Genomic DNA, 115,343 nt, shown 5'->3' with positions numbered 1-115,343 from the left:
ACTCGGTGGGGTGCGCCCTGGCCAGCTCCACCATCGCCCGTTTCGTCGGGCTAAAAGACGTCGAGGACATTTCCGTGGCCGGGCTCCTGCACGACCTGGGCAAGGTGGTCACGGCCGTGCAGTTGCCGGATATGAAGGTGGGTATCGACGCAATGGTCAAGGAGAAGGACCTCACCTATCTGGATGCCGAGAAGGCCTTCATGGGCTTCGGACACGACCGGGTGAACGCCTGGATCGCGGACCACTGGAAGCTGCCCCCCAGCATCAAGGAAGGCATGAGCTACCACCACAAGCCCCAGCTGGCCCGCACATACCCCGAAGTGGCCTGCTGCGTGCACCTGGGCGACTTCATGGTGCGCGTGTTCGAGTACGGCTCCGGCGGCGACGACAACGTGCTCTACCTTGAGCCCGAAGCCCTCAAGAAGCTCAAGCTCAAATCCAGCGACGTCGAAACCATCCTCGACCAGCTCTGCGAACAATTCCTGGATATCGCCGACCTGAGCTTCGTCTGAGCCATGACAGCCCAGGACGCCTGCCGCCTGCCACGCCCCCAGAAGGTCTATCTTCTTTCGGCCGATGTGGGTCTTAAAAAGACCCTTTCGGAACTCTGGGACGACGGCCAGCTGGAGATTGTCCATTTCGACCGGGGCAGGGGGGCCATAGAGGTCCTCTTCAACGAGCTTCCCGATCTCCTCATTGTGGACCACGACCTGCCGGACATGCCCGGGCTTGACGTGGTGAACCTGGTCAAGAGCGAGAACGTCTACCGCCAGCTCCCGGTGATTCTGGCCATCAGGGAAGAGAGCCTGCTCGAAGGGGCGGACTGGTGCTTCGCCGAAGTGGACGACCTCATCATCGTCCCCTCCAGCCCGGCCAGGGTGAAGGCCCGCGTGTTTTTGACCATAACCCGCGCCTCCAGAGCCTTCGACGCCAACCCCCTTTCCAAACTGCCGGGCAACACCTCCATCATTCAGCGCATCCAGGAGATGATCGACCGCCAGGAGGACTTCGCCCTGGCCTATGCTGACCTGGATTACTTCAAGAGCTTCAACGACAAGTACGGGTTCTCGCGCGGCGACGAGATCCTCATGATGACCGCGCGGGTCATCGTGAACACCATTCGCGGGTTCTCAGAAGTCCGCTCCTTTGTGGGACACATCGGTGGGGACGATTTCGTGTTCATCCTGCCCCCCGACAAGGTGGAGCTGGCCTGCCAGCGCGTGGTGGACAACTTCGACTCCATCGTGCCCCATTTCTACGACGAGGACGACCGGGCCAAGGGCTACATCCAGTCCACGGACCGCGAGGGCAACATGCGCACCTTTCCGCTCATGGCCATATCCATCGCCGTGGTCTTCAACGTGGGAGGCCGCCTCAAGCACTATGGCGAGGCCTCCCAGATCGCCATGACGCTCAAGAAAAAGGCCAAGGAGAACCCCAAGAGCTCCTATGTCCTCGACAAACGCCAGCCCTGACACGCCGCTTCCCGAGCACGCCCAGGCCTACCTCGCCAGGCTGGCCATCGAGAAGGGCTATGCCAGGGCCACGCTTCTGGCCTACGAGTCCGACCTCAAATACTTCGAGAACTACTTGAACAGTCGCGGCCGGACGCTGGCCGCTCCCAAGGATTTGACCCGCCGGGATCTCCAGGGATTCCTGGCCGAACAGCACAGGGCCCGCCAGGCCAAGACCTCCATGTCCAGAAGGCTTTCCTGTTTGCGCGGCTTCTTCAAGCATCTTGTCCGCCAGAAAGTTCTCGTGAAAAACCCGGCCGAGGGGCTTTCCAACCCGAAGCTCTCCAAGCCGCACCCCAAGAGCCTCAACGTGGACCAGGCTTTCGCCCTGCTGGACACCCCTGGCACGGGAGGCGACCCGGAGGCGCTGCGCGACGCCGCACTGGCGGAACTGCTCTATGGCTCAGGCCTTCGAGTGAGCGAGGCCATAGGCCTGAAACTCAATGATCTGGACATTTCCTCGCGGATTGCGCGCGTTATGGGCAAGGGCAGCAAGGAACGCCTGGCCCCCCTGTCCGACACGGCGGCAGCGGCATTGAAGGCCTATCTTGGCGTGCGCCACGCCTTTTCGCCAGCTCCCGCAGAACAGGCGGTGTTCCTGGGGCTTCGCGGCGGCCCCTTGCAGCGCCGGCAGGCAAACAGGATACTGGAAGCCTTAAGCGCCAGCGCCGGGCTGCCCACTGCTGTGAGCCCGCACGTTTTGCGGCACAGCTTCGCCAGCCACATGCTCCAATCCGGTGCGGACATGCGCGCGGTTCAGGAGCTCCTGGGCCATGCCCGTCTGTCCACCACGCAGCGCTACACGCACCTGAACCTGGACCAGCTGGCCAAGGCGTACGACCAGGCGCACCCAAGGGCCAAGGGAACACGCGACAAAGAAGATTCATAAGGACAAGAGCGAACCAGGTCCGCACTGGATCCGAGAATCTAGAATAAAGGCTCTTTGCTGTAACGAGTGAAGTCTTCTTCGCGAAACGCTACTATCCAACAATAACTGAAAAGCGTGGTTGAAATCCCCCCTGCGAGCCTTTATGGATATTGCTGGCGTGCAATGTACGCCAAGGCAGCCACATGTCGAAAAACAAACCCGCTCCGATAATCGTCAAGAAGGAAGAAGACAGCCACGGCGGACACCACGGCGGCAGCTGGAAGGTGGCCTACGCGGACTTTGTCACGGCCATGATGGCCCTTTTCCTGCTTCTGTGGCTCACCATGGCTTTGAAGCCCCAGCAGAAAGAACAGCTCTCGGCCTTCTTCCAGGACCAGGAGCTCCCCAAGCGCGAAAAACCCACCGAAACCGTGGTCATGCCCACCTACATCGCCAAGGACGTGCAGCAGGGCACTCCGCAGTTCAAGCTCTCCCAGGAAGAGAAATTCAAGTACGAAGTGGCCCTGATGATCAAGCAGCTCATGGACAACAACCCCAACATGAAGCAGAATTCCGGCATCAGCTCGGATAAGATCGGGGTGCTTCTGCATGTGAACAATGCCGTCATGTTCCAGCCCGGATCGGCCGTGATGAAGCCGGAGGGCTACAAGCTCCTGGACGATGTGGTTCAGGTGCTCAAAAAAATCAAAGTCGACCTGGTGGTGCGGGGACACACGGACGATATTGAAATTGGCGCCAACGGCCTGGCGCGGTTCGAGCTGTCCGCTCTTCGCGCCGCCACCTGCGTGCGCTACATCGTGGAGAAGGGCGGCATTCCGACCACGCGCGTCAAAGCGGCCGCCTATGCCGACAGCCAGCCCATCACCCCCAACACCACCGACCAAAACCGAGCCATCAACCGCCGGGTGGAATTTCTGTACCACTCCCAGGAGATGTCTAACCTCTATTGACCCTGCGAGGAGCCATGTCCAAGTTTGTTCTCTTTCTCGTCCTGGCTGTTGCGTCCACGGCCTGGGCCAAAAATCCCATCGTCTCCTTTCCCTTGGCGGTACAGATCGACGCGGCCGGATCGAAAGGCCAGGGAGGCAATCTGGCCAAGCTGGTGGACCCCGCGAACACCGTTGGCGTAGCCATCGGAGAGTGGATCGAATTCGGCTTCTCCAAACCGGTGGCCGTCACCAAGGTGACGGTGGTCAACGGCTGGGCCGCCCCGGGATCGTTCAAGCAACACGGTCGCATAAAAACAGCCGAACTCGTCTTCGCCGGAGGCGGTAAGCAGACCATTTCCCTGAAAGACACGGACAAGCCGCAGGTGATAACCCTGCACGGCAAAGGCACCGCCGTGAGGCTTACGGTGACATCCGTCTTCCACGGCACGGCCAGCAACGAACCATACCTCTCCCGCATTTCCTTCGACGGATACGACCCTTCGGAAAAGCAGGTGACCGTCACCGGCCGGTATGAAGGCTGCGTGCGCTCCAAATCGAGCTCCAGCTGGGGCGGGCAGGACGACCCGCTCTATTACTGCGTTCGGTTTCGCGCGGACGACGGCTCTTTGTACGGATGCATGGACGACCTCTGCTTTCATTCCAAGGAGCATGTGAACGTGCGGCTCAAGATCACCGGCGTCATCAAGGAGGGCAACGTGCTCCAGGTTCTGGAGGCTTCTCCGGTAAAGTAACGCCGTGATCACTTTGCTCACTACAGCGCTGGGTTTTCCCGATCCGGAAACCGCCGACCCCGGGGGCCTTCTTGCCGTTGGCGGGGACTTGAGCATTCGGAGGCTTGTGGAGGCCTACAGCCACGGCATCTTCCCCTGGTACAACGAGGACCACCCCATACTGTGGTGGTCTCCCGACCCCCGCCCCATCCTGGTGCCGAACGAGCTCAGGCTCGACGCCAGATTTCGCCGCTACCTTCGCGGCCACCCCTTTGAACTCTCCGTCGACACCGACTTCCAGGCCGTTATCAGCGCCTGCGCCACGGCGGAACGCCATGGCCAGGCGGGCACCTGGCTCACGGACGACATGATCCGGGCATACGTCCGGATGCACCATTCCGGCTACGCCCACAGCATCGAGTGCCGCCTTCATGGCCGCCTGGTGGGCGGCATCTACGGCGTGGCCGTGGGCCGGGCGTTCTTTGGGGAATCCATGTTCCACGACGTGGGCCAGGCCTCCAAGGTGGCCTTGGTGCACCTGGTCTTGCTGCTGGAAAAGTTAAAGTACAGCTTTATGGATTGCCAGCAGTCCACGCCCCATGTGATGCGCCTTGGAGCGCGGGAAATCCCGCGGCTCAAGTTCACCAGGCTGGTGGAAGCGGCGGCCGCTCTGCCCGGTGAAATCGAAGGCTGGAGGAGCCAGCCGTGGTGGAACGATCCCATAAAACGTAGGGAGTTTTTGCATGCCAGATGAGAGAGTGGTGCTGGATGTTCGCGGCAAGTGCTGAGGCGTGGGCGCGGAGGTCGGGTGGCACCTCCGGTTCGTTCAGGCCGCGCGGCTGGATGTTTGGGCCGAAGCCGGGCAGGCTCCGGTATTCGAGGAATTGGCCGCAACCTATTCACAGTGGCGTTTGGAACATGAGGAACAAGACGGTGTGCACCGGTTCAGTTTTTTGAGATGACACACCGGGAGAGAAGCCGGGGCAGGCCGATCCCGGCAATACAGGAGGGAACATGGCTCTTTCGTTCGAAGGCCCCGCGGTGATGGTGCGCGACATGGCTTCCTGCCGTGCTTTCTACGAGAATCTGCTGGACCAGAAGGTGCTCTTCGCCGTTGGAGACGCGTATACGGCCTATGCCTCGAAGTTCTCTCTCTGGGAGGCCACTGGGGCGCACGCCATGATATTCGGCAACCAGGCTCTTTCAGAACCGCAAAACACCGACGCGGTGTTTGAGCTCTATTTCGAATCGAGTGAGATTGAATCCGAATTGGAAAAAATGCGCGTGGCCAAAGTGCCCTTCATTCATGAACTACGCGAGCAGCCCTGGGGGCAGCGGTGTTTTCGGGTCCGGGACCCGGAGGGCCGCATTGTTGAGATAGGAGAGCCGATGCCCCTCGTGGCGAAACGCTTTTTGGCCCAGGGCCTGAGCTTCGAGGAAGTCAGCAAGCGGACCATGCTGCCTGTGGAGATTGTCAGGCATATCGCCGGAGAATAAGGCTCAACCGCTCGATGCCGTTGGGCAGCCGCTGAAAAAGCCCTGGAATGTTTCAACATTCCAGGGCTTTTTGCCGGGTTGGCGATTGCCGGGTATCATGTGCTGACCCTGCGGCGAAATTCCGGGCTAGGATTTTTCCAGCCCGTACCATTTCCCCAGCACAGCCGGTTTGAAGGCCTCCATCAGGTCCAACAGTTCAGCCGGATCATCATTGCACATGAGATTGGCCCGGTGCGGGCGTTTCAGGAATCCATGGTTCACCATGTGGTCGAGGAATTCGCTCAGTTTGTCGTAGTACCCCTCGACGTTGTAGAATCCCACGGGTTTGGCGTGCAGTCCAAGCTGCCCCCAGGTGGCCACCTCGAATATCTCCTCCAGGGTGCCCAGACCGCCCGGCATGGCGATGAAGCCGTCGGAGAGGACGGCCATCTTGGCCTTGCGCTCGTGCATGGACTCCACTTCGTACATCTCGGACAGGGCCTCGAAGGCCAGTTCCTTGGCCTTGAGGAACCCCGGCAGCACGCCCACAACCCGGCCGCCTGCGGACACCACGGCCTGGGCGAGCATGCCCATGAGCCCGTTCTTGGCCCCGCCGTACACCAGGGTGATTCCCCGGCTGGCTAAGAGCCCGCCAAGCCGTCCGGCGGACTCGCCGTACGCGGGGGAATTGCCGGGATTCGAGCCCAGGAAAACGCAGACGCTTTTCACTGCTGCTCCGCTTCCACGATGGGCGGGTGCTGGCTCAAATCGAAGAATCCCCGGATCTCAAAGGGCAGCGAGTAGTTGGGAATCTTGTCGAAGAGTATGAACCCCATGTCCTTGCCCTCGGCCAGGTCACAAAGGGCGGGTATACCCAGCGGTATGGGAAAATCGATGGGGCAGGAGCGGATGGATTCCAGCTTCCCGGCGTAGCGCTCCTGGAAGTAGGCGATAATCATGTCGCGCTCTTCAGCCGTGAAGGATTCCATAACAAGCTTGCGCCCGGAAGCGATGTCCGCGTCCATGTCCGGATGCATGGGGTCGCCCAGCACGTTGGCCCAATCATAGACTTCCTCTTCCAAGGGGTCCCAGCAGGGGCGGAAGAGATGAACATCCACGTCCTTGCGTCCCTTGAAGCTCTTGATGACGACGGTCATGGACCAGGCGCGGTCCACGGGCAGCTTCTCCTGCGCCGGAACGATATCGATCAGCATTGATGGCCTCCGAGCTTGTTTTATGGCCTGCAAGGCCGTAGGATTGCGAAAGTGCCGCAACGAGGGAACGATTTGGAAAATCAGGGCAAAAGTCAATCCAGGTTCTTGCTCCAGAGCCCCTTCACCCCCCAGGGTGACCAGCCCAGGGCCATTGATGAACTTCTGGGCAACCTTGCGTCCGGAGTTCGCGACCAGGTTCTGCTCGGCGCCACAGGCACCGGCAAGACCTTCACCATGGCCCAGCTCATCGCCCGTTCCAACCGGCCAGCCCTCATCATCGCCCCGAACAAAACCCTGGCGGCCCAGCTTTTCAACGAGTTCAAGGGACTTTTCCCCGAAAACGCCGTGGAGTATTTCGTCAGCTACTACGACTACTACCAGCCGGAAGCCTACCTGCCCCGCTCGGATACATACATCGAGAAGGACTCATCCATCAACGAGGATATCGACAAGCTCCGGCATGCGGCCACGCACTCGCTCCTGACGCGCCGGGACGTGGTGATCGTGGCCTCGGTGAGCTGTATCTACGGTCTGGGATCGCCCGAATACTACGCCAAGATGGTGCTGGCCCTGGAGGAGGGGCAGCGGGTGGCCATGGAAGAGGTGATCGGCAGGCTGGTTGAAATCCAGTACGAACGAAACGACATGGATTTCCACCGCGGCGTGTTCCGCGTGCGCGGCGACGTGCTGGAAATCATCCCGGCCTACAGCCGGGAAAGGGCGCTGCGCCTGGAATTCTTCGGAGACGAGATAGAATCGATCCTGGAAACCGACCCGCTGACCGGCGAGGTGTTCGGCAAGATGAAAAAAACGGTCATCTTCCCGAACTCGCACTATGTCTCGGACCGCGACAACCTCTCCCGTGCCATGAGCGACATCCGCGACGAGCTGCGCGAGCGCCTGATCTATTTCAAACAGAACCAGATGCTGGTGGAAGCCCAGCGCCTGGAGCAGCGCACCCTCTACGACCTGGAGATGATCGAGGAGCTGGGCTACTGCAACGGCATCGAGAACTATTCCCGCCACCTGGACGGGCGCACGGCCGGACAGCCCCCGGCCACGCTGATCGACTACTTTCCAGAGGACTTCATCCTTTTCGTGGACGAGTCCCACATCACGGTGCCGCAGATCGGGGGCATGTTCAACGGCGACTTCTCCCGCAAATCGACCCTTGTGGACTACGGCTTCAGGCTTCCCTCGGCCCTGGACAACCGGCCGCTCAATTTCCAGGAGTTTTCCGAGCGCATCGGCCAGGCCATCTACGTCTCGGCCACCCCGGGCCCCTGGGAGCTTGACCGCTCGCAAGGGCTCGTGGTGGAGCAGATCATCCGCCCCACGGGCCTTCTGGACCCCATGCTCGAGGTGCGCCCCACCAAGGGCCAGGTGGACGACCTGCTCTCGGAGTGCAAGAAACGGGTGGCCGCGCACGAACGCGTGCTTGTCACCACGCTCACCAAGCGCATGGCCGAGGAACTCACCGATTATCTCAACAATTACGGGGTGAACACCCGCTACCTGCATTCGGATATCGACACCCTGGAGCGGGTGGCCATCCTCCAGGCCCTGCGCGCCGGAGAGTTCGACGTTCTGGTGGGCATAAACCTGCTGCGCGAAGGGTTGGACATCCCGGAGGTTTCGCTCATAGCCATTCTGGACGCGGACACGGAAGGATTCCTGCGCTCGACCAGATCGCTTATCCAGACGTTCGGACGCGCCGCCCGCAACGTGTCCGGCCGGGTGATCATGTACGCCGACTCCGTCACCGGCTCAATGCGCGACGCCATGGAGGAGACCAACCGGCGCCGCGCCAAGCAGCAGGCCCACAACCTGGAGCATGGCATAACGCCCCAGACCATTCTCAAAGATATGGACAACGTCCTGGATGCAATTTACGCCCAGGCCAAGTCCGAAAAGGGCGCCAAAACCAAAGGGTCGAGCTTTATTGACGAAATCATGCAGCGGGCCGAGAGTTCCGAAACCGTGGAGAAACTCATCAAAAGCCTGGAACGGGACATGCGCGCCGCAGCCAAGGACCTGGCCTTCGAACGAGCCGCCGAACTGCGCGACGCCATCACCTCGCTTCGCGTAAAGCAGGGCACAGGGGCACAATGACGATGCAGCAAAAGCATACGGCCGTATTGGGAACCTCCATGAGGGTTACCCGGCACATGCACACGGAGAGAGCAGGGTGAAACGGGTTCGCAAGCTTGGCTCGAAATTTGGGCGTTTTCCCTCCCTCAGACGCAAGATGGGCATACTGTGGCCTGTAATATCGGGCCTGTTCGCCATCCTGTTGATTTTCGTGGGCGGCACTGCAGCCTATATGATCGTGGAAGGCTGGGACCTTTTTGACAGCGTTTACATGGTGATCATCTCCCTCACCACGGTCGGCTACGGCGAGGTCCACCCCCTCACCAGGGCGGGCAGGGTCATCACGGCCATTGTTTTACTGCTTGGAGTGGGCACGTTCTTCTATCTGGCTGGCGCCATCGTGCAACTGGTTATCGAGGGGCATATCCAAAACATTTTCGGGAGGCGGCGGATGCAGCGGGCCATCGAAAAAATGAAAGGTCACACCATCGTCTGCGGGTATGGCCGCATTGGCGGCATCGTCGCCCGTGAAATCCTCGCGGAGGGGCACGGCGTGGTGGTGGTGGAGCGCGGCCAGAACCTGATCGAAGAGCTCCAGCAAAAAAATATCCACTATGTGGCCGGAGACGCCACCAAGGACGAGGTGCTTCTGGCGGCGGGACTTCATAACGCCAAGTCCCTGGTTTCGGCCCTGACGGACGAATCCGCCAACGTGTACGTGACGCTCACGGCCCGCCAGCTCAACCCGGACATCTACATCGTGGCCAGAAGCGATTCGCCCGACCACTCCCAGCGCCTGACCCGGGCCGGGGCCAACCAGGTTCTCTTCCCGCACCTCTACGGCGGCATCCGCATGGCCCAGTCCGTGCTGCGGCCAACGGTGCTGGGATTCATGGACCTGGCCATGCGCGGAGACATCGAGGATCTGCAGATGGAGCAGCTCACCATCGCCACGGGATCCCCGGTTGCCGGAAAGGACCTGATAGAATCGCAGCTTCGCCAGCGTTTCAACGTCATCGTCATCGGCATCAAGAAGCCGGACGGGAAACTGCTCTTCAACCCGCAGCCCCAGGTGGTGCTGGAAGCGGGCGACACCCTGATCCTGGTGGGCGGCAAGCAGAACCTCGCTGAAATGCAGAAGCAGCTGACGTAAGAGCTGCCGGACCCGAGCGGCCGTGATGCGCAACAAAACGACCATGCCCCAGGAATTATTGCCAGGCGCTGACCAGACAGTGGAAGTGGTTGTGGCCAGGTACCAAGAAGACGCCTCCTGGGTTCGCGGCATGGGCCTGCCCTGCGTCGTGTACGACAAATCAGGCCAGCCAGGGCCGCATGCACTGCCTAACATCGGGCGCGAATCGCACACGTACCTCTCGCACATCGTGGCGCAGTACCCGGATTATGCGGACTTCACGGTTTTTCTGCAGGCTGACCCGTTCAAGCACACGGGGCAGGGGGCGGATACGGCCACACTCAAGGCGCGGATCGAGCAGAACGTGCGCCTTCAAGTTAAATTCACCGGGTTCGCCCACTTCAAGCTCAAATGCGACCGGCTGGGCAGGCCTCACGGCATGGCCGACCCGGAAAAGAAAGGGCTCTGGAAGGGCTGGGGCAAGGACATCCCGGTGGGCGAGGTGTACGGGAAGCTTTTTTCCGGGGATGTTCCCGAGACCTTCTTGGTCACGGCTCCGGCCGGGCAGCTCTTCGTGTGCCGCGAGCGGATTCTGGCCAGGCCCAAGGCCTTCTACGAGCGGGCCTTGAAGCTCGTGGTTGACGACCCAGACGATGAACACAATACCGGGCACGCCTTCGAAAGGCTGTGGCAGGTCGTTTTCAACGGCAATGTAGCCCTTAATAGAGAAGCGTATTCATGAACGGACCAGACTCAAAGATTGTGGAACGCGTAAAAGAGCTCAGGACCAGGCTGGAGCACCACAATCACCTCTATTACGTCCTCGACGCCCCTGAGATAAACGACGCCGAGTACGACGCCCTGTTCCGCGAACTCCAGGAGCTGGAGGCCGCCCATCCGGAGCTGGCCGACCCCAACTCGCCCACCAAGAGGGTGGGCGGAGCCGTGGCCCAGGCCTTTGCCTCGAAAAGGCACCGGCTGCGCATGTACAGCCTGGACAACGCCTTGACGGCCGAAGAGTGGCAAGCCTTCCTGGAGCGCCTGGGCCGTGTGCTGCCGGACCGCGACTTCTCCTTCTGGGCCGACCCCAAATTCGACGGTCTGGCCCTGGAGGTCATCTACGAGGACGGACGGTTTGTTTCGGCCCTCACGCGCGGAGACGGCGAAACCGGCGAGGACGTCACCCAGAACATGCGAACCGTGCGCAATCTTCCCCTGGACATTCGAAACAGGGCCGCCAAGGCCAGACTGCCGATTCCGAAGCTCTTGGAAGTGCGCGGCGAAGTGGTGATCACCAAGGCGGATTTCAATGCACTGAACAACGCCCAGGAAGAGGCAGGGGGCAAGGTGTTCGCCAACCCCCGCAACGCGGCGGCCGGTTCCATCCGCCAGCTCGACTCGGCCGTGACCGCATCTCGGCCCTTGAAATTCTTCGCCTACGGCATCGGCCAGTGCGAGTGGCCCCTGGGCGACCCCTGGGGGACACAGCGCGCTGTCATGGAGGGGCTTGAAAAATTTGGCTTTTCCACTGCCAAAGAGGGGAGGGGGCTCGATTCGGCCGGGGTGGAAGCCCTGTACGCCGAACTTGAGAAGAAGCGGGATACGCTGCCCTTCGAGATCGACGGCATGGTGGTCAAGCTCGACCGCCTGGACTGGCAGCGCGAAGCGGGGTTCACTGCCCGGGCGCCGCGCTGGGCCATCGCCTGGAAATTCCCGCCCAGGCAGGGCGAAACCCTGTTAAAAGCTATCGAAGTCCAAGTTGGCCGAACCGGCGTACTTACCCCCGTGGCAGTGCTCGAGCCTGTGCTGTTGGCCGGGGTGGTGGTGTCCAAGGCCACCCTGCACAACGAGGACGAAATCCGCGCCAAGGACCTTCGCGAGGGCGACACCGTGGTGGTGCAGCGCGCGGGCGACGTCATCCCCGAAGTGGTCCGGCCGGTGCTTGCTAAACGCCCCGCAGATTCGCGGGAATTCGTCTTTCCGCACTCGTGCCCGTCATGCGGCTCTCAAGTGCGGCGTTTGGACGGCGAAGCGGCCTGGAGATGCCTGAATCTCTCCTGCCCGGCCATGCTCACCCGGTCCATCGTCTTCTTCGTCTCCAAGGCGGGCCTGGACATCGAGGGTGTGGGCAAACGCTGGATAGAGATCCTGGTGGAGCGGGGCATGGTGAAATCCCCGGCCGATCTCTTTACGCTTACTGAGAATGATCTACTCTCGCTTGATCGCATGGGCGAAAAGCTGGCCGGAAACTTCGTGGAAGCCATAGCCCAGGCCAGGCAGAAGGCCACTCTGGCCAAGCTTGTCGGGGCACTGGGCATACGCCACGTGGGCACGCAAACCGCGCGGACATTGGCCGCCAACTTCCCCGACCTGGAGGGATTGAGCGCTGCGCCCGCCGAAGACCTGCAAGCCCTTCCGGACATCGGGCCGGAAGTGGCCGCGAGCATCCGGGCCTTTTTCGACAACCCTTCCAACCACGAGCTGCTTGCGCGCTTCAAGGCCATTGGGCTGTGGCCGTCAAAAGAGGCTGTGGAAGGCATGCAGAGCGGCCCCACGCCTTTTTCCGGCAAGCGCCTGCTCTTCACCGGCGCGCTTTCCGGCATAACCCGGGGCCAGGCCGAAGCCCGCGTGGAAGCGCTCGGCGGCATTGTTGCCGGGTCCGTGTCCAAGAAGCTCGACTACCTGGTAGTGGGTCAGGACCCTGGGTCCAAGCTGGATAAAGCCCGGGCACTTGGTGTAAAGATTCTTTCCCAAGACGATTTTGAACGCCTGGCAAAGGGCGAAACCCTTTCAGACTAAGAGGGAACCATCATGAGCGTATGCGATCTCATCATCATGGGCGCGGGCGGGCGCATGGGCTCCACCCTGGCCGCCCTGGCCACGGAAGACCCGGGCCTGCGCCTGGCCGGTGTTGTGGAAAGGCCCCAGAACGCCCAGGCATTGGACCGTTTCGAGTGCGTGAAGGGCACGGAAATGGAGGACGTCTTCGCCCGCTGCCCCGGAGCGGTGATTGTCGACTTTACAGCCCCGGAATCGAGCCTCAAGGTGGCCAATCTGGCCGCGCGCATGGGCAATCCGGCGGTCATCGGCACAACCGGGTTCACCGCGCAGCAGATGAAGGAACTGGAGAGCGCCGCGCGCCAGGGCCTTCTGTTCTGGGCCCCGAACATGAGCGTCGGCATCAATTCCCTGCTCCAGGTGCTGCCCAAGCTGGTTGAGGTTCTGGGACCGGCCTACGACCTGGAGATCATGGAAATCCACCACAACAAGAAGGCGGATTCACCCAGCGGCACCGCCTTGAAGCTCGGCCAGGCCATAGCCGCGGCGCGAGGGGAAAAGATCGACGACGTGAAGAAGTGTTCCCGCGACGGCATCATCGGCCCCCGCACCCAGGGGGAGATCGGCCTGCTGGCTGTCCGCGGCGGAGACGTGGTGGGCGACCACACCGTCTACTTCCTTGGGCCTGGGGAGCGCATCGAGGTGACGCACAGGCTCCATTCTCGCGAGCCCTTAGCCAGGGGTGCGCTTCGCGCCGCCACGTGGCTCAAGGGGCAGAAGCCCGGCAAGCTCCACACCATGTCCGACATGCTCAAATGAAAATCGGCCTCTTGCAGGTGAACACCGTGGTGGGCGATTTGTCCGGCAATGCCGGGCGAATCGTCCACGGCGCCCACAAGGCGGCCGAAGCCGGTGCCCGGGTGTGCATCACTTCGGAGCTGGCCCTCACGGGCTATCCGCCGCGCGACCTTCTGCTCTCTCCCGCATTCGTGGACAAAGCCCTGCGCGAACTGGAGGGCATCGCCAAGCAATTGGAAAACGGTCCGGTCCTGCTGGTGGGTACAGCCGCCAGAACAGGCCGCCCGGACGGCAAGCCCCTTCAGAACTGCGCCGCGCTTCTGGCCAACGGCGCCGTGGGGGCCATGCTGCCCAAAACCCTCCTGCCCACCTACGACGTCTTCGACGAGGACCGCTATTTCCAATCCGGCGGATGTCCGGGTCTGGTGGAAATAGACGGCACGCGCCTTGGCATCACCATCTGCGAAGACATCTGGAACGACAAGGATTTCTGGCGGACCAGGCGCTACACGGCCGATCCGTTGGAGCCCCTGGTTGAGCAAGGCCTGGACGCCATTCTCAACCTTTCGGCTTCGCCCTTCAGCCTCGGCAAGCAGGCCATGCGCGAACGCATGCTTGCAAGCGTGGCCAAGAAGTACGGCCTTCCCATACTCTACTGCAACCAGGTGGGTGGCAACGACGACCTGGTGTTCGACGGCCGCTCCATGGCCCTGGACGCTTCCGGCCGGCTGGCCGCACGCTCACCAGGATTCACGGAGGACGTGCTCGTGGTGGACATGGGCACACTTGGCGAAGGCCATCACGGCGAACGCCCCAGATTGGCGGAGGACGATTTCTCCGAAGAGTCCGAAGCTTGGCGGGCCCTGGTGCTCGGAGTAAAAGACTATGCCGGAAAATGCGGCTTCAAAGGGGCCATACTCGGGCTCTCCGGCGGCATCGACTCGGCTTTGACCGCGGCCATCGCCGTGGAGGCCCTTGGCGCTTCCAACGTACTGGGAGTGCTCATGCCAAGCCCCTATTCAAGCCAGGGGAGCGTGGACGACTCGCTGGAGCTGGCCAAACGCCTGGGCATGCACAGTAAGACCATCCCCATCGCGGACATCATGCACGCGTTTGATACCGGGCTTGCCGAGGCGTTCACCGGGCTCTCCCCGGACGTCACCGAGGAGAACATCCAGTCCAGGATCAGGGGCAACCTGCTCATGGCCATGTCCAACAAGTTCGGCAAACTGCTCCTGACCACCGGCAACAAATCCGAGCTGGCCGTGGGCTACTGCACGATCTACGGGGACATGTCCGGGGGCCTGGCCGTCATTTCGGACGTGCCCAAGACCATGGTCTACCGCCTGGCCCAATACGTAAACGACCGGGGCCGGGGAGAGGTCATTCCGCAGGCCATCATCGACAAGGCCCCCTCGGCCGAGCTCAAGCCGGACCAGACCGACCAGGACAGCCTGCCGCCCTACGAAATGCTGGACACCATCCTAAAAATGCGGGTGGAGGGCTACAAGTCCGTGAAGGAGATCGTGGAGGCGGGCTTCGAAAAGGCCGTGGTGGAAAAGGTGTGCGGGCTGGTGAAGTCGGCCGAGTTCAAACGGCGCCAGGCCGCTCCGGGACTGAAGATTACGGACAGAGCATTCGGTACGGGCTGGAGAATGCCCCTGGCCTGCAAGATCGTCTATTGACCAGGTCCATTCATTGGGCCGTCTTGGCCGGCTGAAACGTCGCCTTGGTGAAGATGACGCTCACGGCCGGGAACTGGGGCAGGACCCCGTCCGTGGCATTGACCACCACCTTGTCAGCCACGAAGCTGTAGCGAACGTCCTTGCCGGGCACCCCCAGGGTCAGCCTGGTCGGCAGCCCCCAGAACGGAAGCTTTCCCGAATCCTTCCCGTCCGCATACACCCGCACTTCCAGGGGGAATATGCTCACGCCCTCGAGAGTAAGGCTCTCCCCGGCCTTCAGGGTCAATTCGCCGCGGCGCCCGAGCCACAGCTCGTTGTTGCCGCCAGTCGAGAACCCTTTGGCAGACAACGCCCAGACCAGGTCCTCCTTGTCACCGCCGGAAACGTAGCGCGTAAGAAGCTCTGTCCGTGCTTCCTGCCTGGTCCAGGACCGTGGGACGCAACCAGGCCGTGCTCCCGGCCCCGCACAACCGACACCGTAAGACACGGGATCATCCGTCAGGGCCTGGTTGCGCAAAAGCCAAAGGGATAACGTGGCGCAGTCAGTGTGTCCGAAGAAGGCGTACCCCCTTGGGAACCAGCTGGTGTAGCCGTTGACCACGGGCAGGCCAAGTTCCTGCGAGGCCAGCATGGCGGCTACGGCAAGCCCGCATTCGGAACTCGACTGCCCAGGAGCCGGCAGATAGGCCATTGCCCTGGCGTTCGAAGCGTCGCGCAGGAGTTCCCCTTTCACGAGAGCGATATTTCGGGTTCGTTCAGCCAGATCGTACCCGTAATGGCGCAGCAGCGTGTTGTGCTGGTCCAGAACCGCCAGCACGCACAGCCCCGCCAGCAACACATGCCTCGCCCATGCCGACTGAACCAGGTCCAAGGCGATCTTGGCGACGCCTAAGAGAACGAGAATCAAAAAGAAATGCTCCACCAGCACCACCCTGGTCAGGGCACGCATGGATTGAAACACCGGGAGCCACTGGACGAACCTGAAAAGGCTGAAACCGCCTATGTTCACGATAAGCATTGTGAGCAACGCCGGGACCAAAAGGACGGTGGCCAACAACCGGACATCCGTTCGCCTTTGAAAAAGCAGGAAGAGCAACACGGCAACGCCGGCCCATGGCAGAATGCCCACGTGCATGGCATTGTTGAAGGAGAGGATGCCCGCCCGGTCGCTGGTCCATCCCCAGAGCAGGTTTCCCGGATTGGCCCGGAACATGTCCGCCAGGGTGGGAAGCTGCTCCGCTATCTCACTCCAGAATCGCGTGAGCCCATTGGCCTGGGACGTGGCCATGTACGGTTCGGCCAGAGGCCACAGGGCCGCTACAGACAAGGCCACGCATACCGCGACCTTGAAAGCCGCCCCGTCGCTCCAATCGCCCCCCATGCGCCGATAGACCAGAAGCCAGGCGAGCCCGAACAAACCAAGGGCCACGGTGAGAAACGCGCCCAGATAGAACGCGCCGTAGAATTGGAGAACCAGGGCCGCGCACAGGCCCGCGAAGGCCTTTATTGAACCACTCTGCGCCCAGAGAATGAAGCCGCAGACCGCCAGCGGTATCGGGAAGAGATGCAGAAGCGCCGGATGGGTGACTTCTTCTATTACCGGAGCCATGAACGCGAACAGATACGCGCCGAGCGAGGCAATGACAGGCGCGTGCCCCAAGCGTCTCAATGCCCAGAACGCGCTCGCGAAATTAAGGATGAATAAGGAAACGAACCAGGCCTGATAAGCCCTTTCGCGGTCCAGTCCGGCAAATCGAAAGGCCGAATAGCCTGGGAGCGTGGACAGGAAATTGTCGGAAAAAGTTATGGAATCCTTCGCGGGATAGAGAAACGGGGCGCTGAAGTAGGACGGCTCTTTTCCTGAAATCCATTTGAATCCATGTTCGAGCACATAGTTGGAAAAGCCGGTATCGCAGGGCTCGCCGGGCATGCGCTTGAAATCGGGACCAAGGATGGTCAGGGGAACAAGCCACAGGCCGATGGCCAGAAACACGGCGGGAGCGAGGAAATGGGAACGTACTCTGGAGGACATGGGGGGGCGGGGCAAAACGGACGTCAGCTATCCATGAATTGGCGCATGGCCTGAACTGTTTCCTCCATTTCCAACTGAAGGGCATCCAATTCTCTCTCCACCAGATCGGCATCGCCGGATTTGGAGGCTTTTTCCAGCTCGTAGGCCCTGTCTTTTAACACCTCGGCCCCCATGGTGGCAGCTCCGCCTTTGAGGGTGTGCGCCATGAAGGACACTTCCTTCAGGTCGCCTTCGGCCAGGGCTTGGCGCATTTCCGCGAGTTTGGCCGGCTGCTGGTCCACGAACACGGCGAAGAGCTTTTTCAAGAAATCCCTGTTTCCGCGAGCCTTGTCGAGAAGCCATTGTTCATTGAGGATACTGGATCCTGCCAAGGAGTCCTCCTGGGACGTAGCGTCGTTTTTCGGCATGAGAACCTGATGCAAGGCGGCCTGAATCTCTTCTGAACCGACCGGCTTGGACAGATATCCGTCCATGCCGGACTCAAGAAAACGTTCCCGGTCCCCTTTGAGCGCGTGGGCCGTCATGGCGATGATCGGTATATCTTTTGGCACGCCGGGATGGTCTCCGGACCTGATGCGGCGAGTGGCTTCCAGGCCGTCCATGCCGGGCATCTGGATGTCCATAAGCACCACGTCAACCTTCTGCTCAGCCAAGGTGGCCAGGGCCTCAACGCCGTTTCCAACCGCGATTACCTTGTGCCCGTCCTGCTCAAGTATCTCTATCGCGAACATCTGGTTGATGGGGTTGTCTTCCGCGAGCAGTATGGTCAAGGGACTTAATTTAGGCTTTGCGGCCGGCTTGGGCAAGGGCGCCGGTGGCCCCTCGTCCATGGCCTCGAGCTTGATCTCGAAAACAAATTCGCTTCCTCGGCCCTCGGTGCTTTCCACCCAGATGTCGCCGTTCATTCTCCCGACCAGATGTTTGCAGATGGCCAGCCCCAAACCCGTGCCATAGTGTTTTCTGGTGGGGGAGTTGTCCGCTTGGGTGAAGCTTTCAAAAATGGTGTCCAGCTTGCTCGCTGGAATGCCAGGGCCGGTGTCGGACACGCTGATGCGCACCGTGGCCAGAGTGGAATGGGGGTCCGGCTGGCGCAAACACTCGGCCTTGAGCTGGACCGTGCCGTCCGTGGTGAACTTGACCGCATTTCCCACCAGATTGACGATGATCTGGCGGAGCCTGCCGGGATCGCCCCGCATCCTTTTGGGCACATCTCCGGCGATGCTGTAGTTGAGCGTGAGCCCCTTGTTCTGGGCCAGCGCGGTAAAAATGCGGATTGCGCTTCGTATGGTGGCGTGCAGGTCGAACACCTGGTTTTCCAGCTCGAGTTTCCCGGCCTCAATCTTGGAAAAGTCCAGGATGTCGTTCAATATTTCCATAAGCGAAACAGCGGACTGGCGAACCATGTCCAGATAATCCCGCTGTTTGCGGGTCAGTTCAGATGCGAGCAAAAGTTCGCTCATGCCCAGAATCCCGTTCATGGGGGTGCGGATCTCGTGGCTCATGTTGGCCAGGAACTGGCTCTTGGCCCGGTTGGCGGTTTCCGCGGCCTCCTTCATGGTGGTCAGGTCCAGTTCGAGCTGTTTGCGGGAACTGATGTCTCGTAGCGAGGCCAGGTAGACCAATTCCCCGGTATCCCAGCGCGACTGCACCACGCGCATCTCCACCGTTTTCAGCACGCCGTCCCGGGAAAGCACCTCTATCTCCATTGTGCCGCCGGGGATGAGGGCGTGCCCGAACGGTTCTCCGGCGAGTTGTTCGGCCGTGGCCCCGAAAAGCCGTTCAGCGCTGGGGTTGGCGAAGTGGATCAGCCCGTCCAGGTCCACCACAACGATGCCGTCGGCGTTGTTGGCGATGATGTTCTGGAACCGCTTTTCCGTGGACACAAGGGACGCCTGCGCCGATGCCAGCTGGCGGCAGAGCTTCGCCCTGCCCAGGGCGCACAGGATGCTCTGTTCCAGCAGCATGTTGTCCAGCTTGGACTTCGGCAAGACCATGACCACGTTCTCACTGAGCGACGAATGCAGGAAGAGATGGGAACCTGAATCGCTGAAACCGACCACGGGCAGGTCGGAAAAGACCGTCGCCAGTTCCCCGGGGTCCGCGCCATGCGGTGCGGGAAGGGGAAGTCCGGCCAGAATGACGTCGAAACTCTCCAGGGCGATGGCCTCCCAGGCGTCCGCGACAGACGAGGCCGTCCGCCAGGTCGTCTCGAATCCGGACAGACCGTGGAGACGGTTGGCCAAGGAAAGGGTAAAGTCCGGCGCCTGATCGATGATAAGAAGGCGCAGGGGAGAGAGATTCTTCTTGGGTTGAATCATGGATTGACGGCTCAATATCAGCTTCCCGAGCTATTGCAACCTTACCCCTTCACACACGCGAGCGGACGCAGCCGGGCGACCTTGGAGGCCAGCCCCGCACCCACGGCGCTTTCCACCACGGCGTCTATGTTTTTATAGGCGCCCGGAGCCTCCTCGCTCACCCCCTTGTACCCGTGGGCCCTTATGATTACTCCATTTCTGGCCAAGGATTCAATGACCTCCCGGCCTGGAAAACGCTTCAGCGCCTGGGACCGGGACATGCTCCTGCCCGCTCCGTGGCAGGCCGAGCCAAAGGAGCGCTCAAGCGAAAGATCCGTGCCGGCAAGGATATAGGAGGCCGTCCCCATGCTGCCGCCCACCAGCATGGGCTGCCCGGCGCCGCGAAGCCACGCGGGCAGGCCGGGGTGGGACGGCCCCCAGGCCCTGGTGGCGCCTTTGCGGTGCACGAAAAGATTGCGGGGCTTGCCTTTGACCAGGTGGGTTTCTTCCTTGCAGGTGTTGTGGGACACGTCGAAAAGAAGCCGCGCCCTGAGGGTTGGAAAGAACTCCGCCAATACCTGGCGCACGAGATGGGTGAGAACCTGGCGATTGGCCAGGGCGCAGTTGATTCCCGCGCGCATGGCGGCCAGGTACTCCTGCCCAAGCGTGGAGAGAATGGGCGCGCAGGCCAGTTCGGGATCGGGCAGGGCAAGGCCGTGCTTGGGGGCTTCTTTAAGCATCCTGTCCAGATAGTCCGATGCTACCTGGTGGCCTAGCCCGCGCGATCCGCAGTGGATGCTCACAACCACCTCACCCTGGGAGATTCCGTAGACCTGGGCGGCTTTTTTGTCGAAGAGTTCTTCGACAAGCTGGATTTCCAGGTAGTGGTTCCCGGAGCCGAGGGTGCCTGTCTGCGCGAGCTGGCGCTTCTTGGCCTGGTCCGAAACCAGGGACGGATCAGCACCCTGGGCCCGGCCGGAGTCTTCCGTATGTTCCAGATCGGCCTTTTCCCCGAAGCCCTTGCGGATGGCCCATACCGCGCCGCCATCCAGCATGGCGTCCATGTCCTTGCCCTTGAGCACAAGGGAACCGGTTTTCCCGACCCCCGCCGGCACGCTGGCGAAAAGCCGGTCGCAGAGCCTTTCCAGAACAGGACGGATGTCGGCCTCAGAAATGCCCGTGGTGATGGTCCGCACGCCGCAGGCTATGTCGTAGCCGACGCCTCCGGCGGACACTATTCCGCCCTGGTCCGGGTCGAAGGCGGCCACGCCCCCTATGGGAAAGCCGTACCCCGTATGGGCGTCCGGCATGGCGTAAGCGGCTTCCACGATGCCCGGCAGGCAGGCCACATTGGCTATCTGGCGGGCGGCGGAGTCGTCCAGGGCGCGCACGATGTCCCTGGAGCCGAACACCACGGCCTGGACGAGCATCGTCCCCCGCTGTCTGTACTGCCAGCGCCAGGCATCGATGCGTTCCAAGAGGTCCATATCCATGCTGACGCAGTACACCTTTTGCCAGCTCTTGACAAAAAGCCAGACACGGGCGCATTGCCACTCTCCCGAGGAGACGAAACAATGCGTATTCTATTGGTTCTGTTTTCCTGTCTTATGCTTGGCGCCTGCGCAGGCGTACCCCTTATGCCCGGGGGCGATTCCAGCGACAGCTTCACGGCCGCGGACGGTTCCTTCAGCATAAAGCTCCCCCCGGACTGGTCCGTGGCCCAGAAGGCCGGGGGCGAGGGTGGGCGAGTGGGCGTGCTGGCCCACAAGAACGCGGCCGCCACGGGGAAAGGCTACCCCACGCTTGTGATGCGCGAAATCATGGATCCCACCCCGCAGGGCGTTCTGGACATCATGTCCAAGGACAAGAACCTGGAGTTTTCCGAACTGTGGACCGTGAGTCCTGATAAATACCAGCTGAAACAGGCTCTTCTGGACACCACCTCGCGCGTGCTCTCCTATTGGCTGTCGCCTCGCGACGGGCAGGGGCTGGAATACTACAGCATCATCGCCTTGACGGGATTTGGCCGCGTGGAGCTGGTCGGCGTGGCGGAAGCGGGAACCGTTGAAAGATACATAAAGGATTTCAACACGATGTTCACTTCACTGAACATCGGCGACAAGGCAAAATTCAGCCAGGCCTCGGCAGGCGACACCGGGGCATACCTTCGCCAGACCTACAAAAAGGCCCTGGAGCGCGAAAAGGACGGACTCAGCCGCCTGGCAACGGAAACAGCGGCGTGGTCCAGCTCCGCGACAGGCATCACCACCCAGGAGAAAGGGTTTCTCGGCAACACCTATGTCCGGAACGTGAACCGGGCGCTGGAGGCGTGTGCGGGGCTCGTCGAGATCGTGGGCAGACAGGGTGCGAAAGACGCCAGGGCCGAGATGCAGCGTCTGTCGGAACGCCTGGACGAGGCCGCCACATCCCTTGACACGGTGCAGCTGAACATCAAGGAACCCCAGGCCAGAAGCTCCGTGGAGAAAAGCGCGGCACGGGCCAGGAAAATGGCCGCCTTGGGCAGAGAGGCCGCCAAGCTGCCGCTCAACTAGCGTAGCGATTTTGAAAAACATGCACATGTTTTTCAAAATTTATTGCAATGGTTCTCTTGTTTTGCACGCCCAGGCCGTGTGAACGGATTTCGCGGACCTCACACTAGCGCAAATCCACTGCTGCCCTCAGAGCGGCAACCTCTTCTGGAAGAAGAGGCCTGTATTTACCGACGGGCAGTTTCCCGAGCTTGAGTGGCCCCTGGCTTATGCGCACGAGCTTCAAGATGGTGAGCCCCAGGTCGCGGCACATGCGCCTGATCTGGCGGTTCACGCCCTGGATGAGTTCCATTTCCAGAACCGTGCCCCTGGGGTCTTTGCCAACGATCCTGGCCTTCACCGGGGCGAGGCGTTCACCCTCGGCCAGGGTCATGCCGGAGCGCATTTGCGTAAGCGCATTTTCTTGCACCTCGCCGCGAAGCGTCACCCAATAGAGCTTTGGCAAATGCCAGCGCGGGTGCATGAGCCGGTTGGCCAGTTCCCCGTCCGTGGTGAGAATAAGAAGCCCTTCCGAAAAATAGTCCAGCCTGCCCACGGGAAATATCCGCCGCCGCAAGGCCTCCTCGCCCAGAATCTCCAGGACGGTGCGCCTGCCCTCGGGGTCCTTGACCGTGGTGACTGTTTCAACGGGCTTGTTGAGAACGTAATAGAGATCCGTATCGGACGCGGGCGAAGCTATGGGCTTGTTGTCCACGCGGATGTCGTCCTGGCCGGGATGAACTTGAGTTCCGAGATCGGCCGGTTGGCCGTTCACCGTCACCCGGCCGGAACGGATCAGGTCGTCGGCGCCACGGCGCGAGCACACACCGGCCTGGGCCAGGGCCTTGTTCAGGCGCATTCCAGCCGGGCCGGATGACGAAGCAGGAGCAGGGGAGGGGGGAATTGGGCGCATCCAGAGCCCAATAATACGGGATTGAAACCGGCGCCAGCCCTTTTGACCAGGGAATATACAGACTGGCGCCCGTTCAAGGACCAGGCCGCCGCCAAGCCCGGGCGACGACAAAAATACCTTATATATTGATAACTTTGCTGGCCAGCTGCAGGCTGGTGACCACATCCAGCATGTTGGTGGTCTGGCCTACGGCGCGCTTGTCCAACAGTCCGAAGAACTCAAGGCATGTTCCGCACACCAGGATGCTCACCCCCTGAGCTTCCAGGGCGCGCAAGGCCTCGAGGTTCGCATTTCCCGCTGCTGAGAGCTTCACGGCGGCATTGACCATCACCACCCGCCACAATTCCTTACCAAGTTCCGGCAAGGTTTTCAGGAAGTTGCCCATGAGCTTGCCGCCAAGCTCGTCGTCGCCGCGTCCGATGATGTCGGCGGTGAGAAACACCACAATCCGCTGGATTTCGCTTTTGGATGGAACCGGGCATGGAAAGTCCTCGACCGCCGGAGCCTTCTTCTGGCCAGCGTCTGGCCCCCGAGTGGCTGTGATGACCCAGGCTCGGCCGTCCTTAACGCTTCGCGGCTCGTATCCGCTTGAGGTGAGGTAGCGGGTGACGTTTTCCAGCGCGGCCTCGTCGTCCACAAGAACCTTCAGCGTATCCGGGTGGTAGCTTTCAATGCAGTTGCGGCATGCCACCAGGGGTTGGGGGCAGGTCATGCCCAGGCAATCGAGGGTTTGTTCGCTCATTTAATCCATCCTTTTGTCAGGTGATTACCATGGACAGTACCCGATGGGTCAAATAGTATAGCCTGATATGTACGGACGGTCTTCGTGAAGACGGTCGATGAAGCACATGAGAGAGGTTCCCATGCATCTGAGCGCTCCTGTAGCGGCTATTACCAGAAAAATAGGGTTGGCTCTGGGCGATATTCGGGCTGACATGCTTCTAAAAAACGCCCGTCTGGTGAACGTGCTCTCAGGCGACATCCACGACGCGGACATCGCCATAGCCGACGGCATCATCATAGGTTTCGGGGACTATCAGGCCGACAAAATCATTGACTGCCAGGGGCGACACGTATCTCCGGGGCTGATCGACGGGCATATCCACATCGAATCGACCCTGCTCACCCCCTGGGAATTCGCCCGGGCGGCCGCCCCGCACGGCACCTGCGCCGTGGTGTGGGACCCGCACGAGATAGCCAACGTCCTTGGCCGCGAAGGCATCGAGAACATGCTGGAGCTTACCAAGGATTGCCCCTTGAGCTTCTACATCATGGCCTCCAGCTGCGTTCCGGCCACGAACATGGAGACCTCCGGGGCCGAGGTGACTGCCGAGGACGTTGAACGCCTGGTTCTGGAGAACCTGAGCAGGGTGCTCGGTTTGGCGGAACTCATGAACTATCCCGGGGTGCTGGCCAAAGACCCCGCCGTGCTGGCCAAGATAGCTGCCTGTTCCTGCGCGGTTGTGGACGGGCACGCCCCCCAGCTTTCGGGAAAGGCGCTCAACGCCTATATTCTGGCTGGTCCCAGCTCCGACCACGAATGCACGGATCTTGAAGAAGCCATGGAGAAGCTGCGCAAGGGCATGCACCTGTTTATGCGCGAAGGCAGCGACGAAAAGAACCTCAAGGACCTGATCGCCGCGTCCAACCGCTTCAATTCGCAAAATATTTCCCTTGTCTGCGACGACAGGGACCCCTTCGACCTGACCGAACACGGCCATATGGACCAGAACGTGCGCATGGCCGTGGGCCTGGGCATGGAGCCCATCAGGGCCATCCAGATGGCCAGCATCAACACCGCACGCCATTTCGGCATGCGGGGAAGGGGGGCCGTGGCCCCAGGATACCGGGCCGACCTGGTCATCCTGGACGATCTGGACACGTTCGCCGTCTGGAAAGCCTATTTGGCGGGCACGGATGTTTCGGAGATCACTTTCGGGCCGTCAGGCCCGGTTGAGGCAAAAAATACAGTCCATATAAGCTGTTCCGAAGGAAAACTCTCTGCTGCGGACTTTGAAATTGTTAAAGTGAAGGATGAAGTTCGTTGCATCGGCGTGATCCCCGGACAGATAACCACCAAGGCCATGCGCATGCGCCCGGCTTTCAGTAACGGCATGGCCCAGGCGGACCCGGAAAAAGACCTGGTGAAACTGGCCGTGGTGGAGCGCCACGGCAAGAACGGCAACATCGGCCTGGGATTCATGCACGGGCTCGGCCTGGCGCGGGGCGCCCTGGCGGGAACAGTGGCCCACGACTCGCACAACCTCATCGTTGCCGGAGTGTCGGACGAAGACATGGCCCTGGCCGGAAACACCCTGGCCAAGGCCGGGGGAGGCTACTGCATCGCCTGCGATGGAAAGATCCTGGCGCTTCTCGAACTTCCTTTGGCCGGGCTCATGAGCCTCAAGCCCCTGGAAACCGTCGTTGACGAGTATGAACGGCTGAGAGCCGCATTCAAAGCAGTGGCCATTAATCCCGACGTGTACACACATCCGTTCATGGCCATGTCCTTTTCTTCCTTGCCAGTGATCCCGGAGCTGAGACTTACCGACAAGGGACTGGTCGACGTGGGCAAGTTTGAAATCGTCGACCTGTGGCTGTGATTCTCTGATCGCCTGACAGAGAACCAGGCAAATCCCAACAGAATCGATCCTGGCCCGTTTTACGAGGAGAGGGGAAAGCGAGCACCTTTCACAGGGTGCGCCGCGCCCTTTCGAGCCCCTTCGTTATTTATTAAAGTTTACATAATTTACATTATGAGACAATAAATCATACGCTCGGAAGGGGTGCTCTTCAACAATTCCGGACACTTCCACGAACACACCTCCAAAGAACTTTTGGAGTCGGAAGGCCCCTGCTCACGACACGATAAACAAAAACAGCCCCGGAACAGTGACGCGTTCCAGGGCTTCTTCAGTCAAGATACAGAAGTCCCAACCACCAACATGATCTTCACAAAGACCCAGACCCCCTTGGCACGATTCTCCACATTGAGGCTCTGGACGATCAACAACGAACATCCCGCCATGGGCACCGGCGGTTCATCCCGAGACAGAAACGGAGAACTACCCCACAGCCCAAATGCGGCAAAGCACGTTCGTAGTAGTTCCAGGACCTATGTTCGCCACCTAGACTCCTCCCAACCGAGGCAACCGAGACTTCAAAACCACATCCAAAACCACTATTTTATGCCAACCCCCTCTTTTCTCCAAAAACGACCCAGGACACGTCCTGGCCCCGACGGCTAACGAAGAGACATACTTTTGCCCCAGAACGCATCCTGGACTATTTTTGAGCCTTGTTTTCCCCGGCCGATACGGCCGCTGACCGGAACGCAGAAAAATGATACACTGACCGCTTCTCAATGATGGTTCATCTTTATCTGGCGGGATATTTACAACGTTGTCTCTTGAAATTCTTATGAATACGAATATCCCTTTCCAGACAATTAAAGGGTCACTTTACATTTTCTCAGCGAATAATGCAGCGATTCTCATTACTGACGGCAGCAGACAGGTTCTCTAGACGCAGATCATCACAGTTAAACGGCTTACATCCATCACTATTTCAGCCACAATATGGGAATATCAACGTTATAATACTTAATAAGGTAGTCCTTCACTGCCAAGGCCTTGGCAATCATCCGGACATCTTTTCCTTTCATCAAGTTCTCGGAAACAATTTTGTCTTCCATCATCGAATATCCGTGCAATCCAATAAGTTCGAAGCACTGGTTGCGAGCAATTCTTACCGGAAGTCCGCGCCTTAAGTTTTTCTTTAACATCATGAAGTCTGCCTGATACTTGTTTGACTTTCTAATTGTATCAAGAAGCTCATGATATCTGTCTGTTTCAATTTTACCGCTGACTTCTGATAGTTTCTTCTCAATAAAACTTACAATTTTTTCTTCGCTGTCATTGTCATTTTGCATTTTGTTAACAGCTTCACAGGCTTCGTCCCCAATAAGTTCGATAACATCCAACGTGAGAATGTCTGCTATCCGTTTTGAGAGCGGCCTTTCCATGAACCTTCTCCTCAATCTCTGCATGTCTCACGGGGAATACGGAAAAAACCACGCCAAGTTTACACGGCTGACAGGCTGTTACCCAGAGCAAAAAGGCAATTTATCCGTTAAATACTACGAAAAGGACGCCGTGGGAATGCTGTTTTACTCCAACACACGCCCCTGCGGCCTCACACCCTGCAGAACCGGCTGCCGCCCTGCTCCGGGACGGAGTAGGGCCACAAGGTGTTTTCGATTCTTTGCCTCGCGCGCAACGTGGTTGCCCTCCCCTTTCCAAAAAGGGGCAGGAAACCGAAATGATCTGTTGAACGGCTGACTCAAAAAAAAGCCGCCCGACAACCATGTTGGGCGGCTTGCAGAAATCGCTTCAAACGTGCTCAACTCTTCTGAACCTTGCCCCAGTCCTTGAGAAACGTCTCAAGCCCGGCGTCCGTCAAAGGATGCTTGATAAGGTCCTTGATCACGGCAAAAGGCACGGTGACAACGTCCGCTCCCATGAGGGCCGCTCGGACGATGTGAGTCGGGTTCCTTATGCTGGCCACCAGCACCTGGGTTTCGACATCGTAGTTGTTGAAGATGGTGACGATCTCCTCCACCATGGCCATGCCGTCTCCGCCGATGGCGTCGATGCGGCCCACGAAGGGGCTCACGTACGTGGCGCCGGCCTTGGCGGCCATAAGGGCCTGCAAAGGCTGGAAGATGAGGGTGACGTTCACCGGGATCTTCTGGGCCTTGAGCTGGCGTACGGCCTTCATGCCTTCGAGCAGCATGGGGATCTTCACCACCACGTTGGGCCCGAACTTGATGAGCTCCTTGGCCTCGGCCAGCATTTCCTGGGCCGTGGTGCCGACCACCTCCAGGCTCACCGGGCCGTCGACCTCTTTGCAGATGGCCTCGGCCAGCTTGTGCCAGTCGCCCTTTTCCTTGGCGAAAAGACTCGGGTTGGTGGTCACGCCGTCGAGCATGCCCATGTCTTTTGTTGCTTTGATTTCGTCTAGGCTGGCGCTGTCCAGGAAGAATTTCATGGGTTACCCCTCTTTGGTTTTCGCGGACTCGATCTGGGCGAGGTATTTGTCCCGGCATTCGTAACTGCAGAAATGCACAACCTTGCCGCCCTCATTCGCTCTGACCGAGTTGTCCAGGGCCACGTAGGACCCGCAAACAGGGTCCTTGACCATCTCGCCCTTGGCAATCAGTGTTTCTTCTTCTTTCTTGGCCTCTTGCTTGCGGCGCAACATGTCGCCGGCGAACATCTTCCAGAGAACGAATGCCGCGACAGCGAATAATACGAATTTCCACATGATACGGGCGATCCTTTTCTAAAGTTCAAAATATCATAGTTCCAGAGGCACTAAAAGACAAACCTGCGACAATTTTCGCATCGACCTGTTCCGGGGCGATCTCGGCCAGGGGCAGAACCACGAAAGCGCGCTCGAACATTCGCGGGTGCGGCAAGGTCAGCCGGGGGGTGCTGCGCGTTTCGTTGCCGAAAGTCAGAAGATCGATGTCGATCATCCGGGGCCCCCACCGCCTTTCCATCAGGCGGTTTCGGCCGAGTTCGGATTCGAGGGCCATGAGGGCCTCGAACAGCGATTCGGCGGTTATCCCGGGCGGGCAATCCAAACGAACCACCATGTTGGCGTACCACGGTCCGGCCTCTTGTTTCACGCCGCCATCCGGGGCAACGGCCCTATCATCAACGCACAATTCGCGCAGGCACTCGGGCCGGGGCGGCTCCATTGCTTGCAGCTCATGCGGGGCCGTCAGCCAGATACGCGAGCGGGCCGCCAGGCGCACGCCGGGAAGAATCCCGTCCATGCGCCCGGCGGCCCGGGAAAGCGTGGCCGCCGGTTCGCCCAGGTTCGACCCCAGGGCGACGAATGCGGCTGTGTTCGTCATCTCTTGCTATCGCTCTCGGCTGGGGAAGCCTTAAGCCAGCGCGCACGTCACGCGGTGCGCCCTCCCCTGCCCTCATTTGCGCGGCTGGAACAATGCCCGCCGGATGCGGGCATTGCCAGAACTACATCTTTGCCAGGCGCGACAGAGCTTCCTCTATCTTCTCCTTGGTCACGGTCATGGCGATGCGGAAATAGCCTTCGCCAGCCTCAGGGAAACCGAAGCCGTTGCCCGGGGTGAGCACCACGCCGGTCTCCTGGAGCACCTTGGTCACGAAGCCCTTGGAGTCCTGGCCCCCCGGGACCTTGCACCAGAAGTAGAAGGTGGCCTCGGGCAGGCGGAACTCGATGCCCATCTTCTTAAGCCCCGCGGCCAGAACGTCGCGGCGCTCCTTGTAGATGGCGCGGAACTTTTCGGCATACGGGTCGCCCTTTTCCAAAGCGGCGATGCCCGCTTCCTGCACGGCCTGGAAGATGCCCGAATCCACGTTTTCCTTGATCTTTCCGAGCCCCTTCACCAGGGATTCGTTGCCAACGGCCATGCCGATGCGCCAGCCGGTCATGTTGTAGGTCTTGGAAAGCGAATGGAACTCGATGGCCACGTCCTTGGCCCCGGGGATCTCGAACACGGAGATGGGCTTGGCGGCCTCGTTGTAGTACATCTCGGTGTAGGCGGCGTCGGCCACGAGAATGGTGTTGCTGTCCCGGCACTTCTTCACCAGCTTCTCGTAGAAGCTCTTGGGCGCGCAGGCCGAGGTGGGGTTGTTGGGGAAGTTGGTGAAGATCATCTTGGCCTTGGCCCACTCCGCCTCGGTCACGCTGTCCAAGTCAGGCAGGAAGTTGTTGGCATCGGTCATGGGCAAAAACTTGGTGGTGCCGCCAGCGAAGCCTGTGGCCACGTTGTACACCGGGTAGTTGGGCGTGCACACCAGCACCAGGTCGCCGGGGTTCACATAGGCCAGCGGGAAGTGCGCGATGCCTTCCTTGGAACCGATGAGGCTCACCACCTCGTTGTCCGGGTCAAGCTCCACGCCGAAGCGCCCCTTGTACCAGGTGGCCACGGCCGAGCGGAAGGTGCGCAGGCCCACATAGGAAGGGTACTGGTGGTTCTCGGGCTTCTTGGCGGAAGCGTACAGGGCGTCGATGATGAAATCCGGGGTGGGGATGTCCGGATCGCCGATGCCCAGGCTTATGATGTCCACGCCGCGGGCCTTGACCTCGTTTTTCACGCGGTCGATCTCGGCGAACAGGTAGGGGGGCAGCGCGGCCAGACGATCGGCCATCTTGAACTGAGGCATGGGAAGCTCCTTGGGGCGATTGCGCGCGGGCGCAAGAAATGGAATAAGCAAGCCCCGAGGTCATAAAAAGAGGCGGATGGACGTGTCAATAAAAACCAAGCAATTGCGCGAAGCCCCCCACCCCTGGGTGGACGCCTGGCTGGAGCACCTTTTGGTTGTCAAAGGGCTCTCGGAGAACAGCCTGGCCGCCTACGCGCAGGATTTGCTGCACTTCCAGCTGTTTCTGGAGGAAAGATCCTCCACTGTGGAAGATGTGACCGACCAGATCATTTTTCTCTACCTCATGTTTTTGCGCCAGAAGGGGCTGACCAGCCGGTCCCTGGCCAGGCACCTCTCCAGCATGCGCGGTTTTTTCACCCATGCGGTGGAGGAAGGCTGGCTTGATGCAAGCCCGGCGGAACTCATCGAGGCCCCGAAGCTGCCGCGCAGGCTCCCGGACGTGCTTTCGCGCCAGGAGATGGAAGGGCTTCTTTCACGCCCGGACATGGAAACCAGCCTGGGCTTTCGCGACAGGGCCATGCTCGAGCTTCTCTATGCGGCGGGCCTTCGCGTAACCGAGCTCATCACCCTCACCCCCCTGGACTTCGACGCCCAGGCGGGGATTCTGCGGGTGTTCGGCAAGGGCGACAAGGAGCGCCTGGTGCCCATCCACTCCATGGCCCAGGACCTTCTCTCCCGCTATGTCCAGAGCATCCGCCCGGCGTTCAGGCCTGCCAAGGATTTTCTCTTTCTCAACAGGTCAGGCAAGGGGCTCACCCGCCAGGGCGTGTGGAAGCTCATCAAGCGCTACGCGCTGGAGGCCGGAATCGCCAAGGACATCTCACCCCACAGCCTGCGCCATTCCTTCGCCACCCACCTGCTCGAAGGCGGGGCCGACCTGCGCACGGTACAGCTGCTTCTGGGCCATGCGGACATAGCGGCCACGGAAATATACACCCACGTTCAGGCCGACCGTTTAACCAGCGTGCACCGCGCCCACCACCCGCGTTCGCGTTCCACAAGGAAGGATTCATGATCTCCAAGCCTCACAAGGGCTTGCCCGCTCCCACTGTCATCACCGCGCACATCAACGCGGATTTCGACGCCCTGGCCGCCATGATAGCCGCCAGCAAGCTCTACCCTGGGGCCACGCTCATCTTTCCCGGCAGCCAGGAGAAGAACATCCGCAATTTCTTCATCCAAAGCGCCACCTATCTGTTCAACTTCAAGACCTACAAGGACATCGACCCGGAAACGGTCAAGACCCTGGTCCTGGTGGACACCCGGCAACGCTCCCGAGTGCCCCACGTGGACCCGATCCTGGACAAGCCGGAACTGGCCGTCCATGTCTACGACCACCACCCGGACACCGAGGAGGACCTGCCAAGCGAGGTGACCGTGGTGAAGCCCTGGGGCTCCACCACCACCATCCTCACCCACATGATCATGGAGCGTAAACTCACGCTCACCCCGGACGAGGCCACCTTCCTGGCGCTGGGCATCTACGAGGACACCGGTTCCTTCACCTTCACCTCCACCACGGAGGAGGATTTCACCGCCGCGGCCTGGCTCAAAGGCCAGGGCATGGACATGCCCACCCTGTCCGAACTGCTCACCAGAGAACTATCGGCCGAGCAGATAACCATCATGAGCTCGCTCATAGAATCATCCACCACCTACGACATCAACGGGGTGGAGATCGTGGTGGCCGAAGTGACCCTGGACAACTACGTGGGCGATTTCGCCCTGCTGGCCCACAAGCTCATGGACATGGAGAACATCCGGGTGCTCTTCGCCCTGGCCCTCATGAAGGACCGGGTGCATCTGGTGGCCCGCTCCCGCACCACGGACGTGGACGTCGGCCGCATCTGCTCCGCCCTGGGCGGAGGCGGACACACCTACGCCGCCTCGGCATCTATTAAGGAAAAGACCCTCACCCAGGCCAAGGAGGAGCTCTTTGGCCTGCTCTACTCCCAGGTGAACCCGCAGATTCTGGCCGAGAGCCTCATGAGCAAGCCCGCCGTGCTCATCGAAGACGACAAGCCCCTCTCGCAGGCCCAGGAGATCATGGCCCGCTTCGGGCTCAAGGCCATCCCGGTGGTGAGTTCCGAGAACAGGCGCTGCCTGGGCATCCTGGAGCACGACATCGTGGACAAGGCCATCAAGCACGGCCTGGCCACCTCCGACGCCAGCGACTACATGATGCAGGGCGCCCAGACCGTGTCGCCCAAGGCCGACCTTTTTCACATCATGGAGATCATCCTGGGGCAGCGCCAGCGCCAGGTACCCGTGGTGGAAAACGACGAGGTGGTGGGCGTGGTCACGCGTACGGACCTCATCAACACCCTGGTGCGCGAGCCGGCCCGCATTCCCGAGAGCGTCGGCGCGGAGCGCAAATCCGAGCGCAGCGTGGCCGGACACCTGCGGGACAGACTGCCCGCCCCGCTCTACGAACTGCTCAAGCGGGCCGGGACCATGGCCTGGTCCATGGGCTACGAAGCCTACGTGGTGGGCGGTTTCGTGCGCGACCTTATCCTGGGACGCCCCAACCTGGACCTGGACCTGGTGGTGGAGGGAGACGGCATCCTCTTTGCCGAGGCCTTGGCCCGGGAGCTTGGCGGCAGGGTGAAGTCCCACCGCAAGTTCAAGACGGCCGTGGTCATCATGGAGAACGGCACCCGCGTGGACGTGGCCACCGCGCGCCTGGAGTACTACGAGTACCCGGCCGCCCTGCCCACGGTGGAACTCTCCTCGATAAAAATGGACCTCTACCGGCGCGATTTCACCATCAACGCCCTGGCCGTGCATCTGTCCCCCGGCAGCTTCGGCAAGCTCGTGGATTTCTTCGGCGCCCAGAGGGACTTGAAGGAGCGCGTGATCCGGGTGCTGCACTCCCTCTCCTTCGTGGAAGACCCAACCCGCATCCTGCGCGCCATCCGCTTCGAACAGCGTTTCAATTTCAAAATCGGCGCCCAGACCGAGCGCCTCATACGAAACGCCATCACCAACCAGTTCGTGCACAAGCTGTCCGGGTCGCGGGTTTTCCACGAAATTCGCCACATTTTCGAGGACGACACCCCCCTGGCCTGCATCCGGCGCATGGACGATTTCGGTCTTCTGGCGGCGATACACCCCCTTCTGGCCCTGGACGACCGCAAGAAGGAGGTTCTCGCCGAAGCGGACCGGGTTATCAGCTGGTACCGCCTGCTCTACGTCAAACCCCAGCCTGAAATCTGGCGGATTTACTTTTTGGGGCTGTGCGCCGGAATGGCCGACGACGAGGTGCAAAGCGTCACCAAACGCATGGGATTCTCCAAGCATCACGAGGAGATGTTCCTGCACCTGCGCCATTGCATCCGGGACACCGCGCAGTCGATCTACGAGTGGGAATACCGCAAGGGCCTCTACAGCGAGCTGTACTCCATGCTCAAGGACCTTCCGCTGGAGGGCATTCTGTATCTCATGGCCAGGCACCCCAAGGAGACCGTGCAGCGCTCGATCTCGCTCTATCTGACAACGCTTCGGAACCAGCAGATCGAGGTGAGCGGCGACGACCTTCTGGCCATGGGCATCCCTCCGGGCCCCCGCTACAGCGAGATCCTGCGTTCGGTGACAGCCGCCATGCTCGACGGCAAGGCAACCTGCCGGGCCGACCAGCTGGATCTGGCCAAGCGCCTCTCCGATGGATTCATGGGCCTGGAGTGGATGCCGGCACCGGCGAAATGACGCCGTCTGCTAGCGCTTTTTCAGAAAAAGAATCGGGCTCAGGCCAGCCAGCATGACCACGCCGATGTAGAGGAAGGCCTCCGAATAGTGCCCGGTGTGGGCTTTCATCCATCCCATCAGGTAGGGCCCGGCAAACCCGCCCACGTTGCCGAGCGAATTGATGAGCGCGATTCCGGCCGCGGCCGCGGTGCCCGTAAGGTAGCAGGTGGCCAGCCCCCAGAACGGCCCAAGCACTCCCCAGATGCCCATGGCGGCCAGGCTCGCTCCCGTGAGGATTCCCAAAAGTCCGGACGAAACCGAGAGCACCAGCATACCGGCCATGCACAACGCCATGGACCCTATGATATGCCAGCGCCGCTCCGCGAACTTGTCGGAGCTTATACCTATCACCACCATGCCGGCTGCCGCGAAGAAGTAGGCGATCATCACGTAGAACCCCACGGACAGGGCGCTTCCTCCCGTGACGCCGGACACGATCTGCGGCAGCCACATGACCAGGCCGTACATGGCCAGCACCGAGCAGAAATACACGAATCCAAAAGCCCAGACCTTGGGGCTCACAAGTCCCTGGCGCAGCCCTGAAAGATGGCTCCCGGCCACAAGGCTATTCTCACGGTCGAGCTGATCGCTCAAGGCGCTTTTTTCCTCGGGAGTAAGCCAGTGGGTATCATTCGGCCCGTTCGGGAGCCGAAAGAAGACGAACACGCCAAGCACCACGGCGGGCAGGCCTTCCAGAAGGAACAGCCACTGCCAGCCCGCATGGTTAAACGCGCCGTGCATCTGCATGATCCAGCCGGACACGGGGCTGCCGATAAGCCCCGCGATGGGCGTGGCTGTCATGAAAAGAGCCACTGCGCGCGCCCGAAAGGTCTGGGGAAACCAGTATGTAAGGTAGAGGATGATGCCGGGAAAGAACCCCGCCTCGGCCACGCCCAGCAGGAATCGAAGCCCCGCAAAGCTCCACTGCCCCTGGGCGTAGGCCAGGGCCATGGTCAATAGCCCCCAGCTGACCATGATGCGGGCTATCCAGCGCCTGGGGCCGACCTTATAAAGAATGAGGTTGCTGGGCACCTCGAAAAGCACGTAGCCCAGGAAGAATATCCCGGCCCCCAGTCCGTAGGCGGTCTGGTCCAGGCCCAGGTCCTTGTTCATGCCCAAGGCCGCGAAACTCACGTTGATGCGGTCCAGGTAGGCCACTATATAAAGGACGAAGAGAAAAGGCAGGAGACGCCAGGAGGCCTTGCGCACGGCGCTGTCGAGATGGGATTGGTTCATTCTTCCACACTCCTGGGCGGCGAAGGCGATACTGTGGGTGGTGAGCCTCCTGCGGCCAAAGGGCTACCCTCTTTGGAACCCTGTTTCAAGGGTGGAAAGCTCATTCTTCAAGCCGCTTGCACCACACTCCGATACTCGACAAACTACCCTTCATAATCTATAGGCGCGCCATCGACGCATTCCGGAGCCCTCATGCCCTGCCCACAGCTCACATACCAGCGTCCCGAGGATTTCGCCCCCCTGCACGTCAAGCTCAAAGGCCGCGAGAATCCCGACCTGGCTGTTGAAGCGCGCGTTCGCGACATTCTGGCCAACGTCTCGGCCAAAGGCGACGAAGCCCTGGTCGAATACACCAGACGGTTCGACTGCCCGGACTTCACCCTGTCCATGCTGCGGGTGTCGGCTGATGAAATCGCTCAGGCGCGAAACCAAGTCCCGGCCGGGGACATGGACATCATCGAGGAAGCGGCCGCGAACATCCGCCGGTTCCACGAATCCCAGAAGGAAAAATCCTGGTGGACCACCCGAGAGGACGGCACCATCCTCGGCCAGCTGGTCCGCCCGGTCGATTCCGCCGGTCTTTACGTGCCCGGCGGCCAGGGCGGCGAAACCCCGCTTATCTCCTCGCTTCTCATGAACGCCATTCCGGCCCAGGTGGCCGGGGTGGAGCGGATCGTGGCCGTGTCGCCCCCGCGCAAGGACGGCTCGCTCAATCCGTACATACTCGCCGCTGCCTCGCTTTTAGGCATCGACGAGATCTACCGGGCCGGAAGCGCCTGGGCCATCGCGGCCATGGCCTACGGCACGGCCACCCTGGCCCCGGTGGACGTCCTGGCCGGGCCAGGCAACATCTACGTCACCACCGCCAAAAGGCTTTTGGTCGGCCAGGTGGGCATAGACATGATCGCCGGGCCCTCCGAAATCGTCATCCTGGCCGACCAGACCGCGCCTGCCGCCTGGCTGGCCGCTGACATGCTCTCCCAGGCCGAGCACGACCCGTTCGCCGCCGCCATTCTGGTTACGGACAGCCCGGAGCTTGGTCAGGCAGTTCTTGGAGAGCTTAAGACACAGCTCGACCGCCTGCCCCGCAGCGAAATCGCCCGCAAGGCCCTGGCCGATTGGGGCGCGGTGATCACCGTTCCCGGCATCAAGGAAGGCATAGAGGTGGTGAACAGGCTGGCACCGGAGCACCTGGAGCTGGCCGTTGCCGACGCCTGGAGCATTCTGGGAGACATCCGCCACGCCGGAGCCATCTTTCTGGGCGCCGGTTGCCCGGAACCGGTGGGCGACTACTTCGCGGGCCCCAACCACGTGCTTCCCACCATGGGCAACGCCAGGTTCTCTTCGGCCCTCTCGGTGGAGACCTTCACCAAGAAATCGAGCCTCATCGCAGCGCCTCCCGCCTACGCACGCAGGCACGGGGCCAAGATAGCGCGGCTGGCGCGGCTGGAGGGCCTGGAGGCCCACGCCCGCTCAGTCGAATGCCGCAACGAATAATTTTGGAGGATTACGTCCATGCAAGTGATCACCAATACGGACATCACCCAGTATCCGCTCCTTTCGCGCGGCAAGGTGCGCGACATCTATCAGGTGGCCGACGACGTCCTGCTCATCGTCACCACGGACCGCATCTCCGCCTTCGACGTGATCTTGCCGGACCCCGTGCCCTACAAGGGAGTTATCTTAAATAAAATCACCATCTTCTGGATGGAGAAATTCAAGAATCTGGTGAAGAACCACCTCCTGGCCACCGAGCCAGCCGATTTCCCTGCGCCCTTGAAGGCGCACGCGGACATGCTCGATGGCCGGGCCGTGCTGGTACGCAAGGCCAAGCCCCTGCCCATTGAATGCATTGTGCGCGGCTACATCACGGGCTCCGGCTGGAAGGACTACAAGGCCACCGGGAAAGTCTGCGGCCATGCCCTGCCCGCGAACCTGCGCGAGTCCGACAAGCTGGAGAAACCCCTCTTCACCCCGTCCACCAAGGCCGAGCTTGGAAGCCACGACGAGAACATCACCCTGGACGCGGCAAAGGCCCTGGTCGGCCAGACCGTTTTCGACAAGGTGCAGGACACGGCGATTTCCATCTACTCCCAGGCTCGCGACTATGCTGGCGGCAAAGGGATTCTTATCGCCGACACCAAGTTCGAATTCGGCATGATCGGCGATGAGCTGATTCTTATCGACGAAGTGCTCACCCCGGATTCCTCCCGCTTCTGGCCCGCCTCGGGCTACCAGCCGGGAAAGGGCCAGCCCAGCTACGACAAGCAGTACGTGCGCGACTGGCTCGAATCCATCGGATTCAACAAAAAACCGCCCGCGCCCAATATCCCCGCTGATGTCGCCTCCCAGACCCAGAAGAAATACATGGAGGCATACCAGTCACTTACCGGTGAGGTCCTGAGCTTTTAATGAGCCGATAATCACGAGCTGGAACCGAGCCGTTGGCTTCGCCACGTTGACGCGGCTCGGGGGATGGCTTATTTTGGCTAAATTTCCAGTCGCGTTTGACAGTTTTTTCATAACCTTGGGGGATAGGAATACTCATGGAGACCCTTCGCACTTTGCCTGGCGATGATGTCCGCCAGATCATGTGGCGTTTCGCCGACCGTTACGACATCCAGATGGCCTTGCAATCCGCCCGCTCCCTGGCCCGCACCCTGGTGGCCCGTTTGGTGGCCGAAGGCGCCCGCCACACCCACGAGTGGACCGACCACAAGGCCCAGCTCCTTGAGGCTTTCGATTCCTCCGGCCTGACAGCCCTTTTCATGGACCCCCACCAGGGCGGCTTCATCGAGGGCCCCAAGAACCTGGCCCTAGCCCTGGTCGCTTTCGAGCTCTCCTGGGTGGACGCGGGCGCGGCCACCTGTTCCCTGGCCACCAACCTGGCCCTGGCCCCCATACACGAGCGCGGCACGCCTGAGCAGCGCGACTACTACATGAGCCTCTGCGTTCCGCCTCAGCCCGGCGATGACCGCAAGATCTACCGGGGGGCCTTCGCCCTTACCGAGCCCCTGCCCTACGTCGGCGTTGAGACCAACACCCTGGTGGGCAAGATCCGCATCGCCGAGTGGGAAGAAGGCAAGGAACCCATCATCCAGGTGGACAAGCGCGGCCGCTTCATCACCGGCATGGACTTCGCCAATTTCGCCACCTGCGCCGTGGACACCGACGACCCGCGCATCAAATCTTCGTGCATCATCATCGTGGAAGACACGGACGAAGGCCTCTTCGACCGCGGCGCGCCCACCCTCAAGATGGTGCACCAACTCTCCTCCACCCGCGACCCGGTTTTCAACCTGAAGGTCCCGGCCAGCCGCATCGTGGGCGGCTACACGGTGAAAGACGGGGTCATCGTCCCCAACTACACCCACTCCGAGATCATCGGCGCGGTGTTCCACCGCACCCGCGTTCCCGTGGCGCTCATGAGCACCGCCAAGCTCCTCTCGGCCGTGGAACCCGTTATCCGCTACCAGAGGCAGCGTTTCCGTGGCGGCGACGCCGTGCCCGGCACCCCCAAGTACGACCTGGGCATCCAGCAGAAACCCGACGCCGTGCTGCGCCTGGCCGAAATCTGGGCCATGGGCGAGGCCGGCGCCTCGCTCGGGTTCGAGACCGCCAGGCTCTTCGACCAGCTCGATCCCTCGGAAAAGGAGAAGGACCGCATCTTCGCCGAACAGGGCATCGTGGGACCCAAATCCCAGATTTCGGCCCAGAGAAAGTTCGAGAAGATGGCCATCGAATTGCTGAACCTGGAGGCCATGCCCGAATCCGAGCGCGACGCAGCCCGTTTCGAGGAACTCAGCAACAACCCGCTGGTTCGCTACGTGGTGCTCGAATCCCTGGCCAACATCCTCTGCCCGGGCTGCAAGCTCTGGAACACCGGCCAGGCCGCCAACCAGATGCGCGAAGCCATCGCCCTCATGGGCGGCTACGGCATCACCGAAGACTGCCCGGGATTCCTCTTCTACAAGTGGACCGACACCCAGCTCGAAGCCACCTACGAGGGACCCGAGGCCGTGCAGCGCCGTCATCTCTCCCTCACCATGACCAACGAGGTCTTCCTGGCCAAGCTGCGCATCTGGATCAACCAGTTCACCAAGCTGGGCCAGGCCAAACCCGAAACCGGGGCGGCCATCGTGGCCAAGGCCATGGAAATGTGGCTTTGGACCCTGGAGTTCCTGCACCGCTGCAAGGATCCCTCTGGCGCGCGCCTCTACCATAACCGCCGCCAGAACGTGTGCTTCCCCATGGCCGACGCCCTGTGCTGGGTGATGGCCTCGCGCTGCCAGGTGTCCGACGTCATGGAGCTGGCTGAAAAAGGACCCGAAAACCCCATCGTGGCTGAGGGCCTCGAAGGCACCCTGGGCTTCTTCTCGGATCTGGCCGTTGTCCAGGCAGCCAAGGCCGCCGGGGAATGCGCCAAGGTCTGCGCCAACATGGTGTACGGCTTCGGCCCCCAGGACGAGGCGGAATTTGACGCCTTCGACGCCCTGCGCTCCCAGCTCGACAGGACGCTCAGCGGCGCGGCCCTGGCCAAGGACAGGGCGGGCCACGCCTTGACCCAGGTCATGATTCCCGAAGCCCTGGACTATCCGCTGTAATTAAGAACTGAAGGATTTGTTTCCATAGGCTGCCGGAGGGGAAGCCTCCGGCGGCCAAAGGGCTATGCCCTTTGGAATCCCTTTCCGGCGAACGTGTGAGGTAGGCATATGTCCGATATTGAACGCCAGAGCATGGACGTGGACATCGTCTGCGTCGGGTTCGGCCCCGCCATGGGCGGATTTCTGACCACACTGACCCGGGGACTCACCGCCGAAGACGGAACGCCGGTGTCCGAAAGCACGGTCATGCCCGGCATGCCCCCCCAGATAATCTGCTACGAACGCGCCGACGACATCGGCGCCGGGGTTTCCGGCGTGGTCTCCAAGGCGCGCGGCATCAGGGAATCTTTCCCCGATTTCGAGCCCTCGCAGATGCCCATGTGCGCTGAAGTGACCCACGAAAAGGTCGCCTATCTCCTCGATCCCCACGGGGCGAGCCGCCGCCAGGACCTCTTGGATTTCAAGGACAACATGATCCGCACCTTCGGCAAGTACCTGCCCTTCTGCAAGGACGAGGCGGTGGAGCTGCCGTACATCCCGCCGTTTTTGCAAAAGGAGCCGGGGCTGGTGTTCTCCATCGGCCAGTTCAACCAGTGGGTGGGCTCCCAGGTGATGGGGTCCGGCATGGCCCAGATATGGCCAGGAATGCCCGTTTCCAAGGTGCTCATCGAGGACGGCAAGGTTGTGGGCGTGCGCCTGGTCGACCAGGGCGTTGATAAAAAAGGCGAACCGGACGCCGGATTCATGCCCGGCATGGACATCCGCTCTTCCCTCACGGTCATAGGCGACGGTCCGGTTGGCCCTGTGGGCCGTGACCTGGACGACGCCATGGGCATGCCCCACGGGCACCATCGCCGCGACTGGGCCCTGGGCATGAAGATGGTGGTGGACCTGCCGGAGCGCTGCGAGCTGCCCGAAGGGTTCGTTCTGCACACCTTCGGCTACCCCGAACCGGACATCTTCGGATTTCTCTACGTGCTGCCGGACAGGGTGGCCTCGCTCGGAATCTTCGTGCCCTCCTGGCTCGATATACCGGTGCGCACCGCCTACCGCTACATGCAGCACTGGATCACCCATCCCTATTTGTGGAAACACTTGAAGGGCGCCAAGATGCGCTCCTGGGGCGCCAAATCCCTCCTGGAATCGGGACGGCGCGGCGAGCCCTGGCTGGTTGGCGACGGCTACGCCCGCATAGGCGAAGGCTCCGGCACCACCAACGTGCTCACCGGCTCGGGCGTGGACGAGGCCTGGACCTCGGGAACGCTCCTGGCCGAGGGCGTGCTGGAGCTTTTAAAAGACGGCAAGCCCTTCACCCGCCAGAACCTGCGCAAAGTCTACGTGGAGCGCCGCAGGGCGTCCCGGCTCGAAGTTGAGGCCAAGATCGCGGAAAAATCCCGGGACGGCTTCGGCAAAGGGTTCATCCAGGGGCTTTTGGGCATGGCCCTCACCGGTTTCACCGACGGCAAGTTCAACATGCCCGGCGACCATCGCCGCCCGCACGAGCGGGTGCCGTCGGTCGAAGAAACGTATTCCCCGCAGATTCCCGCACACGAGCTCAAGGCCATGCGCGAAGAGTGCACGGCCAAGGGCGAGGCCCTGCACGACGCCATCATGGACCGGGTGGGCTGGCCGAAAATCGAATACGACGGGGAACTGCTGGTCTCGCATCAGGACGCCCTGCTCATCGGCGGCAAGGTCCAGGCGCCCTTCGGCTATGCCGATCATGTCGTTTTTGCCGACCACGACACCTGCCGCGGCTGCGCCGAGAAGATCTGCATCGACATGTGTTCGGGCCAGGCCATCACCACCAATCCCGAAGACGGCGTGCCGCTCTTTGACCGGGAGAAGTGCGTGCACTGCGGGGCCTGCCTGTGGAACTGCTCCAAGCCGCACCCCAAGGACCCGGAAAAGACCAACGTGGAGTTCCGGGCCGGAGCGGGCGGATTGCATTCGGCTGAAAATTAGGCTTAGTTTAGGCCTCCGGCGGCCAGAGAGGGCGCTGCCCTCTCTGGGCTCACCCGCCAAGGGGCTTCGCCCTCTGGACACCATATAGCTTCGCGTTCATGAACGCGAAGCCCATTAAAAGTTTTTGAAGGAGAGCCCAGAGAGGATAACTTTTTTCAAAAAGTTTCCTCTCTGGCCGCCGGAGGCTCTTCGACCTTAAAGGAGACCATATGAGCGCAGTGTACCACATAGTTGTTTGCGGCGGCATAGTGCCGGATCCGCTCCAGACCCTGGAGCCGGTGAAGGGCCCCGCCGGTTGGGGTTTGAAAAACGAGCTGATGCTCCCGGCCATCCTGGACCCCTGGGCCGGCCACGCCCTGTTCGAGGCCGCCAACCTGGCCAAGAACGCCCCGGGCAGCAAGGTCTGGCTGGTGAGCATGGGCCCCAAGGCCAAGCTGCAGCAGGTGATGATGACCATCGCCCAGAAGGTCCCCTTCGAGCTGGTGGTCCTGGACGGCCCTGCCGGAGGCTTCGTGGAGGTTGCCACAGTGGGTGCCGCCCTGGCCGAAGCCATCGACGCCATCCCCGGCCTTGATAAATCGAAACTCCTGGTTTTCGGCGGCTGGCAGTCGGCTTCACGCGGCGCCGGAGCCACAATGCAGATCGTTGGCGAGAAGCTGGGCATTTTCGACCAGTTCCAGGGCGTGGACAAGTTCGAGCCCCAGGCGGACGGCTCCATCCGCGTGCTTGAGCGCATCGAAGGCGGCAGCTACCAGGAATCCGTGGTTGCCGGACCTCCGGCCGTGGTCGGCTGGGCCACCGGCGAACTGCCCGAGCCGCCCAACAACCCCCAGGTCGGCATGCAGAACATGCGTCTGGTCATGCCCGCCCTGCAGAAGGCCAAGCCCGTGAAAATCGAAGGCGGTCCCGAGTACGTCGGCGTCCAGATCCCCAGCCAGAAGCGCGAAACCCGGATCGTCAAGGACACCCCGGTCGAGACCATCGCCAAAGAGATCATCGACTGGCTGAACGCCTAGCGTCTCGCCAATACTTGGGATTCCAAAGGGTCTAAGACCCTTTGGCCGCCGGAGGCCATAACCCAACGGCAATACCCTCAGCGACAACACTGGCAACCTCGGGAAACATCTCCCGGCAGCCGGAGGAACATATGGACAAGATTCTTTTCGTAGCCCAGACCGAAAGCGACGGGACCCTGAGCAAGGCTTCCCTGGAAGCCCTCACCGCCGCCAAGACCCTGGCCGAGCAGCTGAAGGCCGGATTCTGTGTGGGTATAGTTGGCGCGGACATTCAGGCCGCTGCCGACGCTGTGGCCGCATGCGGCGCAGAGGCCTTTTACGGCGTGTCCGGCGCGGAGTTCGCCCAGGCGCGCTACGCCACCGACGCTGCCGCCATCGAAGCCCTGTTCAAGGCCTCCGGGGCCACCATGGCCATCGGCGCGGCCACCTCGCGCATGAGCCGGGTGCTGCCCGGCGCGGCCGCACGCTTGGGCGGCGCCTCCGACACCAACGTCACCGCCATCGCGGTGGAGGGCGGCAAGCCCACCCTCACCCGCTGGTACTATCGCCAGCGCATGTACGCCGAACTGACCCGTCAGGAGCGCCCCTGGCTCGTGAGCGTTTCCACCGGGTGCTTTGCGCCCTACTCCGGAGCCGCTGGCAAGGCTTCCGTCACTGCCGTAACCGCTGCGCTTCCCGCTGGCGGCGTGCGCACCCAGGTGACCTCCGTTATCTCCCCCTCCGCCGAGGAGCAGACCATCCGCCCCGACGCCGCTCTGCTCTTCGTGGCCGGCGCTGGCTGGACCAAGAAGCAGGCGGACGGCCAGACCCACCTGACCGACGCGGAAGAGCTGATCCTGGGATTCCTGAACAGGGCCCAGGCCTCGCTCGGCACCTCCAAGTCCCTGGTTGACCTCTCCGGGGAAGGCCAGCAGGTGATGTCGTTCTTGACCCACATGCATCAGGTCGGCCAGACCGGGGCCACTCCCCGCCACGCCAAGGGCCTGGCCACGTGCTGCCACGGCGAGGAACCCCACACCGTGGGCTGGCGCTTCATCGGCGAACGCCGCGCCGTGAACCTGGACGCCAGCTGCGGCTGGGCCCAGGGCAAGGCGGACGTGCTCTACGTGGCCGACGCCTTCGAGGTGATGCGCAAGGTCATTGCGCTTCTGCCGTAGCGCGCATTCGCCGTTTTGAATCGCACGCCAGCTTTCGCGTGCGACAGACGATACTTAGCCCCCGGACGTTCTCGGCCGGGGGCTTTTTTGTTCCCAGATCATTCGCGTTCTTCACCCTGCAAAGTGACACGAGAAGACATAAAGCCGCTTCTCGCCAGCAAAGACGGCTGGACTCTGCTGACTGACGGCTTCGACACGTGTTCGATACGATCTGACTCTTCCCGTGCCGGCCTGACATTTTGTCCATTTCACAATTTACCGAACACATACACCGTACAAGTAAAAAATAATAACTAATTTTATCTGTTACTTACTATTCCATACCCAAAGAATTCCTCGTGAAAAGTAACACACGGGTTGACCATGTTCACAAATTCAATTTTAGGGTGCGAGACACTCACGCAAATACTATCCAATCATCGCAATAGGAGTACCCATGCTGCTTACCGGCAAGAAAGCGCTCATATTCGGCGTGGCCAACGACCGTTCCATCGCCTACGGCGTGGCCAAGGCCTTCAAGGAACACGGAGCCTCCGTGGCCTTCAACTATCCTGGCGAGGCGATCCTCAAGCGCGTGGAGCCCTTGAGCGAGGAACTCGGCGGGGATTTCATCTTTCCCTGCGACGTGACCAAGGACGAGGAGATCGCCGCCGCCGCGGACACTGTCCGCGAAAAATGGGGCCGGTTCGACATTCTGGTCCATTCGGTGGCCTACGCCCATCAGGACGATCTCAAGGGACGCTACGTGGACACATCAAGGAGCGGCTTCGCCCTGGCCTTGGACGTGTCCGCATTTTCCCTGGTTGCCCTGTGCAAAGGGTTTGAAAGCCTTCTGACGCCGGATGCATCGGTGATGACCATGAGCTATCTGGGCGCGGAGCGGGTCATCACCTCCTACAACGTCATGGGCGTGGCCAAGGCGGCCCTGGAGTGCTCCGTCCGCTACCTGGCGGCCGACCTCGGCTCCCAGGGAGTGCGGGTAACGCCATCAGCGCCGGGCCTTTAAGGACGCTCGCGGCTTCGGGCATCACGGGGTTCAAGGGTTTTCTGCCCATCGTGGAGGAGCGCACGCCGCTCAAACGAAACATCACCCAGGAGGACGTGGCCGGAACGGCCGTCTACCTGGGTTCGTCCCTGTCCAGCGGCGTGACCGGGGAGGTCATCTACGTGGACAGCGGCTTTAATATCATGGGCATTTGATTTTGAACTTGCCAATCAGGCCGGAACCCGCTAATAACCGCCGTCTCGCGGAGAGGTGACCGAGCTGGCCGAAGGTGCACGATTGGAAATCGTGTGTAGCGGCAAAACCGTTACCGAGGGTTCGAATCCCTCCCTCTCCGCCACTTTTCAAGGAAGCCAGGCGGCGAAGGCGCCGCCAACCCCGCCAGGCCCGAAAGGGAGCAACGGCAACGGTTGCTTTTGGGTGCCTGGTTTCCTTCAAAGGCCCGGATAATCCGGGCCTTTTTCATTTGCGTCTGAAGATGTCCCGGGAAACCTTGCCCACCGCCCGGCAGTAGTTCCAGTCGATGGCCCCGCAGACCACGTCGCTGGCAATGGGAATGGTTTTAAGAAGAAGCCCCGCCGCCTGTTCGCCGCCCTGGGCGAGAATCCGAATCCCCACTGCCGCCCCGATATCCGCCAGCACCTTCTCAGAGAGCTGGGCGGCGCTTCGTTCCAGAAGCATCACCGTGAACCGGACCCCAAGGCTTTTGAGCACCTCCACGGCCTTTCTGCCAGCCAAGGACAGCCCAACCATCACCCTGACTTTGTGCGAACGGATGTCGTGCCCGTAGATAAGCGCCACGGCAGCGGCCAGACGGGCCTGGTAGGCGAAGGACGCGTAGATGTTGGCCGGAATGGCCACAGGCAGGGTCATGACGCCGCCTAAGTTGGTCACGGCGGTGCTGAAGGCGTTCTTGGTGGATTCGCGGCGGATAAGCGCGTCCACGCGAAGGTCGTTGCTGGGCAGGCTGCGGTCGCTCATGTACTTGACGGCAAGCTCCCACGAGGACACCAGTGGAGGCAGGCCCTCCACCCCCCTGTCCACCACCGCGTTGAAAACCTGCTGGGCGTTTCCCCACATCCTGCTCATAGCTTGTGAATAATCCTTCCCCAAAAGGATGCAACCCACGTGTTCGGGCGGATCAGCCTTACGTCTGCCGGAGCCTTCTCTCCCGGCGATCCATGAGTTTGCGCCTAAAAAGAAAGATAACCACGGCAATGACGGCGAGCAGAACAAGGGCCAGCTCCTCGTAATGTTTCAGGTCCGAGAACAGCCAGCCGAGGGTCTGCCCGAACACATATCCCGTCCCGCCCACGAGCAGTGCCCACAGGGCGGCCCCAAGCAGATTGAAGACCATGAAACGCCAGATGCCAACGCCGCTTGCGCCGATGGCCACCGGACCGGCCACTCGCAGGCCGTACATGAACCGGACCAGGATGATCACGGCTGAATGAAAACGGATGATGAGCTTGTTGACCGTGTCGACATGGGGCTTGATGCGGGGATATTTGTCGATCAGGGTCTGGCCGTATTTTCTTCCTATAAAAAAGAAGATCTGGTCGCCGAGCGCTCCACCGCATACCGCCAGCGCGGCAACAAGTGGGAAGGACAGATAGCCCTGATGCGCGGCGAATCCGGCCAGAAGCAGGATGGTTTCGCCTTCGACCAGGCAGCCGAGAAACACGGCCGCATAGCCATACTGGGATAGTAGTTCGGTGGGAACGAACGTCATTACCGCTCCAAAACAGATCTTAAGGCCGGAACCCAGATGCCCGGTTGTTGCCGAGCATAATTTCCATGAATCAATCTCAGGTTCGACATGTACGTGCCTGGCCACGGCTGGGCAAGGCTTTTGAATCCCCACTCATTGGCACCACCGGCCATAACAATCCCGCCCTTCCCCAGACGGAGGCATTCGCTTAGGCTGTCCTCAACAAAAAGAGTACAGGGGTTTTACTCTATGAAAGGCGCGTTTCAGGGATTTTCGGAAGAGGCGTTCACGTTCTTTCGCACACTCAACAGATTGCAGGCAGACTTCAACTTCGACGGCGCGAGGGAGTACTATCTCAAGAACAAGCCGCTGTACGAAAGGGAGGTGAAGGCTCCGCTCGGCGCACTGGTTGAAGAACTCAGCGCGGCCATGAAGGAGGAAGCGATTCCGGTGCGGGGCGACCGCCTGGGTTCGCTCTTTCGCATAAACCGGGACATCCGTTTCTCCCCGGACAAAAGCCCCTACAAGACCCACGCCGGGGCGGTGCTTACTCCCACCGGCTCCAAGAAGGAGCAAGGCGTGCTCTACATCCACATTGACCCCACGGGATGCCTGATGGCGGCGGGCTTCTACCGGCCAGAACCCAAGGAGCTTGCCAAACTGCGCGAATACGTCCGGAAGTACCCGAAAAAGTTCGATGGGATGGTCAAAAAGCTCGCCTCGCATGGGCTCAGGCTCGATCCGGACGACACCTTGAAGCGCCTGCCGCGCGGCTTCGAGGATGTGGATGATCCGGAACTGGCCAAGGCCGTGAAGCTCAAAGGCTACACCGTCATGAAGCCACTGGCGGACAAGGAGGTCATGTCCGCCGGACTTATCGAACATTTGCGGGTTTTCGCCCGGCAGGTGCTGCCCCTGCTGGAATTCGGCTGGGAGGCGCTCAGGCGTGAAGACTGACGCTCTGATGGGGGAGAGAGTGCAACGTGAGATCCCTGGCGCACGTGTGTCCGGTGTCGTTTATTCCCCTTAAGCCCGACGCCAGAGAGAATCCTTGTCCAGAGTGGCGATCAGGATTCCCGCAATGATGAGCCCGCCACCGAAAACATGGAACAGGGCGATATGTTCGTCCAGGATGACCACCGATTCGATGGCCGCGAACAAGGGAAGGGAATAATACACAATGCCTGCCAGGACAGGGCCGATTATCGATATGGCCTTGGTCCAGAGGAGGTACGCGGCAAAGGAGCAGCCGATTCCCGCGTAGAGCACGGCCACAATGACCGGGCCGTTCCACACCGGCGCAGGCGAAACGGCCGCCTCCCAGGCCAGCGCCGGGATCATGAGCACTATGCCGGCAGTGAACATGGCCGCGTTGAAGCCTTCGATGGAGATATCTGCCGGGCGCCTGCGGATGAAAAGCGAGTACACCGCGAAGCAGGCCGCCCCAGCCAAAGCCCACAGGTCGCCCGGGGTGAATTTCACCGAGGCGAGGTGCTGCCAGTCACCACGCGAAATAAGCGCCAGAACGCCAAGGAGCACCACCCCTACCCCGGCCAGCCTGCGGTAGGTGATGGGCTCCCCGTAGAAAATGCGCGACATAATGATGATCATGATGGGAGCCGTGGGCACCAGAAGGGCCATGTTCAGGCTCTGCGTGGTCTGTCCGGCCTTGTAGATAAGCGCGTTCAACCCCGAGACTCCCACCAGGGCCATGAGGAAGAGATACCGCCACTGCCTGCGCATGCCAGGCCAATCGGCCCGGAGTTTGGGCAGGGCAATGGGCAGCATGCAGGCAAGCGCCAGCACCCAGCGCCAGAAGTTCAGCTGGATGGGCGGAATATGCTGCGCCACGCCTCTGGCCAACACGAAGTTACCGGCCCAGATGACCGTTGCGGCAAGGGCGGCAAGATACCCGGCGATTCTGGCGTTTTGTAACATGTGAGGCTCTTGGAACAGTATATGACGACTCGGCAAGGACAAAACAAGATCGTTGGCGTGAAGTGCGCGCGGAGAAAAGGCCAGGGGAAGAAGAAAAAGCTACGCGTCCCTTGGGGTATTAGAATCAAGGCGCATACCGGCCAATCCGCCCAGGCTCAGGGGAATCTTTGGTTGTCGCAGCGCAGAAACCCGAAATCCCTACAGGAAGTCCGGGTCGATCCCCGCCCTGCCGCCCGCGGTCATGAGCTTCAGGAAACGCACGGTCTTCTCGTCCGCCGGGACCACCGGGAAACGCTGATGGCAGGCATCGCACTGGGCCATGGTGGGTTTGGTGGGCGCAATCAGCGGAACCTCGCGAACACAGTAGGGGCACGGGTACAGGTAGACCAGCTCCAGCCCGCTGGGCTTCACCGGGGTGATGGGCTTTTTCTTCTCAGACATGGCTAAAGCCTTCGATCAGGGAATTACCCGTCATCTGCTGCGGTTTTTCAAGCCCGGCCAGGTCCAGGATGGTGGGGGCCAGGTCGGCGAGCTTGCCGTCCTTTAATTTCGAGCCCTTGCGCGACGGATCCACCAGTATGAGCGGCACGTCGTTTAAGGTGTGGGCCGTCATCTTGCCGCCCCGGGAGTCGATCATCTCCTCGGCGTTCCCGTGGTCCGCCGTAACAAGAGCGCGCCCCCCGGAAGCAAGCACGGCATCGAGAATGCGCGTAACGCTGGCGTCCACGGCCTTGCAGGCGGCCACGGCCGCTTCCATGATGCCCGTGTGGCCCACCATGTCCAGGTTGGCCAGATTGCAGACCACCAGGTCATACCCCTTGGACCAGGCCTCTTCAAAAGCGGCGGTGACCTCGTAGACACTCATCTGGGGCTTCAGGTCGTAGGTGGCCACTTCCCTGGGAGAGGGAATCATGACCCTATCCTCGCCCGGGAACGGCTCCTCGCGTCCGCCGTTCAAAAAATAGGTGACATGGGCGTACTTCTCGGTTTCAGCCAGCCTCAGCTGCTTAAGCCCGGCATCGGAGTACACCTGGCCAAGGGTGTTGGTAAGCTCTTCAGGGCCAAAGGCCACGGGCACGCCGAAACTGGATTCGTATTCGGTCATGGTGGCGAATGCGCAGAGTTTGGGGGTCCTGGCCCGGGCAAAACCGGCGAATTCCGGCTCGATGAAGGCCCTGGTTATCTCCCTGGCGCGGTCCGCCCGGAAGTTGAAGAAGAATACCGCGTCCCCGTCCTCGACCAGGGCCAGGGGGTTGCCGTCCGAACCAATAACCAGCCGGGGCTTTATGAATTCGTCGGTTTCATCATGGGTGTAGGCGTCTTTAATGGAATCCACGGGATCGGCTATCAAGATGCCCTGCCCGGACGTGAGTGCGGCGTAGGCATCCGCCACGCGCTCCCAGCGCTTGTCGCGGTCCATGGCGTAGAAACGCCCCGTCACCGAGGCCACCTTGCCGCAACCGATGCGGACCATGGCCTTCTGAAGATCGGCCACATACTCCTGACCGCTGTCCGGAGGAGTGTCGCGTCCGTCCAGGAAGCAATGCACGAAAACCCGCTCCAGCCCTAGATCGCGGAACACTTCTAGCAACGCTTCTATATGTTTCTGGTGGCTGTGGACGCCGCCGTCGGAAACCAGGCCCATGAGATGAAGCTTTCCCCCGCTCGCCTTGACCTTGGCCGCCAGATCCCCAAGGGTGGGGTTCTGCCACAGGGTGCGCTCCTCGATGGCCATGTCAATGCGGGTCATGTCCTGGTAGACCACCCGGCCCGCGCCGATGTTCATGTGGCCTACTTCGGAATTGCCCATGAAGCCGTCCGGAAGGCCCACGGCCCGTCCGGAACATTTGAGCCGGGAATGAGGGTACTCGGCCGCCAGGGCGTTCAGGGTGGCGGGACAGGCCGTGGTAACGGCATTGCCAGGACCGGCCGGAGCGATGCCCCAGCCATCCAGAATAAGAAGCAGAGTGGGAGCTTTTTTCATGAAGTGGGTTCAGCGGGGGCTGCGGGCGCCTTGGGCAAGGATATTTCCACGCCTTCGGACCAGAGCCCTTCGAGGTTGTAGAATCCGCGGGCATCTTCCATGAAGATGTGCACGAGCACGTCGTTGAGGTCCACGAGGATCCATTGTCCGGTCTTGTAGCCGTCCATGCCCAAAAAGGAGATGTTGTCCTCCCCGCACTTGGCAAGCACATGGTCGGCCAGGGCCTGGGCCTGGCGCACGTTGGCCGCGGTGGCAACGACCATGGATTCGGTGACGCTGCACACTTTGCTGATGTCCATGGCCACGATGTCCTTGGCTTTTTTTTCCATGAGCCAGAGGGCCACCTTCCGGACCTTTTCCACAGTGGGGATCGACGATTTCTTTACCGGTGGTTTCTTTGCTTTTGTCATAGTTTTATTCCGTGAGGCATTCGTACAGACTTTACCCTCTTGCCGCAAACGCAAAGTGCCCGGGATATTGACGCGGACGCACGCCTTCGGGCAGGAATCACCAGACGCGTGCAAGAAGACGGAGGTGAAGCCCATATGATTTATGACGTGGAGATGGAAACCCTGCCCAGGGAGGACCTGGAAGCCCTGCAGCTCAAGCGGCTCAAGTCGCTGGTTGAGCGCGTTCATGCCAACGTGGGCTTCTACCGCCAGAAATTCGACGAGATGGGGGTAAAGCCCTCCGACATTCGATCCCTGGCCGATGTGAAGCTTCTGCCGTTCACGGAGAAGCAGGACCTGCGCAACCACTATCCCTTCGGGCTCTTCGCCGTTCCCAAGGAGAACGTGGTGCGCATCCATGCATCGTCGGGCACCACGGGCAAGTCCACCGTGGTTGGCTACACCCACCGCGACGTGCGCAACTGGGCCAAGCTCATGGCCCGCTGCTTCGTGGCCTCCGGCGCCTCCACCCGCGACATCATCCACAACGCCTACGGCTACGGCCTGTTCACCGGCGGGCTCGGCGCCCACTACGGCGCGGAAGAACTCGGCGCCATCATCGTGCCCGTGTCGGGCGGCGGCACCAAGCGCCAGGTGATGCTTCTGAAGGATTTCGGCCCCACCGTTATCTGCTCCACCCCCTCCTACGCCCTGGTGCTGCACGAGGCGGCACTGGAGGCCGGGGTCAACATCAAGGACCTGCCCTTAAAGATCGGCATTTTCGGGGCCGAGCCCTGGACTGAGGAGATGCGCCGCGACATCGAGGAGCGCATGGGCATCACGGCCATCGACATCTACGGCCTCTCGGAGATCATGGGACCGGGCGTGGGCATCGAGTGCAACATCGCCCAGAAGGGCCTGCACATCATGGAAGACCACTTCCTGATCGAGGTGATCGATCCCGACACCTGCGAGGTTCTGCCTCCGGGCGAGGTCGGCGAGCTGGTCATCACCACGCTCACCAAGGAAGCCCAGCCGCTCATCCGCTACCGCACCCGCGACATCACCAAATTGGACGTTGTGCCCTGCCGCTGCGGCCGGACCTTCGCCCGGGTGCACCGCATGATGGGCCGCTCCGACGACATGCTCATCATCCGAGGCGTGAACGTGTTCCCCAGCCAGATAGAATCCATCCTCCTGGAAACGGAAGGACTGTCGCCCCACTACCTCCTGGTGGTGAAGCGCGAGGGCAACCTGGATACGCTGGAAGTGCAGGTGGAGGTAGACGAGAAGCTCTTCTCGGACGAAATCAAGAATTTACAACGCATCGAAGGCAAGATAATCAAGAACATCAAGGATTACCTGGGCGTGACAGCGCATGTGAAGCTGGTTGAACCCAGGAGCATCCAGCGTTCGGAAGGCAAGGCCCAGCGGATTCTCGATTTGCGCAAGAGCCAATAAGCTAGGGGGAACCCATGAAAGTCGAGCAGATTTCCATTTTCCTGGAAAACCGGGCCGGACGCCTGGAGGAAGTGACCCGCATCTTGTCCGAGAACGAGGTGAGCATCCGGGCCCTGTCCCTGGCCGACACCTCGGACTTCGGCATTCTGCGCCTGATCGTCTCCGACCACGAGAAAGCCAAGAAGGCCCTGAAAGAACAGGGCTTTACAGTGGGGCGCACCTCGGTGGTGGCCGTGGAAGTGGACGACAAGCCCGGCGGCTTGAACGCCATTCTGCAGATTCTCTCCCAGGGCGGGGTCAACGTGGAATACATGTACGCCTTCGTGCAGCAGAGCGCCCGGACGGCCATCATCGTGTTCCGCTTCGACAAGACCGACCAGGCCATCGAGCTTCTCGGGCAGAAAGGGATAAAGATCATCCCCGGCGAGACGCTGTACAATTTGTAGCCGTTCTTGAGGTTCCACGACCGGTCCGCCCTTGACGGCCCCTCGCGACCGATCCGGAATACTTTAACGCAATCGCGCCGTTCAACGGACATCCGTTGAACGGCGCGTTCTGTTGTATCCATGCTGTCCGTGTCTTCAGGGTTGCTTCTCTGCGTATTCTTTCGCAACCACCCGGTCGCGCCCCCCGGATTTCGCCTCGTAAAGCAGTTCGTCCGCCAAAAAAATCAATTCCTTTGGAGAGACCGGCTTGGCCTCTGAGATCGTCACCACGCCAAGGCTTACCGTGACATGATCGGAAATGCTCGACGAGGAATGTGGTATGGCTAGGTCCTTGACTCCCTTACGGATACGTTCCGCAATGACCTGCGCCCCATACGCGCTGGTTTCCGGCAGGATTATTGAGAACTCCTCTCCACCATAGCGTGCTGTTAAATCTGTAGTTCGATTGCTCTTGTCGACCAAGAGTCCGGCGATCTTCCGTAGACAGTCGTCGCCTGCAATATGACCATATGTATCGTTGTATTGTTTGAAAAAATCAATATCCAGCATGATAAGTGAAAGAGGCTTTCCAGATCTTTTTCTTCGCAAAAGCTCCGCACTGAGAACGCCATCAAAACGGCGTCTGTTGGCGATATTCGTCAAGCAATCATGAAAACTCAGCAGGGAAAGCTGTTGATTGGCTTCCCTGAGTTCTTCCGTACGCTGGTGAACGTGTTTTTCCAATGAAGACCGTTCTTCTTCCAGCGTGGCATGCGCACTGCGACGGTCACGAACCACCTTCAAAAGATAAACGACCAGCATGCTCTCGGCTACAATGAAAGCGAAAAGGGCGATGATTTGCCACCGATAGAGTTTCCACAATGAGAACGGCTGGTTGATTATGACGCTGTTCAGAGGCAGATCGCCAGGGGAAATGCCGAATCTGTTCATGACATTGTAGTCGAAAATATTCGTGGCGGGTGAAGTCATGAGGACCGGTATGGAGTCCGCCGGAGTTCCGGCCAGGATGCGAAGAACCATATCGGCCGCCGCACGTCCCTGATCCTGACCAGTGAGAACGTGGCCGCCCAGCACCCCGGTGTTGAGGTGGAAATCCCAGAAGGTGTACGCCGGGAAAGGACTGAAGCTAGCGATGAGCCTGCCGTTTTCAATCGGCGAGAGCTCCCTGCCGGAAGCGATGTCGCGAGTCTGGCCGGAGAAAAACAGAATTGTCTCACGCGGCAACCGGGCCAAACCCTCTTTGATTTCATCCAACGAGGCGTCCAGAAGCACCACCACGTTGAAACGCTCCCGAAGCTTTGGAAGGATCGACTCTTCCGCCGCCTCGACGATGCGTTTGCTGCTCAAGTCACCCGTGGACATGATGAACGCCAGGGTTCGGGTTCCCGGGTGCACCTTGAGGGCCATGGCAACGGTTTCCTCGATGCTTATCTCTTCGTTCACCCCGGTAATGTTGGCCATGCCCTGTATAACGCCGGGCCTGAAATCATTATACCCGCAAAAGACTATGGGCGCATTCGGACACAGGCGGTCGCGGTATTGTTTGATGAAATCGAAGGCGGCATTGTCGGAAACAACGACAACGTCGGGTTTATAGTTCTTATATTTGATCTCCATGGCCTGGGCCATTGGCTCGATCTGCTTGCCGTAAGCAAACCGGCGGCTGTCCAGGTATTCGAGGGACAACTCGATATTTTTGCCTGATCGATTGAGGCGTTCCCGCAAGCCCTCCTCGATCCCGTCGCTCCAGGAATACCCGCGATGATATGAATTTATGTACAGAACCTTCACATCGGGAGATTCAGAGGCGGAACTGGGACACGCCGGGCACCACCAGAACAGCATCAGCATGCACGCCGTCACGAGCGCTTTCAGCGTCATATGGGCGGAGGCAGAGGTCTGGTCCGAAATCATGCTTCGGCCTTCCTTACCCATTGTATCCGGTTCCACACTGGCGTGGCTTCCTCTCCATGCTTGAGAAGCATCGGCTACGGTTGATTCTGTTTATTATAGACTTCGCTGAGGCCTGTACAATTAACCATGTAGCAAATTAAAACGTTGCTTCAACCCCACTTCTTCGTTTCCAGTTTCCCCCATGCAGATAGCTCCATTGATTCATCATGGAGTTATCTCAACTGAACAATCATAGTACAATTCTGTTCTTTTACTATAAGCCGCGTTGAAAACCTGAATCGGAAGTGACAGGTACGGCCGGGGATGTGTTTGAAGCCGACTCCATCCGGGAATTGAAAAAGGCGGTACAGAGCCGCCCCGTTTTCAAAACGATCAGGAAGTTTTTTGCCCCGCCCGTATCTCGGAGATGGTCTTCTTGATGCGTTCGATGCGCCTCTCGTCCGTGGGATGGGTGGAAAGAAAAGCGAATATCTTGGGCGATTGCGGGTTCTTGCGCATGTTGTCCCAGAACTTGAGCGCGGCGTCCATGTCGTAACCGGCCTTGGCCATCAGGTGCAGGCCGATGGTGTCAGCCTCGTACTCCTGCTTGCGGCTGTAGGGCAGCATCACCCCAAGGCTCGCGCCATACCCCCACACCTTCGAGGCAATCTGGGCAAGCCTGGGGTCCTCGTCCCCCAGCACCAGCCCCAGAACCGCGCCGCCAAGCTGCGCGCCAAGCTCAACGGTAGCCCGCTCCGCACCATGACGCGCCATGGCGTGGGCAACCTCATGGGCGATCACCGTGGCCAGTTGGGCTTCATCCTGCACGTATTTGAAGAGTCCCGAATAGACGAATATCTTCCCGCCGGGCAGGCAGAAGGCGTTGGGCACGGAGTCCTTGTCGATGACGTGGAATTCCCAGCGCATGTCCGCTTCGTTGCTGGCTGCCGCAATCCGCTGCCCCACGCGCCTGACCGCCTCCACCTGGGCCTGATTGCTTGAGAGCTTCTCCGTGGCAAGGATGTCGCGGGCCGCCTGAACGCCCATGGCCCGTTCCTGGCGCTCGGGGATGACGATGAGCTGCCTGCGCTCGGTATAGGGAGCCGAGTCGCAGCCTGACGAAAGCAAGAGGAGGACGATGAAGAGGGGGAAGAGATGCATGCTCGTATAAAAAGGGACCGGGGTTACGCCCGGTCCCTCATGGTATCTCAGACTTTTTCCTTTTCCGGCGTTTTCGGCTTGAACTCGAAGGTCAGCACCGTTTCCACCTTGCCTTGCTTCCCCTTCTTGGGGCCGTCCTTGGCGATGCCCACCTTCACCTGGCCGCCCTTCTGCAGCTTGCCGAAAAGGAGCTCGTCGGCCAGCGGGTCCTTGAGCTTTTCCTGAATGAAGCGGGCCAGGGGCCTGGCACCGAAGGCCGGGTCAAAGCCCTTCTTGGCCAGCCACTGCACAGCCTTGTCGCTCACGTCCACCAGGACCTTGCGTTCCTTCAGCTGGGCGTTCAGCTCGGTGATGTACTTGCCCACGATCATCTCCATGATGGCGGGAGTCAAGGACTTGAAGGTGACCACGGCGTCCAGACGGTTGCGGAATTCCGGCGAGAACAGACGCTCCAACGCTTTTTGGCCGTGGGAGGCGCCGTCCTCCGGCTTCTGATGGCCGAAGCCGATGGACTTGGCGGACATCTCGCGAGCGCCCGCGTTGGATGTCATAAGCAGGATCACGTGGCTGAAATCCGCCTTGCGCCCGTTGTTGTCGGTCAGGGTGGCGTAGTCCATCACCTGCAGGAGGATGTTGAACATGTCCGGGTGGGCCTTCTCGATCTCGTCGAGGAGCAGCACGCAGTAGGGGTGCTTGCGGATGCCCTCGGTGAGAAGACCGCCCTGGTCGAAGCCCACGTATCCCGGAGGCGCGCCGATGAGCCGGGCCACGGCGTGTTTCTCCATGTACTCGCTCATGTCGAAGCGCATGAAATGAATGCCCAGCACATTGGCCAGCTGCTTGGCCAATTCCGTCTTGCCTACCCCGGTAGGCCCGGCAAGCAGGAAGTTGCCGGTGGGCTTTCCGGCTGGGGAGAGCCCGGCCCTGGAGCGCTTGATGGCCTTGCTCAAGATGTCGATGGCCTCGTCCTGGCCGAAGATGAGCCGCTTGAGATCGTTTTCTATTCCGGAGAGATGGGTGCGGTCGGTTGCGGAAACGCGCTGGGCCGGAATCTTGGCCATGCGTGAAACCACCTTCTCCACATCATGCACGCCGATGACGTTCTTGCCGGGCTTTCCGGAAAGCCTGAACACGGCCCCGGCCTCGTCGATGACGTCTATGGCCTTGTCGGGCAGGTAGCGGTCGTTTAAGTGCCGGGCCGAGAGTTCCACCGCGCTTTTCAACGAACCAGCAGTGTACTGAACCCCGTGGTGTTCCTCGTAGTGGGGCTTTAATCCCTTCAATATCTCCACGGCCTCCTCCTGGGAGGGCTCGCGGACCTCGATCTTCTGGAAGCGCCTGGAAAGCGCCCTGTCCTTTTCGAAGTGGTTCTTGAATTCCTCGTAGGTGGTGGAGCCGATGCAGCGCAGCTGCCCGGAAGCCAGGACAGGCTTCAAGATGTTGGAGGCGTCCATGGTGCCGCCGCTGGTGGCGCCCGCGCCCACGATAGTGTGGATTTCGTCCACGAAGAGTATAGCGCCCGGCTTGGCCTTGAATTCGTTCAGAACGGCCTTCATGCGGGCCTCGAAATCTCCCCGGTACTTGGTTCCGGCAAGCAGGGAGCCCATGTCCAGGGCGAACACCTCCACATCCTTGAACACTTCGGGTACATCGCCCGTGGCGATGCGCAGGGCCAGGCCTTCGGCCAGGGCCGTCTTGCCCACGCCGGGATCGCCCACATACAAGGGGTTGTTCTTGCGGCGCCTGGCCAGCACCTGCACTGTACGGGCAAGTTCCTCGTCGCGCCCGATGAGGGGGTCGATCTTGCCTTCGCGCGCCTTGGCCACCAGGTCCACGGTGAACTGCTCAAGGGCGGATTCCTTTTTCTTGCCGGGCTCTTCACCCTGCTTCGCACCGTCCTCGGATTCCCTGCTCTCCTCCAGGCCCTGTCCGTGGGCTATGCACTCGAGCACGTCGAGGCGGGTGACGCCGTGGGACTTCAAAAAGTAGACGGCGTAGGAGTCGTCCTCCTCGAAGATGGCGGCGAGCACGTCGCCAACCTCGACCTTGTCCTTGCCAGCGGACTGCATCTGCATGATGGCCCGCTGCAACACGCGCTGCACTCCCAGAGTCTGCACCACCTCGGTGGCCTGCTCCTGGGGGAGAACTTCCATGTGCTCGACGAAAAAGCGTTCGAGTTGGTGGCGCAGACGCACCACGTTGGCTCCGCAGTTGATAAGTATGGATTTGCCGCTCTCCTCCTGCACGATGGCATGCAGCAGATGCTCCAGCGTGAGGTATTCGTGGTTGCGGCGTTTGACTTCCTTCACCGCGCTGGTGAGGACCAATTCAAGTCTCTTTCCGAGCATTTATTCCTCTTCCATGGTGCACTTGAGGGGATACCCGCCCTGGCGGGCCAGCTGGCGCACCGCGACAACTTTTGTTTCAGCCACCTCGGCGGTGAACACTCCGCACACTCCCAGTCCGTTCTTGTGCACGGCGAGCATGATCTGGGTGGCCTCGGTTTCCGTCTTGTGAAAGACCGTCATAAGCACCTGCACCACGAACTCCATGGTGGTGTAGTCGTCGTTGTGCAGGAGCACCTTGTATTTTCTGGGCTCGCGGACTTCGTCTTGAAGCCCCGTGCCGGATTCGGATTCATCCTGATGCAAAGGTCCGGTCATTTCTCGACTCCGTATGAAGAGGCCAGGTCGGCCACTGAGATAAGTCGTGTTTGGGCGTTGTCGAGGCTTTACCACCCCAACTCAGCAACTAATTGGTACTGAAAAAACGCCAGTCAGGCAAGGATGGCAAAAGCCCCTTGGACTTCCGGGCCGGCCAGGATATAGATGGCTCATGAGCAAAAAGCGCATCATCCTGGCTGTGACCGGCGCCTCGGGCATGCCCTATGCCGTGGCCCTGGCCAAGGAGATTTCCCGGAACGCCGATCTGGAATTGCACCTTGTTCTCTCCGATGCGGCGAGAAAGGTGCTGGAACTGGAGTCGGACGTCAGCGCGGATGAACTTTCGGCAATGGCCCACACGGCCTACCCTCAGGACGACCTGGCCGCCGGCCCAGCCAGCGGTTCCTGGCGCCATGCGGGCATGATAGTCTGCCCCTGTTCCATGGCCTCTCTGGCGGCCATCGCCAACGGGCTGGGTTCCAACCTCATTCACCGCGCTGCGGACGTTGCCCTAAAGGAAGGACGCAAGCTGGTGCTCGTGCCCCGCGAAACACCGTTAAGCGAGATACACCTTAAGAATCTCCTTGCGGCCAAGCAGGCCGGGGCGGCTATCCTGCCCGCTTGCCCGGGATTTTATTCCAGACCGAAAACCATCGACGATCTGGCCGGGTTCATCGCCGCCCGGGCCCTGGACCTCTTGGACATTCCCCACGCCATCTCCAACCGCTGGAAGGACGGCTAGGACGTCCCCTACCCCAAGACAGGAGATCCTCCCATGCGTCACGAACTCACCTGGAACGGCCATTCCAACTTTACACTCCGTACCGACGGAACCACCTTTCTCATCGACCCGTTCTTCGACGGCAACCCGAAAGCCGTCCTGGCCTCGAAGGACTTGACCCATGTGGACTACGTTCTGGTTACACACGACCACGGCGACCATGTGGGCCAGGCTCTCGAGATATGCCAGGCCACCGGGGCCAAGCTTCTGGCCATAGTGGAAACGTGCGCAAAGCTTCAGAGCAAGGGGCTGCCCCAAGAGCAGATAGTGAACGGAATCGGCATCAACATCGGCGGCAGCATCGACCTGGGCAGCGTCCGGGTCACCATGACGCAGGCCGTGCACTCCAGCGAATCCGGCCTGCCAGTGGGATACATATTAACCCTGGGCAACGGCTTCACCCTCTACCACGCCGGAGACACGGCCATATTCGCCACCATGGAACTCTATGGGAAGCTCTTCTCCATCGACATGGCCCTTTTGCCCGTTGGGGGCACCTTCACCATGGACGCACGCCAGGCGGCCGTGGCCTGCAAGCTCCTGCGCTGCCGTCAGGTGCTGCCCATGCACTGGGGGACATTCCCGGTTCTGGAAAAGAACACCCGCGCCTTTGGCTTGGCCCTGGAAGACCTCGGGGTGGAGACCATGCTTGTGCGCAGCGAACCCGGCCAGACCATCGCTTTGGAAAAGAACATCTTCGGCGAGGACTGCGGCTGCGTGGTCTGATATGGCCGGGACGGTAAGGGCGGCTGTTCCGGGATGGAGCTGGAAGCCGCCCAATCGAAGGGCTGGACGCACTCTTCCCCAAGGCTGATGGTTCGAAAAAGGCGGAGCGTGTCTACTGTTTGATCTGGCCCTGATAGCTGCCGTGAGCATCGTACTTGCGGCCGTCCTTGTCGATGCGCCCGGTGTAGTTGCCGTGCGCGTCGTAGAACCTCTGTCCGCCCGACGAATCCCGTTCCATCTTCCCCTGGTAGCTTCCGTGGCTGTCGTAGATGCGGCCGTCCGCAGAGGTCTTGCCCGTGAAGTTCCCGTGGGAGTCGTACATTCTGGTTTCACCGGAAGAGTTCGTTTCGGACTTTCCGGTAAAACTCCCGTGCGAGTCGTAGAAGCGGCTTTCACCCTTGTTGCTCTGGGTCTGGCCTGTAAAGGCTCCATGCTTGTCGTAGGAACGATGGGTGGAATGCTGGGAAAGTGCGGGACCGGTGACCAGGACAATGAGAATGGAGAAAAGCGGCGCCAATGCCACAAAGGAGCGGAATGTATGCACGCAGGCCTCCTTCTTCAATGGAAGCCCTGCAGCAGTACTACTTGAAAAGCCGCAGGAATTTTCGAGGCTTTTCGTAGCCTCGGTTCACTTCGGAAAGCATCTCCAGATTCCAGCGGTCACTGAAGAAGTCCCGAACGAAATCCAAGACCAGCACATCGCCTTCCTTCAAGTATGCATCCGGATAGTAACGGCGCATCTCGTCTACTGTGGAACCAAGTTCCTTGCGGATCATATAGGTCTTTTGAACGGAAAGAACAAGTTCCTTGTCGGATAACGACTCCAAAAAATGCAGGGTTTGGGGAATAAGCCCGGAACGAACGAATGTCTTTCCGATGAATTCCACCAGCATGGCCAGGTCGAACTTCCTGCCCGACAGGCAGTTGCTTTCGTGCTCAATATCGCAGGAGAGAAAATCCACACCGTCAAGGTTGAATATGGAGCGCAGGATGGACGCCCCTTCCAGCACCTTGTCCTCGCGGTCCACCGCAAGAACGTGATTGGCACCCAATCTCCTGGCTTGGAAGGCGAAAAAACCGAAATTGCACCCCAGGTCCACCACGTTTTTGTTCGTGAAGTCCACTTTGCTGAAGTCTTCGAGGCCCTGGGGATCAAGGGGCTCGGTGCCTTCGATCACAGGGCGCAGATGTTCGTCGTAGATGGTGCGGTAGACGTGCTCGGGATCAAGACCGGACACAAGCTCGCGCAACCGCTCGAAGCGGGGCATGGATTCTCCTTGGCGTAACGTGACGAGGCGCGGATACAAGTTTTTTCGAGGAAAATCAATGTGGTGTTTCCTGCTGAAGCGAGGCGTGGACACTTTCGGCTCTCTTGATTCCAAGTCCTTCCACACCCTTAAGCTCCTCAAGGGTTGCCGCACGAATGCGTTCCAGCGTGCCGAACGCATCCCAGAGAAGCTTCGCTGTCTTGGGCCCCACGCCGGGGATGGCCAGTATTTCGCTCGCAAGGCCGGTTTTCTTTCTGGCCTGGCGCTGTCTGCCGATGACGAAGCGGTGCACCTCGTCGCGCAGGCGCTGCAAAAAGAGAAGCTCCCGGCTGCCGGGGCGAAGGGCCAAGGGGTTCTTGCGGCCCGGCCTGAACACCTGGTCGTCCTGGGAATTTTTGCTTCTCCCGGACTTGGCTATGGAGGCCAATTCCCACAGCTGAGGCAGGCCGGCCTGGGCCAGGGCCCGCTCCACCGTGGCCAGTTGTCCTTTACCACCATCAATAAGGACCAGATCAGGCCACGGTTCGCCCGAGTCGATCCGCTTCTCCACCCACTTGGCCATGGCGGCGTAGTCGTCTCCGGAGCCCTCCAGTTCAGGAAAGGCGTACTGGCGGTAGGCATCCTTCGCGAAGCGTCCGTCCTCGAACACCACCATGCCCACGCGCATGCCTTTGCCGCCCAGGTGAGAGACGTCCACGGCCTCGATGCGCCCTATCTCGCGCCCTATCTGGAGCTTTCGCCCCAGAAGAGCAGGAACGGATTCCTCCCGGCCTTTTTCCCTGGCCTCCGAGACGGCCCTGGCCGCGTTTGCCGAGGCGATCTCCAAAAGCCCCTCCTCCTCGCGCGATTTCGGGGCACCAAGGGTCACTTTACTTCCCCGGCGTTCGGCCAGAATTTCGCACGCCAGTGCGGCTCCTGTTTCGCCCATGGTCTCCATGAGGCGAACCGGCAAGAGAATCCGGGCCGGCACGAAACTCTCCGGCCGGTAATACTGGGTCAAAAAGCTGGGCAGCGCCTCCGGCAGCTCGTCCTCGGCGAAATCGGGCCAGAAAAAATTGGCCCTGTCCAGAAGCCTTCCCTGGCGAATGAACAGCACCGTGAGCCCCATGCCTGCGTCAGCCGCAAAAACGTCAATGGCGTCCATGTCGGCGTGGTTGGGCAGGACCGCGGCCTGGCCCTCGATGGTTGCCCGCATGGCGTTAAGCAGGTCCCGAAGCTCGGCCGCCCGCTCGAACTGAAGGGCGTCGGACGCCTCTGTCATTTCCCGCTCAAGGCGTTTGAGGACATCGGCGGACCGCCCGGACAGGAAGGCCTCCACCCGCTTGACCAGCACGCCGTACTCCTCCCGGGAGACGTTGCCGGAACATGGCGCCAGGCATTGGCCTATGAAATGATACAGGCAGGGGCGAACCCTGTTCTTGAAGGAGGCGTCCCGGCACTTGCGCAAGGGGAAAAGCTTGTTGAGCTCCTTCCATGTCTTTCTCGCCGCCTGGGCGGACGTGAACGGGCCGAAGTAGGTGGAGCCGTCGCGAACGACCCTGCGGGTGAAGGCGATCTTTGGGAATTCCTGGGATTTATCGAGCTTGAACAGGATGTGGCTTTTGTCGTCGCGCAGAACGATGTTGTAACGCGGCCTGTGCTTTTTTATAAGGCTGGCCTCCAGGAGCAAGGCCTCCTTTTCCGTGGCCGTGACCAGCACGTCCACTCCCGCCACCTTTGCCACCAGCGCCCTGGTCTTGGGATGGGCCACCTCGGCCCGGAAATAGGACGACAGGCGCGAACGCAGGTTCACGGCCTTGCCCACGTAGAGCACCTTTGCCTGGGCGTTCTTCATCAGGTAGACGCCCGGATCAACGGGGAAATCCTTCGGAACGAATGAAAACATGGCTCCAGAATGCCTCCAACGGACGCACAGGGCAAGCCCCGGTGCATCTTGCCCTGTGCGCCTCAAGCGTGTAGAAAACAGGAGCCCACCCTGGGGAAATAGAGAATGAAAAAGCGCATTTCCATCATCGGTGCCGGCACGTGTGGTCCGGAAACGGAAGCCGTGGCCGAACGCCTCGGCGTGCTCATAGCCCAGAACGGATTCGATCTGGTCTGCGGCGGGCGCATGGGGGTGCAGCGCGCCGCATGCCGTGGAGCCAAATCGGCCGGCGGCTTCACCTTGGGGCTTCTTCCCGGGCTCGATTTCGCACAGGCCAATGAATTCGTGGATGTCCCGGTGATCACCGGGCTCGGGCACATGCGCAATTTTCTGGTGGTAAAAAACGGGGACGCGGCCATCGCCGTGGAAGGCGGCGCCGGAACCCTCTCGGAAATCGGCCTGGCCCTCAAGTCCGGCATACCCGTGGTGGCCATAGGGCGCTGGTCCGTCATAGAGGGTGTGCATCCCGCCAAAGACGCGGACGAAGCCATGAACACGGTGAAGGCTCTGGTGGACCGCTGATGGATGTGCTATGGGCCCCCTGGCGGATGCAGTACATCCTTGGCCCCAAGCCGGACGGCTGCGTGTTCTGCCTCCCGGATCACACCGGGGAGGACCGGGAACGTCTGGTCCTGGCCCGTGCCGGCCGCTGCTACGTGATCATGAACAAGTACCCCTACAACAGCGGGCACCTCATGATCTGTCCGTTCCGGCACGTAAGTTGTCTGACTGAGCTCGAGCCCCAGGAATCCGCCGAGATGATGACCGCCTTGCAAACCACCACGTCCATAATTAAGGACATGTTCCGCCCCCATGGAGTGAACATCGGGTTGAACCTGGGCGAAGCCGCCGGTTCCGGCATCGCCGCGCACCTGCACTTTCAGCTGGTGCCGCGCTGGAACGGCGACAACTCCTTCATGGCGGTTTTCGGCCAGACCCACGTTATTCCCGAGCTTCTGCTCGAGACATACGACAGGATCAAACCGCGCTTTGATAGCGCGGCCCCATTTTGCAACATCTGACGAGGGAGGCGGGTATGCGTTTCATCAAATTCGTTCTGCTTGTGCTGTTCTTCCTGTTCTTCATGGTATTCTTCGTCCAGAACCAGGCGCAGCTCTCCACCGCGCTTGAGCTCAAGTTCAACCTCTTCACCCTGAACTGGCAGAGCCAGCCCCTGCCGTTCTACCTGGTGGTGCTGATCTTCTTCGTTCTGGGCTCGCTCTTCAGCACGATCTTTTTCGTCATCGACCGCATCCGCATCGGCTCCATCTGCGGCGAAGCCCAGTCCAAGGCGCAGAGCCTCCAGTCCGAGCTTGATTCCCTCAAAGCCAAGCAGAGCATCTCCTCCCCCGCTCCCGCTCCGGCTTCCGCTCCGGCTTCCGCCTCCGAGGCCAAAGCCTAGCGCCGGGCCTTACAACGACGAGCTTGCGGCCGGATGCGACATCTCGTGTCCGGCCGTTTTATTCACGGTTGACGTGGCGATATTGTGCGGGCAATGTGGAAGCATCGGCCCACACGGCAAATTATAACATTTTCGTCAAAAAGAAGCCCTTCATCCCATGAGCACCGTCAGGCTCACCCCCATGCTGGAGCAGTACCTTTCAATCAAGGGCGAATACCCTGATTGCCTGCTCATGTACCGTATGGGGGACTTCTACGAGATGTTCTTCGAGGACGCCGAGGTGGCCGCCAGGGAGCTCCAGATCGCGCTCACCTCGCGCGACAAGAATTCGGACGCCCCGGTGCCCATGTGCGGCGTGCCGCATCACGCCCTCACCACCTACGTGAGCCAGCTCCTGGAAAAGGGCTACAAGGTGGCCATCTGCGACCAGGTGGAAGACCCGCGCCAGGCCAAGGGCCTGGTGAAGCGCGAAGTCACGCGGGTGCTCACGCCGGGCACCGTGGTGGAGGACATCAACCTTCAGGCCAAGGAGAACAACTTCCTGGCCGCCCTGTTCTGGGAGCCGGACGAACGCGCCGGCGGCCTGGTCTGGCTCGAATTTTCCACGGGCGAGTGGGAGGGCATCTTCTCGCGCGAGGAAGCCCTGCTCTGGCAGTGGGTGGAGAAGATACACCCCAGGGAGCTCCTTCTCCCGGACATGAAGGCGCCTCCGCGCCACCTGCCCGAACTGGGCATCCAGATCACCAATTTTCCCCACAAGCCCCACTTCGACTTGAACGCGGCCACCGAACGCGTGCTCAAGGCCCAGAGCGTCTCCAGCCTGGACACCCTGGACGTGGCGGACAAGCCGCAGCTGGTGCGGGCCATGGGGGCCATACTCTCCTACCTGGCCCAGACCCAGAAACAGGAGCTCGGCCACCTTTCGCCTTTCAGGCCCGTCAACCTTGGACGCCATCTGCTCATAGACGAAGTGACCGAACGCAACCTGGAAATATTTCGCAGGCTGGACGGCCGCAAGGGCGCAGGCACTCTCTGGCACGTTCTGGACCGCACGGTGACCCCAATGGGCGGCAGGCTCCTGGAAACGCGCCTGCGCAAGCCCTGGGTGGACATGGAGCCCATACTCGTTAACCAGGAGGCCGTGCGGTTCTTTTACAAGGAAGACGGCCTGCGCGACGGGCTCAGGCGCTCCCTGGACGACGTCTACGACCTGGAGCGCCTCTCCACGCGCATCTTCCTGGGCCGGGCCACGCCCAAGGATTTTCTGGCCCTGCGCCACAGCCTCTCGGCGCTCCCCTCCATCCTGCGCCTGCTCACAGTCGAGGACAGCGACGAGCCGGCATCCTCCCTTGATAAGCCGAAAGCGGTGGCAGATATCCTGCTCAATTGGGACAACCTGGGAGACATCCGGGATCTCTTGGTGAGCGCCCTGTCGGATACGCCTCCGGCGGTGATGACCGAAGGCGGCCTCTTCAAGGCGGGCTACGACCCCAAGCTCGACGAACTGATGGAGCTCACCGAGCACGGAGAGGCCAAGCTCAAGGAGTTGCTCGAAGAGGAGCAGCAGACCAACGCGTTGCCGAAGCTGAAGCTCGGCTACAACAGGGTGTTCGGCTACTATTTCGAGCTGACGCGCGCTTCGGGCACCAATCCGCCGGAACACTTCGTGCGCCGCCAGACCCTGGCCAATGCCGAGCGCTACGTCACCCCGGCCTTGAAGGAGCTCGAGGACAAGCTCCTCTCGGCCAGCGACCGGCGAAAGGACCTGGAGTACAGGCTCTTCGGCGAGCTGCGCGCCACAGTGGCCCAGGCCCAGCCCCGCTTCAAGGCCATGGCGGCTTCGCTTGCCGCCCTGGACTACTGGCAGGCCCTGGCCGACGCCGCCCGCCGCTACGAATGGAGCCGCCCCACCCTGCACCAGGGGCTGGACATCACCATCCAGGCCGGGCGCCACCCGGCCGTGGAAGCCGTACAGGGAGCGGCCAACTACATCCCGAGCGATCTTCAACTCACAGGTGACACCCGGCTTCTTCTCATCACCGGCCCCAACATGGCCGGAAAGTCCACGGTGCTCAGGCAAGTGGCCATCCTGTCCCTCCTGGCCCAAATCGGCTCGTACGTGCCGGCGGCCAAGGCACATCTGGGCCTGACGGACCGTATCTTTTCGCGCGTGGGCGCCTCGGACAACCTGGCCCAGGGCCAGTCCACCTTCATGGTGGAGATGATGGAGACCGCGCGCATCCTGCGCCAGGCCACACGCAAGAGCCTGGTGATATTGGACGAGATCGGCCGGGGCACGTCCACCTTCGACGGTCTGGCCCTGGCCTGGGCCGTGGTGGAGGATCTCTGCGGCCGGGGCCGCAAACCGGACTCCAAGGACCAGGGCGGCATCCGCACCCTGTTCGCCACCCACTACCATGAGCTCACCCAGCTGGAGGGAAAACTTCCGGGGTTGCGCAACGTAAACATTGCGGTAAAGGAATGGCGAGGCGACATCATCTTTCTGCGCCGTCTCGTGCCCGGCCCATCGGACCGGAGCTACGGCATAGAAGTGGCCAGGCTGGCAGGTGTTCCGGGCAAAGTGGTGCAACGGGCCAAGGATGTCCTGGCAAATCTTGAGAAAAAAGCCAGGGACGCCAAGAACTTCGCGCCCCAGCCCCCTCCCACGTGCCAGAGCATGCTGCCGGGGCTGGCGAACGACCCTCAGGCCGTTGCCCATCCCGAACATCCTGTGATGGAAGAACTCAAGAACCTCAAACTCGACAGATTAACCCCGCTTGAAGCCCTGAACATCCTGGGCGATTGGAAGGCCAAGTGGAGCGGGGACACGAATACTCAAGGAGACTAATCCCATGCATTTCTTCGAGTACAAGAACGGCCAGCTCCATGCCGAGGATGTCCCGGCCATTGAGCTTGTAAAGCAGTACGGCACCCCCCTCTATGTTTACTCCGCAGCCACCCTGCGCCGCCATTTCGAGGCCTTCGATTCGGCCTTCAGCGGCCTTCCGCACATCACCTGCTATTCGGTGAAGGCCAACTCCAACCTGTGCCTCTTGAAGCTTCTGAAGGACTGCGGCGCTGGCATGGACATCGTTTCCGGCGGGGAGCTCCACCGCGCCCTGACCGCAGGCGTGCCCGCCTCCAAGATCGTCTATTCGGGCGTCGGCAAGCGCGCCGACGAGATCCGCCAGGCCCTGGCCGCGAACATCCTCATGTTCAACGTGGAGTCCACGGGCGAGCTGGAGCGCATCTCGGCCGTGGCCTCGGACATGGGCAAGACCGCGCGGATCAGCCTGCGCATCAACCCGGACGTGGACCCCAAAACCCACCCCTATATTTCCACCGGGCTCAAGAAGAACAAGTTCGGCCTGGACATCGAACAGTCCCTGGCCGCCTACTCCCGGGCCCTGACCCTGCCCAATATCGAGCCCGTGGGCATCGACTGCCACATCGGCTCCCAGCTCACCACCCTGGAGCCCTTCCTGGAGGCCCTGGACCGCATCATCAACTTCTACGACCGCCTGAAAGCCATGGGTATCCGCATCGAATACCTCGACCTGGGCGGGGGCCTGGGCATCACCTACAACGACGAGGAACCGCCCCACCCGGCCCAGTTCGGCAAGGCCCTTGTGAACGTATTGAAGGACCATCCCATGACGCTCATCCTGGAGCCGGGGCGCGTCATCGCCGGAAACTCCGGGATTCTCCTCACCGAGGTGGTCTACACCAAGAAGACCCCGTCCAAGGACTTCATCATCGTGGACGCGGCCATGAACGACCTGGTCCGCCCCTCCCTCTACGGCTCCTTCCACGCCATCAAGGAAGTGACCCCCAAGGGCCGCAAGAACCTGAACGTGGACGTGGTGGGCCCCATCTGCGAGTCTGGTGATTTTCTGGCGAAAGACCGGGACATCCCGGCTGTCGAGCCCGGAGAGCTTCTGGCCGTGTTCTCGGCAGGGGCCTACGGGTTCACCATGTCGTCGAACTACAACTCGCGGCCCAGGGCGGCCGAGGTGCTTGTTGACGGCGACAAGGTGACCCTGGCCAGGAGACGGGAGACGTTTGAGGATTTGATCGCCTTGGAAAAAGACTGCAAATAAGAGAGATTCTCTGGGGGAAATGATTTCCCCCAGACCCCCTCAACGGCTTCGCGGGATTCACCAGTTACTGGTGAATCCCGCGAAGCTATTGCAGGGTCCAGGGGGAGGCTCTCCCCCTGGCCGCCGGAGGCATCCTACCTCATATTCCTTCACATACTCGTCAGGTCGAACGTTGTCTCCACCCCCTCATCCCAGCCGTCCCACAGGAAGTCGTCCGCGCGGCCATCGGCGATGAGCCGCAGGGCGTAGCGAACCTGCTCCTCGTAGAAGCGGCAGAATGCGCCCTTCTGGTTCATGCCGCCGTTCATCTCGGCCGCTTCGGCCGGGCACGGCGAGCCGCAGAAGTGGCGGATGGCGCAGGTGCGGCAGTGTTTGATATCCTCCACCTTGCGCCCGGTGACCGTCTTGAACGCGGGGCTGGCAACGATATCGTCCACCTTGTCCGTGAACAGGTTGCCTCCCTTGTAGTCCGGAAGGCCGATGAACTCACTGCACGGGAAGATGTCGCCGTTGGGGGCCAGAGCGAAGAAGCAACGGCCCCCGCCGCAGGGCGAAATGTCGCATATGAGCCGCCTGGCCGTGGGAGCCATGACGGCCAGCAGGATGTTGGCGAAGTTGGCCACCACGAGCTTGCGCCCTGTCTTGGCGTAGAGCTGGTGGGACCGCTCAAGGGCCTTGATGAACCACTTGGCGGCCTCGTCCTCGTCGGGCTTTATCTCGCGGGCTCCGGGCAGGGTGCAGCGCACCACGTTCAGGAGGCAGGTGGACACTTCGTTTTCGTGGAAGAAGTCCACGATTTTTGGCAGCGAACGCATGTTCAGGCTGGTCATGGTGCAGATGACGTTGAACGCGGGATAGCCGCGCAGCTTGTCCATGACCGCGGTCACCTGCCGGGACACGCCGTTTCCGCCCCAGGCCTTGCGGGCCCTGTCCGCGATGGCGGGAATGTGGCCGTCCAGGGAAATGCCGATGCCGATGCCATTGGCTTTGAGAAACGAGATGGCCTCGTCGTCCAAAAGCGTGGCGTTGGTCTGCACGCCGAACCGGAAGTCGTCGCGAAAGCGTTCGATGCCGGCAAAGACCGCGTCCTTGTTGATCAAGGGTTCGGCACCGTGAAATATTATCTGCGGTTTTGTGCCTTCAGGCAACGTGGCCTGGAAGTGGGCTTTGAGCCGTTCGAGCGCCTCCAGGAGCTTCGCGGTGGACATGTTGATGCCGTTTAAGCGCATATCCGCCGGAATGTAGCAGTAGGAGCAGTTCAGGTTGCAGCGCTCGGTGGGGTTGAAATAGACCGCCGAAGGCTTGAGGCCGAACCGAAGGCGCTCCATTTCCTGCGCGAATTCGGCGGCCTTTTCCGAATAGGCGGCCATGAACGAGCGTCCGGTGAGGGTCTGCCCGAGTTTGTTCTTGCGCACCAGGGCCCAGAAGGCCGTGTCCGGATCGACCACGGCCATGTAGTCGCGGTGGCCGATGTCCACTGGTTGCAGGGTGGGTCCTTCGCCGGTGTTGTAAAGGCGGCCCGTTTTCAGGACCGCCTTGATCGAGGTTTGCTCTGTCATCAGCTCTTCTTGGGGTCCATGAGGATGTAGTGGGACAAGCCTGTGCCGTCGGCCTTGCAGGATTTCCTGAAGGCGATCACGTCTTTCTTGGTCTTCTTCATTTGGCCTCCTTGGTTTGGGTGCAAATAAAAAAGGGTTCCGGCGGAAAAATTCCGCCGGAACCCTTTGCCATCGGATTCCGAATTATAGCGCGCTTCGACAGGTCTTCTGGCTTCCGGATCAACCGCGAGGGGGCCAGCCTTCCCGGGGTTTTCCCCAGTGACCGGCGTATCGCCATGCCCTCTCGCGTCCCCGGTTACAGCGGCGGGTCCGCCACGGATTCGCACCGTGTTCCGTTATGCCGAACGCGGTTCCTTTTCTAACCAGGAGCCGGACAAAGGTCAATCCGAATGGGCGGTTGCTACTTCCGCCCGTATTTGACCAACTCGGCCACGTTGTTGTGGGTATCCACTATGCGCACGAAATAGCCCACTTCGGGCGCATACCAGAGCAAGTAGAAGCCGCTCCAGCCAGAATCGTTCTTCTTGTTCACCCGTATCCTGAAGGTCTTGAACGTTCCGGCCGGAACCGTGAGCTGCTCCGAGGCCTCGACGATGACTGTGTTGACGTATCCTTGAGTGCCCTTGGCCAGTGCCGTGCTCTGCTGGAAGGACTGGGTGGCCCCCACAGTGAGCGGGAAGAACACGTACGCGTCCTTGCCGGAGGGTACCGAATACTTGAGCAGGGTTCCGGCACTCTCCTTGACGCAGAGGTCCTTGTCCAGGCGAAGCTTCCGGTGCGAGTCCCCGTTGCCGATGAGAACCACCTCCTCGCCCACGGACTGGACCTCCATGCGTTCGGCCAGGGCGAACGGGCTGCGGGATTTGGTTGTGAACTCCCAGTAGTCGCCGGGCTTCCACTGCGGTGCCTGGGCCGGAGGCATCCCCGACAGCGGAGCTGTTTTGGGGCCGCAGGCCGAAAGGAGCAGAATCGAAAACAATAAGAGAACGATATTGCGGGCTGTCATACTAGTCGGCCGCCTTCTTTTCCTTTTCCAGCTCTTCCGGGCTTAAGTTCCACCAGGGCATTCCGTCTTTGGACCGGCGTACCTTCAGCTCGACGCCCTCGTCCTTCTTGATCTTGGAAGCCATGACCACTTCCTTGCCGCCGATGTTGGCCCACACGCCGGCAACCTTAACCGTGTCGCCCTTCTTGAGGCCGACAACGGTCAGATCCACGAAATCCTTGGGGCCAAGGTGCACGGTCTCGGTCTTGTTGTCCTTCTTGTCTCTCACCACCAGGCCGACGCCCTTGGCCATGCCCGGCAGCGGCGTGATTTCGATGATGTCCTCCACGCGTCCCTTGAAGGAATCGGCTTCCTTGGCGTCGTAGAATTTATCGTAGGCGCCGCCCTTCTCCCAACCAGCGATATCCTTGCCGCTCTGGGCGGCCACTGCCACGGCGAACATCCCCAAGACAAGTGCGGACGCCGTAATGGCTGTGCGAAGAAAACGGTTCATAAATCCTCCATGAAGGCAATTGTCGAACGTTTCAAAAACTATATCGCCCAGTGGCGCGTGTAAAGATGCTGGCAATGAAAACGCCCGGCGAACCGGGCGTTTCCATAAGTTTCTAGACAGTGCTAGTATTAGCAGGCGAACTGGCCATCCTCATAGACAACCAGGCTTCCTCCGCCGACCAGCTTGGCGGTGACCCGTTTCTTTTCGGTGTTCACCAGGTCCCAGTGCAGGGCGGAATCGTTGAACCCGAGTTCGGCCTTCCGGGCCTCGGTCAACTGGGAGGGGTCGCCATCGAAGGTGTCGGAATAGGAGCTGCCGAGCGCCACGTGGCAGTTGCCGTGGTCTCCGCCGAAGTTCTCGTCGAAGAGGGTGTTGGCCATGAACTTGTCGATTTTGGAGAAGCGGCGGTCGGTAAGGGAAAACTCGCCCAGCTTGTTGGAGCCGTTGTCCATGGCCACCTGTTTCTTGACGAACTCCTCGCCTTCCTCGGCCCGGACATCCACCACCTCGCCCTTCTTGAACTCCAGCCGGACGCCCTTGACCAGGTTGCCGCTTCGATAGGAGGGCTGGTCCGCGAAATAGACGCCTTCTGTTCCGCGCCAATCAGGCGAGAGGAACAGCTCGAAGCTCGGAATGTTGTGCCCGGAAATCCCCTTGAAACGGCGATGCTCGCCCGGGGTGACCACAAGGTCCACATGCTCGGATTCCACATGGAAGGACTCTACCGCGAGCCCGTTGAGCCAGTTCTTAATTTCCGAGGCTTGCTTGAAGATGTGTTCCCATTCGGCAACGGGATTCGCGGCGCGCAGATGGCAGGCCTTGATTATCTGCTCCGTGAACTCTTTTTTGGAAAGCCCGGCGCACCTGGCGTATTCGTCCGTGGGATGCACGCAGAGCGTCCAGCCGAATTCGCCCACTTCCTCGCGCTTGACCAGGATGTCCCGGTACGGTTTGCGGGCGATGGCGGTCTGGGCGATGCGTTTGGGGTCCACGCCGCTTAGGTGCGTCAAGCTCTCCGGGGCCAGGATGTGGATGGCTCCATGCAGGTTCTCGTAGAGTTCCTTTGTGCCGGGAGCGATGAATGTCAGTTGGCTCTCCCCGGCCTTCCGGTAGAAATCGAGCTCCATGTGCGAGGTAAAGGCCAATCTGGGTATGACGTTTATGCCCATGTCCATGAGTTTCGAGAACAGTATCTCGACGAGCTTGAGCCCGGCCAGGTCGTACTGAATGAGCACGTTGTCGCCGGGCACATAGGGGTTCGGGCGGGAAGTGGCCAGGCCCCAGAGCAGAACATCGGCATATTTATCGAGTAGTTTCGCGGTTAGCACTGCGTGATGGCTCCCGGAGATGATGTGATTAAGATGGTTGAGACGTCCACGCCGTTTGCCCAAAACCCGCCCGCTTGTAAAGCGGACATGGCGCCCTCCGCTCGTGGTTGAGAGCTCTCGTCGCGGCTTATGGTTCCGGACTCGTTAGAGCTGTAAGGAATCGCAAAAATCATTGTGTTCAGATGGGTTGATCGACCACCAACAATGCTGGAACCGTGGAAGTTCAGGCCTTTCCATGCATTCCTGGGGCTTGCATCTTGAAAACCCAGGTAAAATAGACTAAACGGCACTGCTCCAGAATCATGAAGGAGGCAGCAGATGCCCAAAGAAGACGCCATAGAAGTGGACGGAACCGTCCAGGAAGCCCTGCCCAACGCCATGTTCCGTGTGGAACTGGAAAACGGGCACGAGGTGTTGGCGCACATCTCCGGAAAGATGCGCAAATTCTACATTCGCATTCTTCCGGGCGACAAGGTCAAGGTTGAGCTCTCCCCCTACGATTTGACCCGCGGCCGCATTACCTACCGCATGAAATAAGGCCCCCATTCCGGGGGCCTTTCTCCCAATCGAAGATTCGACTGTATTGAACTCGATTCGTTAGCGGTCCACTCCCACCTTTGGAGTCTCTCTCAAGCCGAGCGCCCTTCCCCAAAGTGTTTTCCGCAGACCCCTCGCGTGGCGATCTCCTACATCTGTGAAATAAGTTCCATCAGATCCTTGTTCACCTCGAGCAACCGGTCGCGTATTTCCACCTGATCCACCCAGGGGCGTTCTCCAGCCTTGTCCAGGCGCTGTTTGAGAAGCGTGAACTTGGATTCGGTGTCCGACAGGATGAAGTTCCAGTCCACCTTGGGCATGGCCCGTTCCGTGTCCAGGGTGACAGCAGTGGTCAGTCCGGGTTTGAGCGTGCATTCTTCCAGGTATTCCGGCTTGTGCACGGTGAAACCGAAACGCGATTCGATAAGGCCCGACAAGGTGTTCATGGCCCCGTTCTCGCCGTGGACCAAGAACACTTCCATGCCGTTCTTCTTGAAATGCCTGAGCCAATCGAGAATCTGGCTTTGCCCCGCATGGGCCGAGAACCCGCCGATGGTCCAGACCTTGGCGGCCACCTGCACATCCTCGCCCAGGATCTTGATGGTCTTGGAGCCGTCCACGATCTTGCGGCCCGGAGTGCCCTGGCCCTGGTAGCCCACGAACACCACGCTGGCTCCCTTGCGCCAAAGGTTATGGCGCAGGTGATGCTTCACGCGGCCCGCGTTGCACATGCCGCTGGCCGAGATGACTATTGCAGGGCCGTCTGTTGTGTTTATGGCGCGGGATTCGTCCGCGGTGAGGGTGAACTTGAGGTTCGGCAGCTTGAACGGGTCTTCACCGTTGCCCAGCATTCCGGAAATTTCCGCATCCATGAATTCCGGATGCTGACGAAAGACCTCCGTGGCTCGAATGGCCAGCGGGCTGTCAACGTACACCGGCATGTCATGGGGAAGTTTTCCGGTTTTGGAGAGCATGTGCAGCGAGTACAACACCTCCTGGGTGCGTTCCACAGCGAAGGCAGGGATGATCACCTTCTCGCCGTGGGCGTATGAGAAGGAGATGGCCTCGGCCATTTCCTCCAGGCTCGACCCCAGGTCCTTGTGGTCGCGGTCTCCGTAGGTGGATTCCAGAAAGAGAAAATCGGCTTCTTCGGTAAACTTGGGGTCCTTGATGAGCAGCTGGTCCGGGCGGCCCAGATCGCCGGAAAACACCAGCTTGCTGGTGGTGCCGTTTTCCGTGACCCATATCTCGATGAAGGCCGAGCCCAGGATGTGGCCCGCGTCGCGGTAGATCACCTTGATGCCGGGCGCGGGCTCGAAGGGCACGTTGTACTCGATGACCTGCATCATGGGCATGACCGCTGCCGCATCCGCCTGGGTGTAGAGGGGTTCGACGGGCTTGCCGCCACGACGGGCATTCTTGCGGTTGGCCCACTCCGCCTCCATCTCCTGAATGTGGGCGCTGTCCTGGAGCATGAGCCAGAGAAGGTCCTTTGTGGCAGACGTGACGAATATCTTGCCCGAGAAGCCGTGCCTCACCATGCGGGGCAAAAGCCCGGAGTGGTCCATGTGGGCGTGGGTGACAAGAAAGAAATCGATCTTGCGGGGCTGGTAGACCGAGAAATCGGCGTTGCGCGCCTCGATCTCGCGGTTGCCCTGGTGCAGTCCGCAGTCCACGGCGAAACGGGTTCCGCCTGTTTCCATCATGTAGCACGAGCCGGTGACAGTCTTGGCCGCGCCCAGGAATTTGATCTTCATTCAGTCTCCTCGACGTGTTTCGGTTTCATGTCCAAAGGTCGGGCGGTAGTTACACCAATGCCAGGGGGATTCCAAGCCGCGAGCAGGCAAGGCCCGCATTGGAGAACAAGACGAGGACATTGGCTTTGCCGGAATTGTCTTCATTGGGCTGGCAATTATTTCATCCATTCACCCAGGCTGTAAGGATTATGTCAGGATACCGGGTTAGGAGAGTCCAACGCCTCTTGCAAAAACACAACATCTGAAGAGTTGTGGCCCGTAGAGTGTGATTGCAGCGACGAATCAAGGGTGTACACGCGATGCTTCAGTCTCTTTCGTACAGGACTGCTCACGCGGACTTTCTGTGTACCTCTCCTGTTGTCAAAACACTGTCCGCACTGGTGTTTTCTCTGGCTGTCGCCATGAGTGCGCCGCCCTGCTTGGCCATGGGCACGTATACCGTCACCAACACCAGCGATTCTGGGGCAAACTCACTTCGCCAGGCCATAACCAACGTCAACGCCGCGGCTGGAACGTCCTACACCATCGACTATAACATAACGGGTGGCGGCACGATCACGCTGCTCAGCAGTCTGCCGGATACCAACAAGTCCGTTTCCTTTGAGAACAAATCCGGCGCAACGGTTACGGTTTCGAATTCTATCGCTTCCACAGCGGCGCTTACAGTGGGGGGCTCGACAACCTTCGTCAACACCGACCCCCTGGTCATAAGCACGGTGCTTTCAAGCACTAGCGGCAACGCCCTGGGTATTTCCTCCTCCGCCGGAACTTCCCTGACCATCGGTTCGATTCCCAGCGCAATAAGCGTCACGGCCCAGGCTGGCACGAACGCTGCCTATGGAATCTACTCTTCCCGCGATCTGACCATATCGAGCGGCATGGCCGGAAACATCACCGCCATCGCAGGAACGCATACCGCCGTGGGAATCCTGAGCAGCGGCACCTTGAACGGCGGCAGCGCGGGCTCGCCCGTGACCATCTCCGGCACTGTTTCGGCCACCGCCAACGGCCTGGCCGTGGCCGTCGGTTCCGCTGGGGCCATGAACCTCACGGTAACCGGAAAAATAAGCGGCATCGACTCTTCCGGCTCCGGGGCGGGGTATGCCATCCGGGCCGGCAGCCCGGACGGCTCGGGTGGCTGGAATACCGGCAGCGCGAGCAACACCGTGACCCTGAACACCGGCGCGATCCTGGTCGGCAAGGTGGATTTGGGAACAGGAACGAACACCCTGAACCTCTACGGTTACGGCACCACCGGCACTCAATTCATAGGCGTGACCAATCTGGTGGCCGGGGACGGCGTGAACCAAGCGAACTGGATCCTCAATCCGGATGCATCCAGCCCCAGCACGTTCGCAAGCCTTACCATAAACACATATGCGGCCCTGACCATCAACGAAAACGTCACCATAAGCGGCAACACGCTTAACAACGGAAGCCTCACCTACGATATCGGCACCACCAAGTATTACGGCGGCATCATTTCCGGGACAGGCACCGTGGGCAAGCTCGGACCGGGCATTCTCTATTTAACTGGAAACAACACCTACTCCGGGGGAACGTTCATCAACGGAGGCACGCTCAACATCGCCTCGGACTCCAACCTGGGCGACGCATCCGGAACAGTGACTTTCGACGGCGGCACGCTCCAGGCGGGAGCGGCTCTTACCACGGCCAGGAGTATCACGGTAAACCCCGGTGGCGGGGCCCTGGACAACAACGGCAATCCCGTAACCCTCACTGGCACGTTCACCGGTTCCGGCCCCTTCACCTTCAAAGGCCAGGGCGTGACCTATTTCTCGGGAAACGGTTCGGGCTATGCTGGTTCGGCAACATTGACCAACGGCATCTTGCTGGTGAACTCGTCCGGTTCCCTGGGCGGCAGCCTCACCGTCAACCAGGGCGCGGCTCTTAGCGGGTACGGAACCCTGGGCAACGTGATCAACAACGGCCTCGTCTCACCGGGTGGCTCCATAGGCACGCTCAGCGTGAGCGGCAACTACACCCAGGGGGCCACGGCGGCGTTTATCGAAGAGATCGATGTGTCCGGGCGGTCCGATCTGCTCAAGGTGAGCGGCAGCGTCGCCCTTAACGGCGGCCTGCTCATGGTCAGCGCGCCAATCGCCTTCTATCAAACCGGCACGGTGTGGCCGGCCATTTCCGCCGGCAACGGACTGACCGGCTCCTTTTCCGGAGTTGCCAGCACGTTCCCATCGTACATCCTGAACTTTCTTCCGGTTTACACTTCCAACGCCACCCTGATCCTGACCACGCGCATCCCCTACGCCACGTTCGCGCCCAACTCCCGCGCCGCTTCCGCAGGCTTCGGCCTTAACAAGGGCGCCTACACCGCCAACGGCACATTCTCCGCAGCGATACTCTCCATGGACCTTGCCAGCCCGGCGGGCATCGCCTCCGCACTCAACCAGCTGCATCCCGAACCGTACGACGCCTACACCCAGACCGGGTTCGACACCGGCAGGCTGCTTACCGCGTCGGTTCAGTCCCGGCTGCACGCCCTGCGCACGGGCGAAGCACAGGGAGCCTTTTCCAGCCTCTTCGACGCCGCGCCGTCACAGACCTTCGCCTTTTCCGAAGCCGTGCACGGAGCATCCAGGACGGTGGAATCGAAAGATCCGCAGTCGCGCGTGAGCCTTTTCCTGCAACCCTTTGGCATGACCGCACGCCAGGGCGCTACGGGAGGGCGCACGCCGTATGTGAACAACGCGTGGGGTGTGCTGGGAGGAGTCGACTTTCAGCCATCACACGACATCGTGACCGGGGCCTACGTGGGCTACGCGAGCCGGAACCTGGCGCTTGGCGCTCCCGCGAACGACACCGGCCGCGCCGAGACCACAAGCCTTGGGATATTTGCCTCGCGCTTCAGCAGAAACTGGTTCGTGGAAGGCTCGGCACGTTTCGGTCTGGACTTCTACCAGACCAGGCGCACGGTTTCGGTTCCGGCGGCATCGTTCAAGGCGTCCTCGAACTGGAGCGGCTGGAATTTTTTCGCCAATTTGGGGGCGGGCTATGAGTGGCATTTGGGTAAATGGGCACTGGGTCCCGTGGGATCGCTTGATTTCGCGCGCATCGCCCAGAACGGATGGAGTGAGTCCGGCGCGGATTCCATAGGCCTTACCATCCGCCCGCGCGCCGACATCTCCATGCAAACGGCCCTCGGAGTAAGAGTTGCAAGGCTCGTCAACTCTTCCTGGGGCAGGCTCACTCCGGAAATCCGCCTGCTCTGGGGGCACGAATGGGCAAACGGCAGCCGGGACATAACCGCATATTATCAAGGCTCCGAGAACGCCCGGTTCACTACCAGGACCGTGCCGCCTTCCTCGGATTGGCTTGCCATGAGCGCCGCCCTGACCATCCAGTGTTCCAAACGGTTTTCGGTGGGCGCGAGGCTCAGCACGGACCTTTTCCGCCAGGAATATCAAACCCTGTCCGGCAGCTTGAGCCTCAAATACAGTTTCTAGCTTATGCACCCGGGGGAGAAAGCCCCGAACGGACTGCTCATCGCGAAGCCCGGCCACTCACAGGCTTGCGGTATGACGGCGGCCGAGGGTAACGTGTTCTGGAAGACCGCGATGCCACACCCAATGACGCACTTTCTCGTTACGGATGCCCAAGCCAGCCGCATGGATCAGGTGCGGGAATTGTTTCTGGAATACTCGGCCGGGCTTAAAATCTCCCTGTGCTTCCAAGGCTTCGACCAGGAGCTGGCCGGACTTCCCGGCAAGTATGCTCCGCCGGGCGGATGCATCCTCCTGGCTATGCCCGAAGACGCTAATGACGAAATGCCCGCGGCGGGCTGCGTGGCCGTGAGACCCATGGACGAGCCGGGAATCTGCGAGATGAAGCGGCTCTATGTCCGGCCTGAGTATCGCGGGCAAAAGCTCGGGCTTCTTCTGGCCGAGGCTGCCGTGGCCAGGGCCAGGGAAATGGGCTACCAAGCCATGCGCCTGGACACGCTCTCCAGCATGGTGGGTGCCATCGCGCTCTACGAGCGCCTGGGCTTCAGGGACATTGAGGCCTACTGCCACAACCCCCATCCGGGGGTCAGGTACATGGAGCTCGACCTCGGCGCGCCCTGAAGCATCCGCCCCCCAGGCCCACTCAGTCCTTGACGCGCCTCCAGGCTGAACATACCAGCGACGCCATGAACGACTTCGTGAACACCTTTCTCCTGGTCTATGCGGGCCTGTTTCCCATCGTGAACCCGGTGGGCAACGCGCCGATCTTTCTGGGCATGACCATCGACTGCACCGAGAACGACCGCAGGGCGCTAGCCAGGCGCGTGGCGGTGAACAGCTTCTTCCTGCTGCTTTGCGCGCTGTTCGTGGGTTCGCACGTGCTGGAATTCTTCGGCATCACCCTGCCGATCCTGCGTATAGCGGGAGGAGCGGTGGTAACCGCGTTCGGCTGGAAGCTTCTCCATGCCGGCGAGCGCATACAGGACCATAAGACACCCGGAAGCACCGGCATTCCCGTGAGCATGGCCGATTCCTTCTTCCCCCTCACCCTGCCGCTCACCGTGGGTCCCGGATCGCTCTCCGTGGCCATCACCCTTGGCAGCCGAAGACCCATCAGTTCCATGGACATCCCCCATTTCACCCTGCTCGGCAGTTCGGCCATTCTTGGAATCGCCGCCATCGCCGTCACCATCTACGTCAGCTACAGGTTCGCCAAACAGATCGTGGCGGCACTTGGCGAGAACGGCACCAACGTGATGCTCAGGCTTTCGGCCTTCATTCTGCTGTGCATCGGGATGGAAATCGTCTGGACCGGTTACAGAGAGCTTATGGGCATAGCGCGCTGAGCTGCCCGATTGGGAGTAGGATTTATCAACAAGGGCGAAATGTGATGTGAGGGAGGCCTCCGGCGGCCAAAGGGCCTTAGCCCTTTGGAATCCCGCGTATATTGAGGCTTCTTGAAACCGTCACGGCCCGGGCGCGTAGAGAACGCCGCAGGAAAGCCCCGACGTTCCCTGCAGGATGGCCTCGAAGGCGGAAAGCCCGGCCGGGTAGGACATGGACCAGCCTTTGGGGGAATAGACCAGAAATTCCGCGCCGGTGAAGGCGAAGGTCTTCGCCTGCTCGTCCACCGTGAACGTCATGCGCAGAAAAGCGCGTGCGGCCAGCACGAAGCCGCCCTGCCCGGCCCTGGGACAGGCCTGTATTTCTGGCAGATCCATGCGGTACTGGCCCGTGGCCAGGACGCGGGTAACTCCCTGGGCATCGGTGAATTGTTCCCAGGTTACTTCCTTGAACCCCGCATAGCTCTTGATGGCCAGGCCCACCGGGGCGGTGGGATTCTCGGGCACGGTGCCGTTCTGGACCAGTTCGACCCCGGATTGGCCGCAGGCCGACAGCGCTAAAACCAGCGCCAGCACAGCCACATGGCGAATCCAGGCCGCGAAGCCAAAAGGGATCCCAAAGGGCGTAGCCCTTTGGCCGCCGGAGGCTTTCTTCATGCCCTATTCCCCGTTGCGGCCATCGAATTTATGCCCTCAGGCCCCGGCGGCCTTGAAGGCCTGCCCCAGCATGGCCTTGGCCTCGTCCTGGATCTGTTTCAGGTGCTTGCTTCCCTTGAAGCTCTCGGCGTAGATCTTATACACCGCCTCAGTCCCGGAAGGCCGGGCGGCAAACCACCCGTTTTCGGCCACGACCTTGAGTCCGCCTATGCTGGCGCCGTTGGACGGGGCCTTGGTGAGCTTGGCCTGGATCGGTTCACCGGCCAACACGGTAGCGGTTACGTTTTCCGGGGTGAGCCCGGCAAAGGCCTTCTTCTCGTTCTCGGTGATTGGCGCGTCCACCCGCTCGTACACAGGCGAACCGAAGCGCTCGGTGAGCCCCTGGTACATGACGGCGGGATCGTGCCCGGTGACGGCCGTGATCTCGGCTGCCAAAAGATCCATGATGAAGCCGTCCTTGTCCGTGGTCCACACGGTTCCGTCCTTGCGCAAGAACGAAGCCCCGGCGCTCTCCTCGCCTCCGAAGCCGAATTCGCCGGACAAAAGCCCCTTCACGAACCACTTGAAGCCGACTGGCACCTCGGAGAGTTTGCGCCCGAGCGTCTTGGCCACCCGGTCGATCATGGAGCTCGACACCAGTGTCTTGCCCACGGCCGCGCCGGCCGGCCAGCCGGGACGGTGCTGGAAGAGATACCAGATGGCCGTGGCCAGATAGTGATTGGGGTTCATGAGCCCGCCCGTGGGGGTGACGATGCCGTGGCGGTCGTAGTCGGGGTCGTTGCCGAAGGCCACGCCGTAGGAGTCCTTGTGCCCGATGAGCCCGGCCATGGCGTACGGGGAGGAGCAGTCCATGCGGATCTTGCCGTCGCGGTCCAGGGTCATGAAGGAAAAGGTCGGGTCCACCACATCGTTGACCACGGTCAGGTTCAGGCCGTAGCGCTCGGCCAGGGGCTCCCAGAAGGCGATGCCGGAGCCGCCCAGCGGGTCCACGCCGATGCGTAGGCCGCTCGCCTTGATGGCGGCCATGTCCACCACGTTTTCCAGGTCGGCCACATAGGGCGTGATGAAATCGTATGCCCTGATGTTCGCGGCCTTGAGCGCATGTTCAAAGAGCGTGCGTTTCACACCGGAAAGGCCCTTGGCCAGATAGGTGTTGGCCAGGGTCTGGACTTCCTTTGTGATGTCCGTGTCGGCCGGGCCGCCCGAGGGCGGGTTGTACTTGAAGCCGCCGTCCGAGGGGGGGTTGTGCGAGGGGGTGATGACGATGCCGTCGGCCAGCCCGGACTCGCGGCCGCGGTTCCAGGTGAGGATGGCGTGGGAGATCACCGGGGTCGGGGTGTAGCCGTCCCAGTTCATGAACACGTCCACGCCGTTGGCTGCCAGAACCTCAATGGCCGAGATCATGGCCGGGGCCGAAAGAGCGTGGGTGTCCATGCCGATGTAGAGGGGGCCGCTTATGCCCATGGCCGAGCGGTAGTCGCAGATGGCCTGGGTGGTGGCCAGAATGTGGGCCTCGTTGAAGGAGCCGCGCTCCGAGGTGCCGCGATGCCCGGAGGTGCCGAAGGAAACGGCCTGGGCCGGGTCCTTGGGGTCGGGCTTTATGGAGTAATAGGCGCTCACCAGCTTGGGAACATTGACCAGCATGGAGCGTGGCGCCGGCTTTCCGGCCAGGGGATGCGTGGACATGAGCAAAGCTCCTATTGGTGCTTGTAATCCGTGGAGGCGTGAAACTTGTCCAGCATGGAGCTGAACTGCTTCACGAAATCCTTGAAATCCTCATAGGTCATGTCGGTCTTTATGCCTATGCCTTCCGAGGAAAAACAGTGCGAGTCCGAGAAGCAGCAGACGTCGAACTCAATGTCCACATACACGGTATTGGGCTTTTCGAAATAGCGGTTGAAGACGATGCTGCCGTCCGGATCGATCATGTCGATCCGGCCGGTGCCGAATCCGCCAACCAGGGCTTCCAGCCCGTCCAGGGTGTACTTCACGCTGTCGGCGTAGAGGTTCATCCGGGTGATGGAATAATCATCCGTCACGTGCAGGGCCGGGTTGAACACCGGCTTGCCGTCGATGGTGGTGACCACTTCGATGGAATAGCCGTAGTCCGTTGCTTCCAGATCGATTTCCACGCCAAGCACGCTGGAATTGACCTTCAATGCGCATCTCATGTCCGTCTACCTTCTGTTACTGCTTGGGCTTGCCCTGCAGACCGGTGTTGTCGAAAATGCTGTATTCCTTCGGAGGGGTGTACTGAAACAAGTCTTTTGGTACCGAAGGATTCAGCTTCACGTTGGCAAGCGTGACGTCGTTTATGTTTCCGTAAAAATCCTCGATGCTTATGCGCGCGAGCATGTTGGACTTGGAATCAACCCAGGCATAGGCCAGCACCATGCTGGGTTCGGCTTCGCGAGGCACGAGCTTGAGCTTCACCTGGCCTTCCGGAGCGCCCTGCTCCTCCTGGATGTGGAAGTCCTCACGCAGGTTGCCCTTGCCGGAGAGGAACCGCAACATGGTCTTGGAACCAAGGACATCCTCCACGGCGTACCGGTAGGCGGCCTTTTCCTCGGGGAATGCGTTCCAGACCACATCTTTGCCCACCACCAGGAGTTCCTTCTCGGGCTTCTCGGTGTCCCAGCGGATGAGCGCGGGCTGGGCAAACACCAGGCGCCCGGTGCGGGTTTCCTTTTCCTTGCTGGCCGCGTTGACCAGCACCTGGGTGAAATCGGCGGAAAAAGCGGAGAGTGTTTGATAATTCTTCTGCACCTTGTCCGTCAGGGCCGGGATATCGGCCGCAAGGGCGGCTTGAGCGAACACTGTAAAAAGCAAGGCTGAAATGAAACGCGAAAGCATGTGTATCCTCATTCTATTCCATTGATTGTATTGCCGCGAACACGGCCTGGGCATCCAGGACCACGCCCATGTCCGGGGTGAGTTTGTAGGGTGTGGCGTGGATGTCATGGCGAAAAAGCGCCTGGGTGAAAAAGGGTCCCAACGAACCTGGAATCACCAAAAATTTCGCGGCCCGGATGTTGGAGCGGGAAAGCAGCAGCTGGCCGACTCCAGTATACAGGGAGGCCGGAGAGAGATCGGTGGTGACATGAAAAGCGGCCAGCACGGTGTTGTCCGGCGACGTAAGCACTATGTCGCTGCTGGCCAAACTCCCCACTTTATATCGTAAAGACCTTGAATTGATGAATTTCTCAAGCTGGTCGCGTGTGCCGGAAACCACGGTGTCCGTAAGCCGGTCCCGGGAATCTCCAGTTGAGGACGAATCCGCGACGCACGCCGCGGCCTTGTGTCCGAAGCACAGCCTCCCTTTTCCCTGGGCCAAAAGCCCCTGGCAGTTCCATTGCCGGTAGTCGTTCACGGCGCTCACGAACCGGAAAACGTTATAGCCCACGCTGGGGCCCAAAATGCTCGTAAGAATGAGCGACTGAAGGTCCTTGCCATCCGGGCCGGTGACGCTGTGTGCGGTCAGGTCGTACCCGTGTTCGTCCAGGTACCTGGTAAACGACGCCTCGTCGCGGGTCAGCTTGCCCGTGTTGGCCAGGAGCACGTCCTTGCCGAATCGGACGAAGAAGCCGTTCATGCGCTTGTCGAACCCGGATTTGGGAATGCTCATCTCGCAGACAGGTTCAAGGCTTATGCATTCCGAAGGATCTCGCAGGCCGAACTGAAGCCAATGACGGTTCTCCATGGATCTGTGGGAAAACCAGAAACGAAACCCCGCATGCCACAACACGGTGCCTTGAAGCCAGCTGCCGCGCCAGCGAACGGACGCGCTCACTGGCCGGCACTCCTGGCTCAAATGGCCCAGGAAGAGCTGAAACGCATGTTCCGCTTCAGCGGAATCAAGAATGATGCGCATGGCAGATCAGTCTTTTCCTTTGAGCACCACGCGGGGCTTGCTTCCGTCCGCCGGGCCCAGGAGCCCGTCCCGTTCCATCTGCTCGATGAACCTGGCCGCCCGGTTGAAACCGATCCTGAAACGCCGCTGGATGAGCGAAATGGAGGCCTTGCCCTGCTCCATAACGAAATCCAGGGCCTGTGGATACACCGGATCGGTAAGAGATTCGTCGTCGCCGTCCCCGCCCGGGACGCCGCCGTTGCCGCCAGAAGAATCCGACCAGCTGGCCAGGTCGATGAGATAACTGGGGGCCTGGCGCTCCTTCCAGTAGTCCACCACGCGCACCGTTTCCTCATCGGACACGAAGGCGCCGTGCATGCGAACCATCTTGGCTCCGCTCGGCTTGAAAAGCATGTCGCCACGGCCGAGCAGGTGCTCGGAGCCCACGGTGTCCAGGATGGTGCGCGAGTCGTGCCTGCTGGTCACCTGGAAGGCGATGCGGGTGGGGAAGTTGGCCTTGATAAGGCCCGTGACCACGTCCACGCTGGGGCGCTGGGTGGCCAGGATCATGTGGATGCCGGAAGCCCGGGCCAGCTGGGCCAGGCGCACGATGGCTATTTCCACTTCCTTGGCTGCGGTCATCATCAGGTCGGCCAGTTCGTCAATTATGAGCACCAGATAAGGCATGGGCTCAACCACTTCGGTGTCCGGGGACGGATGGGCGGCCAGTTTGGCGGCCTTCTCGTTGTAGCCGTCGATGTTTCGCACCCCGAGAGCGGCCATGGCCTCGTAGCGCCTGTCCATCTCGGCCACGCACCAGTCCAGGGCGGATTTGGCCATGGCCATGTCCGTGACCACGGGGTGCACCAGATGCGGCAGGTCGGAGTACATGGCCAGTTCTATGCGCTTGGGATCGATGAGCAAAAGCTTCACTTCGCTCGGCTGGGCCTTGTAGAGTATGGAGAGCAGGATGCCGTTTATGCACACGCTCTTGCCGCTGCCCGTGGCGCCCGCCACCAGGAGGTGGGGCATGCGGGCCAGGTCGGCCGTGAAGGGCTTGCCCTGGATGTCCTTGCCCACGCTCAAGGTGAGCTTGGAGGCGGAACCGGTGAAGGCCTCGGATTCGAGGATCTCGCGCAGGTAGACGGTCTGGCGTTTGACGTTCGGTATCTCCACACCCACGGTGTCCCGGCCGGGGATGGGCGCCTCAATGCGGATGGCCATGGCCTTCATGGCCAGGGCGATGTCGCTGGTGAGCCCTGAAATGCGGCTCACCTTCACGCCCGGAGCGGGCTTAATCTCGAACATGGTGACCACGGGGCCGGGTACTATGCGCACCACCTCGCCCTGGATGCCGAAATCAGTCAGGCAGGTCATGAGGCTGGCGGCCTGGGCGCGCAGGAAGTCCTCGGAGGGGCCTCCGGTCTGGGCCGGAACCGGGGTGAGCAGCTGCAAGGGAGGCAGACCGCCCTTGCCGGGAACAAGCTTGGGCTGGGGCTTGGCCTTGGGCTTGGCGGCTCTTTCGCTCTTGGCGGGGCGCTTGACCGGGAATTCCTCGTCGCCCTCATGGCCGGACGACGCGCCGTGAGCATCCTCCTCGCCGTGCTCCCGTTCTTCACGGCCAGGGCCGAACAGGAAACGCATGATGCCTGGGCCTATTATGTCCCAAATTCCGGCAAGGAAATTCTTCACGCGGGTGGTCTGCTCCTCCCAGGATATTCCCAGGAAAAGCTGCAGGGATATAACGGCCAGGAAGGTGACCAAAAGATACATGCCCACCGGATGCAGGAACCTGGCGCCGACGCGGTAGAGCGCCGCCCCCACGTAGCCGCCCCCGGCCACATGGTTTATGCGAAGCCCTAACCCCGGCCAGTCCGAACCAAGCGTGACCAGGCAGACCAGAAACAGGCCGAAAAGCCCGGCCCAGTGCCTGCGCGTGATGCCCATGAGGGGGAAAAGCCTGCGGATGCCCGCATAGGTGATGAGCGCGGGCACGAACCAGGACGCCAGGCCGAACATGTCGGCCAGAAGTCCGGCCATGTAGGAGCCAAGAACGCCGGTGAGGTTTGCGACCTCGCGGCCCTTGACCATGGTCTGGTTGAAGGTGGGGTCCAGGGGGTCGAAGGAGTACAGGGCCAGGACGAAAAACAGCGCCACGAATATCAACGTGACCCCGGCCAGTTCCACGAGAATCTTTTTGCGTTCCGTAACTGTATCCACGACGCCTCGATTAGGTTTACTCAAGGCCTGTCATTACTCGAAAAAGTAAACGATTAAAAGCCGGTTCAGCACGTAAACAGGCTTGCCCGAACAACCCCAGCCAGCCATTCCATAACAAAAGGCCGTGAAGCAGCGCTCCACGGCCTGAAAGAAGCGGGATATTCAAGCTACACGCGGCCCAGGTATTCCCCGGAGCGGGTGTCCACCTTGATCTTTTCGCCTTCGTTCACGAACAGCGGCACGTTCAGGGTGATGCCGGTGGACAGGGTGGCGGGCTTGGTGGCGCCGCTGACCGTGTCGCCCTTGACCCCAGGCTCGGTGTGGGTGACCTCCAGGATCACGGACGCGGGAAGGTCCATGTCCAGGGCCTTGCCGCGGTACATGAGCATGGTCAGCTCCATGCCGTCCACCAGATAGCCGCCCTTGTCGCCCAGCACCTCGGCCTCGACAGAAAACTGCTCGTAGCTTTCCATGTCCATGAAGACGTAGCCGGAGCCGTCCTTGTACAGGAACTGCATCTCCTTGGTCTCCATGTCGGGCTTTTCCATCTTCTCGCCGGAGCGGAAGGTGTTTTCCACCGTGCGGCCGTTGAGCATGTTTCTCAGCTTGGTGCGGACGAAGGCGCCGCCCTTGCCGGGTTTCACGTGCTGGAAGTCGACTATCTCGTAGGGGATGTTATCCAGCTCGATCTTGAGGCCTCTTCTGAAATCAGTGGTGGAAAGCATTGTATCTCCTTGACGATCAAATATTCTTCTTGAGCCAGTGTTGCCACAGGGCAGAAACCGCGAGCACATAGCTCATCATGCCGAAACCCGCAATCACCCCGATCGAGCTCTGGCCGATCAGGCTCTGGCGGCGCAGGGGCTGGTCGGTGCGCGCGAATATGTTGGAAAGATGCACTTCCACGCAGGGCACGCCGATCCAGGCCAGGCAGTCGGCCAGGGCCAGACTGGTGTGGGTGTAGGCTCCGGCGTTGAAGGCCACGCCGTCCAGCTTGTCGCGCCAGGCCTGTTCCAGGCGGTCGATCAACTGCCCTTCCCCGTTGGCCTGGAAGGTGGACAGCTCGATGCGCGAGGCCACCTCGCCGAGGGTTTCCTGAACCATGGTCGCCAGGGCGTCCATGCCGAGAGAACCGTAGATCTCCGGCTGGCGCTGCCCGAGGTGGCCGAGGTTGGGGCCGTTGAGAACCAATATGCGGCATTTGGTCATGATCTCACCTTAGCTTGCTTTCGTGGGATTTCAAGGTATCCTGCGGACCCGCACAACGCTATACGGAATCAACCAGCATGCGCAAGACGCTCACACTCGAAAAGACGATATACAGCCAGTCCGACCTGACCATGCCGGACGCCCCCCAGCTGGCCATGGCCGGGCGCTCCAACGTGGGCAAGTCCTCCATGATAAACCGCCTGGCCGGGCGCAAGCAGCTGGCCAAAACCAGCTCCACCCCTGGCAAGACCCAGAGCATAAACCTCTACAAGGTAACCCCCGGGGACTACTACCTCGTGGACCTGCCCGGTTACGGCTACGCCAGGCGCTCCAAAGAGGAGCGCGCCAAATGGGCCAAACTGATCGAAAGCTACATTTCAGGCAGCCAGTGGCTCAAGGTGGTGGCCGTGCTCATCGACTGCCGCCTGCCCCCCCAGGCCAGCGACCTGGACATGGTGTCCTGGGTGAGGTCCTCCGGGTTGCAGGTGCTGGGCGTGCTCACCAAGGCCGACAAATGCAGCCAGCGCGAACGCCAGGCCCAGAAATCGCGCTGGACCGGGCTTCTGGGAGAACCTCCCGTGCTTTTCTCTTCCGTGAACGGCATGGGGCAGGAGGAACTCTGGGAACGCATCGACGCCGTGCTGGCGCGTCCCGAACCCCTGCCTGCCGACGATGATACCGATCCAGCCGAATAAGCGCCTGCCCCACTAGGACTTGGGCGGGCGCCCTCTGCGCGCCTTCGTCTTACGGAGTCTTGTTGTGCTCCTGCCTGATGGCCGCCTTGCCTGATGCGGCGGACAAGAAGGCCGGGTTATTTTTCAGGATTCTTGAAAAAGTCGCGCAGGAACTCCTGCTCCTTGGGCCCCAGATTGAATCGCATCCCGGCATCTTCCAGAGCTTTGCCCAGGGCCTGGCCAGCGGCTTTCTGCTCGCTGATCCAGGCAACGGCTTTTCGCATCAGTTCCGACTGAGGCATGACGGTCGACATGGTCTGTACTCCGTTTGTGTCGTTCATTACCAAATGGCAATAATGAATCTAACGTATGCCCATGGGGGTTGCAAGGAGCATGGGACTGTCGTACCCCGGCGCCTGGCTTTTTCCGCTTGGGTCACACCCCTAGCGAATGAAGCGGGGGCTTGAACTCCAGGCAAACCGCGGCGCCACAGCCCACCCGCTGCAAGCGCTGTTTGAGAAAAGGACTGACAGATGGATCCCTGGCTCAGCACGATAGTATTAGGCATAGTGGAAGGCCTGACAGAGTTCTTGCCCGTTTCTTCCACAGGCCACCTCATTCTGACCGGCGTTCTGCTCGGCCATTCCGGCGACAAGGCCGCCTCCTACGACATCATCATTCAGCTCGGCGCCATCCTGGCCGTGGCCGTGATGTACCGGGAACGTTTCGCTGCCCTGGCCTTTCCCCAGCCCAGGCAGCGTTTCGCGGGCAAACGCGGGCTCATCCTGCTCGCCCTCACCTGCCTCCCCGCATCGATCGTGGGCTTTTTGGCGCACAAGGCCATCAAAACCCATCTTTTTCATCCGCTGCCCGTGGCCCTGGCCCTTGTAGCGGGCTCCATCATGATTCTCATCGTGGAGAGCAAAAAGTCGGCCTGGGAGAAATACCACGACTTGGACGACGTCTCCCCCGCCCTGGCCCTGGGGATCGGGCTTTTTCAATGCTTGTCGCTCTGGCCCGGCTTTTCGCGTTCGGCCTCGACAATCCTGGGCGCCATGATCCTGGGCGCCAGGAGAAAGCTGGCCGTTGAATACTCCTTCATAAGCGCCGTGCCCATCATGATAGCGGCCACCAGCTACGAGACGTACAAGAGTTGGGGAGAATTCAGCGCGGACGATCTGCAGTTTTTGGCCATCGGATTCGCGGTCTCCTTTTTCTCGGCGTGGCTGGCCGTGAAGTGGTTCATCGGCTTGGTGAGCCGCATGACGCTTCGTCCTTTCGCCATCTACCGCATCGTGCTTGCGGCCGCGGTATTCTTCTTCTGGCCTTCGTAGACAAGCATGGAAAATAGGGTTGCAATGCAGGGCCGGAGTGTGTATTTAGCCCGTCCTGCCGCGAGGCAACAAACGTGGCGAGGTAGCTCAGTCGGTTAGAGCATGCGGCTCATATCCGCAGTGTCGGGGGTTCAATTCCCTCCCTCGCTACCACGTATACTCAGGGATCGGACGCAATCGTCCGGTCCCTTTTTTTCTAGCGGGCTGTATTCCCAACCTCCAACCGAAGAGGATCACATGCGGTCATTACTTCTTGCTCTTGTCATCCTGACCCAGCTTTGCACTCTGGCCTACGCGCAGGCCTCACCGCCGGAAGCCAATGCCCCCGCCCCCAAGCCGGCCACCACGAATACCCCCCAGGTCAACGACACCGACAAGGAAAGGGTGCAGAGCCGCTGGGGCACCTCCACCGGAGCCACGACCCAAAAGACCGCGAACACAGGCAAACCCGTAAAACCCCAGAAACAGAATTCTTCGGGTGCCACCCAATAATTCTTAACGCCATTATCCCGCCAACACTTCAGAAGGCCCTCCGGGATAATTCCCGGAGGGCCTTCCGGATTGATGCCCCCCTTTAAGCTGTGGGCCAACCGTTGCCCCTAAGCTGACAAATACCTGTCAAAGAGACCATACGCACCTACATATATTGACCGTGCCATGGCATTACTATAAAAAAATAATTTATAGAAATGACGACACATTAGCGACCTGAAAACCGCTATACACCGGGGGCAAAATGGCTAGACACCTGACAAACCCTCTGCGATCAACGCTTGCCGCCACTGCGGCCTTGGCGTGCTTGCTCCTGTGCACCGTTCCAGCCCTGGCCGAAAACATTCGCGGAACAAGCACGGGCCCGGCCACGGCCAAAGGCTACTCCCACCCGGACCAATACATACATGTTCAGTCCGTAAAAATTGCCGACAACATGGAACCGGTCATTCCCCACCCGGAGCAGGACAAGGCAGCGCGCGAAAAGCTTGCCGCTCTTGAACGCAAGTTTGGGAAAAAGCCCAACATCCTGGTTTTTCTGACCGACGACGTCGGCTGGATGGACACCGGATTCAACGGCGGCGGCATCGCTGTGGGCAACGACACTCCCAACCTGGACAAATTCGCCGCCAACGGCTTGATCATGACCTCGGCCTATTCCCAGCCGAGCTGCACCCCGACCCGGGCAACCATCCTGACCGGGCAGCTCCCTGTGCACCACGGCCTGCAATACCCCCCCATGTACGGCCAACCCGGCGGACTGGACGGCGCCATCACGGTGGCCAAACTGCTCTCGGACCAGGGCTACGTGACCCAGGGCATCGGCAAATGGCACATGGGTGAAAACGAAGGCTCGCTGCCGCAGAACGTCGGGTTCGACAATTTCCGCGGTTTTCTCTCGGTCTCGGACGAGTACACCGAATGGCGCGACGTGAACGTGAACCCCGAGGTGGCCTTGAGCCCTGACCGCTTCGCCTTCATGGAGAAGTCCAGCTTCAGCAAAAGCGATGTGCAATGCGTCAAGGGGCAGAAGGAGTGCAAGGACCTTCGCCAGATCGATTTGGACGTGATCAAAAACCTGGACCAGGATTATACGGCTTACGGCGAAAAGTTCATCAAGGAGCAAGCCAACAGCAAAAAGCCATTCTTCCTCTATTTCGGAACCCGCGGCTGCCACTTCGACAACTACCCGAACGACAAGTTCGCCGGGAAATCCCGGGCCCGCACCTCCTTTTCCGACTGCATGGTGGAAATGGACGACATCTTCGGCCGTCTCATGAAAGCCCTCGAGGATTCCGGCCAGCTCGAGAACACCCTGGTCATCTTCTCCTCGGACAACGGGCCTGAAGGTGAAGTGGCTCCGTATGGACGCTCCCCCTTCCGTGGCTACAAGGGAACGACCTGGGAAGGCGGCGTGCGCGTACCGACATTCGCCTATTTCAAGGGAATGATCTCCCCGCGCAAAACAGAAGGGCTCTTCGACCTGGCGGACATCTTCCCCACCGCCCTATCGCTGGCGGGCAAACCGGGAGCCGAGCTCTCAAAGCTGTTGCCGGCCAACAGGTATGTGGACGGCATCGACCAGACCTCCTTCCTTCTTGCCGATGGCGGCAATTCCAACCGCAAAAGCGTCTTCTACTGGATGGGTTCAACGTTCGCCGCGGTTCGCATTGATGAATTCAAGTACCACAGGGCCGTGCAGATCACCGACATGATCACCCAAAAGGGCCTGAACGCCGGGTTCAGCGGCGGGATCGTGGAAAAGACCGGGGGACTGGTCATGTTCAACCTGTACACCAACCCCCAGGAGGACGACTCCATCGGCATCAGGCATATTCCCATGTGGAATCTGCTGGTCCAGGAGTTCAGCCGCTATCGTATGGTACTGCAAAAATACCCGCCGAACTTCAAACTGGGCGGATCGTATTGATCAACATGGCATTTAGGCTGCCGCTGGTGCCGGGGCTGGACCGAGAAAGAAGGGCCAGCCCCGTGCCCATCGGCCGCCACAGCCATTCGCGCTCTCAGAACTCAAGAATTCATCGCTTACGGGTCTCGACACCAGGCTTTCATTGGAACGGGACAAGGCCTTGTTGACCACAGCTGCCAAAGGAGGGGGAATGCGATTTCTCAAAGGGTTACTTTCCGCGTTGTTGGCCTGTTGTCTGGTTGTGGGGATTTCCTCTTTTTGCGTGGCTGAAGAAACAAAGACAAGCGAAGATCTTCAAAAGCTTTCCCAGCAGGCGAGCAACCCCGTCGGCAACCTCTGGATGCTGGCCAACCAGTTCAACCTGAACTTGCTGAAAAGCGACACCGTCAGCATTTTCAAAGAGCATAAGGACCAATTCGTCTGGAACTTCCAGCCGATAATGCCGATCAGCCTTTTAGACAGCGTACGGATGATCGTACGGCCGGTGATTCCTCTGGCGAATGTCCCTGTCGTAACCGGAAGAAACGACATCAACTACACCTTCGGGCTCGGGGACATCGGGCTTTTGACCATGCTGGCTCCGAACACAGACTCCCTGACTGGCTTCATGTGGGGCGTGGGCCCAACCGCGGTCTTCCCCACCGCCGGGGACAAATCCCTGGGCAAAGGCAAATGGCAGCTCGGTGCGGCGGCGGCAGCGCTCTACATCAACGAGAAATGGGTGGTGGGCGCCTTCCCGCAGCACTGGTGGTCCATTGCCGGCGATGCGACCAGACAGGACGTGAGCTACACGAACATCCAGTATTTTCTCTGGTATTCGCCTTTTCCGACCTGGCAGATCGGCATGGGCCCCAACGTGACCATCGACTGGGAACAGAAGAAGGCGGAAGATCGTCTGACTTTGCCGGTGGGTCTCGGGGTGGCCAAGATATTCCGATTGGGCAAGCTTCCGATCAAGATGTCTTTCGAGGCGGATTACTCGGTGGTTCGCCCCCGAAACGTGCCCAGCAACGAGTGGACGTTCAGAATCAATTTCACGCCGATCATCAGGAGCCTGCTCTAATAAGCTGTTGGATCGCCATGTGATCCTTGGGGATGCCTGAATTCTCTGGAACAAAAAGATTCGTCGATGTGATGGCCGGATGATAGCCGCAAACATGAACGAAACGGATTGATCCTTCCCCAGTGATCAAGCGAAAAGAAGGGAGCCGGGCATACGTGCCTGACTCCCTTTTCTTTGTCTCATGATATTTCAAGGATTTTTCCTCATCCTTTGGACAAGAAACCTGATGGCGAAATGTTCGTGTCCACTGGATCAGGAACGAATTGATCAGGAGGCGTGAAAATCCCGAGCCGAAAACTCGGCCTTTTCATAGAAGGAGAAATCATAGGCAACGGAGCTGTCCTCGGCAGCCATGGCGGCTACGCCAGCCCTGGACAACCACTCGTAGAGCCCGCTGCCCTGAAGCGCGTCCATGGTTTCGAAAGCCGCTTGCCACGGCGAATCCCCTCCGCTTTCGGTACAGGGCGATGCCGCCTGCCCAAGCCTGGAAAGGTCAATGCGCAAAAAAGCCCACAAGGCGGGATAGCGCGAAAAACGAACGCCCAGACCGTTCCACCAGGCTTGTTTCAGGTTTTTGGTGTCGATGCCCTTTGCCTCAAGGTGATCCAACGTATCCAGAATGGTATAACTGAGAAAAACGATCTCAAGGTAAATGAAGAGCGGCTCTTCCCTGTCGATGGCCGTCTGGACGCGCTCCCCGTGGGGCAAGGCCAGCACCACCGTGGCGTACTTGGCGATGTCCGGAGTATCCAGGGCATGCGTCTTCACATGCGCGTGGCACCACTTCCAATAGCGCCTGAGCATGGCCACGCGGGTGATGCGCCGCACCTGGCAGGCCCTGGCCTTGTCTTCTATCCAGAGCTTGAGCCCCATTTCCCGCAACCTGTTGCAGAAGAAATGGTCTTCGCAAACCTCTCCCTGGAAGCCGGCCAAACCGCCCGAAGCGGCCCAGACCGAACGCCTCAGAAGAAAAGCGTTGCCCGGAACGAACACCGTTTCCCCGGCCACGCCCAGATTGTGGTTGTCGCCGAAAGTCCTTTGATAGCGTGAGACGAGGTCGTCGCCGGAAAGATAGATTACAGGGCCTGAAACCAGCCCGACTTCCGGCTTGAGCGCGAAGGGAAGACACGTGGACAGCCAGGAAGGAACCACGCGGGTGTCGCAGTCCATGGCCAGCAGAACCTGGGAATCCGCCGAAGAGATGGCCTCATGCTTGGTGTGGGGGATCCCCAAGTTCGAGCCATGACGGATCACCTTCACAGGAACAGGGCATGCCGGCGCTTGGTAGGGCTCTGCGGAACCGTCGTCAACGACCACAACTTCCCGGGGACGGACGTCCCAGCCCGCCATGTCTGCGAGAAGGCCGTCCACGAAGTGGCCGTCATTGTAGGTATAGGTGACGAGGCTGACGTCGGCGGTGTTCATTTTTTACCCCGGCCTTAAACAGAGCAAAGACCGTTCCATAAGGCTCATATGGGGGGCTTCGTTCAAGAAAAGGCAGGGGGTTGTCTGTCAGGCGGTTCCGGAATTGGCGGACCGCAGGGAGCTTAAAAACAGCCCTGCCCCGCCAACGAAAAGAACCAGAATGATCAGGAGATCAAAAAGCGACATGCTGGCAAACGAGAACTGGATGGAGGCGATGACACCGACGCAGAGAGCCACCAGGCTGCCTAAGCCGAGCAACCATCCAAAGGGATTGCGGGCGTTGTAGAATATCATGGCAATGCCAAGGATCATTGGAATAAGCGTCATCCCCGTGGTGAAACGCACTCCGCCGAAGGCAAAGAGGGAATAGCCGAAGTTGAAGAGATGGTAGACCCGGATTGAATTCAGGAAAAGATAACCGCCAGCGATCATCATCCCGAGCCCCAGGAAAAAACGTCCCGCCCCGCCAGGTGTGCCGCCAGCTCCATTGATTGCCATGCGTGGCTGGTTAGCCGATCATGGACAGCAGGGCAACCCTGTCGTTGGCTGTACTGTACAGAATCTCGGTATTCCCACGCTACAATACCATACCAAAAAAGTATGATACAAAGAATGAATGCCTTCAATTGTTCCCGCCTCATGTACTTCCACTGCCTGTAATCTGAAACTGCAAGGAGCCAATCAGCGAGCAGTCATGCACCTTGGCGAGGAAATGCTTTGCATTTGTGAAAAATTTAGTTATCATCCCAAAACACTACCAAGTTGGGATGATACGACGGCGTTTTTCACAGTTCCGGGCACGTCGGTCATCCAGGTTCATGGTGCAGCCGGATTCATTCGTCTGAACGTTCCGCTGTATCCGCTAACTGAATAATTCGTGCGTGACGCGACAACCGTCGCGAACGTCATTTTTCTTCCGATGCTTTCTGACATGCCGCTGCAACGTCTGTCTGTTCTCTGCATTCGTTGCCTCATTGCGTTCATCCGGTGGCATCGAACCCACATCGGCAATCCGGCGAACTGTAGACAATACAAAGGAGGAAACTCAATGAAACGTCTCGGGGGGCTTCTTTTATTCACCACCCTGATGCTCGGCTGCGCGAGCCTGGCCATGGCCGCAACCGAAGTGAAAATGGTCGGCGATGCGCGCATCCATGGCAACTTCTGGTCGAAGTTCGACTACACCGGCTGGAACAACAACGGCACCAAAACCGCCGACTCCTTTGTCATCTGGGAACGCTTCCGCCTGCGCACCGACTTCATCGCCAACGAGAACCTCAAGTTCCGCCTTGGCATCCGCGTCCAGAACCGGGTCTGGGGTAACGACACCTTCACCGTGGACAACCCGACCACGGCCCTAGACGTCTACCAGGCCTTCCTGCAGTTCAAATGGCCCGGTACGGACGTCATGTTCACCATCGGCATGCAGGACTTCGACCTGCCCATCTCCAACCCCATGCTGGCCTCCAGCCCGGTGATCGGCGGCACCCGCCTGGCCGCCGCCGCGGTGTCCATTCCCGTGTGCGACGCGTTCAAGATCACCGGCGGCTTTGCACGGCTCCTGGATACCAACAAGGATTTCGATCCTTCCACCACACAGGTGCCCGACGAATTCGACGCCTATTTCCTGACCCTGCCCATCACCGTGGAAGGCTTTGCCGCCACCCCGTGGGCAATGCTCGCCGTGGCCGGCCGCAACGCCGGGTACACCACCATCGGCACGGGTTCCAACCGTTTCTCGTCCGAGACGTTGTCGACCAACCTGTTTTCCGCCGGAACCCTGCTTGCCCCGAACACCTTCCGCAACACCCAGAACGTGTACTGGTGGGCCGGTTCCACTTTCAGCCTGACCGCGCTTGATCCCTTCAAGTTCTACGCCGACTTCATCTACGGAGAAGGCAACGGTAACGACCGCGGCAAGAACCGTCGCGGCGGCTTGTTCCTCGACGTCGCCGCCGAGTACACCGGCTTCGACATGCTCACCCCGCAGCTGACCTTCTGGTATTCCACGGGCGAAGATTCCTCCATGCGCAACGGCTCCGAGCGCATGCCCACCGTGGTTCAGAACTGGGGCCCGAGCACCTCCTTCCTGTTTGACTGCAGCCAGCAGCTGGTGAGCGGCAACATGGCCTTGAACCCCACGGGATCCTGGGGCTTCGCGGCAAGCCTGAACAAGATGAGCTTCATTCAGGACTTCACGCACCGCATCACCTTCACCTACGCCAGGGGCACCAACTCGCCCCGCGCCCTGCGCCAGGCCAACGCCCTGTGGGGCACCGGCAACTACGTGCAGATCGGTCGCGACCTGACCACCGACGAGTACGTCGTGGGCATCAACTTCGACCACGAATACAAGATCTACGAGAACCTCTCCGCCGTTGTCGAAACCGGCTGGGCCCACGGCCAGTTCCAGAAGTCCGTCTGGGGCCGCAGGTTCGTCAATCAGACCGGAAGCGATCCCTGGAAAGTCGCTTTCGGCCTGACGTACAAGTTCTAGCATCGAATTCGCCGGACATTGCGGGCGGCTGGGGCACTCCCAGCCGCCTTTTTTTATACATGCTTCATATTTCCAGCTCCCTCGTTCACGGTATCGTTCGCCCTAATTGACACTTGACCATGATCTTCTAGTTTTCCTAAAGTAGTATTCGGTATTGAATTAGCGCGACTTAACTGGGAGGAGCCGATGCCCCGTCTGTTCGCCATCCTTGTGAGCCTGTTTGTCCTGGCCTGTTTTTCTCCCGTGTCCGCAGCCAGCCAGAAAGCCGCCGAGTTACGCAAGGCCAACGCCTTGCAGGATTTTTCACCGCCGCAGCAATTTCTCTCCGGCTTCTTCCTGGCCGACGAAATGGAACCGGCCTTCCTGTTCGGCTCGGTCAAAGACTTCGTGGCCACACGCAAGTGCCCGGTCGCCTGGCTTATCGAAGAGGGCGAAAAAGCCCGCATAGCCAAACCGGCCAGTCCTGATTCCCCGCTGGAATACACCTTGTATCTTGAAGAAGATTGCCCGGACGGCGTGGTCTACTACGTGTTCGTGGACCAGAGCGCCATGACCCCGAAACAATGGATCGAATGGCGCAGGCAGTTCCACAAGAACAAGGCCGAGGGCGAATACGGCGCCACCAAGGACAGGCTTGAGAAAGCGGTTTCCGAAGGCATGAAGGTCGCTGGTGAACTCCGCTTCATCATGAAAAACGGTGAACTGACCGCAGGCAAGACTCCCGAGGACGCCCTCTGCAAGGATCTCACCTTCACGCCGTGCTACGACCTCAAGCAGGGCACGAAGATATCCAAATAGACGTACGGGGCGAACAAGTGTGATGGCGCGGGCAAAAATTCGGGCAACTACCGGCGAGAAAAGAGCCGGATACGGCGTTCTGGCGGTTCTGGCTGCGGTTGCCGTCTGGCTCTTCTTGAGCCAGGCGCAGTTCAACCCCGCGGTGATCGTGGCCATGAACCACCCCAAAGGGGCAGGCAGGTTGCTCACCGGCCAGCAGGCGGGCGCGTCTTCGCAGACGGCCTCCTATCTGGCCGATCTCCAGGGATATTCCGCCCTGTCCGGGGTGGAAAGCTACACCCCGGAGACACTCTCGGACAAGATAGACGGCAAGGCCGAGCTCTATCTGGCCTCCGGCTTCCAGGAGATGTCCTGCCGGTCGTTCTCTTCGGGAGATTCAAGCCAGGCCAGGGTGGAAACGTTCCTCTACGCCATGGAATCCCCCAAGGACGCCTTCGCGGTTTTCAGCGGGCAGCGCCGCCAGGGAGCCCTGCCCCTTGCGCTCTCTCCAAACGCCTACGCCACGGAAAACGCCGTGTTTCTTACCTCCGGGCGCTTCTATATCGAGCTTGTGGCGGACAAGGCCACGCCTGAAATAGGTCCGGCCCTGGAGGCCCTGGCCCAATCGCTCCTTTCGGTATTGCCCAGGGACGATTCCCAGCCGGCCGATGCGGACCTCTTTCCCGCTACAGGCTTAAGAAAAGACAGCCTGCGGCTGGCCGTCACCGATGCGTTGGGCATGGAAGGCCTGGAAAACGTCTACACCGCCGAATATTCGCTTCCTGGCGGCGAAGCAGCGGCCTTCCTGGCCGTACGCGCCACAGCCGAAGAAGCAGCGGCCCAGGCCAAGGCCTATACCGCCTTCCTGGCCGCCAATGGTTTCAAGCAAGTGAAGGCTCCTGCTGGCTTGGCGGGCGTCACGGTCATGGCCCTGGACAATCTGGCCCAGGTGGTGATGTCCAGAGGGCGCATACTGGCTGGCGTGCACGACGCCGCCAGCGCCGAGGCGGCACTGGAACTTGCCGCCCTGCTGACCAAGTTCCTGGAGGGGAAACAGCCGTGACCAAACACGACCCCGCGGCACAATCCGAGATCGATGCGGAAATGAACCGCCGCGATTTTCTCAAGCGCGTGGCCGGGGCTTCGGCAATAGCTGTGGGAGCCTGCGGACTCGGGCTGGCCCTTCATGACCACTCCCCCCCGCCCCCGGTGCCCGAGCAAAAGGCCCTGGCCGGCCTGGGCGATTTTTCCATAAAGGACATCGCGGCTGGAAAGCCTCGCATGGCCGTTGTTCGCGGTTCGGACAGGGCGGCCATGTTCGAGCAGGGCGTGAACGCCCTGGGCGGGCTGGGGGCCTTCATCGCCAAGGGCGACAAGGTTCTCTTGAAGGTCAACGCCGCGTTCGCCTCTCCGGCCGCCCTGGGGGCCACCACCAGCCCGGAACTGGTGGCCGCGGTGGCTGGGGCCTGTTTCAAGGCCGGGGCGGCCAGGGTGTCGGTGACGGACAACCCCATCAACAACCCTGAAAGCTGCTTCGAGATCACCGGAATCACCGGCGCCGCGCGCTCGGCGGGAGCCCAGATCATCATTCCCAGGGCGGGCCTGTTCTCCCCGGCCACCCTGCCCAACGGCAAGCTCATCAAGGACTGGCCGGTTCTGGCCGGAGCCTTCACAGGCATCACCAAGGTGATCGCGCTTTCTCCGGTAAAGGACCACGCCCGGGCCGGTGCGTCCATGCTGTTGAAGAACATGTACGGTTTGCTCGGCGGGAGGCGAAATGTCTTCCACCAGGACATCAACGGCATCATCTCCGAGTTGTCCCTTTTGGTGCGCCCCACCCTGTCCGTGCTGGACGGCACGGTCTCCATGATGACCAACGGACCAACCGGAGGCTCCCTTTCGGACCTCAAAGCCACGGGGACCCTCATCGTGTCCACCGATCCGGTTGCGGCGGACGCGCTGGGGGTGGAGCTGCTGGGCAGGACTTTGGACGATGTTCCCTACATCAGCATGGCCCAGGCCCTGGGTGCTGGCACCATCGACTACAAAACCCTGAACCCCGTGTACTTAAGCGCGGGCGCATAGGCAGACCGCAGAACATGCGAATCGTCCCGGCCCGCCGCATAAGCCAGGCCTTTTTTCTCGCCGTGTTCCTGTGGTTCTGCGTGGTGGCCACGGTGGGACCGGCCTGGTGGCAGCTTCGCGGCTGGCCCATAAACTGGTTTCTGAGCCTCGACCCGCTCACCGCCCTGGCCACTGTTCTGGCCACTGGGACACTCTATTCCCAACTCATCTGGGCGGTGCTCGCGGCAGTGCTCACGGCGGCGCTTGGACGTTTTTTCTGCGGATTCGCCTGCCCCCTGGGCACAATAAACCAGGCCACCGGCTGGATCTCGCGCCGCCTGGCCTCCAGGGACGAGCGGGTCAAGGCCAACGCCCACCATGGCCTCCAGGGGTTCAAATACCTTCTTCTCGTCTTCTTTCTTGTCTGCGCGGCCATGGGCTCGGTTCAGACCGGACTTCTGGACCCCCTGCCCCTGTTGCACCGGTCCGTGAACTTCACGCTTTTGCCCCTGGCCGATCCCGGCACCGGAGTTCTGACCGACGAGCCCCGTTTCTACGAATCAGCCTGGCTCTTCGGGGCTGTGCTTATCGCCGTGGTGGGGCTCAACCTTCTTCGGCCCAGGTTCTTCTGCCGCTTCCTGTGCCCGCTGGGCGGGCTTTTCGCGGTGCTGGCGCGTTTCGCTCCCTGGCGGATCGGCAAGGTGGACGCCCATAAATGTGGCGACTGCCGCCTGTGCGAGGAATACTGCGAGGGCGGATGCCGCCCCTCGGGCGAGATCATCCAGAGCGAATGCGTGCTCTGCCTGAACTGCTTAAGCAGCTGTCCCAGCGGACGCATAGGCTTCAGACCCCAGCCTTCGGCCGCAGGCGAACTGCCGATGGTCTCTGTTTCACGGCGAGGGCTCATCGTATCCGTGGCCGCCGGAGCCCTTGCCGCTCCATTGTGGCAGGTGGGCGCGTTGGCCGGGGCGAACCGCAACGCCTCGCTCATCCGGCCGCCGGGCTCCCTGGACGAGGACCGCTTCTTGAGCCGCTGCATACGCTGCGGCCAGTGCATGCGGGCCTGCCCCTCCAACATCATCCAGCCATCATTGTTCGAATCCGGTGTGCAGGGGCTGTGGACCCCGAATCTCAACTTCCGCATCGGGCGCAGCGGCTGCCAGGTGAACTGCGTCGCCTGCGGCCAGGTGTGTCCCACAGCGGCCATCCGGCCCTTGAGCCTGGAAGAAAAGCACGGGGTGGGTGAATTCGCCAAGCTCGGCCCGGTACGCCTGGGCACGGCCTTCGTGGACCGCTCGCGCTGCCTGCCCTGGGTCATGGACAGGCCCTGCATCGTCTGCCAGGAGCTCTGCCCGGTAAGCCCCAAGGCCATCTACACCCGCACGGTGTTCGAAACCATACGCGACGGCAGGGTGGCCGTGGCCCGCGTCCAGGCGGACAGCCTCGATCTTCTGACCACACCCGTATCGTCCGGCATCAATCTGGGGAGTGGCGACTACGCCGTGCGGCCGAGTTCGCGCCCGGACGCCACGCCCAGGCGCATACTGGCCCTGGCCGGGCAGCGCCTTACGCTGGACAGGCCCCCGTCCGGCTGGCCGGGCCTTGCCGCCGGAGACAAGGCGGACATCGTGGTGCGGCTGCAGCGGCCCTTCGTGGACCCGGCCCGCTGCATCGGCTGCGGCATGTGCGAACACGAATGCCCGGTTTCCGGGCTTCGGGCCATACGGGTCTACAGCGAAAACGAGTCCCGCTCGCGCCCGGGGCGGATGCTCATATAAATTGCATTTCCTGAGTCTCGATGTATGAAAACAAACATGTCTCCACACGACAGCCAATCGGCCGGTTGAAGGTACGGCTAGGAGGGACCGACCATGAATAATAAGAACGACAAACCAGGATTCTCCCGCAGGGACTTTCTCAAAGCTGCCGGAGTTTCCGGCCTTGCAGCCGGGATGGCCCCGGCCCAGGCTCTCGCCGCGCAAGGCGATCCAGCCGCTTCTCAAGCTGGCGGCATCCCCAAGCGCAAGCTTGGTAAAACCGGCGTGGACGTGTCCGTCTTGAGCCTTGGCGGCATGTTCGACACCATCAACAACCAACTGCTGCTCAAACAAGCCCACGCCTGGGGCGTCACCTATTGGGACACGGCCGAAGCCTACGGCAACGGTCTCTCGGAAGAGGGTTTCGGCCGCTACTTCAGCCGCAACCCGGGAGCACGAAAGGACATCTTCCTGGTCACCAAAATCGTGCCCAAGGCCGGCACCGACTATACCGCCAAGCTCGATGCCGCCCTAAAAAGGCTCCAGACGGACTACGTGGACCTCTTTTTCATTCACGCCATTTCAGGAATCGACGAGATGGCTGCGCACAAAGACTGGGCAGCGGCCATGAAAAAGGCCGGCAAGATGAAGTTCTTCGGCTTCAGCACCCACACCAACATGGAAGACTGCATGTTAGGTGCCGCCAAGCTCGACTGGATCGACGCGGTCATGGTCACCTACAACTACCGCCTCATGCAGACTCCCAAGATGCGCGAAGCCATGGAAGCCTGCGCCAAAACCGGCATCGGCGTGGTGGCCATGAAGACCCAGGGCGGCGGCCCGGTGAAGACCGACTCCGAGGCGGAACTCAAGATGGCCGGCAGGTTCCTAAGCCGCGGTTTCACGGACAAGCAGGCCAAGCTCAAGGCGGTCTGGGAAGAGCCGCTCATCGCCAGCATCTGCTCCCAGATGCCCAACCTGACCATCCTTTCGGCCAACGTGGCCTCTGCCCGGGACAAGACTTCTCTTGCCCGCGAGGACGTCGAGGTTTTCAAAACCCTGGCCGAGGACACCAAGTGCGACTACTGCGCCGGATGCGGCAGCATCTGCCAGGGCGCGGTGGGCGGGCTTGTGGCTGTGAACGACGTCATGCGCTGCCTGATGTACTACCGCGACTATGGCGACAAGGATCTGGCCAGGGAGGTTTTCGCCTCGCTTCCTGACGAAACCCGCGCCAAGCTTCTGGAAGTGGACTACTCCGGCGCCGAGCGGGCCTGCCCGCAGGGGCTGGCCATTGCGGAGCTCATGCGCGAGGCCCAAACGCTTCTGGCCTAGCATGTGAGAGGCTTTTGCGGGATACCCCACCCCCTCCATGCATTCTGAAGAACCATCCAGGAGGTTCCGGTATTTCACTGGAGCCGCCTTGATTACTCTAGCTGCGCATGTAACGTGGCCCGCTGGGGCAGCCACCCGGACCAGCTTCCCGAAAAGCGGCAGCGAACAGGGTGCCGGAAAACAAAAAGGCGCCGGAAAACCGGCGCCTTAATTGGGTAACTTTCAAACAGGACAGTCTACGTTAATTCAACCGCCTTTGCCCCATGCCATGGGACAGCTGGCGAGCGCCCGTATCGCCGTCGCCGGTGTTCTGCATCTGAGCGATGAGCCCCTTGAGCTGATCCGCCATTTCCGCAAGACGTTCCACCACTTCCACTGTTTCGGCCATGCCCGCTTCGGTCTGGTGCGCCACAGCATTCACATCGGTCAGGCTGCCGTTAATGTGCTCCGAAGCGGAAGACTGCTCCTCGGCAGCGGCAGCTATGCTCTGCACGTTCTGGGCGTTCACGTTGGTCAAATCCACAATCTGCTGGAGTGATTTTCCAGATGCTTCAGCAAGATCATTGGAGTGGTTGACGGCCTTGGCCGCCTCTTCCATGTCCCGGATGCTAAGGCCCACGGAATCCTGAATGGCCTTTATCTTGCCGCCGACCTCCTGGGTGGCGCCCATGGTCTTCTCGGCCAGTTTGCGAACCTCGTCGGCCACCACGGCGAACCCGCGCCCTGCTTCGCCTGCCCTGGCCGCCTCTATGGCGGCGTTTAAGGCCAGCAGGTTGGTCTGGTCCGCGATGTCGCTGATGACGTTCATGACTTGGCCGATGGATTGGGCCTGGGTGCCGAGTTCGTTCATGTTCGAACGAAGATGCTCGGTAACGGAGCTTACCTTGTCTATGGCTTTGACGCTCTCGATGACGATGTCAGCCCCTTCGCGAGCCTTTTCCTGGGCGGTGCCCGCGCTGTCCGCGGCATCGCTGGCGTTCTTGGCCACCTCCAGAACCGTGGCGTTCATCTGCTCCATGGCCGATGCCGCTTCGGACAACCGGCTCTTCTGCACTTCCGTGCCCCGCTTGACCTGCTCCATCTGTGTCGACAGCCTACCGGCATAGCCGCTCAAGCTGTCCGAGAGCTCCAGGGATTCGTGGGCGATGGAGCGGATCATGTCCAGAATGCTCTTGATCTGGTGTTCCTTGGTCTCGGCCTGGGCAAGGGCCTCCTCGGCCTGCTTGGAATGGCCATCAGCCTCCACGGCCTTGCGGTCGGCTTCGGCGATCTTGTCCTTCAACCCATCCACCATGGTGGCCATGGACTCGGAAAGCTGGCCCAGCTCGTCATTTTGGGAAAGCTTGCACTTGGTGGAAAGGTCGCCACCGGCAATGCTCACCGAACAGTCCGCAAGAAACCGTACGGGCTTGGAAATTGCCCTGGATATGAACATGCTGAGCAACACGGCAAGCACAACGGAAATGGCGGTTGACGCGTAGAGAAGGATCTTCGTGAAATCGAGGTCGGACATCAACGCTTTCTTGTCCGTATCGATGCCTGCCTTCACCTTCTCCCGCATGCCCTGCAAGAGCTCCTGCACCGAGGCCAGGGACTTCAGCGTCTGCGTGGTGTAGGCCTCCTGTGCTTGAGCCTGGTTCTGCTCCTTCTTGAACTTCTGGATGGAGATGGCCGTTCCGTGAAGCTCCTTGTGGGGCTGTTCAATGGACGTGAGCAGGCTTTTGAGCTCCGGGCTGGCCTGTTCGAGCTTCGTGCGGTCGTCGCTGTAGAACCATTTGCCAAAGGCGCACTTGGTGGCGTCCGAAGAGACGGAAAGCTCCGTGGCGCTATGGTCGTGCACGAACTGGCCAAGGGCCTGCGCCCATTTGAGGTGGTCGATCTCGCGCTGCAAGAGGCTCATGGAGAGGTCGTACTTCTGCATGGTGCCGTTGGCGTGATAATTCACGTCGCTGACTTCCCGCGACGTCAGCAAAAGCACAATGAGAAAGATTGCTGTAACGCTGAAAAAACCCAGCTGTATTTTCCGACCGATTTTCATGTCTGCCCAACGCATGAGTCCCCCCCTCCAAATGAAATGATCCATAAACCAGCAGGCTTACATGCCCCCCACGGGCGCGTACTCTGTTTGTAAACCAAATAATTAGCATACCAAACCTATTCCGAAAAGGTAGGAAAGCAGGTATTTAACGCGAAAATGTATTGGAAAATGGAAGAGTAAAAACAAAGAGCCGCGGGACACCCTGCGGCTCTTTGATGGGAAGAGGCAAATAGCGGAATGGGAGAAGGCTTTATATGGCCGAGCCTGTGTCTTTTCCCTCGTCCTTGGCCCGGATTTCGGCACGCTTGATCTTGCCGCTGATGGTCTTGGGAAGCTCAGGAAGAAACTCCACTATCCGGGGATACTTATAAGGAGCGGTCACGCTTTTCACGTGGTTCTGGATCTCCTTCACCAGTTCCGGAGACGGCTCGTATCCTGGAGCAAGAACCAGGGTGGCCTTCACCGCCTGGCCGCGCTCGGCATCGGGAACGCCGGTAACTGCGGCCTCGACCACGGCCGGGTGCGTAATCAGGGCGCTTTCCACCTCGAAAGGCCCGATGCGGTAGCCGCTGGACTTGATGAGGTCGTCGTTGCGGCCAAGGAACCAGAAGTAGCCGTCCTCATCGGCCCAGGCCTTGTCTCCGGTGTGGTAGTAGCCTCCGTACATCACCGAGGCCGTCTTCTCGGGCTCGTACAGGTACCCCTCGAAAAGCCCCAGGGTCTTGCCGTCGCCAAGGCGAATGCAGATTTCTCCCTCCTCACCGGCCGGACAGAGGTTGTCCCTGGCGTCCAGAAGCACGATGTCCCACCCTGGGCAGGGTTTGCCGATGGAGCCCGGTTTCACGGGCATGTTGCCGAAGGCGCCGATCTGCAGGGTGGTCTCGGTCTGGCCGTATCCCTCGTAGATGGTGAGCCCGGTGGCCTTCTTCCAGGCGTGGAACACTCCCTCGTTCAGGAGCTCGCCCGCCGTGGTGCAGTGCCGGAGGTTGGAGAGGTCGAACTTGGTGAGGTCCTCGCGGATGAGGAAACGGTAGATAGTGGGAGGGGCGCAGAACACGGTGACCTTATGGTCGCAGATCACCTGGAGAAGCTCGGCCGGGACGAACTTGCCCCGGTAGTCCCAGGTGAACACGCAGGCCCCGGCCATCCACTGGCCGAAGAACTTGCCCCAGATGGACTTGGCCCACCCGGTATCGGCCACGGTGAGGTGCAGGTCGCCGGGGCGCAGGTCGTGCCAGTAGACGCCGGTGGTTATGTGCCCCAGCGGATACTTGTGGTTGTGCACCACCATCTTGGGCATGCCGGTGGTGCCTGAGGAAAAGAAGATGAACATGATGTCGTCGCCGCCGGGAGCGTCGGCCGGCCTGGCAAAATCCGCGGACGCGGCCGCCTCGATGGCTTCGTAGGCGCTCCAGCCGGAACCGACCGGTTTTTCGCCAACCCGGACGAACATCTTAAGCGTCGGGCAGGCGGCCTTGACGGCGTCCACACGCTCCACGAAATCCTCTTCGACCACGCAGCCCTTGATGCCCGCCTTGTTCACGCGAAATTCCACGTCGTGCGCGGTGAGCAGATGCGGCGAAGGCACAGGCACGGCCCCGATCTTGTGGAGGGCCAGAACCGCCACCCAGAACTCCACGCGGCGCTGGAGCACGATCATGATCTTGTCGCCCTTGCCGATGCCCAGGGCCTTGAAGGCGTTGGCCAACCTGTTCGAGTGGGCGCTGAAGAAGACCAGGTCGTAGTCGCGGCGCGTTCCGTCCGGGCCTATGTGCACCATGGCCGGGCGTTTGGGGTCCTTCTTCGCCTCCACGTCCAGGAAGTCGAACGCGAAATTGTAGTTGGCGGGAACATCCACTTTAAATTGGGCGGAAAAATCATCGAAGCTCTCGTAGCGCGTAAATTCAGGCTGCATTGTCCATCCCTCTAGATGATGACGTCCAGGAAAACGGCCTCTTTTCCATCCAGGGCACGCATGGCGTGCGGGATCGTGGAGCTGAAATACAGGCTGTCCTGCGGTTCGAGGACCACCGTGTCCTTGCCCAGCACCACTTCCATTCGCCCCTGAAGCAGGAAGATGAACTCCTCTCCGGCATGCTGGTTGTAATCCATGCCTTCGCGTTCGCGCGGGGGAACGGTTACCAGGAAGGGCTCCATGGAAGGCTTGTTGAACCGGTACGCCAGGGACTGGTACTTATAGGCCTTGCGGCGCGTGGCGGAGAGGCCTTGGCCCTTCTTGACCAGGCAGTACTGGTGCAGCTTCGCCTCGGTTCCTGTGATGAGGGCCGTAAGATCCACCCCCGTGGCCTTGGCCACCGCGTAGAGGTAGCTGACCGGGACTTCGCGTTCCCCGGATTCGTAGGACAGGATGTCTTCCACCGAAACGTCCAGATGCCCGGCCAGATCCTCTGGTGAAAGGTTTAGGACTTCGCGCAAATCCTTGATACGCCGGGAGATGTCGCGGTCGTAGGAAGTCGGAAGGCTCATGAAATCCTCCTAGGCATTTGTTGGGCGCAAATATCCCAAATCGGTCAGAAATACGAGCATTATTCACACTAATGAGGGGTTGCCGAACGGCGGGAAGGTCTTATATGTAGCTCTGGCACATCCCTGGGGGCGCACTGGTTTCGACGGGGATTGCGACGTCAAGGTTGCAGGCCGAGGGTCCGCATGGCCTCGTTAAAAATGCGGAAAACAAGATAATCGCCAACGATTACGACTACGCTCTGGCCGCTTAAGGCCAGCCTTCCTCCAGCACACGCCCGGTAAGCTGGATGTGGAGGACACCCCCCTGGGCTGGCGTTCGCTGTTCGACTGTTGAAGCGAGCGTAAGAACCTAAATGGTCTGGGTTCGGGACGCCCGGCCGGAAGGCAAGTCCGAACCGAGATTAATTTCCGGCCTATGCCTGTAGAAGCTTTGCCCCAGCGTTCTCGGACGGGGGTTCGATTCCCCCCGCCTCCACCAACAGGACTTCCAGTACAGTCCAACAAAGTCCACATCCCCCAGGAATTTAAGGAAAAAGGCGGGCCGCAAGGTCCGCCTTAGTCCGTTTTGGTCCGTTGACAGCCAATATTTTTGTGAGTAACCCTGTGAGTAATGAGAGCATACGGGGAAAGGTGCTGTGAGTAACGCACCTAAGCCGCACCCCTCTTAGCCTCCCACCTGCGGAGGTTACTCACAAGGCTCTCGACCTTTTCCGGAGGTTACTCACATGGCACTTACCGATCTGGCCGTGAGGAACGCAAAGCCCGGCCCCACCCTCGTCAGGATCGCAGACGCCCGAGGCCTGTCCCTGGAGATCGCCCCTAGCGGGGGAAAGCGTTGGCGCTTCCGGTATCGCTTCAACGGCAAGGCCAACATGCTGTCCCTCGGGGTCTACCCTGACGTTTCCCTCAAGGATGCCCGCGAGCGGCGCGACGAAGCCCGCAGGCTTCTCGCCCAGTGCATTGACCCTGCCCAAGTTCGCAAAGCCGTTGAGACTCAGGATGCCGAGAACGTCGAGACGTTCGAGCGCATTGCCCGCGAATGGTGGGCCAAGTTCCAACCTACCTGGACCGAGGAACACGGTGGGCAAATCCTTCGCCGTCTGGAATTGAACGTCTTCCCCTGGATCGGCCCGCGCCCAATCAAGGACGTCACTGCCCCCGAAATCCTGACGCTGGCCCGCCGCATCGAGTCACGTGGAGCCCTGGAAATGGCGCACAGAACCATCCAAGGATGCGGCCAAGTTTTTCGCTACGGCATCGCCACTGGCAGATGCGAGAGAAATCCCGCCGCCGACCTTCGCGGGGCTCTCCCTCCGGTCAAAGAAAAACACCACCCCAGCATCATAGACCCCAAGGCTATCGCCCCCCTCCTCCGCTCCATGGACAATTACCAGGGCTCGCCGGTCACAGCTTGCGCCCTGCGCTTGGCCCCCCTGGTGTTCGTGCGCCCTGGCGAGCTTCGCCATGCTGAGTGGAGCGAGATCGACCAGGAGGCCAAGGAGTGGCGAATTCCCGGCCACAAGATGAAGATGCGAGAGCAGCACATCGTCCCTCTATGCAGGCAGGCCATCGCCATCATCGAAGAACTGCGCCCAATCACCGGCCACGGGAAGTACCTCTTCCCTTCCATGCGGACCCTGGACCGGCCCATGAGCGAGAACACCGTCAATGGAGCCCTACGCCGCCTGGGCTACACCAAAGACGAACTGACCGGCCACGGGTTTCGGTCCATGGCCTCTACCCTGCTTAACGAACAAGGCTGGAACCGTGACGCCATCGAGCGCCAGCTTGCCCATGCCGAGCGTGACAACATCCGAGCGGCGTATAACTATGCTGAGTTCTTACCTGAGCGGCGGAAGATGATGCAGGCCTGGGCGGATTACCTGGACGCCTTGAAGTCTGGCGCAAAAGTGATACCGATTCATCAAGAGCGAATGAAAGGTAATTAGCAGCATTTCCCGGCCTAGGGGCGGAGTAGCTCCATCCCTAATTCCTGATTCACTGCTGGCTGTACAAGGAAATTTTGGATCAAGGACTGTGGGAGACTTAACTGTGGAAGAAATATCTTTTTTAGAATTTCTCGAAGACTTTGGGAAAAGAGATGATTTGGGTGGATCACTTCCGTCTATTCTAGAAGAGCTGACTAGACTTCAACCATACTACCTGTTGTGGGCTGAATATCTTAAACGAAGCATTATATATAAGGAAACTGTGGAATGGGTAAATAATGTCTTGAAAAACAATCCTGATTTGGATTGCTTGAATAATCCATTTGATTCATTTGGCAACTACACTACAATACTAGACTTAAGCTCTGCGTTTAGAGTATTAAAGATAATCTACACTGACGCACGTGATCTTCAGCTAAACTACAACCCTGATAACATATTTGAGTACGCAATATACAATAAGTTCCCACATAAAGAAGAGTTAATTTTTACATACATTATTTTTGGGGATGTATTCTCAGATGAGTATATAGAAAATTTTACTAAACCAACAGGAAGGATATATAATATTGCAAGAATGTTTGTGTATAGACACGACAGAATAAAGCGCAAAATAATTGACATGAATGACAAGAAAGAACTACAAACAACAGTTAATTGCAGTATTGAAATGTTTGAAGACAAGTATGGCAAGAAACCAAGCATAGACGACCTATACACTGTCTTACATGAATGGTTTTCTGAGTCTAACAACTTATTTGTTGAGATTGACATTGTTGGATTAAGCAATAAACAAATATTCAATCAGATAAAAGATTTAATTAACTCACACAAAGACAAGATAAAATATGAACAAAAACACAGCTTACATGATAGTTTCCAGTTCCAACACCCAACAGTAACAGGAAATCTCGAAGAATTGCGACGCTACTTACGTGCTTTTGACTTAAAGAAAGAAGGCAAAACAATTCGCGAAATATCATCTGCTATATATGAGCGGGATCTTGATGACGACGTCCGTAGAGTAGTATTACGCGACATCGACAAAGCAAAAAGAATAATTGCGAATGCGGAAATCGGACTTTTCCCAGGAAAATATTAAGGTTATAATAGGGTGACAACTTAATATAACTACTAGTGTGTCACTGTGACAAGCTCAAGATTCGTGAGCTATGTCACCGTGACAATTTAATAATTACTTCCTCTGGCCACTTATGTCTTTCGGTTTTATTTGGTTTGTACTGGTAAACACCTTTAGGAGGGTTTGCCAATGCAAGCCGAGCATCAAAAAGAACGCCTTCTTCGCCTCCCTACCGTCCTTGACCGTGTAGGCTACAAACGTAGCCGTTTCCTCGACCTCGTACGCCTCGGGGTATTCCCCCGCCCGGTGAAACTCGGAGCCCGTGCCGTGGCTTGGCCGGAGAGCCAGATCGACGCCATCGTGGAACGCCTCGCCTCCGGTCAGGGGGTGCCCCATGAGTAACAACACCCCCCAGAAACAGAAAAACCCCAGCTGGCACCAGGGCTTTTCTGAAAACACAAACGTAGAAAACAACACCCCCAATCTGTCCCAAACCGCCGCTCCGGTCAAGATCGACGAAGCGGCCAACACCTCCGACGCCCAGCGCAAGCGCCTTCTGGAAGTTCTCCGCAACCGGAGCCTGACCACCCTGGAGGCCCGGCGGGAACTGGACGTGCTCCACCCCGCAGCCCGTGTCATGGAGCTTCGCAAACAAGGTTACGACATCCAGACCATCCGTGTCCCTGACCTGACCTCCGAAGGCCGCGCCCACAACGTGGCCCGCTACATCCTTCGGGGGGACTGCCGATGAGCGGCATTGACCATTCCAAACCCATGCCCTCGAACCCCGACGCGGAACAATCCGTACTGGCCGCGATTATGGCCCGTCCGGAACGCATCGAAGAGGCAGCCGTAGAACTGAGCCCGGAGAGCTTCCACGTCCCCTCCCATAGGATCATGTACCAGGCCATGCTGACGTTGCGGGAGCAAGCTAGAACCGTTGACCTTGTGACCCTGGCTGATTCGCTCTCGCAAATGGGGAAGCTCGAAGACGTTGGCGGCCCGATCCGCTTGGCGGAAATTGCGGCGGGGTACGTTGGCAACTTCATTGAGTCCGTTCGGATCGTCCGTGAAATGGCCGCGCGGCGATCCTTTGTTGAAACAGGCCTGGCCCTTGTGGACGGCGGCCACGACATGACCCGCGACCTGCCCGCCCTGGCCCGGCTGGCGAACAAGGCGGGGGCAACGGCAGTGCTCAACGGGCCGCGCCTTGTGGTGGCTGACGCGGCGCAACTGCTCTCATTGGAGCTGCCACCGCGCGAGTACATCCTCACCCCCGTGATACCCCGCCAGGGCCTTGTGATGCTCTACGCTCCGCGCGGGGTGGGCAAGACCTTCGTGGCGCTGAGCCTGGCTTATGCCGCCGCTTCGGGGCAGTGGGTGTTCCGCTGGCAGGCTCCCAAACCCCGCCGGGTGCTCTACCTGGACGGCGAGATGCCAGCCAACACCATGCAGCAACGGCTGGCCGCCATCGTGGCCGGGTATGAACTGGAACTGCCCGGCCCCGATTGGCTGCAATTCATCACACCCGATCTTCAAGGCCTGGGGTTGCGAATGCCCAATCTCGCTACGCCTGAAGGGCAAGCGGCCATCATGCCGCACCTTGAGGGCGTTGACCTGGTTGTGGTGGATAACCTTGCCACTTTGGCGCGGGCTGGCCGGGAAAATGACGCCGAAGGCTGGTTGCCGGTCCAGGCATGGATGCTTGGCCTGCGCCAGCGGGGCTTGAGCGTATGCATGGTCCACCACGCCGGGAAAGGCGGCCAGCAACGGGGTACGTCCAGCCGCGAAGACGTGCTTGATACGGTGATAGCTCTCAGACGCCCCCACGACTACCAACAGGAAGAAGGCGCACGTTTCGAAGTCCACCTTGAAAAGGCTCGGGGTATCTGCGGCGAAGACGCCAAGAGCTTCGAGGCCACGCTTGAAACTCAAGGTGACGCCCTTGTCTGGCGATGCCGCGACATCGAAGACGCGCGGTTAGCCCAGATTCGCGCCTTGCTGGATGAAAAGATGACCGTCCGGGAGATTGCCGAAGAGACCGGCATCCCCAGGTCCACCGTCCAGAGAATGAAACGGAAACTGGAGGCGGCATAAAGGAGCGCCACCTCCTCCATACCCCATGTGTCCCACTGTCTCATTCCCTATGGCGTGGGACAGTGGGACAAAGCCCCCGAGAGTGGGACACCCAGCGGGACAGAAATAAAGGCACCCACCCTCAAATCATTGGCTGAAAAGGTGTTACGGACTGTCTCACCTGGGACAAACACCGGGACAGACAGTGGGACAGGGAACAAAACAGTGGGACAGAACGCCGTGTTTCCGAGCCGTTTTGTCCCACGTCCCAAACCTTCAGATTCGACCGATGCGGACACCGAGCGGACACAACTTCGCGCGCGCGAGAACTCCACTCCGGTTCTTCTTCCCGAAGCCCCTCCCCTGGAGGCCCTGGCCCTGTTCGAGCGCGAACCTCGTGGCGTGGTGTCCTGGCTTGCCCACCAAAGCCAAGGACAACCCCGCCACTTATCCCCCAGGTGGGTAACAGTCATTCAAGCCGAAGCCCGGTTGCGGCTTCAAGAGGTAGAAGCATGACCCCGACGAAATACGAGGGCAAGCGCCGGAGCCCTTTAGAAGCAATCCGCGCATTCTGCATGTGGTGTTGTGGCGGCCAGTGGTCGGAGATTGCGGCCTGTCCGTCCAAATCCTGCGCTTTCCATCTCTACCGACGGGGAGCCATCCCGAAAGGGGCTGGCCGTTCTCTTGTGAGAATCATCAAGGCCCGTTGCCTCGACTGCATGCCCGATGGCGCGGCGGACTGTGACGCCTATCAGGCTGTAGAACATCATCCCCCCTGCCCGTGCTGGCCCTTCCGCATGGGAGGCAATCCGAACATCGGAGTAGAGACAAGAAAGAAACGCCGGGAACAAGGCAAGCGTCAGATGAATTTTGCTGCTCCACGGCCTGGATCGGGTCTCAGAATCACACGTAAGCCCATGATGGAGGCAATACCTCATGAAAGAAAACAAGACGCCCCCTGCTAAGACTTCAAAGAGCCGTTCAACCAAGAATAAAACAAAAACACAAAAAACCGGTGTTCCTCCAAAAGAAACCATGCCCGTTCAGGAATTGACAACGGAAGAGAAAGCTAAGGTTGATGCATGGTCCTCACGTGAAAAGGCCAAAACAAAACCACCCAGATTCAAAGTCACCCAGGGCAAGAGCTTTGAGATCGGCCATGCAGGACCAGACAACAAGTTAGCATTCTGGGCAGAAGCAATTCAAAACTCAACGGGCTTCAGCTCCGTAGCGCAAGGGGCCAATTTTATTGCCCAGGTAACTCAAGCGATAACCCCTTTTTTCGGGCAAGATGCGGAGACTGTCCAGAAAGCGTTGAATGATTCAGCGGCTAACCTCCTTGAGTTAAAGCCTGGAGACGCCACGGAAGCCCTACTTGTGGGCCAAATGCTTGCCTCAAACAACGCCGCGATGGACTGCATGCGACGGGCCATGCTCAAGGACCAGACATCCTACGGGCGTGAGTTCAATCTCAAGTTTGCAGACCGTTTCATGCGAACCTACACAGCCCAAATGGAAGCCCTGACCAAGTACCGCAAGGGCGGACAACAAAAGGTCATCGTGGAGCATGTCCACGTCTACCAGGGCGGGCAAGCCATCGTCGGCAACGTCAATCAACCTGGAGGGGGGAGGGATGGACAAAAAAAAGGAGATACAACCCCTTGCCTGCGGGCCATCGACCAGGGAAAAGCCGGAATCCCGCTTCGACTTGAGGACGGTCAAGAGGTGTGGTGCGAGATGCAAGAGGACGGGGGTACCCTGCCAGCAACCAGCGATGGCTAATGGCCGTTGCCGTCTGCATGGAGGAAAATCACCTGGAGCACCAAGAGGCAACAAGAATGCTTTGAAGCACGGTTATTACTCAGCGGAAGAACAGGAACTGCGAGCGGAGGTGCGGGAGCACTTGAGATTGATGAAGGAAACGCTAAGAAACTTCTAGAGACTTATCGATTCAGAAGGTCCACTCCTTTTATAGAGTGGGCCTTTTGAATTCGTGGCTATTGCCTTCGCTCCGCAATTTCCATACTTTATAGAAAGAATCTAGACTGTTGAGGAGGCTCGCCATGGCCAAACCTTACCACGATATGGACCTGATTACATTCCAGCGCCGGTTCGGAACCGAAAAGGCCT

General features: G+C 60.2%; 100 protein-coding genes, 2 tRNA genes, 2 other RNA genes, 1 pseudogene and 1 riboswitch (1 of these 106 running past the window's edge). Of the genes and pseudogenes, 59 read left to right on the top strand and 46 right to left on the bottom strand.

The window, feature by feature from the left end; translation table 11 throughout:
• The 7 genes from HY795_05735 to HY795_05705 all read left to right on the top strand — a co-directional run.
• Nucleotides 1–512: the 3' portion of an HDOD domain-containing protein gene (locus HY795_05735; protein ID MBI4804716.1), read on the top strand. The gene continues 328 nt to the left of window position 1, outside the view; 512 of the gene's 840 nt are visible here — the last part of the coding sequence; its start codon lies off the left edge, out of view; its stop codon occupies nucleotides 510–512.
• 3 nt (nucleotides 513–515) lie between these two features.
• Complete coding sequence (locus tag HY795_05730) at nucleotides 516–1,475, top strand: diguanylate cyclase (protein ID MBI4804715.1); 960 nt, start codon at nucleotides 516–518, stop codon at nucleotides 1,473–1,475.
• Nucleotides 1,450–2,403, top strand: a complete 954-nt coding sequence (locus HY795_05725; protein ID MBI4804714.1) for a tyrosine recombinase XerC — start codon at nucleotides 1,450–1,452, stop codon at nucleotides 2,401–2,403. The genes HY795_05730 and HY795_05725 overlap by 26 nt, the downstream gene beginning before the upstream one ends.
• A 182-nt stretch (nucleotides 2,404–2,585) precedes the next feature.
• The gene (locus HY795_05720; GenBank protein ID MBI4804713.1) at nucleotides 2,586–3,353 is read left to right on the top strand and encodes a flagellar motor protein MotB; all 768 of its coding nucleotides are present in this window, start codon (nucleotides 2,586–2,588) and stop codon (nucleotides 3,351–3,353) included.
• Between the two features lie 14 nt (nucleotides 3,354–3,367).
• Nucleotides 3,368–4,084: a hypothetical protein gene (locus HY795_05715; protein MBI4804712.1), complete on the top strand. Its 717-nt coding sequence runs from the start codon at nucleotides 3,368–3,370 to the stop codon at nucleotides 4,082–4,084.
• Nucleotides 4,085–4,088: 4 nt separating this feature from the next.
• Nucleotides 4,089–4,817, top strand: a complete 729-nt coding sequence (locus tag HY795_05710) for a leucyl/phenylalanyl-tRNA--protein transferase (protein MBI4804711.1) — start codon at nucleotides 4,089–4,091, stop codon at nucleotides 4,815–4,817.
• 260 nt (nucleotides 4,818–5,077) lie between these two features.
• On the top strand, nucleotides 5,078–5,560 hold the full coding sequence (locus tag HY795_05705) for a VOC family protein (GenBank protein ID MBI4804710.1): 483 nt from the start codon (nucleotides 5,078–5,080) through the stop codon (nucleotides 5,558–5,560).
• Between the two features lie 126 nt (nucleotides 5,561–5,686).
• Here HY795_05705 and HY795_05700 read toward each other — a convergent pair whose 3' ends face one another.
• Entirely contained in the window at nucleotides 5,687–6,268 is a 582-nt protein-coding gene (locus HY795_05700; GenBank protein MBI4804709.1) for a TIGR00730 family Rossman fold protein, read from the bottom strand.
• Nucleotides 6,265–6,753 (bottom strand): hypothetical protein, encoded by a 489-nt coding sequence (locus tag HY795_05695; protein ID MBI4804708.1) that lies wholly within the window; start codon nucleotides 6,751–6,753, stop codon nucleotides 6,265–6,267. Before HY795_05695 ends, HY795_05700 begins: the two co-directional genes overlap by 4 nt.
• A 72-nt stretch (nucleotides 6,754–6,825) precedes the next feature.
• Here HY795_05695 and uvrB point away from each other — a divergent pair, with 72 nt between their 5' ends.
• From uvrB to HY795_05665, 6 genes are all read left to right on the top strand, one after another.
• The gene (uvrB, locus tag HY795_05690; GenBank protein ID MBI4804707.1) at nucleotides 6,826–8,865 is read left to right on the top strand and encodes an excinuclease ABC subunit UvrB; all 2,040 of its coding nucleotides are present in this window, start codon (nucleotides 6,826–6,828) and stop codon (nucleotides 8,863–8,865) included.
• A gap of 136 nt (nucleotides 8,866–9,001) precedes the next feature.
• A complete protein-coding gene (locus HY795_05685; protein ID MBI4804706.1) occupies nucleotides 9,002–9,997 on the top strand; it encodes a potassium channel protein in 996 nt (331 codons plus the stop codon).
• Nucleotides 9,998–10,040: 43 nt separating this feature from the next.
• Nucleotides 10,041–10,718, top strand: coding sequence for a DUF3431 domain-containing protein (locus HY795_05680; protein MBI4804705.1), 678 nt, complete (start codon nucleotides 10,041–10,043; stop codon nucleotides 10,716–10,718).
• On the top strand, nucleotides 10,715–12,775 hold the full coding sequence (gene ligA / locus HY795_05675; GenBank protein MBI4804704.1) for an NAD-dependent DNA ligase LigA: 2,061 nt from the start codon (nucleotides 10,715–10,717) through the stop codon (nucleotides 12,773–12,775). The genes HY795_05680 and ligA overlap by 4 nt, the downstream gene beginning before the upstream one ends.
• 12 nt (nucleotides 12,776–12,787) lie before the next feature.
• Entirely contained in the window at nucleotides 12,788–13,573 is a 786-nt protein-coding gene (locus HY795_05670; protein MBI4804703.1) for a 4-hydroxy-tetrahydrodipicolinate reductase, read from the top strand.
• Nucleotides 13,570–15,237, top strand: a complete 1,668-nt coding sequence (locus tag HY795_05665) for an NAD+ synthase (protein MBI4804702.1) — start codon at nucleotides 13,570–13,572, stop codon at nucleotides 15,235–15,237. Before HY795_05670 ends, HY795_05665 begins: the two co-directional genes overlap by 4 nt.
• Nucleotides 15,238–15,247: 10 nt before the next feature.
• Here the strand turns inward: HY795_05665 and HY795_05660 are convergent, their stop codons facing one another.
• Genes HY795_05660 through HY795_05650 form a run of 3 tightly spaced genes read right to left on the bottom strand, consistent with a single transcriptional unit; the run spans nucleotide 15,248 to nucleotide 21,059 of the window.
• On the bottom strand, nucleotides 15,248–17,269 hold the full coding sequence (locus tag HY795_05660) for a hypothetical protein (GenBank protein MBI4804701.1): 2,022 nt from the start codon (nucleotides 17,267–17,269) through the stop codon (nucleotides 15,248–15,250).
• A gap of 23 nt (nucleotides 17,270–17,292) precedes the next feature.
• Complete coding sequence (locus HY795_05655; GenBank protein ID MBI4804700.1) at nucleotides 17,293–19,587, bottom strand: response regulator; 2,295 nt, start codon at nucleotides 19,585–19,587, stop codon at nucleotides 17,293–17,295.
• Between the two features lie 41 nt (nucleotides 19,588–19,628).
• Complete coding sequence (locus tag HY795_05650) at nucleotides 19,629–21,059, bottom strand: RtcB family protein (protein MBI4804699.1); 1,431 nt, start codon at nucleotides 21,057–21,059, stop codon at nucleotides 19,629–19,631.
• A gap of 81 nt (nucleotides 21,060–21,140) precedes the next feature.
• Between HY795_05650 and HY795_05645 the strand changes: the two genes are divergently transcribed.
• Nucleotides 21,141–22,118: a hypothetical protein gene (locus tag HY795_05645; GenBank protein MBI4804698.1), complete on the top strand. Its 978-nt coding sequence runs from the start codon at nucleotides 21,141–21,143 to the stop codon at nucleotides 22,116–22,118.
• A 103-nt stretch (nucleotides 22,119–22,221) separates the two neighbouring features.
• Here HY795_05645 and HY795_05640 read toward each other — a convergent pair whose 3' ends face one another.
• Together HY795_05640 and yedF are read right to left on the bottom strand one after the other, a co-directional pair.
• Nucleotides 22,222–22,953, bottom strand: coding sequence for an rRNA pseudouridine synthase (locus HY795_05640; GenBank protein ID MBI4804697.1), 732 nt, complete (start codon nucleotides 22,951–22,953; stop codon nucleotides 22,222–22,224).
• 172 nt (nucleotides 22,954–23,125) lie between these two features.
• Nucleotides 23,126–23,749, bottom strand: coding sequence for a sulfurtransferase-like selenium metabolism protein YedF (yedF, locus tag HY795_05635; protein ID MBI4804696.1), 624 nt, complete (start codon nucleotides 23,747–23,749; stop codon nucleotides 23,126–23,128).
• Nucleotides 23,750–23,870: 121 nt separating this feature from the next.
• Between yedF and ade the strand changes: the two genes are divergently transcribed.
• Nucleotides 23,871–25,610, top strand: a complete 1,740-nt coding sequence (gene ade / locus HY795_05630; GenBank protein MBI4804695.1) for an adenine deaminase — start codon at nucleotides 23,871–23,873, stop codon at nucleotides 25,608–25,610.
• 959 nt (nucleotides 25,611–26,569) lie between these two features.
• Here the strand turns inward: ade and HY795_05625 are convergent.
• The 5 genes from HY795_05625 to HY795_05605 all read right to left on the bottom strand — a co-directional run bounded on the left by HY795_05625 (nucleotide 26,570) and on the right by HY795_05605 (nucleotide 30,224).
• Nucleotides 26,570–27,031 carry a hypothetical protein gene (locus tag HY795_05625; GenBank protein MBI4804694.1) on the bottom strand — a complete coding sequence of 154 codons (462 nt, stop codon included), beginning with the start codon at nucleotides 27,029–27,031 and terminating at the stop codon, nucleotides 26,570–26,572.
• Nucleotides 27,032–27,408: 377 nt separating this feature from the next.
• The gene (gene fsa, locus HY795_05620) at nucleotides 27,409–28,056 is read right to left on the bottom strand and encodes a fructose-6-phosphate aldolase (protein MBI4804693.1); all 648 of its coding nucleotides are present in this window, start codon (nucleotides 28,054–28,056) and stop codon (nucleotides 27,409–27,411) included.
• 3 nt (nucleotides 28,057–28,059) lie between these two features.
• Nucleotides 28,060–28,332 carry a transcriptional regulator gene (locus tag HY795_05615; protein ID MBI4804692.1) on the bottom strand — a complete coding sequence of 91 codons (273 nt, stop codon included), beginning with the start codon at nucleotides 28,330–28,332 and terminating at the stop codon, nucleotides 28,060–28,062.
• Between the two features lie 25 nt (nucleotides 28,333–28,357).
• On the bottom strand, nucleotides 28,358–28,930 hold the full coding sequence (folK, locus tag HY795_05610) for a 2-amino-4-hydroxy-6-hydroxymethyldihydropteridine diphosphokinase (GenBank protein ID MBI4804691.1): 573 nt from the start codon (nucleotides 28,928–28,930) through the stop codon (nucleotides 28,358–28,360).
• Nucleotides 28,931–29,051: 121 nt separating this feature from the next.
• On the bottom strand, nucleotides 29,052–30,224 hold the full coding sequence (locus HY795_05605; protein ID MBI4804690.1) for an LL-diaminopimelate aminotransferase: 1,173 nt from the start codon (nucleotides 30,222–30,224) through the stop codon (nucleotides 29,052–29,054).
• Between HY795_05605 and xerD the strand changes: the two genes are divergently transcribed.
• Together xerD and HY795_05595 are read left to right on the top strand one after the other, a co-directional pair.
• Nucleotides 30,223–31,239, top strand: coding sequence for a site-specific tyrosine recombinase XerD (gene xerD / locus HY795_05600; GenBank protein MBI4804689.1), 1,017 nt, complete (start codon nucleotides 30,223–30,225; stop codon nucleotides 31,237–31,239). The two genes, HY795_05605 and xerD, sit on opposite strands and share 2 nt — an antisense overlap.
• The gene (locus HY795_05595) at nucleotides 31,236–33,929 is read left to right on the top strand and encodes a CBS domain-containing protein (protein ID MBI4804688.1); all 2,694 of its coding nucleotides are present in this window, start codon (nucleotides 31,236–31,238) and stop codon (nucleotides 33,927–33,929) included. Before xerD ends, HY795_05595 begins: the two co-directional genes overlap by 4 nt.
• Nucleotides 33,930–33,938: 9 nt before the next feature.
• On the opposite strand, the gene HY795_05590 is transcribed toward HY795_05595, so the two are convergent.
• A complete protein-coding gene (locus HY795_05590; protein ID MBI4804687.1) occupies nucleotides 33,939–35,204 on the bottom strand; it encodes an MFS transporter in 1,266 nt (421 codons plus the stop codon).
• A gap of 192 nt (nucleotides 35,205–35,396) precedes the next feature.
• Between HY795_05590 and hisD the strand changes: the two genes are divergently transcribed.
• From hisD to ffs, 9 genes and pseudogenes are all read left to right on the top strand, one after another.
• Nucleotides 35,397–36,701, top strand: coding sequence for a histidinol dehydrogenase (hisD, locus tag HY795_05585; GenBank protein ID MBI4804686.1), 1,305 nt, complete (start codon nucleotides 35,397–35,399; stop codon nucleotides 36,699–36,701).
• A gap of 18 nt (nucleotides 36,702–36,719) precedes the next feature.
• Nucleotides 36,720–37,616 carry a phosphoribosylaminoimidazolesuccinocarboxamide synthase gene (locus HY795_05580; protein MBI4804685.1) on the top strand — a complete coding sequence of 299 codons (897 nt, stop codon included), beginning with the start codon at nucleotides 36,720–36,722 and terminating at the stop codon, nucleotides 37,614–37,616.
• A 134-nt stretch (nucleotides 37,617–37,750) separates the two neighbouring features.
• A complete protein-coding gene (locus tag HY795_05575; protein MBI4804684.1) occupies nucleotides 37,751–39,808 on the top strand; it encodes an acyl-CoA/acyl-ACP dehydrogenase in 2,058 nt (685 codons plus the stop codon).
• A gap of 108 nt (nucleotides 39,809–39,916) precedes the next feature.
• Nucleotides 39,917–41,773: a 4Fe-4S ferredoxin gene (locus tag HY795_05570; GenBank protein MBI4804683.1), complete on the top strand. Its 1,857-nt coding sequence runs from the start codon at nucleotides 39,917–39,919 to the stop codon at nucleotides 41,771–41,773.
• Between the two features lie 209 nt (nucleotides 41,774–41,982).
• Nucleotides 41,983–42,789, top strand: coding sequence for an electron transfer flavoprotein subunit beta (locus tag HY795_05565; protein MBI4804682.1), 807 nt, complete (start codon nucleotides 41,983–41,985; stop codon nucleotides 42,787–42,789).
• Between the two features lie 131 nt (nucleotides 42,790–42,920).
• Complete coding sequence (locus tag HY795_05560; GenBank protein ID MBI4804681.1) at nucleotides 42,921–43,946, top strand: electron transfer flavoprotein subunit alpha; 1,026 nt, start codon at nucleotides 42,921–42,923, stop codon at nucleotides 43,944–43,946.
• Nucleotides 43,947–44,382: 436 nt separating this feature from the next.
• Nucleotides 44,383–45,146: pseudogene (locus HY795_05555) on the top strand (enoyl-ACP reductase).
• A gap of 49 nt (nucleotides 45,147–45,195) precedes the next feature.
• Nucleotides 45,196–45,289: transfer RNA gene (locus HY795_05550), tRNA-Ser, on the top strand.
• A gap of 4 nt (nucleotides 45,290–45,293) precedes the next feature.
• An RNA gene (ffs, locus tag HY795_05545) (signal recognition particle sRNA small type) lies at nucleotides 45,294–45,389 on the top strand.
• 22 nt (nucleotides 45,390–45,411) lie between these two features.
• Here the strand turns inward: ffs and HY795_05540 are convergent.
• Nucleotides 45,412–46,038, bottom strand: coding sequence for a hypothetical protein (locus HY795_05540; protein MBI4804680.1), 627 nt, complete (start codon nucleotides 46,036–46,038; stop codon nucleotides 45,412–45,414).
• Nucleotides 46,039–46,096: 58 nt separating this feature from the next.
• Complete coding sequence (locus tag HY795_05535) at nucleotides 46,097–46,681, bottom strand: DedA family protein (protein ID MBI4804679.1); 585 nt, start codon at nucleotides 46,679–46,681, stop codon at nucleotides 46,097–46,099.
• 228 nt (nucleotides 46,682–46,909) lie between these two features.
• Between HY795_05535 and HY795_05530 the strand changes: the two genes are divergently transcribed.
• Nucleotides 46,910–47,617: a TIGR02453 family protein gene (locus HY795_05530; protein MBI4804678.1), complete on the top strand. Its 708-nt coding sequence runs from the start codon at nucleotides 46,910–46,912 to the stop codon at nucleotides 47,615–47,617.
• A 69-nt stretch (nucleotides 47,618–47,686) separates the two neighbouring features.
• Here the strand turns inward: HY795_05530 and HY795_05525 are convergent, their stop codons facing one another.
• From HY795_05525 to rsfS, 4 genes are all read right to left on the bottom strand, one after another.
• Nucleotides 47,687–48,598 carry a DMT family transporter gene (locus tag HY795_05525; protein ID MBI4804677.1) on the bottom strand — a complete coding sequence of 304 codons (912 nt, stop codon included), beginning with the start codon at nucleotides 48,596–48,598 and terminating at the stop codon, nucleotides 47,687–47,689.
• A 198-nt stretch (nucleotides 48,599–48,796) separates the two neighbouring features.
• Entirely contained in the window at nucleotides 48,797–49,039 is a 243-nt protein-coding gene (locus HY795_05520; protein ID MBI4804676.1) for a hypothetical protein, read from the bottom strand.
• Entirely contained in the window at nucleotides 49,032–50,582 is a 1,551-nt protein-coding gene (locus tag HY795_05515; protein MBI4804675.1) for a 2,3-bisphosphoglycerate-independent phosphoglycerate mutase, read from the bottom strand. Before HY795_05515 ends, HY795_05520 begins: the two co-directional genes overlap by 8 nt.
• On the bottom strand, nucleotides 50,579–50,992 hold the full coding sequence (gene rsfS, locus HY795_05510) for a ribosome silencing factor (GenBank protein MBI4804674.1): 414 nt from the start codon (nucleotides 50,990–50,992) through the stop codon (nucleotides 50,579–50,581). Before rsfS ends, HY795_05515 begins: the two co-directional genes overlap by 4 nt.
• 135 nt (nucleotides 50,993–51,127) lie before the next feature.
• On the opposite strand from rsfS, the gene HY795_05505 reads away from it, so the two are divergent.
• Both HY795_05505 and HY795_05500 read left to right on the top strand, forming a co-directional pair.
• Nucleotides 51,128–52,432: a phenylacetate--CoA ligase gene (locus HY795_05505; protein ID MBI4804673.1), complete on the top strand. Its 1,305-nt coding sequence runs from the start codon at nucleotides 51,128–51,130 to the stop codon at nucleotides 52,430–52,432.
• A 14-nt stretch (nucleotides 52,433–52,446) separates the two neighbouring features.
• Nucleotides 52,447–52,878: an ACT domain-containing protein gene (locus HY795_05500; protein ID MBI4804672.1), complete on the top strand. Its 432-nt coding sequence runs from the start codon at nucleotides 52,447–52,449 to the stop codon at nucleotides 52,876–52,878.
• A gap of 135 nt (nucleotides 52,879–53,013) precedes the next feature.
• On the opposite strand, the gene HY795_05495 is transcribed toward HY795_05500, so the two are convergent.
• The 4 genes from HY795_05495 to clpS all read right to left on the bottom strand — a co-directional run bounded on the left by HY795_05495 (nucleotide 53,014) and on the right by clpS (nucleotide 58,595).
• Nucleotides 53,014–54,792 (bottom strand): diguanylate cyclase, encoded by a 1,779-nt coding sequence (locus tag HY795_05495; GenBank protein ID MBI4804671.1) that lies wholly within the window; start codon nucleotides 54,790–54,792, stop codon nucleotides 53,014–53,016.
• A 372-nt stretch (nucleotides 54,793–55,164) separates the two neighbouring features.
• Nucleotides 55,165–55,932 carry a M48 family metallopeptidase gene (locus HY795_05490; GenBank protein ID MBI4804670.1) on the bottom strand — a complete coding sequence of 256 codons (768 nt, stop codon included), beginning with the start codon at nucleotides 55,930–55,932 and terminating at the stop codon, nucleotides 55,165–55,167.
• Between the two features lie 47 nt (nucleotides 55,933–55,979).
• Nucleotides 55,980–58,280, bottom strand: coding sequence for an ATP-dependent Clp protease ATP-binding subunit ClpA (gene clpA, locus HY795_05485; protein ID MBI4804669.1), 2,301 nt, complete (start codon nucleotides 58,278–58,280; stop codon nucleotides 55,980–55,982).
• Nucleotides 58,281–58,595, bottom strand: a complete 315-nt coding sequence (gene clpS, locus HY795_05480; GenBank protein ID MBI4804668.1) for an ATP-dependent Clp protease adapter ClpS — start codon at nucleotides 58,593–58,595, stop codon at nucleotides 58,281–58,283. It lies immediately after the preceding gene.
• A 172-nt stretch (nucleotides 58,596–58,767) separates the two neighbouring features.
• Here clpS and HY795_05475 point away from each other — a divergent pair, with 172 nt between their 5' ends.
• A complete protein-coding gene (locus HY795_05475) occupies nucleotides 58,768–59,337 on the top strand; it encodes a UbiX family flavin prenyltransferase (GenBank protein ID MBI4804667.1) in 570 nt (189 codons plus the stop codon).
• Nucleotides 59,338–59,370: 33 nt separating this feature from the next.
• Nucleotides 59,371–60,102 carry a metal-dependent hydrolase gene (locus HY795_05470; protein MBI4804666.1) on the top strand — a complete coding sequence of 244 codons (732 nt, stop codon included), beginning with the start codon at nucleotides 59,371–59,373 and terminating at the stop codon, nucleotides 60,100–60,102.
• Between the two features lie 112 nt (nucleotides 60,103–60,214).
• Here HY795_05470 and HY795_05465 read toward each other — a convergent pair whose 3' ends face one another.
• The 3 genes from HY795_05465 to uvrC are packed head-to-tail and all read right to left on the bottom strand — an operon-like array spanning nucleotide 60,215 to nucleotide 63,255.
• Nucleotides 60,215–60,646: a type IV secretion protein Rhs gene (locus HY795_05465; GenBank protein MBI4804665.1), complete on the bottom strand. Its 432-nt coding sequence runs from the start codon at nucleotides 60,644–60,646 to the stop codon at nucleotides 60,215–60,217.
• 37 nt (nucleotides 60,647–60,683) lie between these two features.
• On the bottom strand, nucleotides 60,684–61,370 hold the full coding sequence (locus HY795_05460; GenBank protein ID MBI4804664.1) for a methyltransferase domain-containing protein: 687 nt from the start codon (nucleotides 61,368–61,370) through the stop codon (nucleotides 60,684–60,686).
• 55 nt (nucleotides 61,371–61,425) lie between these two features.
• Nucleotides 61,426–63,255 carry an excinuclease ABC subunit UvrC gene (gene uvrC, locus HY795_05455; protein ID MBI4804663.1) on the bottom strand — a complete coding sequence of 610 codons (1,830 nt, stop codon included), beginning with the start codon at nucleotides 63,253–63,255 and terminating at the stop codon, nucleotides 61,426–61,428.
• A 105-nt stretch (nucleotides 63,256–63,360) separates the two neighbouring features.
• Here uvrC and HY795_05450 point away from each other — a divergent pair, with 105 nt between their 5' ends.
• The 5 genes from HY795_05450 (at nucleotide 63,361) to lysA (ending at nucleotide 68,796) form a co-directional block, all read left to right on the top strand.
• Nucleotides 63,361–63,816 carry a TIGR00725 family protein gene (locus HY795_05450; protein MBI4804662.1) on the top strand — a complete coding sequence of 152 codons (456 nt, stop codon included), beginning with the start codon at nucleotides 63,361–63,363 and terminating at the stop codon, nucleotides 63,814–63,816.
• The gene (locus tag HY795_05445; protein MBI4804661.1) at nucleotides 63,816–64,316 is read left to right on the top strand and encodes an HIT domain-containing protein; all 501 of its coding nucleotides are present in this window, start codon (nucleotides 63,816–63,818) and stop codon (nucleotides 64,314–64,316) included. Before HY795_05450 ends, HY795_05445 begins: the two co-directional genes overlap by 1 nt.
• A gap of 14 nt (nucleotides 64,317–64,330) precedes the next feature.
• Nucleotides 64,331–64,696 (top strand): DUF1049 domain-containing protein, encoded by a 366-nt coding sequence (locus HY795_05440; protein ID MBI4804660.1) that lies wholly within the window; start codon nucleotides 64,331–64,333, stop codon nucleotides 64,694–64,696.
• A 157-nt stretch (nucleotides 64,697–64,853) separates the two neighbouring features.
• Nucleotides 64,854–67,544: a DNA mismatch repair protein MutS gene (gene mutS / locus HY795_05435; protein MBI4804659.1), complete on the top strand. Its 2,691-nt coding sequence runs from the start codon at nucleotides 64,854–64,856 to the stop codon at nucleotides 67,542–67,544.
• A gap of 4 nt (nucleotides 67,545–67,548) precedes the next feature.
• A complete protein-coding gene (gene lysA, locus HY795_05430; protein MBI4804658.1) occupies nucleotides 67,549–68,796 on the top strand; it encodes a diaminopimelate decarboxylase in 1,248 nt (415 codons plus the stop codon).
• Between the two features lie 149 nt (nucleotides 68,797–68,945).
• Here the strand turns inward: lysA and cbpB are convergent, their stop codons facing one another.
• The 5 genes from cbpB to HY795_05405 form a co-directional block, all read right to left on the bottom strand.
• On the bottom strand, nucleotides 68,946–70,355 hold the full coding sequence (gene cbpB, locus HY795_05425; GenBank protein MBI4804657.1) for a peptide-modifying radical SAM enzyme CbpB: 1,410 nt from the start codon (nucleotides 70,353–70,355) through the stop codon (nucleotides 68,946–68,948).
• Nucleotides 70,355–70,456 (bottom strand): modified peptide precursor CbpA, encoded by a 102-nt coding sequence (cbpA, locus tag HY795_05420; protein ID MBI4804656.1) that lies wholly within the window; start codon nucleotides 70,454–70,456, stop codon nucleotides 70,355–70,357. The genes cbpB and cbpA overlap by 1 nt, the downstream gene beginning before the upstream one ends.
• Before the next feature lie 78 nt (nucleotides 70,457–70,534).
• A riboswitch (cobalamin riboswitch) is annotated at nucleotides 70,535–70,744 on the bottom strand.
• Nucleotides 70,745–70,755: 11 nt separating this feature from the next.
• Nucleotides 70,756–71,361: a hypothetical protein gene (locus HY795_05415; GenBank protein MBI4804655.1), complete on the bottom strand. Its 606-nt coding sequence runs from the start codon at nucleotides 71,359–71,361 to the stop codon at nucleotides 70,756–70,758.
• A 1-nt stretch (nucleotide 71,362) separates the two neighbouring features.
• The gene (locus HY795_05410; protein MBI4804654.1) at nucleotides 71,363–71,803 is read right to left on the bottom strand and encodes a hypothetical protein; all 441 of its coding nucleotides are present in this window, start codon (nucleotides 71,801–71,803) and stop codon (nucleotides 71,363–71,365) included.
• A gap of 179 nt (nucleotides 71,804–71,982) precedes the next feature.
• Complete coding sequence (locus HY795_05405; protein MBI4804653.1) at nucleotides 71,983–73,182, bottom strand: aminopeptidase; 1,200 nt, start codon at nucleotides 73,180–73,182, stop codon at nucleotides 71,983–71,985.
• A 318-nt stretch (nucleotides 73,183–73,500) separates the two neighbouring features.
• Between HY795_05405 and infA the strand changes: the two genes are divergently transcribed.
• Nucleotides 73,501–73,719, top strand: a complete 219-nt coding sequence (gene infA, locus HY795_05400) for a translation initiation factor IF-1 (protein MBI4804652.1) — start codon at nucleotides 73,501–73,503, stop codon at nucleotides 73,717–73,719.
• Between the two features lie 149 nt (nucleotides 73,720–73,868).
• Here infA and HY795_05395 read toward each other — a convergent pair whose 3' ends face one another.
• Nucleotides 73,869–75,476: an MBL fold metallo-hydrolase gene (locus HY795_05395; GenBank protein ID MBI4804651.1), complete on the bottom strand. Its 1,608-nt coding sequence runs from the start codon at nucleotides 75,474–75,476 to the stop codon at nucleotides 73,869–73,871.
• A gap of 401 nt (nucleotides 75,477–75,877) precedes the next feature.
• On the opposite strand from HY795_05395, the gene HY795_05390 reads away from it, so the two are divergent.
• From HY795_05390 to HY795_05380, 3 genes are all read left to right on the top strand, one after another.
• A complete protein-coding gene (locus HY795_05390; GenBank protein ID MBI4804650.1) occupies nucleotides 75,878–78,958 on the top strand; it encodes an autotransporter domain-containing protein in 3,081 nt (1,026 codons plus the stop codon).
• Between the two features lie 111 nt (nucleotides 78,959–79,069).
• Nucleotides 79,070–79,576, top strand: coding sequence for a GNAT family N-acetyltransferase (locus HY795_05385; GenBank protein MBI4804649.1), 507 nt, complete (start codon nucleotides 79,070–79,072; stop codon nucleotides 79,574–79,576).
• Between the two features lie 65 nt (nucleotides 79,577–79,641).
• Nucleotides 79,642–80,301, top strand: coding sequence for a MarC family protein (locus HY795_05380; protein ID MBI4804648.1), 660 nt, complete (start codon nucleotides 79,642–79,644; stop codon nucleotides 80,299–80,301).
• A 120-nt stretch (nucleotides 80,302–80,421) separates the two neighbouring features.
• Here the strand turns inward: HY795_05380 and HY795_05375 are convergent, their stop codons facing one another.
• The 8 genes from HY795_05375 to HY795_05340 form a co-directional block, all read right to left on the bottom strand.
• Entirely contained in the window at nucleotides 80,422–80,955 is a 534-nt protein-coding gene (locus HY795_05375; GenBank protein MBI4804647.1) for a hypothetical protein, read from the bottom strand.
• A 36-nt stretch (nucleotides 80,956–80,991) separates the two neighbouring features.
• The gene (locus HY795_05370) at nucleotides 80,992–82,641 is read right to left on the bottom strand and encodes an alpha-D-glucose phosphate-specific phosphoglucomutase (GenBank protein ID MBI4804646.1); all 1,650 of its coding nucleotides are present in this window, start codon (nucleotides 82,639–82,641) and stop codon (nucleotides 80,992–80,994) included.
• Nucleotides 82,642–82,652: 11 nt separating this feature from the next.
• A complete protein-coding gene (locus tag HY795_05365) occupies nucleotides 82,653–83,126 on the bottom strand; it encodes a hypothetical protein (GenBank protein ID MBI4804645.1) in 474 nt (157 codons plus the stop codon).
• 16 nt (nucleotides 83,127–83,142) lie between these two features.
• On the bottom strand, nucleotides 83,143–83,808 hold the full coding sequence (locus HY795_05360; protein ID MBI4804644.1) for an outer membrane lipoprotein carrier protein LolA: 666 nt from the start codon (nucleotides 83,806–83,808) through the stop codon (nucleotides 83,143–83,145).
• Nucleotides 83,809–83,821: 13 nt separating this feature from the next.
• The gene (locus HY795_05355) at nucleotides 83,822–84,826 is read right to left on the bottom strand and encodes a hypothetical protein (protein ID MBI4804643.1); all 1,005 of its coding nucleotides are present in this window, start codon (nucleotides 84,824–84,826) and stop codon (nucleotides 83,822–83,824) included.
• Nucleotides 84,827–84,832: 6 nt separating this feature from the next.
• Nucleotides 84,833–87,025: a DNA translocase FtsK 4TM domain-containing protein gene (locus HY795_05350; GenBank protein MBI4804642.1), complete on the bottom strand. Its 2,193-nt coding sequence runs from the start codon at nucleotides 87,023–87,025 to the stop codon at nucleotides 84,833–84,835.
• A gap of 167 nt (nucleotides 87,026–87,192) precedes the next feature.
• On the bottom strand, nucleotides 87,193–87,750 hold the full coding sequence (gene efp, locus HY795_05345; GenBank protein ID MBI4804641.1) for an elongation factor P: 558 nt from the start codon (nucleotides 87,748–87,750) through the stop codon (nucleotides 87,193–87,195).
• Between the two features lie 16 nt (nucleotides 87,751–87,766).
• Complete coding sequence (locus HY795_05340) at nucleotides 87,767–88,234, bottom strand: 3-dehydroquinate dehydratase (GenBank protein ID MBI4804640.1); 468 nt, start codon at nucleotides 88,232–88,234, stop codon at nucleotides 87,767–87,769.
• 77 nt (nucleotides 88,235–88,311) lie between these two features.
• Between HY795_05340 and HY795_05335 the strand changes: the two genes are divergently transcribed.
• On the top strand, nucleotides 88,312–88,929 hold the full coding sequence (locus tag HY795_05335) for a YihA family ribosome biogenesis GTP-binding protein (GenBank protein ID MBI4804639.1): 618 nt from the start codon (nucleotides 88,312–88,314) through the stop codon (nucleotides 88,927–88,929).
• A gap of 116 nt (nucleotides 88,930–89,045) precedes the next feature.
• Here HY795_05335 and HY795_05330 read toward each other — a convergent pair whose 3' ends face one another.
• A complete protein-coding gene (locus HY795_05330) occupies nucleotides 89,046–89,222 on the bottom strand; it encodes a hypothetical protein (GenBank protein MBI4804638.1) in 177 nt (58 codons plus the stop codon).
• 219 nt (nucleotides 89,223–89,441) lie between these two features.
• Here HY795_05330 and HY795_05325 point away from each other — a divergent pair, with 219 nt between their 5' ends.
• The 5 genes from HY795_05325 to HY795_05305 all read left to right on the top strand — a co-directional run bounded on the left by HY795_05325 (nucleotide 89,442) and on the right by HY795_05305 (nucleotide 93,727).
• Nucleotides 89,442–90,242, top strand: coding sequence for an undecaprenyl-diphosphate phosphatase (locus HY795_05325; protein MBI4804637.1), 801 nt, complete (start codon nucleotides 89,442–89,444; stop codon nucleotides 90,240–90,242).
• 76 nt (nucleotides 90,243–90,318) lie between these two features.
• Nucleotides 90,319–90,395 (top strand) — tRNA-Met (locus tag HY795_05320).
• A gap of 84 nt (nucleotides 90,396–90,479) precedes the next feature.
• Entirely contained in the window at nucleotides 90,480–90,734 is a 255-nt protein-coding gene (locus HY795_05315) for a hypothetical protein (protein MBI4804636.1), read from the top strand.
• 244 nt (nucleotides 90,735–90,978) lie between these two features.
• Nucleotides 90,979–92,664, top strand: a complete 1,686-nt coding sequence (locus HY795_05310) for an arylsulfatase (protein ID MBI4804635.1) — start codon at nucleotides 90,979–90,981, stop codon at nucleotides 92,662–92,664.
• 190 nt (nucleotides 92,665–92,854) lie between these two features.
• Nucleotides 92,855–93,727 (top strand): hypothetical protein, encoded by an 873-nt coding sequence (locus tag HY795_05305; protein MBI4804634.1) that lies wholly within the window; start codon nucleotides 92,855–92,857, stop codon nucleotides 93,725–93,727.
• A gap of 267 nt (nucleotides 93,728–93,994) precedes the next feature.
• Here HY795_05305 and HY795_05300 read toward each other — a convergent pair whose 3' ends face one another.
• Nucleotides 93,995–95,152 carry a glycosyltransferase family 2 protein gene (locus HY795_05300; GenBank protein MBI4804633.1) on the bottom strand — a complete coding sequence of 386 codons (1,158 nt, stop codon included), beginning with the start codon at nucleotides 95,150–95,152 and terminating at the stop codon, nucleotides 93,995–93,997.
• An 87-nt stretch (nucleotides 95,153–95,239) separates the two neighbouring features.
• Nucleotides 95,240–95,644: a hypothetical protein gene (locus HY795_05295; protein ID MBI4804632.1), complete on the bottom strand. Its 405-nt coding sequence runs from the start codon at nucleotides 95,642–95,644 to the stop codon at nucleotides 95,240–95,242.
• Nucleotides 95,645–96,200: 556 nt separating this feature from the next.
• On the opposite strand from HY795_05295, the gene HY795_05290 reads away from it, so the two are divergent.
• The 6 genes from HY795_05290 to HY795_05265 all read left to right on the top strand — a co-directional run bounded on the left by HY795_05290 (nucleotide 96,201) and on the right by HY795_05265 (nucleotide 103,582).
• Complete coding sequence (locus HY795_05290; GenBank protein MBI4804631.1) at nucleotides 96,201–97,649, top strand: outer membrane homotrimeric porin; 1,449 nt, start codon at nucleotides 96,201–96,203, stop codon at nucleotides 97,647–97,649.
• A gap of 186 nt (nucleotides 97,650–97,835) precedes the next feature.
• Nucleotides 97,836–98,447 carry a hypothetical protein gene (locus HY795_05285; protein MBI4804630.1) on the top strand — a complete coding sequence of 204 codons (612 nt, stop codon included), beginning with the start codon at nucleotides 97,836–97,838 and terminating at the stop codon, nucleotides 98,445–98,447.
• 22 nt (nucleotides 98,448–98,469) lie between these two features.
• Nucleotides 98,470–99,489, top strand: a complete 1,020-nt coding sequence (locus HY795_05280) for a hypothetical protein (protein MBI4804629.1) — start codon at nucleotides 98,470–98,472, stop codon at nucleotides 99,487–99,489.
• 41 nt (nucleotides 99,490–99,530) lie between these two features.
• On the top strand, nucleotides 99,531–100,511 hold the full coding sequence (locus tag HY795_05275; protein MBI4804628.1) for a DUF362 domain-containing protein: 981 nt from the start codon (nucleotides 99,531–99,533) through the stop codon (nucleotides 100,509–100,511).
• Nucleotides 100,512–100,525: 14 nt separating this feature from the next.
• Entirely contained in the window at nucleotides 100,526–102,268 is a 1,743-nt protein-coding gene (locus HY795_05270; GenBank protein ID MBI4804627.1) for a 4Fe-4S binding protein, read from the top strand.
• A 93-nt stretch (nucleotides 102,269–102,361) separates the two neighbouring features.
• Nucleotides 102,362–103,582: an aldo/keto reductase gene (locus tag HY795_05265; GenBank protein ID MBI4804626.1), complete on the top strand. Its 1,221-nt coding sequence runs from the start codon at nucleotides 102,362–102,364 to the stop codon at nucleotides 103,580–103,582.
• 241 nt (nucleotides 103,583–103,823) lie between these two features.
• On the opposite strand, the gene HY795_05260 is transcribed toward HY795_05265, so the two are convergent.
• From HY795_05260 to HY795_05250, 3 genes are all read right to left on the bottom strand, one after another.
• Entirely contained in the window at nucleotides 103,824–105,635 is a 1,812-nt protein-coding gene (locus HY795_05260) for a CZB domain-containing protein (GenBank protein MBI4804625.1), read from the bottom strand.
• Between the two features lie 235 nt (nucleotides 105,636–105,870).
• Nucleotides 105,871–107,535 (bottom strand): AMP-binding protein, encoded by a 1,665-nt coding sequence (locus tag HY795_05255; protein ID MBI4804624.1) that lies wholly within the window; start codon nucleotides 107,533–107,535, stop codon nucleotides 105,871–105,873.
• 11 nt (nucleotides 107,536–107,546) lie between these two features.
• On the bottom strand, nucleotides 107,547–108,107 hold the full coding sequence (locus HY795_05250) for a cupin domain-containing protein (GenBank protein MBI4804623.1): 561 nt from the start codon (nucleotides 108,105–108,107) through the stop codon (nucleotides 107,547–107,549).
• 125 nt (nucleotides 108,108–108,232) lie between these two features.
• Here HY795_05250 and ssrA point away from each other — a divergent pair.
• From ssrA to HY795_05215, 7 genes are all read left to right on the top strand, one after another.
• Nucleotides 108,233–108,585, top strand: a transfer-messenger RNA (tmRNA) gene (gene ssrA / locus HY795_05245).
• Nucleotides 108,586–108,832: 247 nt separating this feature from the next.
• The gene (locus HY795_05240; GenBank protein ID MBI4804622.1) at nucleotides 108,833–110,056 is read left to right on the top strand and encodes a tyrosine-type recombinase/integrase; all 1,224 of its coding nucleotides are present in this window, start codon (nucleotides 108,833–108,835) and stop codon (nucleotides 110,054–110,056) included.
• 103 nt (nucleotides 110,057–110,159) lie between these two features.
• Nucleotides 110,160–111,158: a hypothetical protein gene (locus tag HY795_05235; GenBank protein ID MBI4804621.1), complete on the top strand. Its 999-nt coding sequence runs from the start codon at nucleotides 110,160–110,162 to the stop codon at nucleotides 111,156–111,158.
• 168 nt (nucleotides 111,159–111,326) lie between these two features.
• Nucleotides 111,327–111,539, top strand: coding sequence for an AlpA family phage regulatory protein (locus HY795_05230; protein MBI4804620.1), 213 nt, complete (start codon nucleotides 111,327–111,329; stop codon nucleotides 111,537–111,539).
• On the top strand, nucleotides 111,532–111,888 hold the full coding sequence (locus HY795_05225; protein MBI4804619.1) for a helix-turn-helix domain-containing protein: 357 nt from the start codon (nucleotides 111,532–111,534) through the stop codon (nucleotides 111,886–111,888). Before HY795_05230 ends, HY795_05225 begins: the two co-directional genes overlap by 8 nt.
• Nucleotides 111,885–113,234, top strand: a complete 1,350-nt coding sequence (locus HY795_05220; protein MBI4804618.1) for an AAA family ATPase — start codon at nucleotides 111,885–111,887, stop codon at nucleotides 113,232–113,234. Before HY795_05225 ends, HY795_05220 begins: the two co-directional genes overlap by 4 nt.
• 915 nt (nucleotides 113,235–114,149) lie before the next feature.
• Complete coding sequence (locus tag HY795_05215; GenBank protein MBI4804617.1) at nucleotides 114,150–114,995, top strand: hypothetical protein; 846 nt, start codon at nucleotides 114,150–114,152, stop codon at nucleotides 114,993–114,995.
• Nucleotides 114,996–115,343: the final 348 nt, after the last annotated feature.

The sequence above is a fragment of the Desulfovibrio sp. genome (assembly GCA_016208105.1).
Classification (GTDB): domain Bacteria; phylum Desulfobacterota; class Desulfovibrionia; order Desulfovibrionales; family Desulfovibrionaceae; genus Fundidesulfovibrio.
This window is presented reverse-complemented; position numbering and strand designations above follow the sequence as displayed.

Coding starts and splice junctions, on each gene's coding strand:
- HY795_05360 (MBI4804644.1), bottom strand. CDS start 83,808: ATGCTTTCGCGTTTCATTTCAGCCTTGCTTTTTACAGTGTTCGCTCAA.
- HY795_05540 (MBI4804680.1), bottom strand. CDS start 46,038: ATGAGCAGGATGTGGGGAAACGCCCAGCAGGTTTTCAACGCGGTGGTG.
- HY795_05375 (MBI4804647.1), bottom strand. CDS start 80,955: ATGAAGAAAGCCTCCGGCGGCCAAAGGGCTACGCCCTTTGGGATCCCT.
- HY795_05340 (MBI4804640.1), bottom strand. CDS start 88,234: ATGACCAAATGCCGCATATTGGTTCTCAACGGCCCCAACCTCGGCCAC.
- HY795_05225 (MBI4804619.1), top strand. CDS start 111,532: ATGAGTAACAACACCCCCCAGAAACAGAAAAACCCCAGCTGGCACCAG.
- HY795_05640 (MBI4804697.1), bottom strand. CDS start 22,953: ATGCGCCTGAACAAGGCCCTGGCCCAGGCCGGTGTGTGCTCGCGCCGT.
- HY795_05665 (MBI4804702.1), top strand. CDS start 13,570: ATGAAAATCGGCCTCTTGCAGGTGAACACCGTGGTGGGCGATTTGTCC.
- HY795_05730 (MBI4804715.1), top strand. CDS start 516: ATGACAGCCCAGGACGCCTGCCGCCTGCCACGCCCCCAGAAGGTCTAT.
- HY795_05685 (MBI4804706.1), top strand. CDS start 9,002: ATGGGCATACTGTGGCCTGTAATATCGGGCCTGTTCGCCATCCTGTTG.
- HY795_05215 (MBI4804617.1), top strand. CDS start 114,150: ATGAAAGAAAACAAGACGCCCCCTGCTAAGACTTCAAAGAGCCGTTCA.
- HY795_05655 (MBI4804700.1), bottom strand. CDS start 19,587: ATGATTCAACCCAAGAAGAATCTCTCTCCCCTGCGCCTTCTTATCATC.
- HY795_05285 (MBI4804630.1), top strand. CDS start 97,836: ATGCCCCGTCTGTTCGCCATCCTTGTGAGCCTGTTTGTCCTGGCCTGT.
- HY795_05560 (MBI4804681.1), top strand. CDS start 42,921: ATGGACAAGATTCTTTTCGTAGCCCAGACCGAAAGCGACGGGACCCTG.
- HY795_05250 (MBI4804623.1), bottom strand. CDS start 108,107: ATGAGCCTTCCGACTTCCTACGACCGCGACATCTCCCGGCGTATCAAG.
- HY795_05720 (MBI4804713.1), top strand. CDS start 2,586: ATGTCGAAAAACAAACCCGCTCCGATAATCGTCAAGAAGGAAGAAGAC.
- ligA (MBI4804704.1), top strand. CDS start 10,715: ATGAACGGACCAGACTCAAAGATTGTGGAACGCGTAAAAGAGCTCAGG.
- HY795_05570 (MBI4804683.1), top strand. CDS start 39,917: ATGTCCGATATTGAACGCCAGAGCATGGACGTGGACATCGTCTGCGTC.
- HY795_05240 (MBI4804622.1), top strand. CDS start 108,833: ATGGCACTTACCGATCTGGCCGTGAGGAACGCAAAGCCCGGCCCCACC.
- mutS (MBI4804659.1), top strand. CDS start 64,854: ATGAGCACCGTCAGGCTCACCCCCATGCTGGAGCAGTACCTTTCAATC.
- HY795_05470 (MBI4804666.1), top strand. CDS start 59,371: ATGCGTCACGAACTCACCTGGAACGGCCATTCCAACTTTACACTCCGT.
- xerD (MBI4804689.1), top strand. CDS start 30,223: ATGGGAAGCTCCTTGGGGCGATTGCGCGCGGGCGCAAGAAATGGAATA.
- HY795_05490 (MBI4804670.1), bottom strand. CDS start 55,932: ATGCATCTCTTCCCCCTCTTCATCGTCCTCCTCTTGCTTTCGTCAGGC.
- HY795_05325 (MBI4804637.1), top strand. CDS start 89,442: ATGGATCCCTGGCTCAGCACGATAGTATTAGGCATAGTGGAAGGCCTG.
- HY795_05615 (MBI4804692.1), bottom strand. CDS start 28,332: ATGTGGAAATTCGTATTATTCGCTGTCGCGGCATTCGTTCTCTGGAAG.
- ade (MBI4804695.1), top strand. CDS start 23,871: ATGCATCTGAGCGCTCCTGTAGCGGCTATTACCAGAAAAATAGGGTTG.
- hisD (MBI4804686.1), top strand. CDS start 35,397: ATGCCCTGCCCACAGCTCACATACCAGCGTCCCGAGGATTTCGCCCCC.
- HY795_05515 (MBI4804675.1), bottom strand. CDS start 50,582: ATGAAAAAAGCTCCCACTCTGCTTCTTATTCTGGATGGCTGGGGCATC.
- HY795_05260 (MBI4804625.1), bottom strand. CDS start 105,635: ATGCGTTGGGCAGACATGAAAATCGGTCGGAAAATACAGCTGGGTTTT.
- HY795_05660 (MBI4804701.1), bottom strand. CDS start 17,269: ATGTCCTCCAGAGTACGTTCCCATTTCCTCGCTCCCGCCGTGTTTCTG.
- HY795_05275 (MBI4804628.1), top strand. CDS start 99,531: ATGAACCGCCGCGATTTTCTCAAGCGCGTGGCCGGGGCTTCGGCAATA.
- HY795_05380 (MBI4804648.1), top strand. CDS start 79,642: ATGAACGACTTCGTGAACACCTTTCTCCTGGTCTATGCGGGCCTGTTT.
- HY795_05475 (MBI4804667.1), top strand. CDS start 58,768: ATGAGCAAAAAGCGCATCATCCTGGCTGTGACCGGCGCCTCGGGCATG.
- HY795_05715 (MBI4804712.1), top strand. CDS start 3,368: ATGTCCAAGTTTGTTCTCTTTCTCGTCCTGGCTGTTGCGTCCACGGCC.
- HY795_05355 (MBI4804643.1), bottom strand. CDS start 84,826: ATGCGCATCATTCTTGATTCCGCTGAAGCGGAACATGCGTTTCAGCTC.
- HY795_05575 (MBI4804684.1), top strand. CDS start 37,751: ATGGAGACCCTTCGCACTTTGCCTGGCGATGATGTCCGCCAGATCATG.
- HY795_05670 (MBI4804703.1), top strand. CDS start 12,788: ATGAGCGTATGCGATCTCATCATCATGGGCGCGGGCGGGCGCATGGGC.
- HY795_05265 (MBI4804626.1), top strand. CDS start 102,362: ATGAATAATAAGAACGACAAACCAGGATTCTCCCGCAGGGACTTTCTC.
- HY795_05680 (MBI4804705.1), top strand. CDS start 10,041: ATGCCCCAGGAATTATTGCCAGGCGCTGACCAGACAGTGGAAGTGGTT.
- HY795_05305 (MBI4804634.1), top strand. CDS start 92,855: ATGCGATTTCTCAAAGGGTTACTTTCCGCGTTGTTGGCCTGTTGTCTG.
- HY795_05315 (MBI4804636.1), top strand. CDS start 90,480: ATGCGGTCATTACTTCTTGCTCTTGTCATCCTGACCCAGCTTTGCACT.
- clpS (MBI4804668.1), bottom strand. CDS start 58,595: ATGACCGGACCTTTGCATCAGGATGAATCCGAATCCGGCACGGGGCTT.
- HY795_05645 (MBI4804698.1), top strand. CDS start 21,141: ATGCGTATTCTATTGGTTCTGTTTTCCTGTCTTATGCTTGGCGCCTGC.
- HY795_05445 (MBI4804661.1), top strand. CDS start 63,816: ATGGATGTGCTATGGGCCCCCTGGCGGATGCAGTACATCCTTGGCCCC.
- HY795_05370 (MBI4804646.1), bottom strand. CDS start 82,641: ATGTCCACGCATCCCCTGGCCGGAAAGCCGGCGCCACGCTCCATGCTG.
- HY795_05270 (MBI4804627.1), top strand. CDS start 100,526: ATGCGAATCGTCCCGGCCCGCCGCATAAGCCAGGCCTTTTTTCTCGCC.
- HY795_05580 (MBI4804685.1), top strand. CDS start 36,720: ATGCAAGTGATCACCAATACGGACATCACCCAGTATCCGCTCCTTTCG.
- HY795_05280 (MBI4804629.1), top strand. CDS start 98,470: ATGGCGCGGGCAAAAATTCGGGCAACTACCGGCGAGAAAAGAGCCGGA.
- HY795_05590 (MBI4804687.1), bottom strand. CDS start 35,204: ATGAACCAATCCCATCTCGACAGCGCCGTGCGCAAGGCCTCCTGGCGT.
- HY795_05255 (MBI4804624.1), bottom strand. CDS start 107,535: ATGCAGCCTGAATTTACGCGCTACGAGAGCTTCGATGATTTTTCCGCC.
- HY795_05220 (MBI4804618.1), top strand. CDS start 111,885: ATGAGCGGCATTGACCATTCCAAACCCATGCCCTCGAACCCCGACGCG.
- HY795_05650 (MBI4804699.1), bottom strand. CDS start 21,059: ATGGATATGGACCTCTTGGAACGCATCGATGCCTGGCGCTGGCAGTAC.
- HY795_05390 (MBI4804650.1), top strand. CDS start 75,878: ATGAGTGCGCCGCCCTGCTTGGCCATGGGCACGTATACCGTCACCAAC.
- HY795_05535 (MBI4804679.1), bottom strand. CDS start 46,681: ATGACGTTCGTTCCCACCGAACTACTATCCCAGTATGGCTATGCGGCC.
- HY795_05365 (MBI4804645.1), bottom strand. CDS start 83,126: ATGAGATGCGCATTGAAGGTCAATTCCAGCGTGCTTGGCGTGGAAATC.
- HY795_05230 (MBI4804620.1), top strand. CDS start 111,327: ATGCAAGCCGAGCATCAAAAAGAACGCCTTCTTCGCCTCCCTACCGTC.
- HY795_05595 (MBI4804688.1), top strand. CDS start 31,236: ATGATCTCCAAGCCTCACAAGGGCTTGCCCGCTCCCACTGTCATCACC.
- HY795_05605 (MBI4804690.1), bottom strand. CDS start 30,224: ATGCCTCAGTTCAAGATGGCCGATCGTCTGGCCGCGCTGCCCCCCTAC.
- uvrC (MBI4804663.1), bottom strand. CDS start 63,255: ATGTTTTCATTCGTTCCGAAGGATTTCCCCGTTGATCCGGGCGTCTAC.
- infA (MBI4804652.1), top strand. CDS start 73,501: ATGCCCAAAGAAGACGCCATAGAAGTGGACGGAACCGTCCAGGAAGCC.
- HY795_05335 (MBI4804639.1), top strand. CDS start 88,312: ATGCGCAAGACGCTCACACTCGAAAAGACGATATACAGCCAGTCCGAC.
- clpA (MBI4804669.1), bottom strand. CDS start 58,280: ATGCTCGGAAAGAGACTTGAATTGGTCCTCACCAGCGCGGTGAAGGAA.
- efp (MBI4804641.1), bottom strand. CDS start 87,750: ATGCTTTCCACCACTGATTTCAGAAGAGGCCTCAAGATCGAGCTGGAT.
- HY795_05705 (MBI4804710.1), top strand. CDS start 5,078: ATGGCTCTTTCGTTCGAAGGCCCCGCGGTGATGGTGCGCGACATGGCT.
- HY795_05565 (MBI4804682.1), top strand. CDS start 41,983: ATGAGCGCAGTGTACCACATAGTTGTTTGCGGCGGCATAGTGCCGGAT.
- HY795_05330 (MBI4804638.1), bottom strand. CDS start 89,222: ATGTCGACCGTCATGCCTCAGTCGGAACTGATGCGAAAAGCCGTTGCC.
- HY795_05520 (MBI4804676.1), bottom strand. CDS start 49,039: ATGTCTGAGAAGAAAAAGCCCATCACCCCGGTGAAGCCCAGCGGGCTG.
- folK (MBI4804691.1), bottom strand. CDS start 28,930: ATGACGAACACAGCCGCATTCGTCGCCCTGGGGTCGAACCTGGGCGAA.
- lysA (MBI4804658.1), top strand. CDS start 67,549: ATGCATTTCTTCGAGTACAAGAACGGCCAGCTCCATGCCGAGGATGTC.
- rsfS (MBI4804674.1), bottom strand. CDS start 50,992: ATGACAAAAGCAAAGAAACCACCGGTAAAGAAATCGTCGATCCCCACT.
- HY795_05695 (MBI4804708.1), bottom strand. CDS start 6,753: ATGCTGATCGATATCGTTCCGGCGCAGGAGAAGCTGCCCGTGGACCGC.
- HY795_05395 (MBI4804651.1), bottom strand. CDS start 75,476: ATGAAGATCAAATTCCTGGGCGCGGCCAAGACTGTCACCGGCTCGTGC.
- HY795_05450 (MBI4804662.1), top strand. CDS start 63,361: ATGAAAAAGCGCATTTCCATCATCGGTGCCGGCACGTGTGGTCCGGAA.
- HY795_05300 (MBI4804633.1), bottom strand. CDS start 95,152: ATGAACACCGCCGACGTCAGCCTCGTCACCTATACCTACAATGACGGC.
- HY795_05625 (MBI4804694.1), bottom strand. CDS start 27,031: ATGGAAAGGCCGCTCTCAAAACGGATAGCAGACATTCTCACGTTGGAT.
- fsa (MBI4804693.1), bottom strand. CDS start 28,056: ATGAAATTCTTCCTGGACAGCGCCAGCCTAGACGAAATCAAAGCAACA.
- cbpA (MBI4804656.1), bottom strand. CDS start 70,456: ATGAAGAAGACCAAGAAAGACGTGATCGCCTTCAGGAAATCCTGCAAG.
- HY795_05500 (MBI4804672.1), top strand. CDS start 52,447: ATGAAAGTCGAGCAGATTTCCATTTTCCTGGAAAACCGGGCCGGACGC.
- HY795_05290 (MBI4804631.1), top strand. CDS start 96,201: ATGAAACGTCTCGGGGGGCTTCTTTTATTCACCACCCTGATGCTCGGC.
- HY795_05460 (MBI4804664.1), bottom strand. CDS start 61,370: ATGCCCCGCTTCGAGCGGTTGCGCGAGCTTGTGTCCGGTCTTGATCCC.
- yedF (MBI4804696.1), bottom strand. CDS start 23,749: ATGAGCGAACAAACCCTCGATTGCCTGGGCATGACCTGCCCCCAACCC.
- HY795_05415 (MBI4804655.1), bottom strand. CDS start 71,361: ATGACAGCCCGCAATATCGTTCTCTTATTGTTTTCGATTCTGCTCCTT.
- HY795_05440 (MBI4804660.1), top strand. CDS start 64,331: ATGCGTTTCATCAAATTCGTTCTGCTTGTGCTGTTCTTCCTGTTCTTC.
- HY795_05410 (MBI4804654.1), bottom strand. CDS start 71,803: ATGTTCGCCGTGGCAGTGGCCGCCCAGAGCGGCAAGGATATCGCTGGT.
- HY795_05505 (MBI4804673.1), top strand. CDS start 51,128: ATGATTTATGACGTGGAGATGGAAACCCTGCCCAGGGAGGACCTGGAA.
- HY795_05525 (MBI4804677.1), bottom strand. CDS start 48,598: ATGTTACAAAACGCCAGAATCGCCGGGTATCTTGCCGCCCTTGCCGCA.
- HY795_05725 (MBI4804714.1), top strand. CDS start 1,450: ATGTCCTCGACAAACGCCAGCCCTGACACGCCGCTTCCCGAGCACGCC.
- HY795_05530 (MBI4804678.1), top strand. CDS start 46,910: ATGAAAGGCGCGTTTCAGGGATTTTCGGAAGAGGCGTTCACGTTCTTT.
- HY795_05310 (MBI4804635.1), top strand. CDS start 90,979: ATGGCTAGACACCTGACAAACCCTCTGCGATCAACGCTTGCCGCCACT.
- HY795_05495 (MBI4804671.1), bottom strand. CDS start 54,792: ATGATTTCGGACCAGACCTCTGCCTCCGCCCATATGACGCTGAAAGCG.
- HY795_05385 (MBI4804649.1), top strand. CDS start 79,070: ATGCCACACCCAATGACGCACTTTCTCGTTACGGATGCCCAAGCCAGC.
- cbpB (MBI4804657.1), bottom strand. CDS start 70,355: ATGACAGAGCAAACCTCGATCAAGGCGGTCCTGAAAACGGGCCGCCTT.